Here is a 111,938-nt window from a genome sequence, read left to right as displayed (position 1 = left end):
GCTTCGGGCGGCATCCGATGGCTCGGCCCCGGTGGTGTGACGATGATCGATCCTTCCGATGTCACGGTCGTACTCCCGTGCCGCAACGAGGCGCAATCTCTTCCCGATGTTCTCGACGCCGTGCCCGACGGCTATCACCGTCTGGTCGTCGACAACGGCTCCACCGACGGCACTGCGGACGTGGCCCGCGCGCACGGGGCGCACGTGGTCATCGAGGCGATACCCGGATACGGCTCCGCCGTGCACGCCGGAATCAACGCTGCCCGAACGACCGTCGTGGCTGTCATGGACGGGGACGGGTCGATGGACCCGCGCGAGCTGCCCGGTCTCGTCGCAGCGTTGGACTCCGCCCAACTCGTCGTCGGTCGGCGCCGCCCGGTGCACCGCAGTGGCTCGCCGTGGCACGCCCGCCTCGGCAACAAGGCCATTGCCTGGCGTCTGCGCAGACGGCTGAAGATCGACGTCCACGACATCGGCGCTCTTCGGGTGGCGCGCCGCGAGGATCTGCTCTCGCTCGACGTCCCGGACCGACGCTCCGGTTACCCGCTGCAGCTGCTGGTTCTCGCCGCTCGGGCAGGGTGGACAGTTGTCGAGCACGACATCACCTACCGCCCGCGTACCGGGGGAGTGTCGAAGGTGTCGGGGTCGGTTCGCGGCACGGTGGTGGCCGTCTGGGATTTCGCGAAGGTGATTCCATGATCGATGCGACGCTGCTCGTCATCGCGAAAGCGCCGGTACCCGGCTTCGCCAAGACTCGATTGATGGCCGCCATGACCGCCGAGGACGCCGCGTCGGTGGCGGCTGCGGCGCTGCTCGACACGCTCGCCGCGGCGAGGCAGGCTCCTTTTGCCCGGCGGGTGGTCGCGATGACCGGCGACCTGGCCGAGGCGATGCGCAGCTACGAGATCCGAAAGTCACTGGCAGATTTTCTGGTCATCGACCAACGCGGGGACGGATTTGCGGAACGCCTGATCCACGCGCATCACGACGCCGCCGGATCCGGTCCCGTCGTGCAGATAGGCATGGACACACCGCAGGTCGACCCCGCGATGCTCACCGACGTCGGTGAGGCTCTGGCACCGTCGTCGGCGATCCTGGGCCGTGCCGAGGACGGAGGGTGGTGGGTGCTCGGACTGCACGACGCATCCGATGCGCAGGCCCTGCGAGCAGTGGAGATGTCCACTGACCGCACCGGGCACGACACCCGGGACGCCCTGCAGCGCTGCGGCCTCGTCGTCGGTGCAGCACCGACTCTGCGTGACGCGGACGAACTCGTCGATCTCGACCCGATCGCACGACAGTGCCACCCGGACAGTGAGTTCGCCCGATGCGTGGCTGCGCTCCCCGTTTCGAGGCCGACGGGAGAGATGCTCTGACTACGACATCCGGAACCCGGAGTGTGCTGTTCCGCTTCTACCTCGTCGGGGCTGCGAGCGCCGTCGCGTACGTTCTGTTGTTTCTGGTGTTCCGAGTCGTCATGTCGTCCCAGGCCGCGAACGTGCTCGCGCTCCTGGTCTCTGCGCTCGCCAACACCGCGATCAACCGCCGGTTCACCTTCGGAATCCGTGGAACCGATGCGATCGTTCGCCAGTACGTGCAAGGGCTCGTCGTCTTCGCCCTCGGGCTGGCGGTCACCAGCGGCTCGTTGGTACTCCTCCACAGGTGGGTACCCGATGCATCGCGAGCAGTCGAGGTGTCCGTCCTGGTGGCCGCGAACCTCGTGGCCACGGTCGTGCGCTTCGTCGGGTTGCGCCGGGTGTTCACCGAACACCGATCGTGAACGTCGCGCAGGCACGTGTCACGACGCGTCGACACTGTCGGCCGGGATGATCTGCAGGCTCGAGTCCGCGCCGGGGTCACTGCCTGTCACCAACACGTTTCCCGTTCGTGGATCCACGGCAACGGAATTGGCCTGACGAACCGTCGGCAAGTCGACCACGATCCGCGGCGATGCCGGCTCGGCCACATCGACGACACGAAGGATGTTGCTCTCGGTCAGCGTGATCAGAAGGAGCTTCCGATCGGCGTCGTAGGCGAGCCCGTAAGGATTGCCGGGTGCGTCGATGCGAGCGACCTCGCTGATGTCGGGAGTGATGCGTTCGAGGTATACCGCGCCACCGTCGGTGTCGGCGAAGGCAGCGAGGTCGGGGCCGAGCGATGTCGCATGCGTCAGTTTGGTCCCCAACGGTCCCTGCGCGACGAGCTTCTGGTCCGGCCCGCTGTAGATCCAGATCCCGTTGCCCTGCACGTCTGCGACAGCTGCGTAATTGCCGACGGCTGCAACGCCGCCCGGTTGCACGGGACCGGCGGGGAGAGATGCGGTCACGACACCGTTGCGTACGAAGACGACTCCGCCGCCCATCTCGTTGGTCACGACGGTCGCGCCGTCGGCGGTTACCACGGCATCGTGCGGTTGCCGTCCGACGCCCCGGGTGGTGGAGAGCGTCGCTCCGTTCGCCGGATCGACCAGGAGCAGTTCGTCACTGGACTCGAGGGGCGCGAGTACCGGTCCGTCCGGGCCGGCGAGGGAGAGGTGTCGCGGCGCACCGACCGTCGGCACGAACGATCGCTCGACTCCGGTCGCCGCGTCGAGCAGCCTCAGGCCATCGGGTTCACGCACTGCGGCGACGGCGATGCCGGACGACGTGACGACGATTCCCTCGGGTGCGCCCGGAAGCGGAACGACGGTGCCGATCGGATCCTGCGCTGCGGGCGCCCTAGCCGGTTCGGCGGCGGGTGTCTGCGTCGGCCCGGGTGCAGTGTCGTCGGTGGAACAGCCGGCGACGAGAGCCAGTACCGACAGGGCGACGACGATGCGTTTCACGGTGAACCACCGAACTTGTCTAGTGCGTCCAGGGATGTTCATCGTGTGCGTACCCAGCACGTTCACGCGGGAAACCCGAGTCGAGCTCCCACGAGCACAGCCGAGCTCGAGTCTGTCGGAATCGGTGCACGGAGCCGGGCTGATAGCGTCGATCGTCTCCACGCTTCATCGCACGAGGGGAACGACGAGACGATGACGGGCACACTCACCTGGCACGACGACATCAGTCCGCAAGCACGCGTCCTGTCGACGGCGATGAAGGCGCTCCTCAAGCCCACCCTGAGTATGTGGCCGCTCACCGACGGCGGCATCAAGGCCATCGGGCACCTCGATCGCGTCGTCGACCGACTGCCGAAGCCGCCACGCGTCACTATCGACCAGGTGGTTCTCGGTGGTGTGCCCTGCGAGAAGACGACACATCCTCGGACGGCCACCGGCTCTCTGGCCGGTGCGACGGTTCTCTACTTTCACGGCGGCGGCTTCGTCTTCTGCGGACTGGCGACCCACCGCGGTGCGTGTGCCATGATCGCCGCCCGTGCGGGTGTTCCGGTGTACTCCGTGGAGTACCGGCAGATTCCGTACGGCGGCATCGGCACGTCGATCTTCGATGCCATGGCCGCCTACCGCGCCGCGTCGGCGACGGTGGCCGACCCGTCGAAGATCATCGTGGCGGGAGACTCGGCCGGCGGTTACCTCGCGATGAAAGTCGCCGAACTGGCTGTGCTGGAAGGGTTGACACCACCCGCGGCCGTTCTGGGATTCTCGCCGTTGCTCAATCTGGACCTGAGGAGCCATTCCCGTGCGTTCATGAAGCGGGACGCGTATCTGCCGATGAAACAGGTTCTCGCGCTGGAGGATCGTTGGATGAACGGGCCGGACGCCATCCCGGGCGCAGCGTCTCCGATCGATGCCGATCCATCGGTGTTTCCGCCGGTGTTCCTGTCCTCGGCGCAGTACGAGTTGATGCGCCCGGACGTGGAGGCGATGACGCGCAAGCTCGAGGACGCCGGCCGGATCGTCGAGACCCATGTGTGGCGGGGTCAGGTGCACGCATTTCCCGTGTTGGCAGGCGTACTTCCGGAAGGCCGCGAGACGCTGCGGTGCGCGGTGGACTTCGCTGCGCGCCACCTCTGAGCCCTTCAGACGACTCCACCCGAGCTGGTCGTCGCTCCTGCGTGACCGCACGCGCACGGCTCGGTTGTCGAATGTCCCGACCCATCGCACGGATACTGGCCACACTCCACATCGGTGGTGCCCGTCTCGGACCGATACTTGTCCCGTGACCGACATCGATGTCTCCGCACTGCCTCGCTACAGCAAGACCGGCCGGGGAGCCCCCATGCTCCTGATTCACGGGATCGGGCATCGACATCAGATGTGGGACCCCGTGATTCCGACACTGGCTGATCACTTCGACACCGTCGCGATCGATCTCCCGGGCTTCGGAGAGAGCGATCCCCTCGGCGACGGTGACGCACCCACGCCGGCGCGACTGGCTGACCGGGTGGAGCTGGTGATGGACGAACTGGGCTGGGACAGTGCGCACCTCGTGGGCAATTCGCTCGGCGGGTGGCTCTCGTTGGAGATCGCGCGCCGTGGTCGGGCGACGTCCGTGTGTGCGCTCATGCCCGCCGGGCTGTGGCGCTCGACGGGCGGCACAGCCCGTGTGCGTCGGCAGGTGCTCTTCTCCGTGTGGGTGCACGGGTCTCGCGTTCCGGGTGCGGGGTTCCTTCTGCGCCGGCCACTGCCGCGGACCGTCGCCTTGTTCGGGCTGTTCGGCCGTCCGTGGCGCATCCCGTCGGTGGTGGCAGCCGACGATGCACGCAACCTCGCCACGTGCGACTTCGACCGCACGATGTCGGCCCTCGAGGGCACCCGCTTCGGCGGCGGAGCCGAGATCGATGTCCCGATCACCGTGGTCTACGGGGGCAGAGACCCGCTCATCCGTGCAGCGGAGACGGACCTCGACGGGCTGCCGTCCCTCGCCGCCGTCATCGTCCACGAGCATCTGGGGCACGTTCCCACGTGGGACGATCCTGATCTCGTGGCAGCTGTGATCAGGGGCTCGACCACGGCGTCGTGAGCACACGTGGGAACGCCACGCTTTCGGTAGACGCTCACGCCCGCGACGCCAGGTAGTCGTCCACCGTCGTCGGGGCGCGGGGGTCGTCCCCCGCCGCGGCGACGCGTCCTGCAGAGAACGCGTGGTGCATCTCGACCTGCAATCTCGCTGCATCGTCGGAGAATCCGACCTGGAGTAGCTGGGTGATCGTCTCCTCGTCGGGGAGCTGCTGGTAGGGGAGATGGCCGATGCCCTGTGCTCGGCCGACCGCAGCGGCGAGGTCTGTCAGGGTGAGATCGACTGCGGTCCTGATCTCGCGGATGGTGGTGCCCTGGTGCTCGGGTTCCTCGACTGCGTCGGCCGCGGCTGCGCCGACGTCTCCGGCCGCCACCATCGGCAGGGGCACGTCGGGGGCGATGGAGTCCTGGAGTGCCCCGATGCGGCGGAGGTGGGGCAGGACGGGTTCGAGATTGTCGAAGAAGTAGCCGGGTCGGAGAAGGACGAGATCGGTCTCGAGGGCGGTGAGTCGCTGCTCCTGAGCGTGCAGTGCGGTGAGGAATCCGGTCCCGTGCTCGAGTTCGGCGCCCAGAGAACTGAGTGCGACGACGCGTGGCACCCGTGCTCGTCGGAGTGCGTCGGTGATGGAGGACCCGATGTCGTTCATGTGTGCTCGGACGTCGGGTGCTGTGGGGTCGAACGGGACGAGGACGTAGGCCGCGTCCACGCCGGTGAACGCGGTGGTGAGGAAGTCGGTGTCGGTCAGGTCGCCCGTGTGCGTGGTGGCAGCCGGGTGTGGGTGGGGCCGTGCGGTGCGCGCGATACGGCGTACTTTCCTTCCGCGGCCGAGGAGCGTGTCGGTGAGGCGTCGTCCGGTTCGGCCGGTGGCGCCGAGAACAGTGATGGTTCGTTGTGTGGTCACGATGGTCACGGTGCCGGGTTCGTGGTGGACAATGAATACCGTGGAGTCCACCGTTGATGATCGATCGTCCAGGATGTGGCGCGGTGACGATGCGCTCGGCGACGCCCTGCACTCGCTGCGGATGCGTGGGGTGTTCTACGTTCGATCGGAACTGACGGCTCCCTGGGGTCTCGACATCCCCGCGATGGAGGACTGCCTGTGGTTTCACGCACCGGTGGTGGGATCGTGCCTGCTCGACCTGCCGGGGACGGACCCTCGGCTGGTGGGCGAGGGTGAGTGCGTGCTGGTCCCGCACGGTCGAGGCCACCGAGTGGTGGACGATCCGTCATCCCTGTCGGTGTCGATGTACGACCCGGAGCCCGAGTGGATCTCGGACCGCTTCATCGTTCTCGAGCACGGCGGCGGGGGCGAGCGGGCCGTGTTGATCTGTGGCGCCGTGAAGTTCGATCATCCGACTGCTCGCTCACTCCTCGACGTGCTGCCCGATGTGCTGGTGGGTGATCGCGGGTCTGCGGTCTCGTCCGCGGTACTGGAACTGCTCGCGAACGAGGCCGCTGCCCGCCGGCCGGGTGGGGAGGCCGTGGTGACGCGGCTGGCCGACATCCTGATCATCGATCTCGTCCGAGCGTGGCTCCGAGAGGAGGGCGCTGAGATCGGCGGCTGGCTGGGGGCGTTGCGCGACAGACAGATCGGTGCCGCGGTCATCGCGATGCATCGGCATCCGGAGCGGCCGTGGACGGTGGCGGATCTGGCTCGGACGGCGGCGATGTCTCGATCCGCCTTCGCCGCGCGCTTCACCGCGCTGGTGGGTGAGGCCCCGCTGGTCCACCTGACCCGTCGGCGCATGCAGCTCGCGGCGGCGGAGCTCATGAGATCGAACGCCACCATCTCCTCGGTCGCGGCCTCGTTCGGATACGGGTCCGACGCGGCGTTCTCGCGAGCGTTCACCCGCACGATGGGTCGGTCCCCGTCGTCGATGCGGCACTCAGGGTCGGCGTCGTAGGGGCATCCTGTTGTCCGACAACCCCTCACATCGGACGAAGACTCGGAGCGGCACGAACGGAGGCTATGCCTCAGCCTTCCGCGCTGCCACACGGTGGGCGGCATCCTGCACGAACCAGTAGGCCACCAGGCCGACGTACACGCCGACGAGCCCGCCGGTCACCCGTACGCCGCGCCGACGAGACAGAGACTCCCACGACACAGACATCGCACACCCTCTCACCGAACACGTCACCGATCCGACGATTGTCCTCCGAACATGCCGATCAGCACAACGGCTGCGAGTGACGGCGGAACGATCGGCCTGAGTCTCGCTGTCCTGGAGTGCCACCCTCGGGCTCTGACGGGCGCCGTGGAGGCTACGCGAGAGTCAGCGCGTCGCGCACGGTCGCAGGCGACCTGCCGAGCAACTGGCCCAGCAGTGGATCGACGCCGGCGAACCAACCGCCGGCTGCAGCGTCGAACATCCCGAGTGTGAAGCGAGCCGCGAATTCCGGCTGCCCCGAGGCGACCCGGGCTGCGATCCAGTCCTCGGGGTCCATCAGGACTCGCCGTACCGTCCGCCCTGCCACGTCGGAGGCGATCGCCGCCACCTCCTCGAAGGTGGGTGCGGACTCGGCGGTCACCGTGACCGGTCCGTCGTACGCGCCGTTCGATGCGATGATCGCCGCCGCAGCCTCCGCCGAATCCGCTCGGGACGTCCACGACACCGGACCGTCGGCCGGAACCGTGATGACACCGGACTCGCGCCAGGGGCCCGTCGACCAGGCCAGGCTGTGGGCGTAGAAGCCGTTGCGCAGCGAGGTCCACGGCAGGCCGGAACCCGCCAGCAGCCGCTCCGTCGCCGCGTGGTCTCGACCCGGACCGAATGGCGTGTCGTCCGCGGCCCCCTGATGACTCGTGTACAGGATTCGCCCCACGCCCGCGGTGACGGCCGCGTCGATCGCGTTGCGGTGCAGGGAGACTGCGTCGGCCCTCGGATCACTGGACGAGACGAGCAGCAGCTGATCGGCATTCGCGAACGCGTCCGGCAGCGACGCCGGGTCTGCGTAGTCGCCGTGGCGCACCTCGATTCCGAGATCGGCGAAGCGTCGGGCCCTGGACGCGTCTCTGACCGCCACCGCGATCTCCGAAGCGGGGCGATGTCTGAGCAGGTGGTCGACAGTGGCGCCGTTCAGCGCGCCGGTGGCGCCGGTGATGACGATCATGAGTGCCTCAGTTTCGTTGGTATCGCGCCGGTGTTATCGGCGGAAACGCAACGGTATCACGGAACTGTTATCGTTGGAACGTGATCAAGCCGACCAGCACTCGAGACGACGTCCGGGCGCGGATCATCGAGGTCGCGGCCGTCCTGCTGCGCGATCACGGCGTGGCCGCAGTGACCACTCGTGGGGTTGCCGAGGGTGCCGACGTACAGCCCCCGACGATCTATCGACTGTTCGGCGACAAGGACGGTCTCCTGGAATCCGTCGCAGAACATGTTCTGGCCGAGCATGTCTCGATGAAGAAACGCATCACCGAGACGGCCGCGTCGCAGGGCGTGGATCCCCTCGTGGACCTGCGCGACGGGTGGCTGACGCAGGTCGAATTCGGCATCGCCAACCCGGAATTGTTCCGGATGATGAACGGCCCGCAGCACCTGACACGATCTCGCGCGGCGCAGGCCGGCATGGACGTCCTCCGGGCTCGGATACACAGGGTCGCCGAGACGGGCCGACTGCGGGTGAGCGAACAACGGGCGCTCGGACTCGTCCAGGCAGCGGGTGTGGGCACGACCTCGGTGCTTCTCGCGACTCCGGCCGAGGACCGCGACGACGAGTTGGCCGACGCGATGTTCGATGCCGTCATGCGGCAGATCCTCACCGACCCGCCCGACCGCGAGCAGGACGACCACGCCGCCGCCGCGGTCGCTTTTCGTGCGATCACGCCGGCTTTGGACACGTTGAGCGCCGCCGAGCGCGCGGTCATGGTCGAGTGGCTCGATCGGGTGATCGCCGGACTCTGACAAGCGACTTCGACGACGCCTCTCCCTTTCGCCGACCTCACGGTCGACGGGGGCCGGGTATCAGCAGGGGAACGCGGTCCACCAGGTCGAGTGCGACATCGGGAGAGGCGCCGTCGAACACGGCGGTGTGGATCCCGCGCATGGCGCCGGTCACGAGTTGCGCTGCCGCGGCCACGTCGGTGTGGCGGTCGATCTGACCGGCATCGGCCGCTCTGTGCAGCAGTTGTTCGATCGCGACGACGAAGTCGGTGTGCCACCCCTCGGCGGTTCCTTCGCTGCGGGGAACACCGATGTTGCGGAACAGCACGTGGGTCGCCGGAGTGTCGTAGATGGCGGCCGCGGCGATGTGCAGGAACGATCGCAGCTGTCCCAGAGGATCGTCCGGCCACGTCGCCTGCTCGGAACGCGTTGCCATGCGGTCGATCAGCGTGGTGGCGGCATCGTTGACGGCTGCGTGGAACAGGTCGCGTTTGGTGGGGAAGTGGTGGAATGCGGTCCGAGCCGCGAGCCCGCAGTGCTGCGCCACGGCCTCCACGGTGATGTCGCCGTAGTCGGAGTGTTCGAGCAGCGTCTGGGTGGCGTGGACGAGCCGAGTCGGCGCCGGCCCCGGGTCGTCCGTGGTGTCGGACGCGGCCCACCGATAGAGAGTGGTCGGGTGGACACCCAGGTCAGATGCGACGGCGGTGGGACTCTCTGTTCCCTCGAAGGCACGCTCCACAGCGGCGCGACGGTCGGCCGCAGTGAACTTCGAGGCCCTGGCCATGATCGTGACACTACAGTCCGAGTCGGCCGAGCGGGAACGGCAACTCGGAAGATCAGCGCAGCAGCCGCGCCACCGCCGGAAGCAGTACCCGAGGTGGCGTCAGCGCTGCCGTGGCGGCCGCGATGGTGTTTCTCCGTCCTGAGATGACGTGTGGGCGTGAGGTTTTGGCGTCGAGGGCGCGCATCGCGGTGGTGACGACCTCGGCGGGTGACTGGTACGAGCCGGTCGTCGCGGCGGACTCGCCGATGACATCGAAGAACTCGGTGCGCGTCGGACCCGGGGCGAGTGCGAACACTCGGACACCGTGGCGCCTGGACTCGAACCACAACGACTGCGTGAAGCTCAGGACGAACGCCTTGGCTGCGGCGTAGACGGCGAGCGTGGGAACGGGTTGGAACGCCGTCGTGCTGGCGACGTTGACGACGGATCCGGTGCCGCGGGAGATCATGTCGGGGAGGAAGGCAGAGCAGATGTCCACCACTGCAGCGACATCGACCGCCAGGAGCCGCGCGAGGTCGTCGGCATCGTTGTCGACGAACGGGCCCTGTACTGCGAAGCCGGCATTGTTGACGACGAGGTCCAGTCTCTCGGGAACCAGGGTCCGCAGTCGACGCCCGGCTGCGGGTTCAGACAGATCATGGGAGACCGTACGGCAGTGGATGCCGTGTGCACGTTCGAGTTCGGCTGCGAGAGCGGTCAACCGGTCCTCCCGTCGTGCCACCAACACCAGGTCGGAGCCGCGCGCGGCCAGGGCTCGGGCGAACTCGGCCCCGATGCCGGAACTCGCCCCGGTCACCATGGACCGCGCCGGTCGGAATGGATCCTGCGAGCGACTCATCCTCGGGAGTCCTTCGACCGATGCCCACGCTCGGAGGCGGACCGTCGGGCGAAGTCCTCGTAGGAGGTGGGTTCGCGTCCGAGCAGTGCGGGAAGCACGGTCAGATCACCGGCGGGAAGTCCGTGCCGGTCGTAATGCGACATCATCGTGCGGTACGCCTCGCGCGCATCGCGCGGCCAGTCGTTCATGCCGCGGGGATTGGCGGCCGCGCCGACTCCCCGCACGAGGTGGCTCGCGGAGTGCATCCCGGTTGCCCGGACGGCCTCGACGAGGATCGGTCCCAGCGCGGGCAGGGCGGCTGTCCTGTGTCTGAGCGATGACGGCGGGATGCGGAGAGCAGTCACGCGATGGCCCAACACCGTCGACCAGATCGCAGCCATCTGGTGGCGAGTCAGCTCGACGGTGGACAGGTCGTAGGTACGCCCGGTGTGTGGGGCCGGATCGAGTGCGATGGTGGCGGCCACCTCGGCGACATCGGCGAGGTCGACCACTCCCATGACGCTGTCCGGTGAGACCGGGTACGGCATGACGCCCGCGTGCAGAAGGTCCCACACCTCGAGGTAGTTCTGCATGTAGTGCGACGGTCTCAGGACGGTGATGGGGATCGCGCTGTCGAGCAGCATCCCCTCCGCGATGTCCTTCTGCCGATGATGGGTCAGCTGGTGCAGTTCGGGGTGGATCACCGAGTGGAACACGATGTGCTGCAGACCATGTGATGGTCCTGAAGCGATGAGGTGATCGATGATGGGTCGCTCGTCGATGATCTGGGTCGGAGCCGCGTGGTACAGGACGGTCGTGCCGGCAAGGGCCGTGTCGACTGTCTGCGGGGCTCTCAGATCGCCCACGACGACCTCGGTGGCCCCGTCCCGCCGAGTCGTACGGGCCTGGTCGTCGTTCTTCACCACCGCTCGTATCGGAACACCCCGTGACGCCAGCTGTCGGACGAGCAGCCGTCCGACACCGCCTGCGGCACTGGTCACTGTGATCATGGAACCCCCTCCGGTCTCCGCACCCGGCCCCTCCCACATGCGTTCTACAAATATTGCATATGAAATGCATATTCTGCAAGAAGTGTGGGCTGATCACGCGTCGCGAGCAACTCCGCTGCTCCTCTCGCTCGGACGTCGGGGCGGTCCCACCGACCCTGTCTGCACCGCGACGGCGCCTCCGCCGGCGGTCAGCGATCGCCGGTCGGCGCGGCGGCGATGACGGACTCGACGAACTCGGTGGCGATGTCGCGCACCTTGCGATTGAGATGTTGGGATCGGGTCGACAGCACGGTGAAAGCCGCATCCTCGTCGATGCCACGCAAGGCCATCAGGATGCCCTTGGCCTGTTCGATAGGAGCCCTGTGCACCAGCGCGTCCCGTAGTCCGGCGATGGTTCCGTGTAGTTCGCGGCGACGTCGAGCCCTCCCGAGAGCATCCGCTGTCACTCCCGTGAGCAGCTCGACGAGGCGGTGATCCAGATCGTCGAAACCCTGTGGTGCACGGGCGAACAGGGTCAGCGATCCGACCGGCCGATCGTCGCAGACGATCGGCGCACACAGCATGGTGTTGATGCCGACGCGGCGAGCAGCGGGTCCGAGATGCGGCCATCGATCGTCGTCGACCGTGCAATCGACGACGATGGTGTCGGCCGTGCGAGCCGCGTGCAGACAGGGACCGTCGTCGGCGGAGTACTGCTGGTCGTTGATCGGCGCGATCTCCGTGCTCGAGGCTGCGGCGGTGAAGGTGAAATCGCCGATCGACAGCGTGATGCCGCAGTGGTCGGCGGCATCGACGAGGGTGCAGGCGACGTCGGTCAGTCGATCGAGCAGCTCGGCGACGTGGTCGTCGTCGGCGAGTGCGGCAACTGCCCGGACGGCCAGAGCGAGCCGCAGCTCGGGCGATGTGGGGTCCGACGTGGTCACAGCACTCTTTCCATCACTCTCTCAGGTCGCGTACGAACTCGCGAAGAAGGGAAGTCGGTGATCGACCGCCGTCGGTTTCGACGGTCGATCACCGAACTCCGGGTGCAGCGGGGCACCTGCGCACGACTGTGCCCGGTGGGGGACCACCCTGAAACACCGCTCGGAGATCACGGTGAAGTCGAGAGAGAAAATCTCCCCTCACGGTAGGTTGAGTGGCACCGGACGGGGTATGGACACGGACAGACAGCGGCGTCCAGAGTGCGGCGGCTTCCTACTACCTACCGATACAACGGCCGATCGGCCCGTGCGGGGTCACCCTGCGTGGTCGTTCGTACGCGTGTCCGAGGAGCTCCGCGTGGTTCGCAAGGTTGACGTGACGCTGATCGACGACCTGGACGGGATGTCTGCGGACGACACCGTCGTGTTCGGTTACCGGGGAACGTGGTTCGAGATCGATCTGTCTGCGGAGAATGCGGCCCGTGTCCACGGACTGCTCAGCGAGTGGAGCGCTCGTGGGCGGCAGTCGACGGACATCTCGACGGTGCGGCGTCGGACGGCAGCGGACCGCGCGGAGACCGCGGCGATCCGCACGTGGGCGCGTGGACATGGTTTCGCCATCGCCGACCGCGGGCGCATCGCCGATTCTGTCGTGGCGGCGTATCGGACGCGAGCACGTCCGCCGTCTCGTGAGGATGCGACCTGCCCCCGTCGTCGCGGACGGGAAAGCTGAACGAGGCGTACGCGAGTCGATCTGCGAACGCCTGGTGGAGGGATGGACCATGAACGACCCCGGTGACGCGACCGCGTCCGACGGGCCTCGACTCGGCCCGGGGGAGCGGTTGTCGGATTTCGTCGACGTGTGTGTCGGGGTCGCCGGCGCGGACAGTGGCGCGGTGGTCGTGTCGTCCCCGCGTCACCCCGATACGCGACGCGTGCTGCACACCACCGACTCGTCGGCGGAGAGGATCGCCGACCTGCTGTACCTGCACGGCGCGGATGTCGATCTCGTGTCGAGTGACCGTGCGGTGGGCCGGACGATCATCGTGGGCGACCGCCACGACGGGGCGCGGTGGCCGTTGCTGATCGACGACCTGGTGGCATTGGATGTCGGGTGGGTGAGGGTGCTCCCACTGGGCGCGGTGGACGCCCCCCTCGGGTGCGTGCAACTGCACCGGCGCTCGGTGCGGAGCGGGCCGTTGCCGGCAGGAACGGACGTCTTGATCGGACACCTGGTGCGGGTCATCGGGCCCGTGGTCGCAGGCGACGCCGCGCTGGCGACCGTGGACGGTGACGAGGCAACGGATCTCACGAGCGTGGCCATCGGCATCCTGGTCGCGCGGCATGCCGTGGCGATCGATGTGGCGTCGGCGATGTTGCGGGCCGGAGCGGTCACTCGGGAGCATTCGTCGGTGGAGGAGGCGCAGCGCATCATCGCCACCCTCCACGGCCGCGAGGGGCCGTGACACGCGCAGCGTGACCACGGCATCATCCTTCCAGAGGGGTCACTCGGCAGTCTCCGCGGCCACGAGTCCGAGCACCAGAGCGGCCGCCAGACCGCCTGCGTACGCCCGGTTCCACAGACCGCCGGTGTCGGAACCAGCTGCCAGCAGGCCCGGAATCGGCTCGCCGTTCGCTGTCAGAACGCGGGCATCGCCGTCGACTCTGATGCCGTGAAACGGGAAGGTGACGGCCGGGACGGCTTCGATGACGTAGTACGGGGGTTCGCTCAGCGCGCTCGCATCGAGCGCTCGTCCCGGTGTCGGTCCCTCCGCCGACGTGGTGGACTCGTTGAAGTCGGCGATCGCGGCCGCGATGGCGGCTCCGTCGTATCCCCAGTCCTCCGGTAGGTATTCGAGCTCCTCCAGCGTGTCCGCGCGTCCGACCCGACCCCCGCGCTTGCTCGCCAGTGCGAACTTGTCGACGGCCACGGCGCCCTCGACGTACGAGGCCAGGACCCAGTCCCGGTGGACGCGAGCGTCCGCCACGAGGAGGCCGCGTGCCTCGCGCCGGTCGAGCAGAGCCATCGTCGTCAGGTGATCACCGAGTGTCTCGTCGACGAAGCGCGTCCCGTCGAGATCGAACAGGAGCGCGTGTTCGCTGTAGTACAGCGACATGTCGACGAAATCGGACGGGTCCGTCAGGGTCACCCCGCTGGGAATCAGGTGCCCGTAGAAGCCGGCGTTCATCGCACCGGCGGCAGCGCCGACGCTCTCGGCGAGTGTCAGGCCCACGCCCGTGCTGTGGGGGTTCGAGCGCAGTTGCATGCGCCCTGCATTCGGATGAACGTGCTTCTCGAGTAGCGCTGCGGACCCTTGGAAACCGCCCGTGGCAAGCACGGTGTGCGCCGCCCGCACGTCCTGTGGTTCCGCGGTGCCGGTCCGGATCACCGCGCCGGTGACGACGCCGTTCTCGAACGACAGGCTCTCGGTGCTCGTGTTCAGCAGGACCGATCCGCCGGACTCGAGGACGATGCGCCGACACAGATCGACGTACTGGTTGGTGTCGAACTTGTGTCCGCGCCCGAAGGACAGGATTCGCTGAGCGTCACCCACCTCCACACCGGTGTCACGTATCCACTGCACGCCGTCCTGGAACCGGTCCACCAGTAGTCGTCTCAGGGCGGGGTCGCCGTGCGGGTTCTGTGCATCCATGACGGTGTGATCCGGTGCCGTCCAGACGTATCCGGCATAGCGCGCGGATCCGCCGACATCCGCACCGATCTCCACCACGACGACGGATCTACCTGCGGACGCGGCACGGGCCCCGGCGGTCAGACCGGCCATCCCTCCGCCGATCACCAGTACGTCGCACGCGATGTCGTTCATTGCTGTCGGCCTCTCGATCAGAAGTGGTGTCTGCGGGTCACCGTGAGAACGCGCGCAGGCCTGCTGCGGCGAATTCGGCTGTGGCGTGCGCGGCTGCCGCGGCGGTGCCGTCTGCATCGTCGGAGGTGAGGGCGCGGTGTGCGATGCCTTCGGCGATGACGGCGATCTTGAAGTCGGCGAGAGCGCGGTAGAAGTTCCAGTGGGCGAGGTCGCGTCCGGAGGCGACGGCGTAGTGCTGGGCGAGGTCGTCGGCGTCGGGGTAGCGAGGGGAGGTCCAGGCGGCGTCGAGGCCGAGGACGGTGTCGAACATGGGTTGCCGGTAGGCGCACATGAGTGCGATGTCGGTCAGAGGGTCGCCGAGAGTGGACATCTCCCAGTCGACAAGTGCAGCAACGGTTCCGGGCTCGCCGAAAGTGAGGATGGTGTTGTCGACGCGATAATCGCCGTGCACGATGGCGGCGGCGCAGTGGGTGGGGACGGCGGCGGTGAGTGACTGGTGGAGTCGGTCGACGTCGTCGAGGTCGCGGGTCTTGACGCGGTGCCATTGCCGTCCCCAGGTGGCGACCTGTCGGGCGGTGAATCCGTCGGGTCTGCCGAAGTCGGCGAGTCCGGCCTCGTGGTGGTCGACGGCGTGCAGCGCGGCGAGGACACGGACGAGTTCGCTGGTGTTGGCGGCGATGTCGTCGTCGGTGAGGGCGTCGAGGTCGGTGCGGGTGCGCACGACCTGTCCGGGGACGAACTCGACGACGGTCATCGGCGCTCCGAGCGTGGCACCGTCGGCGTCGAAGGCGACGGTGGTGGCGACGGGTACGTCGGTGCCGGCCAGGGCGCGGGTGACGGTCCACTCGCGGGCCATGTCGTGTGCGGAGGGGGTCAGTCCGCTGACCGGGGGGCGCCGCACGATCCAGGATGTGGTGTCGTCGTGGGCGCGGTAGGTGAGGTTGGACCGTCCTCCTGCGATGCGGTCGACGCGCAGGTGCCCGGTGATGTCGATGCCGGTGTCGCGTAGGAACGTCTCGAGTGCGGCGATGTTCATGCCGGGGAGGGTGGTGGTCACGGCTGTTCCTTCGCGGCGCGGCGGGCGGCGCCGACGGCGCGTTTGGCGATGGCCCACCGGTGCACTTCGGAGGGGCCGTCGTAGACGCGGAAGGGGCGGACCTCGCGGGAGAGTCGGGCGAGGGGGAGGTCGTCGGAGACACCGAGTCCGCCGCACATCTGCACGCCGCGGTCGACGATGCGGAAGATGGCTTCGGCGGCGAAGGTCTTGGCGATGGAGGTCTCGTTGCTCGCGGGGTCGCCGAGGTCGAGTGCGTGGCAGGCGGTGACGAGCAGGGCTCGGGTGGCGGCGATGTCGATCTCGTTGTCGGCGATCATCTTCTGCACCATGCCGAGGTCGCCGAGGCGGCTGCCGAACCCTTCGCGGTGGGCGACGTGGGCGACGGCGACGTCGTGTCCGCGTCGGGCGGCGCCGAGCCAGCGCATGACGTGGGTCATGCGGGCGGGTCCGAGGCGGACCTGGGCGTAGGTGAATCCTTCGTCGACGGCGCCGAGGACGTTGTCCTCGGGCACGACGACGCGGTCGAAGGTGACCTCGCAGTGCCCGCCGATCATGGCGCGGTCGAGGGTGCTGATGTGGCGGCCGACGGTGACGCCGGCGGTGTCGGCGGGGACGAGGAACATCGTGGCGCCGCCGCGGTCGCCGGGGGTGCCGGAGGTGCGGGCCATGACGATGAAGAATCCGGCGCCGTCGGCGCCGGTGATGAACCATTTGTGGCCGTCGATGCGCCAGCCGCCGTCGGTGCGGGTGGCGGTGGTGGTGAGGGCGGAGGGGTCTGATCCGGCGCCGGGAGCGGGCTCGGTCATCGCGAACGCGGACCGCACGTCGCCGCGGGCGAGGGGGGCGAGGAACTGTTCCTTCTGGGCGGGGGAGGCGACGTGGGCGAGCAGGTGGACGTTGCCTTCGTCGGGGGCGCCGATGTTCGTCGCGATCGGTCCGAAGAGGGAGTAGCCGGCTTCTTCGAACACGGGGGCGCGGTCGCTCATCGACAGTCCGCCGCCGCCGTACTCGCGGGGGGCGTGGGGGGCGAAGACTGCTGCGTCCTTGGCTGCGGCCTGCAGTTCCCGGCGTAGGTCGTCGCCGCCCGCGGCGGTCACGTCACCGAGGAACTTGTCCTCGATGGGCAGGACGTGCTCGCGGGTGAACGTGCGGGTGCGCTCGATCCACTCGCGGACGACAGGGTCGTAGGTCAGATCGATCGCCATGGTGGTTCCCTTTCACATGGTCCACGAGCGTTCGCTCGGTGGGGTCGTGCTGAGACGTGGTTCGAGGCTCACGGGCCCGCAGGTGACGGAACCCTCGACGGATCGACAGGCGGCGGTGACCAACGTTCGGTCACCGCGTCTTCGTGAGGTCGATACATGCGTAGTACCAGGAAGAACGGACGTGGTGGGGCGGGAAGCCAGGATTCCCGACTATCGAGGTCATCGGGTCTCGCGTACCCGACCACGATGCGAGAGGGAGTGGACACCACACCGTCCGACGAGGTGGTCGATCCGACGGAGAACACGTCGCCGGGTGCGTCGTACAGCCAGCCGGTATCGGCCTCGTACAGGGTGACGCTCCAGAACGCCTCTGCGGGTGGGGGTTCGGAGAAAGAGATCTCGTAGGTGCAGCCTTCGAGGCCCGTCAGTGCGTTCCCGTCCGAGTCGACGTACGTGTTGTACGAGCAGTTCTCCTCGACGACGTTGGCTCCGAGCCCCACGAAGTTCATGACGGCGCGTGCCACGAAGTTGTGTCCGTGTGCGCCCTTGTCGAGTACCCGCGTCCACCCGGACGCCGTGTGCCGCCCGAGGCGGGATCGGGACGTGTCGAGCAGGGACATGGCGCGTGTGAAGCCGAGGTCGGCGCCTCGTGACACCACCTCGTCGAGATCGCCGACCTCCGGCGTACCGGGACCGACGTTCAGCTGACGGAACTGGTGAACGTGCGACACATCCTGCACCGGAACACCGTTGACGGCCACCACGGCATCGAGGGCCGTCAGGAACGCGGCGGCGGACGACTCCACCTCCTCCCGGAGCAGCACGGGCCACGAACGGGAGCGGGGAGGTGGACCGGTGAGGGCGACCGAGTCCTGCAGTGTCCTGACCGTGTCGATGTCGTCGGGAGCGCCGTGAACCTGGATGCGCATGAGCAGCCACATCAGCGGGGTGGACACGGGGAAGGACACGACGTCGGACGACCGCGCGGTGTCGGGGTCGTCCTGGCCCGGCGCGATCACCACGATCCTGCGTGGACCGTCCGGATGCGTCCGCGCGCTGACGTTGCTCACGTTGCTGTGGGCGTCCAGGAATTCGAGGGTGTAGTACCTGCCACCGAAGTCGGGTAGCTCGATGGTCACCGGTCCGTCGGTCAGATCCAGCCAGGCATTGGAGTAGACCGTGTCGACGTTCGGAACCCGGAACTGGCGGAAATCCGAACCGGCCGTGCTTCTCTCGTGGACCAAGGTGTTGACGGACCACGGTGCACCGTCGGCATCCGGAGCGCACTGTGCACACATGCTCGCGTACTGGTAGACGGCGGGCACGCCGTACAGCACTGCCTGCTGCGCGAGCACGGACGCGAGTGTGAGCGCCTCGTCGGCGGCCACGGGTCGGACGTCGTCGGACGTCGATTCCTGGTACTGGTCGGTTCGAGCAGGGTCGTACGGCGTCGGGCCACTCACGGTGGCCGCTTCTCGTCCTCGAGTCATCCGACACTCCTTCACCCGGCGCACCGACCTGTACGCGACCCCGCCATCGCTCTTGACTCTGCCCACCCTACTTGGTGAACTGAGGTCAGTTCAACAAAGGAGATGGACATGAGTGCTCTCGGTAGATCGATCCGGACGACCACGATCGCTGTGGTCGGGGTGGTGGCGCTGACGATGACGGCGTGCGGCAGCAGCGGTGGAGGGGGTACCTCTCCGGTGGAGGGGAGCTGGGACGACGTCGTCGCCGCGGCGAAGTCCGAGGGGTCGGTGATGTTGTACTCGAGCCAGAACACCACGATCCTCGACAGCGTGAAGAAGGCCTGGAGTCAGACGTACCCCGAGATCACTCTCGATTTCGTTCGCGGAACGGACGCGGATCTGAATCCTCGTGTCGAGACCGAGAACAAGACCGGCAAGGGCACTGCGGACGTACACGTGGTCACGGACACGGCATGGATCGCGTCGGCGGCGGAGTCCGGCGCGTACTCCCAGTCTCTGAAGGGTGACGCGTTCGACGATCCGGACTACGGACGGGACCGCAGCGTCAAGAACGACAGGTTCTTCCTCGACGTCGCCGCCACCTTCGGCATGGGGTGGAACACGGGTACCGTGCCGGCCGGACTCACGGATCCGCGCGATGTCCTGCGCCCCGAGTACCGAGGCAAGGTGGGCGTGGTCAACCCCGTCGGCATCGCGTCCTACGTGGATCTCTACCGCTTCTACCGCGAGAACTTCGGCGACGATTTCGTGGATCAACTCGCCGAGCAGCAGCCTCGTATCTACCCGAGCTCGCTGGGGGTCGCGCAGGCACTCACCTCCGGTGAGGTCGTCGTCTCCCCCATGGTCCAGCCTCTCGTGCAGGAGGTCGCGTCCGGAGCTCCGGTGAACTGGGCGCTCCCGACGCCGTCGTGGGGAACACCGTTCTACGGTCACGTCACGTCGGTCGCGCCTCATCCCAACGCTGCGCAGGTTCTGGCCGACTTCCTGGTCAGCCCCGAAGGGCAACGGGCGCAGGCGATCGGGGTCGCGACTGCGCTGCCCGGTATCGACGGCGCGACCGCCGACGCCCATGACATCGCCGGGCCCGATCCGACACAACTCACTCCCGAGTTCATCGAGCGGGAATCGCGTGAGTGGGAGCAGAAGTTCCAGGGCTGACCGAGGCACGGAACGGCCCCGGGCTCAGTACCCGGGGCCGAACGTCACGGTGCGGGCCACGATCAGTGCCAGGATGCCGAGGCTCGCAGTGAGGACTGCCAGTACATGAGCGCGCGCCGGGATTCCTTGCGGCGCGTCCGGGCCGGCGTCCGCGCGCCTGCGCTTCCGTATCCGGACGATGTCGACGACGAGCGCAGCGACGGCGCCGGTCAGTACGACGCCGGCGGCTACAGCGGTCGGTACGTCACCCTGGTGGGTGGCCAGGCGCAGACCCACCAGGGCGCACACCGCCACCGAGCACTCGGTGCGCCGCCAGGCGAGCGCCGTCCGTTCGACCTGGAGACCACCGTCCCCGAGTGCGCCCGCAGGCCTTCCCTCGGGTGGTCCCGTCACGAGAAGACCGACCAGACGACCAGCGCTGCGGCCACCGCCAGCAGGACGGCCAGGGGTGCTCCGACACGAGGGGACGGAAGCGGTCGATTTCGGCGCAGGCTCGATTCGACTGCGCCCCAGGCCCACCACGCGTGCAGCGGGAGAACGACGGAGCACCCGATCAGCAGCACCGATGCGATGCGTGCGGGCGTCGTGTCCCCTCCGACGTCGAACACGTCGAGCGCGACTCCGGCTGCCATGAACGCCAACGATGTTCGAATCCATGCGAGGTACGTCCGCTCGTTCGCCAGACTGAACCGTGCGTCCGGTTCGGCACCGACGGAGTAGACCCGGCGCGGGCGCCGACGATCGTGCGCCTCCTCCTGGGACATGACTTCTCCTGACGGTCGAGGGCTCGCAATGTCACTAAGAGTCCCTAGCCTAATCGAACTCACTTCAGTTATGGTCGTGGTGTGACTGCACCCGACTGCTCGGATGGTGGCGACGAGCTGTTCCGCGACGCGCGCGCGCTGCAGATCTGGGGATTTCCGCTCGTCTTCGCTCAGCGACTGCGTCTCCGGTTCACATCCCCGCTGGAGCCTGACGTGGACCGGCCGCTCACATCGGCGGGTGCAGCGCTGAACACGATGGGCCATCAGCGCAGGTTGTCCGATCCCACCCTCACCGCAGGAGTGGCTCCCAACGTGGACACGCTCTACTCACTGGCCTTCGTCGACCTCGATGTCGGGTCGTTTACGCTTCGAATGCCCGATCTCGGGGACCGCTACTACTGCATTCAGATAGGTGAGGCCGACTCGACGACCATCGCGGTACAGGGTCAGCGGACACACGGGAGCCGTTTGCCGACACTGCATATCGTCCGCTCGGGCAGCGAGGTGGTCATGGCGGACGACGAACTACTGGTGGCCTGCCGAACACGTCATGTCATGGTTGCAGTGCGCATCCTGGTGCGACCGGACGATGCCGAGGATCTCCGGCGAGTGATCGCCGTGCAAGACGTCATCGTGCTGGACGGGCCGCGTGCGCCCGGAGCTGCGTGCGACGCTGCCACCCGCACGCTCGTCCTCCGTGAACGCGATGACGAACTACGCGATCCGGAAGCCTTTCTCGACTCGCTGGACCACGCCGTCGCCGGTGTCGCGGCGGCGGACGTGCCACCCGCGGTCCGCGAGAGCATGGCGCGACTGCGTAGAGCGCTGCACCCAGGGGAGCAGTCCACGCGAGCACGTTCGCAGTTCGCAGCAGGGTTGTCCGACGGCCTGGACGCGATCGCCGACCGGGTGAGGTCGCTGGGCCGGACGACGAACGGCTGGTCGGTCAACGAACTCGGCACGGATTTCGGCGACGACCATCTTCTGCGCGCGGCCGTCGCGTTGTCTCAGATCTACGTCAACCCGGCGGACGAGGCGCTGTACCCGGTGTGTGAGGTGGACGACGGTGGGCGCCCCTTGTCGGGTGCGCATTCCTACGACATCACCTTCGCTGCCGGCGAGGCGCCGCCGGCGCGCTTCTTCTGGTCCCTCACCGTCTACCACAAGCGAGGACTGCTGTGCGAGAACTCGATCGGCCGATATGCAATCACCGACCGGACGCCCGGCGTGACGGTGGCGCACGACGGATCCCTGACCGTTCGACTCGCGTCGACCCCGCCCGCGGAAGGGACGAGCAACTGGCTCCCGACTCCGTCCGGAGACTTCCGGTTGATGCTGCGGCTGTACGGACCCTCGGACCGGGCGTGGAGCCCGCCAGTCGTGCGGCGGACGCCCGCCAGGTCGTCTCGGACCGTGGGGGACCGATGACCGACACGCGATCCGGAGGGATCGAACTCGGACCGGTATCTCGACGGGTGTTGTGCGAGTTCGCATCCTGTGCGCGCGGACCCCTGCCGAGTACCACCGCGGTGGCCCGCGCTCTCCACATCAGCGAGCCGCACCTACGGCGCCTGCTCGCCGGTGAGTCGACCACTCTGGGTGCTCTGCGTGCTCGACACGACGCCGCCCGCGCGGTGGAGGCGCTTCGGCGCGGCGAGGCCCTGGACATCGTGTCGGCCCGATTGGGCTACTCGGAACCACGGGCGTTCCGGCGCGCCTTCCGCCGGTGGACCGGGATGACGCCGAGCGCGGTAGGTGCGGCATGACCGGGGTGATCTCGACCCGTCATGTCGTGTTGCGCTCGTGGCCGAACGGCGCACTGACGAGTGGTGACCTCGAGGTGGTGGAGGCGCCGGTGCCCGAGCTCCGTTCCGGCGACGTGCTCGTCCGCAACACGTGGCTCTCGATCGATCCGTCGATCCGCATCCGGCTGTCGAGGCAGACGCCGGGAGGCTATCTGCCGCCCTTCGCGCCGGGGCAGGCACTGGAAGGTCTCGCTCTCGGCGTCGTCGAACGATCGGAGAGCTCCGCTTTTGCTGTCGGTGACATCGTCACTCACACACTGGGTTTGCGTGAGTACGCCCTCATCTCGGCCGACACCGCGACGATCGGCGGCTACGGGTCGCCCACCGTCGTCCGTCCGGGCGGTCTGCCCGAACAGTGGTTCCTCGGGCCCCTGGGCAGTTCCGGTCTCACCGCGTACGCGGGGATGATCGGCATCCTCGACGTGGGGCCCGCGGACACGGTCTGGGTGTCGTCCGCTGCCGGTGCGGTCGGTGGGCTCGCGGCGGGACTCGCGGTGGCACGAGGGGCCACCGTCATCGGATCGGCAGGGTCAGCGGCCAAGGTGGCCCATCTGCGAGCGTCCGGCCTGGCGGACGCCTTCGATCATCACGAATCGCTGCCCGCGGCGGTGGCCGCCGCGGCGCCGGACGGCATCGACGCGTACTTCGACTGTGTCGGCGGTGATCACCTGACTGCAGCGATCGACGCACTTCGACCGAACGGACGTATCGCGATGTGCGGCCAGATGTCCCAGTACGACGCGGCCGACGCGCCGAGTCTTCCCGGCAACCTGTTCCAGTTCGTGTCGAAGAATCTGTCGATGCGGGGGTACCGGGCCGGATCGTTCCTGCACCTCGAAGCCGACATGCGCGCGGAGATCACCTCCCTCATCGACGCGGGCCGTCTCGGGTACGACGAATGGGTGTTCGACGGACTCGATTCGGCCCCGGCCGCACTGGTCTCGATGCTGGCAGGGGAGAACATAGGTAAGACGCTCGTCCGACTGGGATGACCTCGCGGGCGTCACCGTCGGAACTCAGTCGGCGGAGAGGGAGTCGAGCAGCGTTGCGAGGCGGTCGGGGGCGCTGATCATCGGCATGTGTCCGGAGCCCATGTGCACGACGTGCCCCGACCCGGCTCCGGCGCGGACCAGTGCGGACGAGGCTTCTTGCAGTGCTGGTGGATAGCACATGTCCCTCGCCGTCCGGATGTAGGTGCGGGGGACGTCGACCTGGAGGCCGGAGAGATCGACGGTCTCGGTGAGCAGCGCGCCGGAGTCGTCGACGAGCTGCTCGAGAGTCCACGCGGTCTGTTCGTCGTCCATGTCGTTGCACAACATGGCCTGTGCCCCCTCGGGGCCCTGGACGTATCTGCCGCCCACGATGGACGCCTTCACGATGTCGCGAACCGCAGGATCGATCCCGTCGATCACCGCCGTTCCGTCCGTCGGGACTACCGCGGCCAGGAAGACGACGTGCCGGACACGGTCCTGCAGCCTGTCGAGGACGCGGGGCACGGAGACTCCGGCGAACGAGTGGGCCACCAACACGATGTCGGTGACGTCCTCCCGCTCCACGTCCGCGACGATCGCGTCGGCGCAGTCCTCCAGGGTGACGGTGCGGAGGTCGACGTCCGCGCGTGTGCCGCGCCCCGGAAGGTCGACCGCGACGACTCGCCCCGTCAGCAGTGGCGCGAGGCGGTCCCAACACGACGCGCCCATTCCGGCACCGTGCACGAGTACGAACGACATGATGTGCTCCATTCTCTTCATGATTCGTCGGTGGTGCGGTCCAGCGGCACCGGCAGTCTAGAGTTCTGCGCCCACCCGATAGCCCTCTGCGATCGCGTGACCGATGCGCCGTGGCGTGACGCAATCTCCGATGACACTGACGGTGGGGCCCGCGTCGAGTCCGAAGGACGACACTGCCACTCGCGGCTGGTGCCACACGATCGCGGCGTCCTCGTAGGGCCGGTCGCCGGTCCCGAAGACCGGACGCAAGGTCACTGGATCAGCAGGGTCGTCGGGGACGTGAAGGGCGTGCGCGATCTGGAAGTCGACCCCCGCGTCACCCAGTCGATCGAGCAGCGGTCCTGCACTCTCGGCGGGAATTCGGGACGCGAGAGCGGTGAGCGTCGTGGCCACGGTGACCTCCCAGCCCCGCTGCGCCAGGGCTTCGGCCGCGCTGTACGCCGGCCAGAACCCGTCACCGTCGTCGAACACCACCACCCGGCCCGCGTCGCCCGACACCCGGCCGAGCAGAACGTCGTCGACGCTGTAGGCGGTGCGCTCTCGGAGCAACGGGGTCAGGTCGACCGGACGCGATCCGGTCGCCACCACGATGTGGTCCGACGCGGAGCGAATCTCGGCCAGGTCGTCCTCGCCGATTCCGGCCGACAGGTGAACATCGACCTTCAGCCGACGCATCTCCCGTTCCAGGTAGTCGACGATGTCGATGAGCGTCGCCCGGTGCGGCGCCGAGGCAGCCACCCGCACGGATCCGCCGAGGGCACTGCTCTTCTCGAACACCGTGACTCGGTGGCCCCTTCCCGCGGCCACGCGAGCGGCTTCGAGACCGGCGGGGCCGCCGCCGATCACGACGACGTCCTTCGTCGCGCGGGCTCGTCGACCGACGTCGACGTGTCGACCGCGCCCGATCTCGGCATTGACCGCGCAGTGCAGATGCGGGTCGAAGGCCCTGCAGTCCTGGTTGACGCCGAGGCAGCCGCGTATCTCGTCGAGGCGACCGGTTCGGGACTTGTTCGGCAGTTCGGGGTCCGCGATCAGCGCCCGCGCCATGCCGACCATGTCCACCTGTCCGGTCTTGATGGCGTGGTCCGCAACGCCCGCATCGCGAATCCGCTGTCCGACGAGAGTCGGTGTCCCGGTCGCCGATCGGACCCTCGCAGCCGACGGGATCGCGACCGCGTCCGCGCCGGTGGAATCCTTGACGTACTTCCCGCGGGTGCCGTGGGTGATGCTGAAGTAGTCGACGCCGACCGCGGCCACGTTCTCGGCGATGCGAACGCAGTCGTCGATCGACATTCCGCCGGGGATCTCCTCCTCCCCGCTCAACCTCACTCCGAGCACGAGCCCCGCGGGCATCTCCGACCGCATCGCCTCGATCACCATACGGGTGAAGCGCATTCGGCCGTCGAACGAGCCGCCGAAATCGTCCGTTCGTCGGTTCGTGAGCGGGGACATGAACTGAGCGGGGAGGTACCCGTGCGCAGCATGAAGCTCCACCCCGTCGACACCTGCTCGCACCAGGTTTCGCGTCGACGTGCGCCAACCCTCGACGATGTCCTCGATCTCCGCGACAGACAGTTCGTGGGGTGGGTAGGCGTCGCGCGCGGTCTTGATCGCCGAGGGCGCGGAGGGCGGCGCATCCGATTCGCCGCCGATGAACTCACGTCCGAGATGGCAGAGTTGGCCGATGAATCGTGCGTCGTGGCGATGCGCCGCAGACACTTTGGCCGCTGTGCTCGGAATGACCTCGACCCGGTAGGCTTCGATCAGCTTGCGCGAGCGCAGCGTCGTCGTCGGGTGCACGACCGTGGCACCCCCGATGATCAAGCCCACTCCACCCGCGGCCAGACGCTCGACGTGCTCGGTGTCCCCGTGGGTGGGCACACCGTCGACCGCCATCGACGTGCCCGCCGGGAGCGCGACCAGTCGGTTCTTCAACGTGAGTCCGCCGATTCGGATCGGTGAGAAGAGGTGGGGAAAGTGGTCGTTCATGCGGACTCGGTTCTGTCGGCGGATGTTCTGGGGCGGACGAGGACTCGAACACGCGGTTCCTCCGCCAGGTCGAGCGCGAGGTCGGTTCGGACGAGCCGTTCCGGAACTGTGAGACGCACGGTCTCCTGGGCGGAGTACTCGGCCCAGTTCCGGAAGGTGCAGAACTCGACGTACGTCGAGGCGGAGTCGCTCACCCTGGTCAGCGCCCATCGCGATGCGCCGAGGCGCAGGCGCGACGACCTCAGACGAGTCATGGCGTGGACGAAGTGGTCCGCCCGCTGCGGACGGACCACGTACGTCGTCTCGACGACGATCGTCGCGCCACGATGACCCGGTTCGAGTTCCGGCGGTCCGGCGGCACCGGACGGGTCGGGCGCGATGGAGTCGCTGGGCAGAATGCCTCGGCGCAGCAGTCCGATCGACGACACCGACATCGCGACGGCGGAGAGTGCGACAGCGGAGACGAGCCCCATCGTGTCGGCGAGGAACCCCCACAAGAGGGCGCCGACCGCTTGGCTGCCCTGGAACGTCAGCATCACGACGGCGATGACTCGGGCCTTGATCCACGGTGGCACGACCGCGTGCGTCGCGATCATCCACGTGCTCTGCACGCCCACCCAGGCCGCGCCGACCATCACCAGTAGAGCGAACACGACCGGCATCCACGGCACGACGGCGAGACCGAGCAGAACCAGTGCGTACGCGGCAGAACCCAGGGCCGCGAACACGTTCCAGCTCAGGCGTCGTCGCAGCGGCATCGAGGCGATGGTGCCCGCCACCGCTCCGACACCGATCGCCCCGGACAACACTCCGAACTCGAACGTCGTCACGTGGAGCATCTCGTACGCCACGAGCGGCAGCAGAGCCCACAGGCAGCTCGCCGGCAGGCCGAACATCACGACACGGAACAACAGTCTCCGCGTCCATCGCGAATGACGGATGAACCGCAGACTCGTCGCCACCGATTCGAGAACCGACTCGGTCCTGGGAACTCGCCCGGACCGAGGCGGGATCTGACCGGCCGCCAGGACGACGCAGATCGCGAACACGACCGTGACGAGAGCGAAGGTCGAGGTGGCGCCCCATGCGGCCAGGAGTGCCCCGCCGAGTACCGGACCGATGGCGCGTGCACCGTTGAAGATGGCGCCGTCGATCGCGGGCACGACGGTCATCATCTCGCGGGTCGCCAGCGTCGGCAGCAGCGATTGCCAGACGATCGCCACCGACGCCAGACCGCACCCCGACAGGAACACGGCCGCCATCAGAACCGGCATCGTCGCGAGTTCGAGGACCTGGAGCACCGTGAGTGCTGCCGACGTGACCAGCAGCCCGATCGCCGTGCCGGTCAGCAGAGTTCGATGGCCGGCGTGCTCCGCTATCGCGCCGAGGGGGAGGGAGAGCAGAAAGAAGGGCAGGCTGGCGGCGAACTGGACGCCCGACACTGCGAACGCGGATTCTCCTGCTCGGGTCAGGGTCCACTGGACCGCCAGAACCAGGATCCAGATCCCGATGGCGGCGCCGAGTTCGAAACCCAACATCATGCGTAATCGGCGCACACGTAACGGCGTCAGGAGTGTGACGGTCGGTGGTCGTGTCATGGCCTGTGCCCCTTCGCCGCCCGCCGGCATCACCGGATGAAGCCCGACGTCACCGGATGAAACGCTGTTCCCACTCCGCCTGGTACTCGGTGACCGCTGCGGGGTCGAGGTCCGCGGGGTCGGTCAGTGCGATGTCCTGTGCGCGTCCGACCAACTCCGGGATGTTCGGCAGCACACTCGCGTACCCCTTCGACAACGCCTGCTGGCCCTCGGGGGAGACGAGGAAGTCGGCGAGAAGTTGCGCTGCATTCGGGTGCGGTGCGGACGCGAGAACATGGGAGTAGTAGGGGGCGCCCCACGCCGGGTCCGGCCTGAACCACCCGACGGGTGCGCCTGCCTCCTGCTCGCGCACGAGGGGTTGGACCATCGGCGTGGCGATGATCTCTCCGGACCCGAGGCCCTGTGCGACGGCCAGAACGCCGGGATAGACACGTGGCTCGTTCTTCGCGAGTTCGTCGGTGTAGTCGGGTGACCAGTTCCGGTCGAAGAACCGGAACTGATCGGTCACGGCGGCGAAGCCCGCCGGATTCACGACGCCGACACGTCCACGCAGTTCGGGAGCCAGCAGATCCTCCGGACTGTCGAGACCGTCCGGTAATGCCGTGGTGTTCCAGCCGAGCCCCAGAACGGCGGCGCTGGTGAGGAAGAGCTTGTCCTCCAGCACGCTGGTGTCTCGACCGTAGTCGGGGTTGTCGAACGAGGGTCCGACGACGTTCACCGAGTACTCGCCCGAGTCGGCGGCCGCGCGGATCCACGCGGGGTCGGTGGTCATGTGGACGTCGCCGATCCCGCGCCCGGACTTGTGCTCCGCGTCCACGCGGGGGTTCAGTTCGACGTCGGAACCCCGCGTGAATTCCAGCGTGATGCCGGGATACGTCGCCTCGAATCCGGTCTTCACCGAGGCGAGGTTCTCGGGATGTTGCGACGAGTACAGGTAGACGGATCCCTCGTCCTTCGCCGCGGCGACCACGTCGTCCCACGTGCCCGACACCGGTCCGGACGCTGTCGCCCCACCGCTGCAGGCCGCCGACAACCCGACTGCGGCTGCCGATGTCAGCGCCGCGAGCGTACGACACCACGTGCTCATGAGGGTCTCCTGTCAGTTGTGGTCGACGGCGTCAGTCGAATGCGAGTTCCGGTGTCCGGCAGATGAGCAACCGGCGTATCGAGCCGGCCGCGTCGACCGACGCGGTCGCGTTGAAGGACGCCTCGAAGTCGCCGTCTCGCGTGGTCCGCCCCAGTACGAGTTCCACGTCGCCCACCCGGGATCCGACGTCGATGTGATGAACGAGGGTGCTCTTCTCACGCTGGGCGAGGTAGAGGACGAGTCCCTCTCTGTCGCCGACGAATTCGGCGGACGCTCCCTCCCCACGGGAGAACTGCACGGACATCCGGAAGTCGTCCGTGATCATGGTCAGCACCCGGTCGGGATCTTCGGAGTCCATGTACGAGAACCATGTTCGTAGGATTGCTGTCGCATCAATCGTCATCGTCGTGCTCCCGTCGGGTCGGTCGAGGGCGCGTCGGAACCGGCCCACGGCACCAGTGCGTGGTCGGGATCGAACGACACCTGGTAGCGGTCGATCAGTCCGTTCTCGTCGAGGTGCATCGCCGCGACGAAATATCCCGTCACGACATCGCCGTGCTCGGTGACGGCTCCCTGGGCGAACTGGACGTCGCCGTCCTGTGCGCGTCGCAGCAGCCGATGCTGCCGGCCGACAGGGGGACGTCCGGTGAGGTAGTCGAGCATCGCGGCGCGACCGGTGCCGGCTCGGGCTCCCGTCGGGACGATCATCACGAAGGAGACGTTCTCCGCCAGCATGTCGGTCGCCTGCTCGAGCTCACCGCTGTCGAGGGTGGCGTAGTAGGACTCGATTCGAAGCATGAACCGAACTTAGTTCAAGAAAAGTCCGCACGTCACCCATTTCGCCGATACTCTCGAAACAGAACTGAACTCGACTCAGGAGTGTTATGTCTGCAGCGATCGACGACGTCACCTACTCGCCCTGGCCGGAGGCGGAGCCCGCGGGCCTGATTCCCGGGCCGGAGCAGACCGATCTCCGGTCCGCGATGCGCGCAGTACTGGCGCGGCACCATGGGCGAGACGAGGGGGACCCGACGGCACTGTGGCGGACACTCGTGGACGACATGGCCGTGACCATGCTGTCCGTTCCCGAGGATCGTGGCGGCCTCGGGTACGGGATGACGGACATGGCCGTGGTCCTGGAGGAGTGCGGCCGAGCGCTCGTGTCGGAGCCGGTGCTGTTCGCGGCCGGTGTCGGCGTGCACGCGCTGCTCCGAGCTCCGGCCGGAACTGTGGACGAGATGCTGTCCGGTGCCCTCGCCGGTGAACTCCGCGTCGCGGTGCACCTGCCCGTGTCGCAGACGCGACGAGCTGCCACGCAGGTGATCACGGCCGACCAGACGGCAGACGGGTGGCGTCTGAGCGGTGTCGCGACCGACATCGTTCACGGTGCCTCGGCCGATGTCGTCGTGGTCGGGGCGCACACGGCGGACGGCGCCCGAGTGTTCGCCGTACCCCTCTCCGACGCGGTGCGCGCCGTCCCGCGGACGGTCATCGACCCGACGCGGCCGCGCGCCGACGTGCACCTCGACTCGGCAGCGGCGTCCGTGCTCACCGAGGTGGCGGACGCGGCCTCCGCTCTCGACGACCTGACAGCGCGAGCGACGATCGGGCTGGCGAGCGAGCACACGGGAATCGCCGATCGCATGCTGGAGATGACCGTCGAGTACGTCACCACCAGGCAGCAGTTCGGTCGGCCCGTCGGCTCCTTCCAGGCCGTGAAGCACCGACTCGCCGACCTGCTCCTCTCTCTCGAACGAGCGCGATCGGCATCCCGCTTCGCTGCTGCGCTCCACGACAGCTCCCCGGACCGTGCCGCGCTCGCGGTCGCGATCGCCGGCGCCGTGTGCACGGAGGTCGCGTCCGAGTCGGTCGCCGAGGCTGTGCAGCTGCACGGTGGCGTCGGCTTCACGTGGGAGCACCAGGCGCACAGATACTTTCGCCGAGCTACCGGTGACGAGGCGCTGCTCGGCGATGCGGTGTACCACCGCCGCCGCATCGCCGACCTCATCGGACTGAACCCGGTTCGAGTCGAGGGTTGACGCGCTCGACCCCATGCCGTAAAACTGAAGTGAATCCAGTTCAAATCGTGACGCAGCCCAAGGAGATCCCATGATCGACACCGACCACATCCTGCTCGAGAAGGACGGCGACGTCGCTCGCGTCTGGCTCAACCGCCCGCACAAGAAGAACGCGGTGACTCCGGAGCTGCTGTACCGACTCGACGAGATCATCGCCGAGGTCGACGCCGACCCGAACCTCAAGGTCCTGGTCCTGCGCGGTGTGAATAACACCTTCTGCTCGGGGTTCGACCTCGACATCCTGCTGTCCGACTACGTCGGCAGTACCAACGCCATGGACGTGGCCGTGCTCTCGGCCAAGGTCTGCGATCGCCTGTATTCCATGAACACTCCGTCCGTCGCAGTCCTCGAGGGCTACGTCACCGCCGGTGGGTTCGAGCTCATGATCTCCTGCGACTTCGCCATCGCCGACGACGACGCCAAGATCGGCGACTTCCACATCCGCCGTGCACTGTTCGGCGGTGCCGGCCCCATCTACCGCCTCCCGCGCATGATCGGCATCCGCAAGACCAAGGAACTGATGCTGACCGGCAAGCTGCTCTCCGGTGTCGAGGCTGCGGACTTCGATCTCATCAACGCGTCCGCGCCGGCCGCCGAGCTGGACAAGACCGTCGAGGAGTTCATCGCGCAGCTCACCGACAAGAGCCCGTTCATGATGAAGCTGACCAAGATGACGATCGACCGCGGCCTCGACGCGGACATCCAGTCCCTCATGGTCATGGAGCATCTCGCCGTGGGCAACGCTCTGCAGTCCGAGGACGGGCGAGAAGGCGTCACCGCGTTCCTCGAGAAGCGTGAGCCGAAGTGGGTCGGTCGCTGATCCACAGCGAGACACGAACGAGGAACGACGGTCGGCGGGGAGCGGGAGGATCACGATGACGAACGGTCTCGGGGCACAGCGGGTGGTGTTGCAGGGCAGTAGATGCACTGTGTGCGGCACGGTCGCGTACCCGGCGTCGAGTCTCTGCTCCCGGTGCGTCACGCCCACGGCAGAACCCGTCGACCTGAGTACGTCGGGCACCGTGTGGGCCCACACGGTGCAACGCTTCCCGCCCAAGTCGCCGCCGTACGTGCCACCCGTGGGCGGGTTCACCCCGTTCGCGGTCGGCTGGGTCGAGTTGAGCGAAGGCATCCGGATCGAGGCGATTCTCGACACCGAGAACGTCGACGACCTGCACGGAGCCCTCGTCCACCTCACGGCCGTCGTCCCGGTTCCCCGGTTCGAGGTCGTCGAGGCCGGTCCGTCGTCTGCACCGAGCACAGTGGGAGATACCGCATGAGCGAGTCTGTGGTCATCGTCGGAGTCGGGTTGTCGAAGTTCGGACGCCAACCCGGTGTCAGTGGCCGCGCGATGGCCGTCTCGGCCATCACCGCCGCGCTCGCCGACGCGGGAATCGCCTGGCCGGACGTCGATGTGGCGTTCGGCGGCAGCGACTCCGCCGGCCTCGCCGACACGCTCGTCAGCGAGCTCGGTTTCACCGGACTGCCGTTCACCAACGTGCGGAACGGCTGTGCCACCGGCGGCAGCGCCCTGTTCTCGGCGGTCAACGCCGTACGGGCGGGATCGGCGTCGATCGGCCTGGCCGTGGGCTTCGACAAGCACCCGCGCGGTGCCTTCGATCCCACGCCCGCGGAGTGGGGTCTGTCCGAGGGGTACGGCGAGGCGGGTCTCATGGTGACCACGCAGTTCTTCGGCGCGAAGATCTCCCGGTACATGCGCCAGCACGGCATCACCCCAGACACGCTCGCACGCGTCGCCGAGAAGTCCTACCGCAATGGCGCGCTCAATCCCAATGCGTGGCGCCGCGAACCCATGTCGGCCGAGGCGATCGCCTCCGCGGACATGGTGAACGATCCCCTCACCCGCTACATGTTCTGTTCGCCCGGCGAAGGCGGTGCGGCGGTGATCGTGGCCTCTCCCGAGGTGGCGGAGCGTCTGACGGGCCGGCCGATCCGGTTGCGCGCCATCACACATCGAACCCGGCGATTCGGTTCTTTCGAGGTCTTCAGTCCGTCCGTCCAGGGCGTCGGCGAGCCCACCAGCGTCAGCGCGGATGCTGCCGCGGCCGCCTTCGAACAGGCCGGAATCTCCCCGTCGGATGTCGACGTGGCCCAGCTGCAGGACACCGAGAGCGGCGCCGAACTCATGCACATGGCCGAGTGCGGCTTCTGCGAGCACGGCGAGCAGGAGCAGTGGATCGCCGAGGGAGCCACCGAGATCGGCGGGCGTCTACCCGTCAACACCGACGGTGGGTGCATCGCGAACGGTGAACCGATCGGCGCCTCCGGTCTGCGCCAGGTGCACGAGGTGGTCACCCAGTTGCGCGGCGAGGCCGGCGATCGTCAGGTGCCGGGCGGGCCGTCCATCGGCTTCACCCATGTCTACGGGGCACCGGGCATCAGCGCCTGCACCGTTCTGTCCGTCTGAACCAGTCCGATCCGACCAGCGAGGTCAGTCCATGAGTACCAGCACCGTGTCGTCCGACGTCCGAGCATTCACCGCCGAGGCGACGGCGTGGCTCAGCAGCGTGGCCGCACCGCGGACCAGCACGACGTGGGGCGAGGGCTCCGACTCGGTGGCCGTCTTCGAGAACTGGACGCCCGAGGAGGAACGCCGGCACACGGACGTCATCCGCGACTACGAACGACGGAAGTTCGACGCCGGCTGGGGTCCGCTCGACTGGCCCGCGGAATACGGTGGACGAGATCTCCCGCTGTCCCACGTACTCGCCTTCCGCCGCGCGGAGGACCGGTTCGATGTCCCGCGCCGCACCGAGATGTTCTCCGTGACACAGCAACTGGTGGCACCCACGATCGAGAAATGGGGCACGCCGGATCAGCGCGCAACGTACGTGCGCGCGATGCTGCGCACCGACCTCATGGCCTGCCAACTCTTCTCGGAGACCGAGGCCGGTTCCGACCTCGCTGCGGTCCGTACGCGCGCAGTCCGTGACGACGACGGGTGGGTGCTGAACGGCCACAAGGTCTGGACGTCGGGAGCCACCGTCTCGGACATCGGAGTGGCGGTGTGCCGCACCGATTCCTCGGTCCCGAAGCACAAAGGTCTCACCGTCTTCCTGGTCCCGATGGACGCGGAGGGCGTCACCATCCGCCCCATTCGGCAGATGACGGGCGGCAGCTCGTTCAACGAGGTGTACCTCGAGAACGTGCGGCTGACCGATGCGCACCGTCTCGGGCCGGAGGGACAGGGATGGCAGGTGGCTCTCACCGTGCTGGCGGCCGAACGGCTCGATGGCGGCAACCTCGGATTGGCGAACGCCGACCGGGCCGTGGAACTGGCGCGCAATCTGGGTCGGCCCCTCACCGAGATCGAGCTGGATCAGGTTGCTGATCTCGTTGTGCACAGCCATGTTCAGCGCGTCACCGCCATGCGCGTCGCCGGCGTCGTGGTCTCCGGACGCGATCCCGGCCCCGAGGCGTCCGTCGGCAAACTGCTGGCGACCACCACGATGTCCCGAACATCAGCGGCGGTTCGCCGGATGCTGGGCTCCGATCTGGTGTCCGACACCGGTGAATGGGGCACGTTCGCCTGGACGGAACACGTCCTGGGCGCGCCCGGATACCGCATCGCCGGCGGCACCGACGAGATCCAACACAACATCATCGCCGAGCGCGTTCTCGGCCTTCCCCGAGAGCCGAGGCCGTGACCACCGACGACACGACACACTCCGCACTGCAGCAGCGCGTCGCCGAGAAGCTGGAGGCCGGCGGCCTCGGATCGCTGCGCAGCTTCGATCCACTCCTCGGCGGGCACTCCGGTCTGACCTACCGCGTGCGGACCGACGACGCCGAGTTGGTGGTCAAGGCCGTGCCCGCAGGGCAGCGCCCCGTCGGGCGCCACGACATGCTGCGGCAGGCGACCATCATGCGGGAACTCGCGGGTACGTCGGTGCCGGTGCCCACGATCGTGATGGTCGACGACACCGAGCCCTCCTGGTACGCCATGACATTCGTCCGCGGTGAGTCGCTCGAGCCTGTTCTGGACGATCCGGCCGTCGACCCGGAGCTGGCGGCCGCGCGCATGCGGCGTGCGGCGGCGGTCCTGCCCGAGCTGCACGCGGTCGATCACCGAGCTGTGCCCGACGCCGGTCCCACGCTCTCACCGGGTGACGAACTCGCCCGGTGGGCTCGCACGCTCGGCGCCGTTCCACCGGAACTGGTGGAGGGCGGAGACAGACTGCTGAGCCTTCTCGGTGCCCGCGTCCCGGATGCGGTCTCGTCGACGCTGGTGCACGGTGACTATCGCCTGGGCAATCTGATCGCGGACGGTACCGAGCCGGTCGCGCTCATCGACTGGGAGATCTGGAGTGTGGGCGACCCCCGTGTCGAGCTGGGGTGGTTCCTCGTCTTCGCCGATGGCGACAACTTCCCCGGTGTCGGGCGGTCCGTCCCCGGTCTGCCGAGCGCCGACGAGTTGGTGGAGATCTACGCCGGTGCGGGACGCGACCTGCCCGATCTGCCGTGGTTCGACGCCCTGGGACGACTCAAGATGGCCGCCATCATGGGGCACAACCTGCGTCGTCACCGGGAGGGCCGTCATCACGATCCGGACCAGGAGAAGCTGCCCGCCACCATCTCTCGGCTGATCGACACCGGCACCGCCCTGCTCGCCTGAGCTCCCTCGCCCTCGTATCCACTCGCCCGATCCGTCCTCCAGGAGGCCAACCGTGGACTTCTCCTACAGTGCTCGTACCGACGCGCTGCTCGAGACCCTCGAGACATTCATGACCGACCATGTTCTGCCCGCCGAGAAGGTGTACGACGCGCAGATCGCGGCGAACACGAACAAGCACGAGCAGCCGGCGGTGATGCGCGAACTGCAGGAGACCGCGCGCTCGCAGGGACTGTGGAACCTGTTCATGACGCACGACGGGCTCGGGGCCGGACTCACCAACCTCGAGTACGCCCCTCTCGCCGAGGTGGTCGGGCGCTCGATCATCGGCAACGAGGCCATCAACTGCTCCGCCCCGGACACCGGCAACATGGAGATCCTCGCCATGTTCGGTACCGAGGAGCAGAAGAAGGACTGGCTCGAGCCGTTGCTCGACTGTCGGATCCGGTCCGCGTTCGCCATGACCGAGCCGGCCGTGGCCAGCTCGGACGCCACCAACATCACCTCGACGATCCGGCGCGACGGTGACGAGTACGTGCTCAACGGCCGAAAGTGGTACACCTCCGGCGTTCTCGACCCGGACTGCAAGCTCATCATCTTCATGGGCAAGTCGGATCCGGACGGTCCGACCTACCGTCAGCAGAGCATGATCCTGGTTCCCGCCGACAGTCCCGGCATCGAGGTCCTGCGCGATCTCCCGATGTTCGGTTTTCACGACCGTCTCGGGCACGGCGACGTCCAGTTCACCGATGTCCGAGTGCCGGCCTCGAACATGCTCGGAGCCGAGGGTGACGGTTTCGCCATCGCGCAGGGTCGTCTCGGCCCGGGCCGGATGCACTACGCCATGCGCGCCGTCGGCATGGCCGAGCGCGCTCTGGAGATGATGTGCCGACGCTCCCTCGACCGAGTCGCCTTCGGTGCCCCGCTCGCCGATCGCGGTGTCGTGCGCGAGTGGATCGCGCGCAGCCGCATCGAGATAGACCAGATCCGACTGCTCGTCCTGAAGTCGTCCTGGATGATGGACACCCGCGGTAACGCCTCGGCGCGCTCCGAGGTCGCCGCGATCAAGGTCGCGGCGATGGAGGTGGCGCACAAGGTGGTCGACCGAGCCGTTCAGACGTTCGGAGCGGCCGGCGTCAGCGACGATTTCGTCCTGGCCCGCCTGCACGCCATCACCCGCGCCCTCCAGATCGCAGACGGACCGAGCGAGGTCCATCTCCGGACCATCGCCCGCCTCGAGACGAAGAAGTACCGATGACCGACATGCATTCCCTCACCGGCAGAGTGGCCCTCGTGACCGGTGCGAGCCGCGGACTCGGCCTCGCCATCGCTCGTGGACTGCGCGACGCGGGAGCCACCGTCGTGGTGTCCAGCCGCAAACTCGAGGCGTGCGAGGAGGCAGTCGCCTCACTCGGACCGTCGACGGTGGGCAGCGCTCACGCCCGCGCTCTGCACGTCGGTCGCTGGGACGAGATCGAGCCCGCGGTCGACGCCATCGTCGACGAGTTCGGCTCACTCGACATCGTGGTCAACAACGCCGGCATCGCACCGCTGTCCGAGAACCTCGTCGGAGTGACGGAAGGGCTGTGGGACAAGACCATCGAGGTCAATCTCAAGGGTCCGTTCAGGCTGATGGCGGTGGCCGGAGCGCGGATGGCGGCCGCCGGGCGCGGGTCGATCATCAACATCTCGAGCATCGGCGCCGTACGACCGAGCCCGCCCGAGGCCATGTACGCCGCGGCGAAGAACGGCCTCAATGCGCTGACCATGGCGTTCGCGCAGGAGTACGCGCCGCACGTGCGAGTGAACTGCGTGATGCCCGGGGGATTCGCGACGGACATGGCCGAGCACTGGGACGACGAGTTCGTCGGCAAGATCGTCGACCGGCTGCCGTCGGGACGTCTGGGTCGCCCCGAGGAGATCGCCGGTCTCGTCGTACATCTCGCGAGTGACGCCTCGTCGTACACGACGGGTGCCATCATTCCCGTCGACGGCGGCCGCACCGCGGTCTACTGAGGAGGGCGTGGACGTGACAGAAATGAACGACACCCCGAGCCCTGCCGCCTTGTTCGATCTGACCGGCCGAACAGCGGTGGTGACCGGAGCGTCGTCCGGTCTCGGTCTCGGGTTCGCCCGGACGCTCGCCGCCGCCGGAGCCACGGTGTACGCGGCGGCACGTCGCGCGGATCGTCTGGCCGCGGTGGCGGAGACCGTCCCGGGCCTCGTTCCCGTGCGATGCGACGTGACCTCGGACGAAGACCGTCGAGCGCTGGTGGATCGGTGCCGTGCGGAGACCGGGCGCCTGGACATCCTGATCAACAACGCCGGGATGCCCGGCCCACCGGACGCGGAGCAGGAGACCGCGGAGGGTTTCTCCGCGATCCTCGAGGTGAACCTCCTCGCAGGCTTCCACCTGGCGGTGCACGTCGCCTCGACGACGCCGGACTCCGCCCCGGTATCCATCGTCAACATCTCGTCGGTCGTCGGTCTCGTCTCGACCGCCCCCATCGGCGGTGCGAGTTACGCGGCGTCCAAGGCCGGTGTGCTCGGCCTGACCCGTGAACTCGCCGGGCAGTGGGGACGACGACGGATCCGCGTGAACGCGGTGGTCCCCGGGTGGTTCGACACCGAGATGACCGACGGGCTCTTCGAGAACGAGAAGTCGGCCGGGTGGGTGCGGCGCAACACGATGCTCGGTCGCGGGGGTACTGCGGGCGAGGTGGACGGCGCGGTGCTGTTCCTCGCCTCCGATGCCTCGTCGTACGTCACCGGGCACACCCTGGTGGTCGACGGCGGCTGGACGGCGCGCTGATGCTGGCCGTGCAACTGCTCGAGTGGGGCTCCGCTCCCGAGCTGCGGGACATTCCCGTTCCCGAACCGACGGGCGAGCAGTTGCTGCTCGAAGTCACGGCGGCAGGTCTGTGTCGTAGCGATCTGTCCGTCTGCGATGCGCCGGCCGGACGGTTCGACTACCCGTTGCCGCTCACGCTGGGACACGAGGTGGCCGGACGCGTCGTAGGTGCCGGCCCCGATGCCGACGGGAGCACGGTGGGATCGTCCGTGGTCGTCCACGGCGTGTGGTCCTGCAGGACCTGCCGTAACTGCCGCCGGGGTCGGGAGAACTACTGTCTGGCACTGCGGCCGGTCGACGGCAGGCTCGCCGTGATCGGCAACGGCCTCGGCGCGCCGGGCGGACTGGCCGAGTACATGGTGGTTCCGCACGGCGGGGTGCTGGTCGACACCGGTTCCCTCGCACCGGAACTCGCAGCGCCCCTCGCCGATGCGGGCGCCACCGTGCATCACGCCGTCAGCGGTCAGGCCGACCTCCTCGACTCGAACGCCGTGGTCGTGATCGTCGGTGTCGGCGGTCTCGGTCACCTCGCGGTCCGAATGGCGTCGCTGCTGGGAGCCGGCCACGTGGTGGCCGTCGATCCGCGCGACGCGGCTCGGAGATCCGCGACGACCATGGGCGCCACCGCGGTGTACTCGTCACTGGCCGACGCGGCCTCTGCCACGAGAGATCTCGGGGGCGTCGACGTGGTGTTCGACTTCGTCGGCAGCGACGACACGATGGCCGAGGGGCTGGCCACGCTCGTACCCGGAGGACGCCTCGTCGTGGTGGGGGGCGCCGGAGGGTCCGTGTCGGTGGCCAAGAACCGGGGGATCGCCGCCGGGTGGCAGGTCTCGGCCCCCTTCTGGGGCAGTCGGGCGGATCTGGTGGAGGTGGTGGCGCTCGCGGAGTCCGGGGCGCTGCTGCCCGAGGTGACCACGCGACCTCTCGACGAGGCGATCGATGCCTATGCGCGTCTGCGTGCCGGGGAGGACGCCGGCCGAACCGTGCTCTTGCCCACCACGTCCGACGAGCCCACCCCAGAACGTGATGCCGGAAAGGACCACCGTCAGTGAAGACTCTCGCGCTCGAACTGCGAGACCGCGTCCGGGAACACCCCGACGCGATCGCCGTGATCGACCTGCACGGCACCCATCGACTGGCCGACGTGATGGCTGCCGCCGAACGCGGAGCCGAGCACATGGCACAGCACGACCCCACACCTCCCACGGTGCTGATCCAGGCGGACAACACCTGGCAGACGGTGGCCACCGCACTGTCGGTCGGTCTGCGCGGAGGCGTGGTCGCCGTGCTCAGCCCGCATGCCACAGCATCGGAGTTCGTGCTCGCCGTCGAGGACGTCGACCCCGACATGGTGGTGGCCGACCTTCGCACACTCGAACAGTGGGGGGTGTCCGACCAGGACTTCCCGTCGGGCGACGCGGCGGTCGGTGACCGTCATCTGCGTGCTCGCCGTGGTGATCCGCGAGGTGTGTCGCGCTGGAACGGAGGCAGTGTCATCGCGATGACCTCCGGATCCACCGGTCGCCCGAAGTGCGTCGTCCAGTCCGAGGACGCACTGCGCTACGCCTGTTCGTGCACGAGGGACGCCGTGGGTCTGCGGCCGGGCGACGCGGTGGGCGCCTTCGTCCCCCTGTCCTCCGTCGCCGCAGCATGTTTCGGGATGTATCTGCCGCTGTTCGTGGGCGGACCGATGGTGTCGATCGGCAAGTGGTCACCGGCGGCCGCACTCGACGCGATGGCCGCCCACGACGTCCGCTGGACGATGCTGGTGCCGACGATGGCGCTGCAGCTGTCCCTCGTCGAGAACGGGGCCGGTCGACTCGCGGGGATGCGGGCGATGACGGTCGGCGGCGGGCCCATGAACGCGTCGGCTCTCGAACGGGCCGAGCAGTTCCTGGGAACGACGTTCCTCCGGGTGTTCGGCATGTCGGAGTGCCTCGGTCACACGACCGCGACCCCGTACGACGATCCTCGACTTCGCCTCGGTACGGACGGACGGCCGTTCCCCGGCACGATAGTGCGGGCCGTGAACGGTGCGGGGGAGGACGTGGGCACCGGGGAGATCGGTGACGCGCAGGTCCGCGGACCCTCGATGTTCGTCGGGTACGCACGGGGAGGACAGGTCGCGGCACCGACACTGACCGACGACGGATACCTGCCGACCGGTGACCTCGTCGAGGTGGCGACCGACGGCACCATCACCGTGATGGGCAGGCAGAAGCAGATCATCATCCGTGGTGGTCGCAACATCGACATCAACGAGGTCGAGGCGGCGGTGGCCGGCGTCCCCGGCATCGTGCAGGTCTGCGTGGTGCCGATCCCGGACGAGCTGCTGTCCGAGCGCGCCGGAGCCCTCGTGGTGACCGACGGACGCGCTCTCGGTCTGGCCGAGGTGACGGACGGATTGTCCCGTCGCGGCGTGCCACGACACAACTGGCCGGAGTACGTCTTCGCTGTGGACGATCTGCCGCAGAACCGTGTCGGGAAGCTCTCTCGACCCGATGCCGTGCGGATGGCAGCGCGTCTCGCCGGTGTTCCCGATCCGAATTCACCTCGGGACGAGTAACATGAGCACGATGCTGACACGTTGCGGGGAGGCCGGAGGCCGGCCGGGCCAGTCTTCGAGGGTGCCGCGATGAGCGTCGGAACGACGGCACGCCGCGAGAGCCCGCGCTCCAAGCGGTCTCGTATTCTCACCGTCGCCATCGAGCAGTTCGGCAGGGTGGGCTACGACCACACCAAGTGGGCGTCGGTGGCGGACGAGGTCGGAATAGGCCAGACCGCGCTCTACCACTACTTCGAATCCAAAGCGCACTGTCTGCTCACCATCATGCGTCTGGAGCTGGCGGATTCCGTCGAGCGCTTCGACGCGGCCACGGCCGACCGGAGCGACCCGGAGGCGGCGCTGCGAGCCGCCGTCGCGGGAGCTCTCCAGGCCTCGCCGCTGGACGCTCTGCAGCGCCGGATCCTGCAGAACCACATGGACCTTCTGGCGACGGAGCGGCAGTCGGGGAAGGAGGAGGCCGAGCGTCTCCAGTCCCGAGAGCTGGTCCAGGAGATCGAGCGTCGGTGGACGAGATTGATCGCCAGTGGCATGGACGACGGGGTCTTCGCCGAGGGAGATCCGAAGACGGTGGGACGCCTGGTCCTCGCCCTCGTCATCAGCGTGTGGCGGTGGTACCGGCCGAACGGCCCCGCCACCCTCGACGAGATCGCCGAGACCGTCACCACCGCGGTGCTCAAGATGGTGCGCCCCTGACCGCTGGGCGCTGAGCCCGGCTCGGTCATTCGTGTCGATCACGTCCACCCATACCAAACCGAATTCATGTTGACCACACCCTGGAGGAAATCATGTTCGATCTGATGGTTCTCGCCGCCCGTCCGAACGACTGGACGCACGAGCAGTTCATGACGTGGTGGCGCGGTGAGCACGCGGAGGTGACCTACCCGCTCCCGGGCCTGCTGCGGTGGCAGCACATCGACATCGTCCACTCGATAGACGAGCGCAGCGCCGGGTGGGACGGACTGTCCATTCTGAGCTTCGCCTCGCGCGACGATCTCGAGACCGCGCTCGCCAGTCCGGAGTGGAAGGTCGCCGTCGAGCACGTCGGAACCATGCGTGGGCGACGGATGATCTGGTACGGCGACGAGCGGACCATGGTCGCCGACACGTCGTCCGCCTCGTGACCGCCCGGTGGTCCGATCCGGGATCCGTTCGGATCGCGGACGGCATCCACCGGGTGCCACTGCAGATGCCGTCCGACGGACTTCGTGCCATCAACGTCTATGCCCTGGAGACCGACAGGGGCCTGGCGCTGATCGACGGCGGATGGCGACGGCCGGGTACGTACGACGAGTTCTCCACCGCGCTGGCCGAATTCGGTTGCCGACCGGAGGATGTACACGACGTGTTCGTCACTCACGTCCACCGTGACCACTACACCTTCGCCGTCGACCTCCGCCGTCGACACGGCTGCCGCATCCACCTCGGGTCGGCCGAGGCGCCGGGGATCGTCGCCATCGGGGAGCTTGCCTCCAACATGCCGACATCGTCACTGCGTGAGCTGGAACGGGCCGGCGCCGACGACATCGCGCGAGCGGTTCGCCTGGACACCAGCGACGAGGACTTCGACTCGGACGACTGGGAGCCGCCGGACGCGTGGCTCACCGAGGGCGCCCTCGACATCCCCGGACACCGGTTGACCGCGGTGCACACGCCCGGCCACACCAAGGGCCACATGGTGTTCCACGATCTCGACCGCGACATCAGCTACACGGGCGACCACGTTCTGCCGACCATCACCCCGTCGATCGGATTCGAACTCGGTGAGTGGGACCTGCCCCTGGGGCACTACCTGCAGTCGCTGGAGATGATGCTCGACGATCGGGATCGCACCGTGCTGCCCGCCCACGGGGACACCGGTGTCGGTCTGCACGCGCGCGTGCGCGAACTCCTCGATCACCACGCCCGCCGCTTGGCGGCGACCCGGGCGGTCGTCGCCGACCTGACCCGGGCGACCGGCCTCGATGTCGCCGAACGCCTTCCGTGGACCCGTCGTGATCGCCCGTTCGCGGATCTCGGAACGTTCGATCGCATGGTCGCGGTCTGCGAGACCCTGGCCCACCTCGATCTGGACGTCCACCGGGGCGTGCTGCGTGTGGAGAACCAGGACGGCGTCGACGTGTTCAGCGTCGCCTGAGACTCAGGCGGCGGTCCACCCGCCGTCGACGTACAGCTCGGTACCGGTCACGAAGCGTGCATCGTCACCGGCCAGGAACGCCACCGCGGCAGCGACTTCCACGCCGGAACCCAGTCGTCCCATCGGCGTGCCGGCCAGCATGGCCTCGTGGCGCGGTGTGCCCTCGTAGCGCGCGAGCAGTGGCGGGGTCGCGATGAAACCGGGGTGGATCGAGTTGACCCGCACCCCGAGGCGGGCCCAGTGCAGCGCCGCGTTCTTCGTCATGGTCCGCACGGCACCCTTCGCCGCGGCGTAGGCGATGCTGTTGCCCAGTCCGCCGACGCTGCCGAGGATGGAGCAGATGTTGACCACAGATCCGCCGCCGGTCCGCTCGATCAGGGCGCCGGCGTGCTTCATCCCCAGCCACGTACCGGTCTGACTCACCTCGACGACGCGGCGATACTGCTCCACCGTCTCGTCGACGACGGTGGCGAGCGATCCGATCGCACCGTTGTTGACGACGGCGTCGAGCGTGCCGTGACGGTCCTCCACGAGGGCGAGGGTCGCCGCCCACTGCTCCTCGTCGGTGATGTCCAGCGCGCACGCCAGATGCGAGTCGGGGCGTTCCAGCGCGTGCACCGCTGCGTCGCAGGCGCTCTGGTCGACATCGGTGACGATCACGCTGGCTCCCTCGGACGCCAGCCTCGTCACGATGTCGACACCGATCCCGCCGGTCGCGCCGGTCACGAGGATCACCTTGTCGGTCAGACGGGTACTGCCTTCGGGCATGGTGTGCCTTTCAGAGCTTGCTGAGGACGTTGCGACCGCCGACGAGCATGGCGATCGCGACTCCCGTGGTGGTCACCGCGGTCATGAGCAGCGCCATCGCCGCGACGAGCGGGTACGAGCCGTTCTGCCACATGTCGTAGAGCAGGGTGCCCATGACCTGGGTCGTCGAGGCGCGGACGAGCAGCGAGGCGGCGAACTCGTGAGTCAGAAGGATGAACATCAGGGCGACGGCGCCGAAGATGGCTCCTCGCATGAGTGGCAACAGAATCCGAAGATTGGTCACCACGGGCGAGGCGCCGCTGGTGGCCGAGGCCTCGGTGTAGGTGTTGCCCAGCGCGAGCATCGCCGTCATCTGCAGTCGCACCGAGAACGGCAACATCAGCACGATGTAGACGAGCACGATCACCGTGCGAGTGCCGTAGAGGATCAACGGAGGTTCGGTGTACGTGAGCAGGAACCCCACACCGAAGATGACCGCGGGGATACCCAGTGGCAGGGCGGTGATGAAGTCGCCGATCATGCCCAGGACGCGGAAGCGACGACCGCGGACCAACAGGTTGGCCATGACGTACCCGATGGGGATGCACACGGCCACCGCGGCGAGGGACGTGAGGATGCTGGTGAGTACGGACGAGACGATCGCGTCGTCGGAGATGAGGGCCCGGAAGTTGTCCAGCGTCAACAGATCCAGGGTCAGGGTGTCCGACCAGTACGGGGTCAGCGACACGATGACGAGTCCGACGATGGGGATCAGCAGCGCGAACAGGGCGTACACACTGATGGTGACGGCCGCCCACGTTCCGCGGCCCGAGGGTGCGGAGAACGCCTTGCCGCCGTGAGTGACGAACCGGCTCTGATTGCCCAGCAACATCTTCTGCACCAGAACCAGCGCCAGTCCGAACAGGACCAGGGGTGAACCGGCAGCTGCGGCGGCCGCGAAGTCGGACGGTGATTCCGACACCCGCCGGTACATCTCGGTGGTGAGGACCTTCACTCCGCTGTTCTGACCCAACAGAAGTGGTCCGGTGAACTGGCCGAGCCCGAGGAGGAACGCGATACCACCGCCGTAGATGAGCGACGGACGGAGCAGGGGGAGAACGATACGGAAGAACACACCCATCGAGGACGATCCGCTGATCCGAGCGGCCTCGAGGTGCTCCGAACTGATGTTGTCCATCCCCGAGGACACGAAGAGATAGACGAACGACGTCAGACCGAATCCGGTCAGGATGACGATCCACGGCACCGTGTAGACGTCCACGGGGCCGCTCTCGAGATCGCTCCACCAGGGCAGCGCGCGCAGTACGACATTGAGGTAGCCGGGTCCCGGTGACAGCAGGAAGGCCCAGCCGACGATGTTGGCGACCGCGGGAAGCACGATGGGCAGGATGGGAATCATCTTGAGGAACCCGAGTCGCGCCGGAAGGCGGCTCGCGGCGTAGGCGAGCAGGGTGCCGAGAACGAGCGCGATGACAAGCGATCCCAGCGCCAGAATCACTGTCGTCCACAGTGTCTGGGCGATGTCGAACCGTCCGTACTGGCTGCGGTAACCCCGCGCTCCGTCCTCGAACGCGAGCATCTGCAGACGCACCATGGGGAGGACGACCAGATAGGCGAGAACGGCGAGAAGAATGCCGTAACCGAGCCGGGCACGCCAGGGGCCGGTCAGCCGTGACCGTCGTCCCGCCGGCGGCGGCGTCGTGTCGGTGTCGGGGGGTGTGAGGGTGGCGGTCACGATGCGCTCCCCACTGCTGCGGCGACGGGTGCGGTGTCCGCGGCTGTCGCGGTGGAGGGCGCCGAGGGGAACACCCGCAGCGCTGCGGGGGAGAAGGAGACGACCACGGCGTCACCCGGCTCGGCCGAACGCAGCGCGAGGCCGTGCTCGGCGGCCGACGCACGCAGGGTGAGTGTCTCGGCGCCGGACCGCACGGTCACATCGAAGTGCCGACCTCCGTACTCGTGATCGACGAGGGCGGCGTGCAGTCCGACGTGGCCGGGCGGAACCTCGGCCATGCTGCGGTGCAGGAGCAGGTCGTCCGGACGCAGCCGTGCGACCGCGGAATCGCCCTCGTCGGCACGATCGCGGACCACCGAGTCGCGGAGATCGATCGCGTCACCCGCGGAGGTCTGCCAGCCGTCGTGCGCCCTGCGCAGTTCGAGCTTGTTGGCCATGCCGATGAATGCCGCGACGTAGTCCGAGCCGGGGTTCTCGAACACGCTCGACGGCGTGTCGAGCTGCTCGATGCGACCCGATTTCATGATGGCCAGACGATCGCCCAGTGCGAATGCCTCGGACTGGTCGTGGGTCACGAACACGGCGGTGAACCCGAGTTCGCGGTGCAGGCGGTGGATCTGGGACCGGACCTGATCGCGCAGCCGGGCATCGAGGTTGCTGAGCGGCTCGTCGAAGAGGATGAGGTCCGGACGCGCGACCAGCCCGCGGGCGACCGCCACGCGCTGCTGTTGGCCACCACTGAGTTGCGACGGATACCGGTCGAGCAGTGCGCCGCAGTCCACCATGTCGGCCGCTGCCTCGACGGCTCCCGGTCCGAAGGACTTGGTGAGTCCGCGGACGTCGAGGGGGTACTTGATGTTGCGGCGCACCGTCATGTGCGGCCACAGGGCGTAGGACTGAAAAACCATGCCGATGTTGCGCTTGTGCGCGGGGACGTCGACTCGCTGGTCCGCGTCGAAGACCGTCCTGTCCTTGAACGAGATACGCCCGCCCTGGGGCGTCTCGAGCCCCGCGAGGCACCGCAGCGTGGTGGTCTTTCCACAGCCACTCGGGCCGAGAAGAACCAGGAACTCGCCCTGCTCGATGTCGATGTCGAGACCGTCCACGACCTTCGTGCTGCCGTACGTCTTGGTCAGTCCGGAAATGGTGAAGCGATCGGTCATCTCATGCCTTCTGTCCAGAGGTGTGTGTGGGTGTTCGCGCGCCGGCCGCCAGACCACCGTCGACGACGAGGTCGGTTCCTGTGATGTAGCTGCTCTCGGATCCGGCGAGGAACACGACGGCGTCCGCGACGTCGCCGGTGGTGCCCCGCCGCTGCATCGGAATGGTGCGCACATAGCCGGCGACATCGTGGTCGGCGAAGTCCTCGCTACCGGTGATGTCGGTGTCGATGCTTCCGGGGCACACCGAGTTGACTCGGATCCCCCGCTCGGCGAGCTCGAGCGCAGCCACTCGGGTGAGGGCCCGCACCCCGAACTTCGAGGCGCCGTAGGCGCCGAGCTTCGCTGTCGCGAGGATTCCGCGCAGGGACGACACCGTGATCACGGAACCGCCGGACTTGACGGCGGTGCTCGCCGTCCTGAGGGCGAGGAAGGTGCCGACCAGGTTGATGTCGAGCATGCGGCGGAAGTCGGCCAGTGAGGTGTCGGCGATGTCGCCGCGGTGCGCCGCCCCGGCGTTGGCCACCAGCACGTCGAGGCCTCCACCGTCCGCTTCGATTCTCTGCACGCACGCGTCCCACTCGGCTTCCGACGCCACGTCCAGATGCAGGTAGCGAACCGACGGTCCGAGGGTGTCGGCGACCGCGCGACCACCCTCGTCGTCCACGTCCGTGACGTACACGGTCGCTCCGAGAGAGGCGAAGCGCGCGGCACATGCCGCACCGATGCCGCGCGCGGCGCCGGTGACGAGCACACGGGAGCCGTGTGAAGGCGCTGTCCGAGCGTCCATGATCACCTCCCTGGATGACGAGTTCGGATGGTCGAGAGCGGTCGCGTCCCCGTCACTGGAAGAGCTGCGACCATTCCTGCGAGTACCGGTCGACGTTCTCGGGGGTCAGATCGGCGGGATCGGGCGAGGCGATGTTCTGTGCCCGCTCGACGGCGCCCGGAACATCCGGCAGCGCGGCGGCGTAGCCACCGTTCAGCGCGGCCTGTCCCTCGGCGGTCACCATGAAGTCCGCCAGGACCTGAGCCGCGTTCGGATGCGGCGCCGCACTCAGGACCTCGGTGTACCACGGTGTGCCCCAGGGGTTCTCCGGCAGCACCCAGTCGACGGGAGCGCCCGCGTCGACCTCGGTGACGAGCGGCTGGACGCTGGGCGAGACCACCACTTCACCCGACGTCAGGGCCTGCGCGACCGCCAGTGCGCTCGGGTAGACACGCGGCTGCAGTTCGGCCAGCTTGTTCCAGTAGTCCTCGCCGTAGTTCTCGGCGTAGTGCCGATACAGGTCGACGTACGACGCGATGCCCGTCGGATTGACGATGCCGATGCGGCCGCGGTAGGCCGGGTCCAGAATGTCCTGCGGGGTCTCGAGACCGTCGGGCACCGCGGCGGTGTTCCACCCGAGGCCGAAGACAGCGGCGGACGAGAGGAAGAAGCGGTCGTTCTTCACGCTGGCCGCGCGGTCGTAGTCGGGTGCGTCGAAGTCGGGACCCACGATCTCGGTGGAGAAGGTGCCGGACTCGGACGCGCTGGCGATCCACGACGCGTCGGTCACCATGTGGACGTCGGCAATGCCTGTACCCGTGCGGTTCTCGGTCTCGACACGGGGATTGATCTCGGAATCCGTTCCGCGCACGAAGTCCATGGAGATCTCCGGGTACTTCTGCGTGAACGCGGCCTTCAGCGCGTCGAGGTTCGCAGGCTTCTGGCTGGAGTAGAGCATCACGCTGCCCTCCGTCTTCGCCGCGGCGACGACGTCGTCCCAACTGCCCTCGACGGGCCCGGACGGGGTGGTGCTGCCGCCGCACGCTGTGAGCGCGAACGCCGACGCTGCCATGGCAACGGTGGCGATGGCTCGGGGAATCCTCCGCATGGTCAGACCTCTCTCGGACTCACAGGGCCGCTCGGCTGTCGGTGCGAGTGGACTTCCTGAACTGATGTCAGTTTGAAAGTAGTATGACGTCCTTGTGATGTCAATCACGCAGGTGAGGGCAGTGCGACGACGGGCACGACGGGGTCGCCGGGCCCGCGCCCATCTCCGCGCGCCGCGATCCGGGGTTGCGAGGTTGTCGCAGTCGCGATCGGCGAGCTCTCGAGCGGGCAGGGCGTTCTCTTACTCGACTGCCGTCGCGGTCCAGGTCGCGTAGGCGGTGTGTGCTCCCCGGGTGGCCCGAGCGCGGTCGTCGCCGATACCGACGAGCTGGGCGACAGCCATGGGCGCGAGGACGCTCGCGACTGGGTCGCTGTGATCGGCGAAGTGGCCCGCCGCTTCGAGTGAGACGAACCCGTGTACCAGGCTCCACAACTGGGCGGCGATCTGTTCCGCGTCGTCGATGTCGACGCGACCGGCCGTCACCAGTCGGTGGCAGCTGCGTACCAGAACGGCGTAGGCCTCGCGGAAATGCTGTTGTGGCACAGGGGGAGCGGACGCGCGGTAGGTTCCGCGCGGCGAGAGTCCGAACATCAGGTCGTAGAGGTGCGGATTGCGCTGCGCGAAACCTCTGGCTCCCAGGGCCATGGCGAAGAGCTGCACACCGGGGTCGTCGTTCGACGCGGCCGCGTCCTCGAGAGTCCCTGTCAGCGTCGCGTATCCCCGCACCACGACAGCGTCGAGCAGCCCGCCCACGTTCCCGAAGTGGTGGTAGACCGTGATCGTCGAGGAGCCTGCCCTGTCGCTGATGCGACGGACCTTCATCTCGGCAGGGCCTTCCTCTGCCAGGACAGCGACGGCGGCGTCGACGAGGCGCTCGCGGGTGGATCCGTCGTCCGCCGTGCGGTCGGTGTCTCGTCGAGCGGCCATGACGTCATGGTCCCACGATGACGTCCGGATGCGACGAGCCCGCCGCGCCTGCTATAACTTTGTTATGACGTTCCTCGCCGCGGTGCCGGCCCTCCGCTCGCGCAAGATGGCCGCCCTGGTGACGCTGTGCTGCGCGGTGTTCGTGGTCAACGTGTCCACCACGATCGTCAACATCGCGCTGCCCACCCTCGTCGAGGACCTGGGGGCGTCCACGCGCGATCTGCTGTGGGTGGTCGATGCCTTCAATCTGGCATTCGCTGCGTTGGTGCTGGCCGGGGGATCGCTCAGCGACCGGTTCGGTCGCCGTCCCTTCCTCGTGGGCGGGCTCGTGCTCTTCGCGGTCGCATCGGTGGGTGGGGCGTGGAGTGGTGAGCCCGCCCAGCTGATCGCGTGGCGGGCGCTGGCCGGTGTCGCGGCTGCCGTGGTGTACCCGGTGACGCTGTCGATTCTGACCAACGTGTTCCAGGAGCGGTCCGAACGCGTCATGGCCATCGGACTGTGGGGCGCGGCGACCGGCGTCTCGGTCGCGGTCGGACCCGTGGTGGGTGGGGCGTTGATCGAACATTTCTGGTGGGGATCGATCTTCGTCTTCAACGGCCTCGCTGCTGTCGCAACCATCGCTCTCGCAGTGCGTTTCGTGCCGAACTCCCGTGATCCGTCGACCCCGCCGCTGGACAAGTCGGGCTTGCTTCTGTCCGTGCTGGCCCTGGGGTCACTGGTGCACGCCATCATCGAAGGCCCCGACCGCGGGTGGTCCTCGGCGTCGACGGCGCTCGGATTCGGTGTGGCCGCCGCGTTGCTGGTCACCTTCGTTCTCCGGGAGTCGCGCGCTCGCCACCCGATGCTGGACGTGCGGCTGTTCACGAACATGCGCTTCACGGCTGCCAGTGGGGCGGTCACCAGTGCGTTCTTCGCGCTGTTCGGGTTCATCTTCCTCGTCACCCAGTACTTCCAGTCCGTGCGCGGCTTCGGTGCCCTCGAGACCGGCGTGCGCATGCTGCCCGTCGCGGGATCGCTGGCAGTGTTCTCGCTGGTGGGTCCCCGCCTGGCGGTACTGGTCGGTTCCAAGATCGTGGTGGCCGCCGGCCTGGCATCGTTGACGGCTGCGTTCCTGTGGATCTCGCAGATCGACACGGGCACGTCCTATCTGCAGATCGCGGGTCAGATGGTGCTGCTGGGCGCAGGCCTGGGTCTGACGAGTGCCCCTGCGACGGAGGCGATCATGGGAGTCGTTCCGACCGACAAGGCCGGGATGGGATCAGCGGTCAACGATGCCACCCGCGAGCTCGGCGGAACACTCGGTGTCGCCGTGATCGGGTCGGTCGCTCTGTCGGTGTACCGGGACGGTCTGAACACGACGCAGTTGCCGACCGTCCTGATGGAACCCGCGCAGGAGTCGGTGGGCGCCGCGCTCGAAGCCGCACGCCAGGCGGCGGACTCGCTGGGTGCCACCGGGGCACTGCTCGGGTCGCAACTGTCCGATCTCGCACGCGAACGCTTCGTCGACGGCTTCACCACCGGCAGTCTCGTCGCCGGGATGGTCACCGCCGTGGCCGGTGTGTTGACGCTGGTCTTTCTCCCCTCGCATCCCCTCCCTCCGCATTCCGACGACGAGTCCCACGCCCACCGGCCGTGCCGTTCTCGTCGATGCGCGGATCGCGTTGGCAGCGGCCGAGCGCGTTCTGCGAACCGGACACGCTGCGGCACAAGGTGATGCGGGTCGGCTACGCCTGGGGTGTGCGGAGAGCATGACCGTCCCGATCCTGGCGCCGACGTTGCGCACCTGGACCCGGAAGCATCCGCACATCGGTCTGGATCTGACCGAGTACACCAGCGCCGACGCGATGGCGACGGCGATCACGGACGGCGACCTCGACATCGCAGTGGGGCCGGCGCCGTCGCGCGGGTCCGCAGCGATGACCGAGATCGGGACCGAGGAGATCCTGGTCGTGATTCCGGAAGGTCTCGATCTCGCCGACGGGGACGCCGTCTGCTGGCCGAACCTCGCCGGCAGGCCGATCGTGCACTACCACCCGTCGAACGGCCTTCGTCGATGGTTCGACACCGTGGCTGCGACGCACGGAGTCCAGCTCGACGCTGTCACGCACACTCGACATGCCACGACGGCAGCACAACTCGCTCACGCAGGGTTGGGGGTCGCGCTCGTGCCGGCCACCGCCGTTCCCGCTCGCTTCGCCGGGATCGTCAAGTCGATGACACCTCCACTGACGAGGTCGGTCGTCGTGATGGTCGGGGCGGAATCGGACGCGCTGACACAAAGATTCGTGGCCGATCTCGTGTCGCGGGGCATCGGTACTCGCCGCTCCTGACCCGCTCCGCGCGACCGGCTCACACCAGAGTCTGCGTGCCGACGACGCGCAGCAACTCCAGACGTTGCTCGTCCTCGGAGCCGGGAACGGTGGTGTAGACCACGATGCGCAGATCGCTGCCCGGTGCCGTGAGCACATCGCAGTCGACGGCGATCGGTCCCACCGGCGTCGTCATCACCTTGCGGCTCGCCTTGTGCACCGACATGGTGGCGCGACCCCAGCGAGCGTCGAAGTCCGCACTCCTCGCCCGGAGTCGGGTGACGAGGGTGGTCAGATACGGGTCGTCGGGATAGCGGGCGTGTGCCGCTCGAAGATCGGCGACGAGGTCCTCGCCGAATTCCTCGTGATGGCGGTCGTCGTACCCGACGCCGGTGAAGTCGTCGGTGAAATGGCGCCACACCACATTGCGGTCGACACCGTGTCGCAGTGCGGGGTCCCCGCTGATGGCTGCCCAGAGGCCGTTGTGATGGACGATGTCCCACGCTGCCGTGAAGACCGCCAGTGGCACGTCGTCCAGGCGGTCGACCATGCGCCGCACGCCGGGCCCGATGTGGTGCGGGACGAGGCGCCCGTTCGGTGATGCCAGTCCGGCCACCCGATACAGGTGATCCACTTCCTCGTCGTTCAGTCGCAGCGCTCGCGCCAACGCGGCGATGGTCTGCGCCGACGGGTGCCGCGCCCGCCCCTGCTCGAGGCGGACGATGTAGTCGACGCTGATGGACGCCAACGTGGCGAGTTCCTCACGGCGCAGTCCGGGTGCTCGTCTGCCGGGGACGGCGGGCAGGCCGACCTCCTCCGGTCGAGTCCGGTCCCGCCAAGCCCGGAGCACCGTCGACAGTTCACTCATGCACACCATCGTGCACCGCGTCGCCGGAGCGCGGGTGGTACCGGCAGTACCTGGACCTGCACGCCACCGGGCCACAGGATCGAGACATGACAACAGCACTCATCACGGGAGCGAACAAGGGCCTCGGACTCGAGACGGCGCGACGACTCGTCGACTCCGGTGTCGACGTGTACGCCGGCGTCCGCGACCCCGGCAGGGCAGACGACGTCCGCGCACTCGGTGCACACGTGGTACGGCTGGACGTGACGGACACCGACTCGGTCACCGCGGCGGTGTCGTCACTTCCCCGACTGGACGTCCTGATCAACAACGCCGGCGTCATCGGACACGGCGGCGGTGTCGACGACCTGGACGCCGACTCCATGGCGGACACCCTCGACACCAACGTCGTCGGCATCGTTCGGGTGACGCAAGCAGCGCTGCCGCTGCTGCGGCAGTCGTCGAATCCGGTGATCGTCAACGTGGCCTCGGGTGTGGGAATGGGTCGCTTCCTCCAGGATCCCGGCCGGGACGAGTTCCCTGTCGCCGCCATCCCGTACGCCGCCTCGAAGGCGGCCGTCATCACTCTCACCGTGCAGTACGCCAAGAACCTCCCCGAGATACGAATCAACGCCTCCGACCCCGGCTACACGGCCACCGACCTCAACGGGAACACCGGGCATCAGACTGTCGCGGAGGGAACCGACGCCACCGTTCGCCTGGCCCTGCTCGGCAGCGACGGACCCACGGGGGAGTTCCACGACCGCACCGGGCGGATCGAGTTGTGAGCAGGCGGTCGTTCGGCTGATGGCATCGATTCCTCGACGTGACTGTGTGTTCGTCACGGGCCCGGTGTCGTGGACGTTCGTGTTCCCAGTGCGGGGAGCAGCTGAAGCTTCTCGTGACTCGGGCTGCCGGGAACTGCGGTGTAGACCAGAAGGAAATGGGACTGCAGCGGATCGACGAGCGTCTGGCAGGACAGTTCGAGGCGGCCGAGATCCGGGTGGACGAATCGCTTCGTCTCGGCCGGCCGCACTCCCACTTCGTGCCGCTCCCAGACGGTGCGGAACTCGTCGCTCTCCTGAAGCAGCGTCGCCGCGAGACGCGCAGCGCGCGAGTCGGGTCCGCGAAGAGTGGCGACCTCGCGTAGGCCGGACACCCATGTTCGGGTGAGGTGCGCGTGATCCTCGGGGGCGTACAGGTTCCTGCTCGCCGGGTCGGCGAACCACCGATACCCGATGCTGCGCGAGGGCCCGGTGCGGCCGGACTGATCACCGGTGAGCGCGACACCGAGTGCCGTCTGCCGCAGCGTCTCTCCCAACTCTGTGACGATCTCGGCGGGAGTGTCGTGCAGTCGGTCGAATATGCGCAGCAGGCCCGGACCGATGTGATCGCCGACGGCCCCGCGCGTCGGTGGGGTGTGGCCGGCGAGCCGGAACAAGTGGTCGCGTTCGGGTAGTGAGAGATGCAATCCCTGTGCGATCGAGGCGACCATCTGTTCGGACGGTTGGGGTCCTCGCTCCCGCTCGATACGGGCGTAGTAGTCGGTCGACATGTGGCTCAGTGCCGCGACCTCTTCGCGCCTCAACCCGTCGGTCCGACGTCGCAGCCCTCGCGGAAGACCCACGTCCTCGGGTTGCAGTGCGCTGCGGCGACCCCGGAGAAACTGGGCCAGCCCTGCTCTGTCGATCTCCATTGCTTCTTCCTATCGCGTGGCGCGTGCGCCGACCAGGGTCTGTCGATCCCCCTCTCACGCGCAAGGGGTGACCCGGCCATCGGGGGATCGACGAGTCCTGGTTGTCGGGGGAGGACCCCGGCACGGTGAGGTCACACGTCGTCGACACGACACCTCACACCCATCAGGAGCGACCCATGAGACACACCATCGACATCGCCGTCCCCGATCTCTCCGGTATCCGAGCTGTCGTCACCGGCGGCAGTGACGGCATCGGCCTCGTCCTCTCCCGTCGCCTCGCGGCAGCAGGGGCGGAGGTGGTCCTGCCCGTTCGCTCGCAGAGCAAGGGGGAGTCGGCGATCGACGCGATCAGGCAGGCTCATCCCAGCGCCGACGTCTCACTCCGGCGCCTCGATCTCTCGTCGCTCGACTCCGTGTCCGCACTCGCGGACACGCTGTCGTCGGAGGGCAGACCGATCGGCATCCTCGTGAACAATGCCGGCGTGATGACTCCACCGTCGCGACGGACGACGTCGGACGGATTCGAGCTGCAGTTCGGTACGAACCACCTCGGCCACGTCGCGCTCGTGGGCCGTCTGCTTCCCCTGCTGCGAGCAGGGCGCGCCCGCGTCGTCTCACAGATCAGCATTGCCGCGAACAGCGGATCGATCAACTGGGACGACCTGAACTGGGAACGGTCGTACGACGGAATGCGCGCCTACAGCCAGTCGAAGATCGCCTCAGGACTGTTCGGCCTCGAACTGGGACGGCTCAGCGCGCAGCGTGGCTGGGGTATCTCGAGTCATCTGTCGCACCCCGGAATCGCGCCGACAGGTCTGCTCGCCGCGCGACCCGAGCTCGACCGGACCTCGCAGACCACGAGCCGTCGCGTGATCGCGGCCCTGTCCCGTCGCGGAATACTGGTCGGCACCACCGAGACCGCTGCGCTGCCGGCTCTGTACGCGGCGACCGCCGTCGATATGACGTCCGGAAGTTTCCACGGGCCGGCGGGACCCGGGCACCTCGGTGGGCGTCCCGGACCGCAGAAGCTGTACTCGCGGCTGCGCGATCGTGCGGAGGCGCGACGGGTCTGGGAACTGTCGACCGAGCTCGCCGGAGTCGGGTTCCCGGACTGACTACCGGGGCGCCGGACCCTCACCACGCGTGGTGAGGAAGAGCACGCATCCCGATCGGCGATCGTGTGCGAATGTGTTTCATGGTTCATCGCACTCAACCGACGCCGCGCTCGTGTGACTTCCTCGAGGTGATGGGCACGTCCGACATCGAACCCTCGAGTCGGTTCCTGGTGTGGTTGATCGACGACCGCGACACCGTGGTGGTGCGGGCAGCGGCCGACGTGTCGTCGGCGGTGCGGACGGCTCGCGCGTACTGCGCGGCCTGGGGAGCACGGGTGCAGTACATCGAGGGTCCGGACGGCCGGATAGTCGACCGCGCGGACTGGGAACCATCGATGACCGGCCCCCATCCGTTGCCGTACGTGTACACGGTGGAACTGCGATCGCCGCGCGCGACGGGACGTGACGAACTGGTGTCGGCTCTGTGGACCAGTACCGACCTCGACGAGGCGCTGCGATGGCGTGACATGCTCCCCGACGACCTTCGGGGTCGCAGCCTGGTGGTCAGCAACGCACCCGACGGTCACTATCCGACCGCTCCCTGACTCGAGTGCATTCGGCTCCATCGGCGTTCGCACGGCCACGGAACGATCGACGTGCGATGCTGGACGGGTCATAAGCCGTGAATGTCGGGGTTTGTCGCTCGTGACGTGTGCCCGTGGTCGAACCGACCATCGACTCACAGACGCCGAACGGAGTGATGGTGACGATCCCCGCCCGTGTCCTCGCGGACGTTCGTGCATCCCGACGCTTCGCGCTGGCGCAGACCGCGCTCGCCAGGCTCAGTGGGCTCGCCGTCTCCGCCGACCTGGACGAGGTGTCCGCCGCAGCGACCTCCACCGCGGCGACCCTGGTGGGGGTGGCGTCCGCGGCGCTCGCGCGGCACGAGAGTCCGGAGGATCCGTTTCTGCGCATCGACGCGGTCACCCATGTGCTGCGCACCGATGTCGAGGTGCGGTCCGGCGCCGGCTCCCTGGCCGGATTCGCTCTGGCGCACGGTCGATTGACCGTCTGCTCGGACGGCGAGACAGAGACACGATTCGACACGTCCACCATGTCGTCGGTCGGCTTTCGCAGCGGCGCCGCTGTGCCGATCACGACGAGCGCCGGGGTGTGGGGCGCGCTGATCGTGTTCGGGGCGGAACCGAATCTGTTCGACGACACGGACATCGCGTTCCTGTCGGCGGTGGCCGGAGTGTTCTCCGCAGCGCTCGAACGCGTCGACCTCTCGCGGCTTCTCCGGGAACAGACCGATCACGATCCACTCACGGGACTTCCGGACCGCACGCGGGCCTACTCGGCGGTGGGCGATGCGTTGACTCGTGCGCGTGCGCAGGGCGACGAGGTGGCGTTGCTCCTCCTCGACGTCGACGATTTCGCGATCATCAACGACAGCCTCGGACACGACACCGGGGACCGCGCGTTGGTCCGGTTCGCCGAGCGTCTCGTCGCTGCGGTCCGAACGCGGGACGCGGTGTATCGCTTCGGAGGTGACGAGTTTCTCGTCGTCTGCGGGGGCTTCGACGACGCCCGGAACGCCGAGGATCTCGCGTTCCGTGTCACCGCTGCGCTGGCCGCGCCGCCGTCCGCGGCCGATGCCCCCATTCCGATGAGTGCCTCGATAGGTATCGCGGTGTCCGAGCCCGGCGTCACGGTGCGGGAGTTGCTGCGGCGCGTCGATCTGGCGCTGCACCGCGCCAAGGACGGCGGCGGCGGAGCGCATGCCGTCTTCGACGCCGAGGACGATCACTACGACGCCGACCGCGTCCGCTCCCTGTCGGTCGACCTGCGGGCTGCCCTGGCCGAGGACGAGTTGACCCTCGCGTACCAACCCTTGGTGCACATCGCGACAGGGGAGGTGGTGTCCGTCGAAGCACTCGCACGCTGGAATCACCCGACGCTCGGGCAGATCGAGCCGTCCGAGTTCGTAGCGGTGGCCGAGCGCACCGGTCTGGCTGCGGTACTGGGGGATTGGGCGCTACGCACTGCGTGCCGCCAGGCGGCGAGATGGCGCAGGGACTTCTCGATCACCGTGCGGGTGAACGTCAGCGCGCTCCAGTTGCGAGATCCGGCGTTCCCCGGCCGGGTCGCGTCGGTGCTCCGGGAGACCGGACTACCGCCACAGGCCCTGGGGCTCGAGGTGACCGAGACGGTGTGGCTCGCCGACACCGGACGCGTCGCCCGGAATCTCACCGCGGTGACCGAGATGGGCGTCGCGCTGCTCCTCGACGACGTCGGCGCCGGTCACAGCAGCCTGGCCTACCTCGAACGGTTTCCGGTGTTCGAGTGCTTCAAGATCGACAAGGGATACATCGACGCGCTCGACACCCGGCGGGGCCGCGCGGTCGTCACCGCCATCGTCGCGTTGGCCAAGGCGTACGAGATGACCGTCGTGGGGGAAGGCGTCGAGACCCGGGCGCAACTCGATGCACTCACCGAGACGGGATGCGATCTGGCGCAGGGGTTCCTGCTCGGCAGACCCGTCGACGCCGAGCGCACCACCGCCGTGCTGGAGCTCCGTGCGCCACGGGCGGAGACGGTTCACGAGGTGTGAACCGTTCACCTCAGTCGTGCTCTGTCTCCGCGTCGGAGCGAGGGCGCGACAGATGCAGATCGTCCTCGCGAACGAGCGCCGTGGCGATGACGCTGATCACCGACGTGCCGACGAGGAAGCCGCACGCGAGCCAGGGTGACCCGCTCGCCGCGGCGATCAGTGCGGTGAGAACGAGAGGCGTCACGCCCGAGGCGTAGATCCCGGAGAACTGGTAGACCACGGACAGGCCGGTGTAGCGGATCTCGGTCGGATACAGGCTCGCGTACAGCGCGCCCTGTGCTCCGTAGAAGGTGGCGTGGACGATGCCGAACACCAGGACCAGTCCGAGTCCGAAGAGCCACAGGCTGCCCGTGTCGAAGAGGGCGAACACGGGAAACACGGCCAGCCCGTAGGCCGCGATGCCGGTGATGTACACACGCTTGGCGCCCACCCTGTCCACGAGCACCCCGGACACCGGGATGAGCACCGCCATCACCACTGCCGCCACGGTGACCACGAGCAGGACCGAGACCTTGTCGAACTTCAGTTGTGTCGTCGCGTAGGTGATGGCGAAGACACCCCACGTGTTGAAGGCGGCACCCTCGCCCCATCGCGACAGCAGTCCGAGGACGGTGCTTCGCGCATGGCGCCGTGCGAACACCTCCTTGATCGGTGCGCTCGATCGCTGCTGGAGTTCCGACACCTCGCGGAACGCCGGCGTCTCCTCCACCTTCAGGCGCACGACCAGACCGACGATCACCAGAACGAGACTGACGAGGAACGCGATGCGCCAGCCGTAGGAGAGGAATTGCTCTTCGTCGAAGATCACCTGCAGCAGGGCGAACATTCCGGTGCCCAACGCGAGGCCGAGCGCGAGACCCACCTGCGGGATGCTTCCGAACAATCCACGCCGACGCGCCGGACTGTGCTCGACGGCCAGAAGCACGGCACCGGCCCACTCGCCGCCGAGAGCGAAACCCTGTGCGATGCGCAACAGCAACAACAGAATCGGAGCCAGCAGACCGACGTCTTCGGTCGTCGGCAGGACGCCCATCAGGGTGGTCGCCACACCCATGATCAACATCGACAACGCCAGTGTCTTCTTGCGGCCGATACGGTCTCCGAAGTATCCGAAGACGACTCCACCGATGGGGCGCACCACGAATCCGACGGCGAAGGTGGCGAAAGACAGCATGGTGCCGACGAACGAGGACTGATCCGGGAAGAACAGGCGATTGAACACCACACTCGCCGCCGTGGCGTAGAGAAAGAAGTCGTACCACTCGACGGTGGTGCCGAGGAGGCTCGACGCCACGACCGTGCGAAGGCGCTTGCGCCGGTCGGCATCGGGTTCGAACGAGGCCGAGTCGGTGAGGGCAGTCATGCACTCCGACACTGGCGTACGAGCTGTCCCGCGGTCACCCGTTGTGCTCGAGCTGATCCGAACGTCTCGCCCGCGTGGCGAGTTGGTTCACTCCGTGAAGAACCGACGGAGGACTCGGGCAAGCGCTTCGGCATCTGCCACATGTCCACCGACCTCGAGGGTGACCCGTCGGGCATCGGGCAGAGCGTCGGCTGCGGCGTCGGCCGCCCCTCCGAAGAAGTCGACGGGCAGTCCGGCCATCTGTGGGTCGATGCCGACAGTCGTCGTCAGCAGTACCGGTTGCCGAACGAGGGCGAGACGGTGGACTGGCGGAGGTCCGTCGCCGAGGCATTCCGCGTCGTATCGCAGTGTCGGCGCGAGCTCACGCAATGCAGACCACACAGGGGAGGCCTCGGCGCCCGCGATGTCGTCCTCCGAGGATCCGGCGAGTCGCATGAACAGGCGCAGTACGAGGTCGCGGTCGTCGGCGTCGAGTGCTGACTCGAGCTCACGCCTGTACGTATGCCAGGCGGAGATCATCGGGGCCTCCACCTGGTACGGCACCTCGTGAACGGCGACGCGGTCGACGGGAAGCCCTGCTGCGGCGGCTTCCAGCGCCAACGCACCTCCGGACGACGCACCGAACAGATGCGCGTGCCCTCCGGCAGTGTCGATCACGGCCGCGAGATCCTCGACCTCCCGCCCCACGGAATACGACGGAGCGTCACCGCTGTCACCTCTGCCGCGGCGCTGGTAGTTCACCACCGCGAAGTGATCGGCCAGGTGCGTGCCCAGCGGGTGGTTCTCGGCGCCGTCGTCCAGACCGCCCCCGACGAGCACCACCGCCGGCCCGTGAGTGCTCAGGCGGTCACAGGAGATCGGTGTGCCGTCGGCGGAACGGACATGCGGCATCAGACCCACGCTCCCTGCCGCGTCATCGACGGGCCACGTAGTGAGCGATGATCACACCCGTGGTCGTGGGAACGGACCTGACCAGCTCGAGATCGACCCGGTCGGCCGTCCCGAACAGTTGCGTGCCCGATCCCAACACGATCGGATGAATCTGCAGCACGTACTCGTCGATCAGGTTCGCCGCGTGCAGGCTACGCACCAGCTCGCCGCTTCCCATGATGGTCAGCGGCACGCTCGTGCGTTCTTTGAGTCTGCGCACCTCGTCCACCGCGTCACCGGCGACGAGGTGGGAGTCGGGAAACTCGAGAGTGGTGTCGGTGGACCTCGACACGACGTATTTCGTCGTTCGGACCAGCACATCGGTGAAGGGATTCGGCTCGGACGTCGTTGTCCAGAAGCCGAGTAGATCCTCGTACGTCCTCCGGCCGAACAGAAGCGCACCCTCGTCGCTCATGCCATCCGCCGCGAACGACATGGAGATCTCGTCCTGGTATCCCTGGCCCCAACCGCCGTGGACGAACCCTCCTCGGTCGTCCTCGTCGGGCCGTCCGAGGCCCTGTATGACTCCATCGGTGCTGATGCTCTGAAACGCGGTGATCGTCGCCATCGCTGCCAATCCTCGAATAGGTGGGCTGTCAGTCGTATCGACCCGGCGGGTGGCCGGAACTCATCGGCTCACCGCCGGGACCGCATCGCGCTCTTCTGCGTGATGCGGGGGTCCGAGCTGAGCGCGTCGTATTCCGCGGTGCCGACGGCGAGGAGCGCGACACGTTCGTTCTCGTCGTGGTGAATGCCCCAGCCGTATCGTTTCCCCAACGGAGACGCGCGCAAGCATGCCCGATCGGCGGCGAAGAAGCTCACACGATCAGTTGTGGGGCGGGTCTGTTCGAGCCCGGACCGCTCCACGTGTACGGCGTACAACACGTCGTCCGATGTGAGTGTGTAGGGGGCGTCGGCGATCATTCTGTACTGCAGTTCGGCAATGGTCGGCTTGTCGTTCTTCGTCGGTGGTTTCTCGCCCGAGGTGGCAGGGCAGTCGGGCGCCACTCCGATGAAGACGTTGCGGTAGTTGGTGGTCATGAGTACATGATGTCCGTCGTTCGAGGCGGTCGTATTGCACAATTACGACATGGGCGAACGGCCGATCGACGTGACGGAAAGGTCGGGCGTTCTGGTGCCGTCGAATCTCGAACGGTTCGCAGCACGGTGGTCGCCACCGGCCGGGTCGATCGCGGACGTGGTGGACACATACTGGGCTGTCGAGTGGAACTTGGCTTCGAACGAGCAAGTCACGCAACGGATACTGGAATTCCCGGCCGTCACGGTGAGCATCGAGTCGGGTGATGTCCCGGCTCCGTTCATGGTCACCGGCGTGCAGCGATCCGCGTGGGTGCGCACGATCCGAGGCGCCGGAACGGTGTTCGCGATTCGTTTGCGGCCCGCGGGTCTGGCCGCGATATCGAGCCTCACGCCGTCGAACTTGTCTGCACAGACGCCACTCGAGCGCGGTATGGACGCGACTCTCTTCGACATGATGACCGAGATCGCACAAGCTGAGGATCCCGCGGCGCGCGCCGATGAGGTGATCGCGGAGGCCCGGGCCACCACACCGCCCTCGCACGAGCATCTTCTGGCCAACGCTGTGGTGGACACGCTGTCGCGGACGGTGCGTTCCCGAACCGGCTCGCGGCTGGCAGCCGAAGTGGGTGCGAGTGAGAGAGCCGTGCAACGGGCCCTGCAGTCCACGCTGGGTATGGGACCGAAAGCGGTGGCTCGCCGTATCCGGCTGCAGGAGGTCGTGCGACAACTGTCCATTCCTGGTGTCGATGTCTCCGACATCGCGGTATGCCTCGGCTACGCAGACCAGGCGCACCTCATCCGGGACTTTCGCGGCGTTGCCGGGGTGACGCCGGGGCAGTACGTACGTGAGAACAGCTCGTCGGAACGAGAGGATCGATCGTGAATGCACTCGGACCGTTGCTCCCCATTCTGGGGACCTGGAACACGAACGGGCGAGTTGTCGGAGACGGTGTCACCGTCGTCGGCACGGACACCTATCGAAGACTGCCTGGCGAATCCTGGATCGCCCACGACGTCGACGTCGTCATGGGCACCGACCACGACGTCGCACACGAGCTGATCGGTGGAGAGCACTCTTCGGGTGGGTGGGCCATGTACGCGTTCGACAGCGCCGCGCAACCGACGCTCATGCGGTTGACCTTGCAGGACGACACCACACTTCTGCTCGAGGGCGACGGCGTGCGGAGCGGGCTGGACCTCCACGCCGGTACCGGACGAATGCGTGCCGAGTGGGAACGCGTCGACGACGGGGCGTGGGCACCGTGGATGACTCTGACTTTCTATCGCATCGTGTGACTCGGCTGCACACATTCGTCGCGATCGTCGGGTCGGTCAGTACACCGTCCGGAAACCGCCTATCAGGGTGATGACGTTGCCGTCGGGATCGGTGATCGGCGCGAGCCGAACTCCGTTGGTGGCGTCCGTGGTGTCGCCGACGGCGAGTCCGCGGCCCGCGAGCTCGGTGGTGTGAGCGTCGAGGTCGTCGACGGCGAGGTTCGACCGCGTCCCGCCGGCCCGGTCGGCATCGAGGAACACCTGCATCCACGCCCCCGGCACGATCTGCCACTCGATCAGACCCGGCATGGGGTTGTTGTCGGGTTCGCGTCCCAGCAGGCGCGTGTACCACTCGCGTGCGACATCGATGTCGCGCACGGGTACGACGGTCAGTACGTGGTCGATCATGGGCTCGTCCTCTCGTCGGATGTCACTGATGTGGACCGGCGCGAGGTCGGGAACTCATCGACCACGCGCCCGCTGTGCGTGATCCGGTGCAGCTGACCGTGCTGTACACGGTTCACTGCACCGGATCGTCCGCCACACGGGAGTTGTGAGGGGTGTGGCAGCAGGGTCGGCTCGCTATCGTGAATGACTGGACCGGCACGGTCGATGACGATGGAGGCGAACCGGGGTGGCGGACGATTCGGACGTGGCGCAGGCGCGGGTGTTTCTCGCGGCGCTGGACGACGAGATCGCGACCGTATCGGTGCAACTCGAGGACGCGCGTCTGCTCGCCGCAGAAGCTCGAGCCAGGGGGAACGCGCCCACCGGTACGTGGCACGAGCAGCAGGCCGCGACACACAAGCGGACTCTGCGAGAGCTGCACCGGCAGACGCAGAATTTGCGCACCCGGTTCGCGCTGGCTTGAGATTCGAACGCTGGAACCTCCGCGAACGGGATCGGCGCGATCCGGTGCGGTGGACTCGACGTCGTAGGGTCGACGTGTGAGGACACGACTCGGCGCTCTGGACCGTCGCACCCGCACAGCGCTCGGCGGCCCCGGGCTCGGGGTGGTCGCGCTTGCTGCGCTCGTCGTTCCCGGTGCCGTTATCCTCGTCCACGCGGTGGACCCGGATGGGTGGGTCGTGGCGGTAGTGCTGGCGCTCGTTGCGCTGGTCGTCAATCTCGGAGGGGCCCGCCGTTCACGCAGACGGTGACTCACTGAAGTGAGGTAAGCCTGCGCTAATATTCGGACATGTCCACTATCTCCGCCGGGCGCGCCGGCGCTCTCCTCGCTGCCCTCGCTCTGGCTGTCGCCGGCTGTTCCACCGAGTCCGGGAGCAGTTCCGGTGGGGAAGGGTGGTCTCACACCACTGCCTTCGGCAACACCGTGTCGCTGGACGCACCGCCGGACACGGTGGTTGTCGACGCGTACTCGGCTGCCGCACTGTGGGACTACGGTGTTCGCCCTGCCGGGGTCTACGGCTACGGCATCACCAACGGGCTGGGTCTCGGTGACGCGGACCTCGATTCCATGACCGTCGTGGGTACGGATGCGGTGTTCGAGACGGAGGCGGCGGCGAATATGGGCGCCGACCTCGTCGTCGGCTATTCCGCCGAGACCGATCCCACGTCCTGGATCTGGTGGGAGGCAGCGCAGGCCGAGCAGATCAACGTCGTCGCTCCCTTCCTTGGCATCGACCCGTCCTCGTCGCTCGACGGAACGCTGGATCAATACCGTTCGCTCGCAGCATCACTGGGCGCCGACGTGGACTCCCCGGAGATCGCATCCGACCGTGCGGACTACGACGCGGCGAAACAGCGGGTGCGCGATGCTGTCGCCGCGAGTCCCGGCGTGACGGTGCTGCCCGTCAACGCGGCCGCCGACGCCGTGTACATCGGAACGGAACAGTTGTCGGTGCTGGGACTGCTCTCGGACCTCGGCGTGGGTCTCGCGGGTCCGGGATTCGACGGACCGTGGGCGACGGTGAGCTGGGAGAACGTGGCTCAGTACCCTGCCGACATCGTTCTCGAGTACCCCGCGAGCCGCGAGGTGCTGGACGCCTCACCCGTCTACGGTTCCATTCCTGCGGTCACCTCGGGCGATGTTCTGGACTGGGACGACAAGCGTCCCACCACCTATACCGAGTACGCGGACTGGCTCGACCGCCTTGCGGACGCCGTCGACCGCTCGAGCTCGTCGACCTGACGCCGACCGGGGGGTACTCCTGCATGGTCCAGGGGCCCCGTCCGGCGGCGGCTCAGGGTCGTCTCGTCGCCACCGCCGACTCGTTGATCGCACCCGCGGCCGGCCGACCGGCCAGTGCTGCGACGACGGACTCGGCGGCCGCGGTACCCGCATCGGTGCGCGCCTCGCGGGTCTGACCGGCCAGGTGTGAGGTGGCCACGACCGTGGGCATGGCCAGGAGCGGGTTGTCCGGGTTCGGTGGTTCGGTGGCGAAGACGTCGAGCGCCGCTCCCGCGATGGTGTTATCGCGGAGCGCGTCGACGAGGGCATCCTCGTCGACCATCGATCCGCGGGCCGTGTTGACCAGGTAGGCAGAGGGTTTCATCTGGGCCAGTGCCGCGGCGTCGATGACGGGTGCGCCGCCGGCACGGGCGTGGAGGCTGACGAAATCGGACTCGCGGAGCAGAGTGGTTCTGTCGACGTAGGTGACCTCGAGTGCGGGGTCGGGATGGCCGGTGGAGATCAGGACGGTCATGCCGAACGCGTGAGCGAGGTCCACGACGGCCCGTCCGCTCGGCCCGAGGCCGATGATGCCGAGAGTCGCGCCCCGTAGCTGTCGAGTGTCGTGGCGTGGCCACTCTCCGCGCCGCACGCCGTCGGTGGTCTCGCCGATCCGCCTCGCGCACATCAGGAGCAGAGCGAGGGTCATCTCGGCCACCGCATGGCGGTTGGCTCCGGGGGTGTTGCAGACGAGGACGCCGTGAGCGGTGGCGGCCTCGATGTCGATCGAGTCGTATCCGACTCCGCTGCGCGCGATCACGCTGAGGGACGGGGCCGCGCGCAGCATGGCGGCGGTGACGGGTTCGCTGGCGATGATGGCAGCGTCACTCGCGGCGAGGAGCGCGGCCATCTCACCGTCGGGGCGAGGCCCGACGGCGGGGGAGTGGACGGTCTCGTGACCGTGCGCACGGAGCAGGGTGTCGACGTCGTCGCCGGGGTGGAGGTAGTCGGTGGTGATGAGGACAGTGGACACGGTGTTGCCTTCCTCGGGAACGGTCGTGGTGTCGTGCACTCGCGGCTACTGGTCGAAGTCCGCGGGCACGACGGACAGGTCGAGTCCCCAGATGTGCGGGAGGTAGAGGAACGTCGCAGCGACGAGGAGGACGAGTGCGGCGATGTTGAGCCAGAAACCGAGTCGCACCATGTCCATGATCGCGATCTTGCCGGTTCCGAACATCACCGCGTTCGGCGGTGTTCCCACGGGCAACATGAAAGCACAGTTCGCTGCCATCGCGGTGGGAATCATCAGAGCGTAGGGGTGGACTCCCAGTGCCACACCGAAAGCTGCCATCACCGGAAGGATCATGGTCGCCGTCGCGGCATTCGACGTGATCTCGGTGAGGAACAGGACGAGCGCGGCAGCCACGAGCACAGTCAGCACGATGTGGACTCCATCGAGGACCAGCAGGCGGTCGCCGACCCATTCCGACAGTCCTGACTCCACGAACCCTGCGGCGATGGCCAGACCGCCGCCGAAGAGAACCAGAATTCCCCACGGGATCTTCTTGGAGTCCTCCCATTCCAGAATTCGGCTCTGGTCACCGCGCCGAGTCGGCACCATGAACAACAGGATCGCTGCGACGACGGCGATCACTCCGTCGCTGATACCCGGCAGGAGGTCGTCCCAGATGAAGCCTCGGGTGATCCACATGAACGCGGTGCCGACGAAGATCGCCAGGACGATCTTCTCCTCGTAGCTGAGAACTCCGAGCTGTCGTCGTTCTTCCAGGATCACGTTCTTCCCACCGGGAAGCTCGGTGAACCCGAATCGATAGGTGACGAACGTCAGGTAGAACCACGCGAACGCCAGGAGTAGAACGACGATCGGCACTCCGAACAGCATCCACGAGCCGAAACTGATGGTCTGCCCGAACAGTTCGCCCGACACTGCGGCGAGTACGGCGAGCGGAGGAGTTCCGATGAGCGTGCCGAGCCCGCCGATCGTCGCGGCGTACCCGATGCAGAAGACGATGCACTTCTCGAATTTCGGAATCTCGTCAACATGCTCGCCGTCGCGGAGCGCCTGCGCAGCCTGATAGGCCACAGCGAGACCGACTGGGATCATCATCATCGTGGCCGCGGTGTTGGAGACCCACATCGACAGGAACGCGGTGGCGATCATGAACCCGAGAATGATGCGCCGCGGGCTGGTTCCGATCATCGCCACGATGGTCAGCGCGATCCGCTTGTGGAGGTCCCATTTCTCCATGGCAATGGCCAAGGAGAAACCACCAAGGAACAGAAAGATGATGTCGTTCCCGTACGACGAGACGACGAGGTCGCCGTCCACCGCGCCGGTGAGAGGAAGCAGCACGACCGGGAGCAAGGACGTGACGGGAATCGGGATGGCTTCGGTGATCCACCAGGTACCGATCCACAGGGTTGCCGCGAGCACGGCCACGCCGTCGCGGGACAGACCTTCCGACTGGAAGAACAGCAGAGTCACTGCGAACAACAAAGGACCGAGAGCAAGGCCGACCAGTCGGGGAGTCGTGTAACCACCCGGTGGCTCGCTACGGGGCTGATCGTCCTCGTTCGGCGCCATGTCCGGTCGATACGTCGTTGTGGACGAGTTCCTGGTCGTACGGACGCCGACCGACTCGGATCTGGGCGAGCCTTTCCCGACGGAGTAGAGGACGAATCTCTTGATCTGCCGGTGTGATTCCCACAACTCGTCCCATACCCGGTGGACCGAATAGGCTGACATGACGTACCTTTCTCGAGGTTGCGAGGGTTCGTGAGCTACGTGTGACGCGCCGGGGTCGTGACCCGGCGTCGAGACGATCGTGCTGTTGCTGTGTGCCCGGATCGCCGAACAGCACGTGCCGCACAGAGTCACGTTCGGTGACTGTCGATCTGCTCCGCAAGGGAGAGTCGCGCGCGGAGACACCTGTGCGGAACGCACTCGATGGTGCGCAGGGTGAAACTCCGGCAGTGCGGGACAGGGCCCAGCGACGGGGCTCGTCGTTCTGTGGAGTGGTTACCGGGCGCGAGGAACGGACTGCGCTACCCGCTGAGTATTGGTCCCGCGGGTAGCGCGTCCACCTCCGTCATGCGTCGAGCCCTCGGGCTGTCACGACGTGGTCAGTGCAGCTCGCGCAGCACCTTGTAGAAGGCGGCCTTCTCCTCGAACCCGATGCCGGGGCTCTCGGTGAGTCCCACCTGGCTCCGTTCGACGACGGCGCCGTCGGCGAATCCGCCGGTGGGTTGGAACTCGCCGGGGTAGGACTCGTTGCCGCCCAGCTTGAGTGCGGCGGCGATGTGCAGGGAGAACTGGTGACCGCCGTGCGGGATGCACTGGCGGGAGGACCAGCCGTGGTCCTTCAGCATCGACTGGATGCGCAGGTACTCGGTCAGGCCGTAGCTCAGCGCGGGGTCGACCTGGATGATGTCGCGGTCCGGACGCATGCCGGCGTACCGCACGAGATTGCGGGCGTCCTGGAGGGAGAACAGATTCTCGCCGGTGGCGATACGGCCCGAGTAGTTCTCGGAGAGAACAGCATTCAGGCGGTAGTCGAGGGGGTCGCCGACCTCCTCGTACCAGAAGAGGCCGTAGGGCTCGATGGCCTTGCCGTACTCGAGAGCGGTCGCCAGGTCGAAACGACCGTTGACGTCGACTGCGAGACGTGAACCGTCACCGTCGAGCACCTCGAGGACCGCCTCGATGCGGCGCAGGTCCTCGGCGAGGTCGGCGCCGCCGATCTTCATCTTGACCACGTGGTAACCCTGGTCGAGGAATCCGCGCATCTCGTCCTGTAGATCCGCGAGTGTCTTTCCGGGGGCGTAGTAGCCACCGGCGGCGTAGACGAACACGGAGTCGTCGGGTGCACCGTCACCGTGCTTGTCGGAGAGCCAGCGGTAGAGCGGCTTCTCGGCGATCTTCGACGCGAGGTCGAACAGCGCCATGTCCACCACACCGACGGCGACCGATCGCTCGCCGTGTCCGCCAGGCTTCTCGTTGCTCATCATGGCGTCCCACGCGATGGTGGGATCGAGTTCGCCCTCTGCGTCGAGGAGCGAGTCCGGCGTCGCGTCGAGCAGGCGCGGGATGATGCGGCGCCGCAGGATCTCGCCGGCGCTGTAGCGGCCGTTGGAATTGAAGCCGTACCCGACGACGGGCTCGCCGTCGCGCACCACGTCACTCACGATGGCGACGATGGAGCAGTCCATCTTGCTGAAATCGATCCAGGCATTGCGGATGGAGGAGCTGATCGGAACGGTGCCCTCGTGGACGGAGGTGATCTTCATGCTGGACCTCTCTTGTATCTTGTAAGTCTTATAAGATGTTTCCAAGCTATACTCGCCGTGACCGAGAGCACAACCCCTGTCGAGAGGCGGACCATCGTGGCCGTTGCGCAGAATGTCTTCTCCAGCAAGGGAGACGTCGCCTACGCCCAGCTCCGCAGCTGGATCCTGCTGGGAACTCTGCCCGCGGGCTCGCGTCTGGCGCAGTACGAACTGGCCGACCGCCTGCAGATGAGCATCACCCCTCTACGGGAGGCGGTGCGGCGCCTGAGCAGTGAGGGGCTGATCGAACTCGACAGCCACAAGAACGTGCGCATCGCACCGATGTCGGCCACTCAGGCGCGACAGCTCTTCGAGGTGCGTCTGTCGCTCGACCCCACCGCTGTGGAACTGGCTGCACAGCGGCGCACCGAACGGGACATCGTCGACATGCGGGCCGCGGCGTCTCGACTGGTCCCGGTGACACAGAAGTGGGGGGAGGAGGGGTTGATCGCGCACCGCGAGTTCCACCGCACCCTGTACCTCGCGTCCCACAACGACGTACTCATTCACCTGCTGGAAGACCTGTGGGACAAGTCCGACAGGTATCGGCGGGTGGGCCTGGAACTGCCGCCGGGCGCGGAACCCCGCACCATCGATCTCGACGAGCACTTCCAGATCCTCGAACTCGTCGTCTCGGGTGACAGCCACGCGGCGGGAGAGCTGACACGCAAGCACATTCTGAACAGCCTCACCGCCGCAGCGATCGACGCGCTCGAAGGTGACGAGCTCACCCACCATCAGGACTCGGCCTGACGCCTCCGTCAGCGACTCCCACACACCGAAAGGTACGCATCCCATGGGTTCCACTCATCGCATCGCCGTCATCCCCGGAGACGGAATCGGCAAGGAAGTAGTACCCGAGGGCATCAAGGTCCTCGAGGCAGCCGCGAAGGCATTCGACTTCACCCTCGACCACGAACAGTTCGACTACGCCAGTGCCGACTACTACACGCGGCACGAGAAGATGATGCCCGACGGCTGGTTCGACGAACTCGTCGGATTCGACTCGATCTTCTTCGGCGCTGTCGGATGGCCCGACACCGTCCCCGATCACGTCTCCCTGTGGGGCAGCCTGCTGCAGTTCCGCCGACACTTCGACCAGTACGTGAGTCTCCGCCCGGTCAAGCTGCTTCCGGGTGTCACCAGTCCGCTGGCCGGGCGCGAACCCGGTGACATCGACTTCTACGTCGTACGGGAGAACACGGAGGGCGAGTACTCGAGCGTCGGTGGCACGATCTTCGAGGGCACCGACAGGGAGACCGTTCTCCAGGAGACGGTGATGACCCGTGTGGGCGTCGACCGAATTCTGAAGTACGCCTTCGACCTCGCCCGGACCCGGCCGAAGAAGCACCTGACCTCCGCCACCAAGAGCAACGGGATCTCCATCTCGATGCCGTACTGGGACAAGCGGGTCGAGGCCATGGCCGCTCACTACGACGATGTGCGCGTGGACAAGTACCACATCGACATTCTCACCGCGAACTTCGTGCTCCACCCGGACTGGTTCGACGTCGTGGTCGGGAGCAACCTGTTCGGCGACATCCTCTCCGACCTCGGACCGGCGTGCACCGGCACCATCGGAATCGCACCCAGCGGAAACATCAATCCGGAGCGGCGATTCCCCAGTCTGTTCGAGCCTGTGCACGGCTCCGCTCCCGACATCGCCGGCCGTGGCATCGCCAATCCGATCGGTCAGATCTGGAGTGCGTCGATGATGCTCGAACACCTCGGTGAGAAGGATGCTGCCGCAGCGATTCTCACCGCCGTCGAAGAGGTCCTCGCACGCGGAGGCGACTCCCTCACACCCGACATGGGTGGTACCGGCACGACCGGGAGCCTCGGCGACGCGATCGTCCGCTGCATGGGCTGAGGCCAGGTCGGGCCGAGCAGTCGAGTCGGCGCCCGATCACCCACTGCGCAAGGTCCGCTCGCCTCAGAACTGCCGGGCGGCGACGTCGGGGCGGTGGGAGGCGTCGAGAAGTTCACGGAGTCGGTCGGCGGGGACCGGCGCGCCGGGGTCGGCGAGGTAGTCGGCGGCGAGTGCGGCTTGATCGGCAGCGTAGATCGGCGTGTAGGCACCGGATTCGGGTTCGAAGCTCCAGGACTCGGCGAGGGTTCCGGCGTCGACGGTGTCGAAGCCGAGGGCGTTCACGATGGCCGCCACGCGTGCCTTGGCATCGGCGTCGTCCCCGGCGATCGGCAGTGCCGTGCGGGGTGTGGAGTTGGCCAGGTTCGGGATGTGGTGGAACAGGATGTTGTTGAACGCCTTGACGATTGTGGTGTCGGGTAGCAGTGCCTGCTCGTACTCGGCGGTGGTGCTGTCGAGGGAGTCGAGTTGTGCGATGCGTCCGTCGCGATGTGGGTAGTAGTTGCCGGTGGAGAGGACGGTCTTTCGGGCGAAGGCGTCGACCGGGAGGTTCCCGTACGCTCCGAGCGGCACGGACAGCAGCGGGATGTCCCCGAACTCAGCGGCGTCGCGGACCGTGCCGGCCCGAGCGCCGGGTCCCAACTCGTCGATCAGGTCCGTCAGGGACTCCGGCCCTCGCGAATTCGCGATCAGGACCTCGTGGCCCGCGGCGACGGCGAGTCGGGCCACCGCGGATCCGATCGATCCGCTGCCGATGATTCCCAATCGTGTCATATTGCTGTCTCCTTCTGTCGATGTCGTCTCACGGTCGTGAAACGCGAGGTCGTCGATCACGTCTCGGCGGGTGCGCCGGTCGTGTCGCGGGTGGTGTGGTGGTCTCCCACCCTCGGCGGGTGAGGGTGGCCAGTGCTGCGGCGGAGTCGCGGTCGGCCATCGCCGCACCTCGGACCCAACTCGTGGCGAGGCCGGCGAGGAACAGGTCGCGTGCTCGGACGTCGGAGCGTGCACTGCCTTCCCGCTGTGCGGCCTCAAGGAATTCTTCGGTCGTGGTGATGAAACCTTGACACGTCGTGGCGAGCGGGGACTGGTCCGTCGTCGTCGCGGCCCGCAGAGGTTCGGGTAGCCCGTCGAACGCGCTCGCCCAGTCGGTCAGTGCATCGAGCCACCCGTCGAGGGCGTCGGCCGCGGTCGTCGATCGGGTGCGGAGCTCGTCACGTCGGGAGACCAGTGCGTCGTCTCGTGCTGTGAGCAGTGCGGCGAGAAGTGCTTCCCTGCTGGGGAAGTGGCGGTACAGCGTGCCTGCTCCGACGCCGGCCTGCTTCGCGATCGCGTCGAGGGAACCGCTGACTCCGTGCTCGGAGAAGAACTGCTCGGCGACGCCGAGGATGTGGTCCCTGTTGCGGCGTGCGTCGGCTCGCGGGGCGCGAACCTTGCTGATCGCGTCGTCGGCCACGTCGGTCACCTCTCTGTTGACAAAGCGGGGAGTGTCTCCATATCTTGCTGAAGTGGAGACTACCTCCTCTTGGCGTCGATGTCGACAGCCGGTCGTCTCCCGACGCGACCACACTGCTCTGCCACGGAAAGAGGACACGATGTCCGAACAGATGATCATCGGCATGCATCTGGGCAACGGGTACGGCAACCTGCCCGGCTCCTGGCGGGCACCTGGAGTCGATCCCACCAGCTATGCGAGCTACGACGCGAAAGTGCGGCACGCGCAGGCGGCCGAGAGAGGAAAGCTGCAGTTCCTGTTCCTGCCCGACGGGCCCACCCACGTCGGCGACATCGCGAACGAGCCGCCGAATTTCAACCTCGATGTCATGATCACTGTGGCTGCTGTCGCGCGCGAGACGACTCGGATCGGCCTGGTGGCCACCGGCTCGACCACCTTCACCGAATCATTCACCCTCGCGAGGCAGTTCAAGGCGCTCGACGTTCTGAGTCACGGTAGGACGGGGTGGAACGCTGTCACCTCGAGCGGCGAGGATGTCGCAGCCAACTACGGCAGGTCATTGCCCTCGGGGCCCGAGCGCTATGCACGGGCGCACGAGACAGTGCAGCTGGTGCAGTCGCTCTGGGGCAGCTGGGGAGAATCCGCCTGGGTGCACGACCAGGAGACCGGCCGCTTCGCGGATGCCGAACAGATCGCTCCGATCAACCTCGGTGGTGCCCATGTCGCCTCACGCGGTCCGCTGTACATCCCACCGTCCGAGCAAGGACAACCGGTCATCTTCCATGCCGGTGGAAGCGCGAATTCCCTCGAGCTCGCCGGTCGTTTCGCCGACGCCGTCATCGGTGCCGCATTCACCATCGAGGACGCACGCGCACAACGCGATGCGTTCCGACGCGCGGCCGAGCTGGCCGGGCGAGACCCCGATGAGATCCGGTTCTTCGCCGGTCTGATGACGTCGATCGCCGACACGCGGAGGGACGCCCTCGATCGTCGAATCCTGCTCAGCGGGCGGACTTTCCCGCAGCGCGCGGCCTACCTCGGACGCATGCTGGGACTGCACCTCGACCACACGCACCTCGACGAACCACTGTCGGCCCAGCAGTTGTCCGCGGCCCGCCCGTCACCGGGCGACCCCCGATCAGGTCACGCTCTGGCGATCGCGCGCGAGGGCTGGACCGTCCGAGACATGCTCGCGCACGGCGTCATCGACTACCACCCCGTCATCGTCGGACCGGCCGCGGACGCCGCCGATCACATGCAGGAATGGTTCGAGGCGGGAGCAGTCGACGGCTTCTGGGTCTCACCGGACGTCTACGACGGAGGGATCGACGCCCTCGTCGACGGAGTCGTCCCGGTCCTGCAGGACCGCGGCCTGTTCCACCGAGAGTACGAGGGGACGACCCTGCGCGACCACCTCGACGTCCCGGCGCTGTACGGACCCGATCCACGTGTGACAGGCCGTGCCGACGTCTGATCGTCACTCGCCGATCAGGCGCTGCACCTTCTCGCGAGTGTCGGTGCCCGCGACAGGAAGGTAGACGACAATGTTCAGGTCCTTGTGATCGGTCGGCGCCAACTGGTGGTGCTCGAAGCGCAGCTCTCCGACGACAGGGTGCCGGAAGACGCGCTCACGCGAGGCGAATCCCTCGATGTCGCGGTTGTCCCACCCGTCGGCGAACGTGTCACTCGTCGAGCGGAGCCGATCGACCAGGTCCGTGAAGGAGGGAGTGCCGAGGGCGGCGCCTCCGTCCGCCCGGAACTCTGCGAGGAAGCGTCTGCTGTCGGACTCCCAGTGCGGGAGCAACTCACGCACGTACGGGTCGGTGAAAACCAGCCACAGGAGGTTTCGGTCCGCTGCCTCCACTGTCTCGATGCGGGGGAACAACGCACGGTACGCACGATTCCATCCGGCGATCGTCCACTCCGGACGGAGAGCGAACGCGGGGAAATCGGTGAGGGCATCGAGCAGACGTTGCACGGCCGGAGGCGTCGTCTCCGCGCTCGACGGGGTCGGCGTCGGCGGGTGTCCCGCGAGGTCGAGAACGTAATCGTGCTCGGCAGGCGTGAGGTGGAGCGTCGCGGCGACGGCATCGAGGACTTGGCGTGACGGGTGGATGTCCCGCCCTTGTTCGAGCCAGGTGTACCAGGTGACGCTGACATGGGACAGCGACGAGACGTCCTCTCTACGTAAGCCTGTCGACCGGCCCCGCGGAACGGGCGGCAACCCGAGCCGCGACCGTGGCAGTGCCGAGCGGCGGGCGCGCAGGAAAGCTCCCAGCTCACGGCGCGCGGCGAAGTCCCGGTCGGTGGTCACACGGCAACTCTACGATCGTCCACGCGTGAAGGTGGTGGTGGTGATACCAGTACCGCAGCTGTCTTCCTGCGGCGGCACTCGACCGGCATCGTCGTCCCCATGCCTGCACTTCGATCGAGAACCGTCACGCACGGACGCAACATGGCGGGGGCCCGCGCGCTACTACGCGCCGCGGGGGTGAACGGCGACGATTTCGGTAAGCCGATCATCGCCGTCGCGAACAGCTTCACCGAGTTCGTTCCCGGCCACACCCATCTCCAGCCGGTCGGCCGCATCGTCTCGGACGCGATCACCGCAGCCGGCGGCATTCCGCGCGAGTTCAACACGATCGCGGTCGACGACGGCATCGCGATGGGACACGGCGGGATGCTCTACTCGCTGCCCTCCCGCGATCTCATCGCCGACTCCGTCGAGTACATGGTGAACGCACACTGCGCGGACGCTCTCGTGTGCATCTCGAACTGCGACAAGATCACCCCCGGGATGCTCATGGCCGCACTGCGACTGAACATCCCGGTGGTGTTCGTCTCGGGCGGTCCGATGGAGGGTGGCACCGCAGTGCTCGTCGACGGCACCGTGCGAACCCGACTCACCCTGGTGTCCGCCATGTCCGATGCCGCCGCCGGTGACGTCTCGGACGAGGACCTGGCACGCGTGGAGGAGTCAGCGTGCCCCACGTGCGGGAGCTGCTCGGGCATGTTCACGGCAAACTCGATGAACTGCCTGACCGAAGCGCTGGGGCTCGCTCTGCCGGGCAACGGAACCACGCTCGCCACGCACACGGCGCGTCGGGACCTCTACGAGAATGCCGGGCGCACCGTGGTCGATCTGTGCCGTCGGTGGTACGACCACGACGACGAGTCGGTCCTTCCTCGGCAGATCGCCTCACGCGCTGCGTTCGACAACGCCATGGCCCTCGACATCGCGATGGGTGGATCGACGAACACGATCCTGCATCTCCTGGCCGCGGCACGCGAGGCTGAACTCGACTACAGCCTCGACGACATCGAGAAGCGTTCGCGGATGGTCCCATGTCTGTGCAAGGTGGCACCCAACGGGCACTACCTCGTCGAGGACGTGCACCGCGCCGGTGGAGTGCCCGCCATTCTCGGTGAGCTCCGCAGGGGCGGGCATCTGCACGATCACGTGCACACGGTGCATTCGGAGTCTCTCGCCGACTGGCTCGACTGGTGGGACGTCCGGTCCGGGTGTGCCGACGAGGCCGCGATCGAGTTGTTCCACGCCGCACCGGGATGCGTGCGTTCCGCCACTGCGTTCTCGCAGTCCGAGCGTTGGGAGACGTTGGATCTCGACTCCGCCGGCGGATGCATCCGCGATGTGGAGCACGCGTACTCGGCCGACGGCGGCCTGGCGGTTCTGCGCGGCAACCTTTCCGCCGACGGGTGTGTGGTGAAGACGGCGGGCGTCGACGACTCCATCCTCACCTTCACCGGCCCGGCCGTGGTCGTGGAGTCGCAGGAGGACGCATGTGACGCCATCCTGTCCGGACGGATCGTGGCCGGCGACGTGCTGGTCGTGCGGTACGAGGGTCCGCGCGGTGGGCCCGGAATGCAGGAGATGCTCTATCCGACAGCATTTCTCAAGGGTCGCGGCCTCGGGGCTTCGTGTGCGCTGATCACCGACGGCCGCTTCTCCGGCGGGACATCGGGTCTGTCGATCGGGCACGTGTCTCCGGAGGCGGCCGCGGGTGGCGTGATCGCTCTGGTCGAGGACGGGGACAGCATCACCATCGACATCCCGCACCGCTCGATCACACTGGACGTCGCCGACAGCGTGCTCGCGCAACGACGTTCTGCCCTCGACGGCTTCCGGCCCCGCCACAGGCAGCGCGAGGTGAGCGTCGCTCTCCGTGCGTACGCCGCGCTCGCACTGTCCGCAGACAAGGGTGCGGTGCGCGACGTCGATTCGCTCCGGTGAGTCCCGTGGTTCGTCACCGCTCCGTTGCGTCGACCGCCGTCGCCAAGCCGTCGACGAGAGTCGGGAGAAAGTAGGGAATCGTCAGTGCCGTCGGGCCGATGGCGGCCCCGGCTTCCTGGCCGACGAATCCGGCGACGGCACCTGCCGCCACAGCGGGGATCTGCCGCGACACGTCGGATGACAGGAACTCCCGGAGTGCCGCGTCCGTGTCCACCTGTGTGAAGACGACAGAGGCATCGATTCGGGAGATCTCCTCGGACGACACCGCGGTCGAGAACGTGGAATCACCGGTCGCCAGTTCGGTGACGGACGGATCGGACGTGAATCCCAGGTTCTCGAGCAACTCGACGCGCGGGTCCGAGGGAAGCAGGAGGTAGTAGACGTCCTGCGCCTCGGACACGTAGGCGATGGTTCGGTCTCGGAACTCGGGGTGTCCTGCGCCGGCATCGACGACCTGCTGGTCCAGTTCTGACACGAGTTCCGTTGCCTCGACGCTCTTTCCGAGAACCTCACCGGTGACACCGATCGTGTCTCGCCACGGAGTCGACCAGAGCTCGGACGGCGGTGCGACCACGGGAATGCCGGCCGATGTGACCGCGTCGTACTCGCTCCGAGTGAGGCCGGAATGTGGTGCCAGCAGGACGTCGGGGTCGGCTGCGACGAGCTTCTCGACCGACAGGGGACCCAAAACGTCGTCCAGGAGAGCCGGTGCCTCACCGCCGTTCCGGGCGATCGACTCGGCGATCCACGGGTACGTCAGGTCGTCACCGCCGCCGTACGTGGTCGACGGCATGGCCACCGGCATCACCCCGAGAGCCAGCACGGCATCCGTGGCGCCGGCACCCCAGGTGGCCACGCGGGCGGGTGTCGAGTCGAGGGCAGTCTCGCCGTACATGTGCCGCAACGTCTTCGGGAACGATGCATCGGCGGTCGTCGCCGAACCGGGGTCAGCGGGGTCCGACGAGCTGCAGCCGACGAGGTGCGCGGTCACCGCCACGGCGGCGATGAGAACTGTGATCGAGCGTCTCGTCCATCGGGGAACGCTGCCGGGAATACGCATCATGCCTTGATGCTAAGGGTAGGCTGCCCTTATGACGCAATCAACGAGGTCAGGTGCCGGTTCCCCGTCGCCCGACTGAATCGACGATGACCCGTGCCTGCGCCACCGACGAGCGCCCGTGAGAATCAGCGACCGCGCGCAGAAGTGCGGATGCGGCGGATACGGAAAGCTCGTGCCTGGCGGCCATCATTCCGATCGCCGTGTGCACCACGTCGGTGTCGGGGCCGGGCTGTGCACCGTTCTCGGCGGCGAAGTCGGTGGCGCACAGAGTGCCGAGAGAGTGCGCCAGTCGGCCGAGAGGGCCGTCGAGCTCCGTCGACCACTCTCGACCTCTCCAGGTGCGTCGGTGAAGTTGCAAGGTTCCCGACGGTCGGGCGCGGGGGCCCACAGGGAACACCCGCAGCCACCCGACGCCCAGGACGCTCAGGGCGCCGGTCACCTGCGGCCACCGCAGGCGATCGAGTGAATCCTCCACCGCGGCATCGTGGATCGCACCGTCGGCGAGAGCGTCGACGACCGGACCGAGCCCGATTGCCTGGAGTTCCCGTGCGACGCGGGCCGCCGTCGCGTTTGTCACGTGCGCGACATTCTGCACCGACCAGTCGCCGGGCGGGACCAGAACCAGGGCCGCGCCGTCGGCGCCCGTCAGATCGACACAGACATCCACGATGTCGGTGATGATCGACGTGCGAAGCCCGCCGTCGTGGTTCCCCGCGCTCACCATCGAGGGTGGTTGTCCCTTCTGGTTGCGCGAACGACTGCAACGCGCCCACTGGTCATGGTGAACGAGTCATACCCGGGCCGCCGCGACTCCACACACCGTCCGGCAACTCGTCGACGCCCGAGGTGGCGGCGGATCCGGCCGTAGCCACCGTCACCCTCTCGACGCGTCGTCGGGCACGTCGTCTGTCGTCGTCGGCGCGAACGGCCCTGACGGGCCGAAGGCGATGTCCGCGAAACGCTGTCCCATGACGGCGTGGGCGTCGGTGTCGGGATGCAGGTTGTCCGGAAGTGGGTGGCGCCGTTCGTCGTCCTCGCCGAAGAGCAGCAGTCCGTCGAGGTGGTGGAGGTTCGGGTCGTCCGATCGACTGTCGACGATCTGAGCGAGCGCGTCACGGATCACGCGAAGTGTCAGGCGTCCGAGCGCGATGTCGCCCTCCGTGCCCGTCGCGCGAAATCTCGCGGAGCCGGCGGCGAACGAGTCGGGATCGATCGCCCCGGGTCCCGGAGTGTTCTCGTGGATCGCGCAGTGGATCGGCGAGATCAGCAGCAGCGGTGTGGTCGGGTGCCCGTCGCGGACGGTGTCGAGGAACCCGTGAACTGCGGGAACGAACGAACGAAGGCGCATTGCATCGAGGTTGACGACGTTGATGCCCAGCTTGACGCTGATGGCGTCCGCGGGGGAGTCCCGCACGACGCGAGCCATGAACGGATCGACGAAGGCGCTGCCCCCGAAACCCAGGTTGCGCAGCCGAACGCCGGCACGACGGGCCGCGACGACAGGCCAGATGCGCGTGGGGCTCGCGGCGTTGGATCCCTGGCTGATCGAGCTGCCGTGGTGCAGCCACCTCGGTCCGCTCGTCGGCGCCGGGTGCAGAACGGCATCAGCGGACAGCGAGACCAGATCCACCTGTTCGTTGTGGGGGAGCCAGATCTCGACCGTCTTCTCCCCGGCCGGCAGATCGGTGAGGGTGATGCGTTCCGTCGTTCCCGGGTGGACCGTGCTCGTCCCGGTGGTCGGATCGATCTCGACGGTGTCACCGCCCGAGAGCACGTGCGACTGAAGAATCGAGTCGTTCACCACCACGTCGACGGCGCCCCGGTCGCGCATCACACCCCGGTAGGTCATGCGCGTGGTGTGGACCTCGAGGACCATCTGGACGGCGGTCGTGCGCGCGGCGATACGCACTCCGGACGGTTGCGCCTCCATCATCGCGAGCTGCGGGTCCGCATCGCGTTGCCGGACGGCACGGGGGAGCCGGTGTGGGCGCACGCCCCGATCCACGCGTTCGAGCTCGGCTGCACCGAGGACGATGTCGTCGTTGAGTGGTGCGGTGATCATACTTTCCGAGACTACCTAACGGTGTTCAGGGGCTACCTAACGGTGTTCAGGGGCTACCGAACGGTGTTCAGGACGACCGCGGCGCTCTCGCTCACCGCGGCGTCCTCGTACGGTGCCGAGGCGTCGTTCTTCCGTGTCAGCACCGTCAGTACCAGCGGGGGACGGCCGGGTGGTGTGACGACGGCGATGTCGTTCCGCACGGCCCCGGCGCCACCCGACTTGTCGGCCACCGTCCATCCGCTCGGCGCCCCCGCGCGGACGAGTGCGCCGCCGGTGGCGTTCCCGCTCATCCACTCGGCCAGGGTCGCTGCGTCGGCATCGGTCGACGAGCCGGCACCCCGCAGTGCGGCCAGACTCGTCGTGAACGCGTCGGCGGTGGTGGTGTTTCCGGTGCTGTCGGGTCCGACCGTGTTGAGGCCCGGCTCCACGTCGACGATGTCCGTGACAACGTCGCCGAGTCGGGACAGAGCCGCATCGAGCTCTGCGGGACCGCCGATTTGGTCGAACACGAGGTTGGTCGCCGTGTTGTCGCTCTCCCGCACGGCCGCTTCCGCCAACTCGGCCGCCGTGAGTCCGGTGTCCAGACGTGCCGTGGTCACCGGTGAATATCCCGCGCGCTCGATGTCGGCCGCGGTCCACCTCACGAGGTCGTCCCGAGCGTCCTCAGGGGTTCGTCGCAGGAACTCGGCTGCCAGGAACACCTTCACTGTCGAAGCGAAACCGAAACGTTCGGCTCCGCGCTAGCTGATCGTCTCGCCGGTCCCGGTGTTCAGGAGGCTGACACCCACCGTCACGTCGTAGCGCTCCTCGACAGCCTGCAGTCCGGTCGAGACGTCGTCGCGCTCTGCTCGACTCGACGTGGGAGCCGGCGAGACGGGCACACCGCCCGAGGGAGCGCACGCGGTGAGGGCCAGGGCGACGGCAGCGAGCGCGACGCGCGGTCGGGCCGCCGTGTGCAGGAGTGCTCGTCTCGTCACGCGAGTGCGAGGAACAGCTTCTCGAGTTCCGCCTCGGTCATGGGTTCCTTGTTGTCGGCGGTGGCACCGGTCATACATTCGCGCAGGCCGGTGGCGACGATCTTGAACCCTGCCCTGTCGAGCGCGCGCGAGACGGCGGCGAGCTGGGTGACGACCTCCTTGCAGTCGCGGCCGTTCTCGATCATCGAGATGACCCCGGTGAGTTGGCCGTTGGCGCGCCGGAGTCGGTTGAGTACCAGTGCGATGCTGTCGTCGTCGCCGACCATGATGAACTCCTGTCAGAACTGCCGTGAGCTGTCGATGGTACCCCCGGGGGCATCAGAGTCTCAGTGTCCGGGTGCCGGTTCGTCGGCGAGCGTGGCGATGGCAGCGCGGAGCTTGGTCGCTGCGTCGTGGGCGACGTCGCCGAGCGCCGGCACTCCGGTCGACTGGACCATGATGTCGGGGTTCATGGCGTCGACGATGATCACGTCGGCGTTGTCCGGGTCCTCGCGGACGACGACGTTGCAGGGGAGCAGCAGGCCGATCTGTCGCATGACGCCGACGGCGCGGTGGGCCAGGGGCGGGTTGCACGCGCCGAGAATCAGGTAGCGCTCCATGTCCTCACCGAGCTTGGCTTTCAGGGTGGCCTGCATGTCGATCTCGGTGAGCACGCCGAAACCCTGCTCTGCCAGGGCGTCTCGGGTGCGCTGGACGGCGGTGTCGAAGTCGGTGTCGGTCAGGGTGGTGGTCAGAGCGATGGTCACGAGTGTCGTCCTTCGGTCGGGGGTGTCAGTGGGAGAAGCTGATGGACGGGAGGGCCTTGCGGAGCCAGGCCGGTAACCACCAGGCGGCGGAGCCGGTCAGTCGGAGCAGGACGGGCAGCAGGATCAACCGAATCAGGATGGCGTCGAGAAGCACGGCGACGCCGAGGATGATGCCCATCTCCTTCGGCGGGAGCGGGTCGGCGAGGGCGAAGGTGAAGAACACCGCCACCATCACCGCGGCCGCGGCGAAGATGACCCGCCCGGAGTGGGCGAGACCGTCGATCATCGCCGTCGTCGCGTCGCCGGTGCGCTCGACGTGCTCCTTGGCGGTGGCAAGGAGGAACACGGTGTAGTCCATGGCGATGGCGAAGATCATCGCGAAGAAGAACACCGGTCCCCACCCGTTCAGGAAGCCCTGCGGAGTGAAGCCGAGCAGCGAGGCGCCGTGCCCGTCCTGGAAGATCAGCTTCGCGACGCCGAACGCGGCGGCGGTGGAGAGCAAGCTGACCGCGGTGCCCAGGAACGCGATCAAGGGTGCCTGCAGTGCGACGAGGAGCAGCACGAACCCGAGGATCAGGATGATCGTGACGACGAGCGGCAGATAGTCGTTCAGGGCCTGCTGCAGGTCGAGGTTCTCCGCGGGTGCGCCACCGACCAGCGCCGACTCCGGGAGCTCGCCGCGCAGGTCGGCGAGGATGGTGCTCATCGACTCGTCGGAGGGGTCGACCGCCGGGATCGCCTGCAGGAGTGCGTAGCCGGAGCCGTCGGCGGCGGGTTGCGGTGGGGTGACCATGGCGATTCCGGATATCTGCGCCGCGGCGGCGGCCGTGTCGGCGGCGCCGGCCGAGGGAACGACGATCTGCAGTGCGCCGGGGGCGCCGTCTCCGAACTGCTGCTGGACGAGGGCGTAGCCCTGCCGCACGGGTGCGTCCTCGGGGACGACGGAGATCGACGGCATCGCGACCTTCAGGCCCAGGACCGGCAGTGCGAGTGCGACGAGGACCCCGATCGAGGCGAGCGCGAACGGCCACGGGTGCTTGTGCAGGAGAGCGCCCCACGCGGCGAACACCGACGAGCGGTGCTGCTGACGCTTGGCGTAGGGAAGGGACGCGGCATCGACCTTCGGTCCGAGCGCGCCGAGGGCGGCGGGGAGCAGGGTGAGGGTGGCGAGCAGGACGAAGGTGACGGCGAGCATGATGCCGACGGCCATGGTCCGCACTGCGGGGGCGGGGACGATCAGCACGGCGGACAGGCTGACGAGGACGGTGAGTCCGGACAGGACCACGGCTTTGCCGGCGGTGTCCATGGTCTCTGCGACGGCCGCGCGGGGATCGCGGGAGCGCAGGGCGTCGCGGAAGCGGGCGACGAGGAACAGTGCGTAGTCGATGCCGAGTGCGAGGGCGAACATCATGGCGAAGTTCATGGCCCACACCGAGATCGGGGTGATCTCGTTGAGCAGGACCAGCCCGCCGGCGGAGGCGACGAGACCGGCGATGGTCAAGAGCAGCGGGAGTCCGGCGGCGACGAGCGAGCCGAACGCGAGGACCATGATGGCGAGGGTGACGGGCCAGGAGATGAGTTCGGCCTGGATCATCGCGTCGTGGTTGGCCTTGTTGAAGTCCGACCACAGCGCCGACGCTCCGGTGGGGTAGACCTCGACACCGTCGCCGGAGAGTGCGGTGAGCTGGTCCTTGACGTCGTCGACGGCGGTGACCATCTCGTCGGTGGTGCCGTCGGCGCCGGCGATGAGGATGCCGGTGCGTCCGTCCGGGCTGATCGTCATCCCCGGCTGCGGGGGCACGATCTCACCGAAACGTGGGTCCGCGTTCAGGATGTCGGTCGCGCCGGTGAGCGCGGCGGTCGCTGCCGGGTCGCTCAGCGCACCGGAGTCGCTGTGGACGACGACCTGCACCGCGGCGGAGGAGTTGCCGCCGAAGTGCTCCTCGGCGAGCTCGCGGACCTGCACCGATTCCGATCCGTTCGCCTGCCACCCGGCGCCGGCGAGGGACGAGAACACCGACGGTGCAGCGGATCCGAGGGCGATCAGCAGAATCAGCCAGGTGCCGAAGACCCAGCGGCGGCGGGTGACCATGGCTGCGCCCCACCGGCCGAGGCGGCCGGGGGCACTGTCGTGGTGGTCGCCTGGCCGGGATCCGGCGACGGTGTCGGACTGGGACACGGTGGACTCCTATACGGGTGGGGGTATCCGAGCGGCCTGGATCGGCCATCGTCGAGAAGTGGTGTGAGGGTGTGCTCAGCGGTGGAACTGTGAGCATTCGGCAAGGGGGCCCACAGGACACTCCTTCCGCGTTCGATCCGCTGTACTGCGCACACCGTGTCACATACGAGGGGGGGTATGCAAGTACCCCCTGGGGTATCTGACCGAGGTTGCCGGGTGTCGGTGCGAAGACCGCCCAAGTACCCCCAGGGGGTACTTGTCGGTACGCTGAAGCCTGTGTCTCACAGTGCTCGGCGACGACGTTCGGTGATCGCCGCTGTGCCGATGCTGTGGTGGGTCGTCCTGATCGCACTGAGCGTGGTGCTGATGCACATGGTGGTGGCCGTCCAGACCGCCGCGGCCCATGAAGCGATGCCGAACCACCACGCGTCGATGGACGCGGAGGTCCACGCTGACGCCGCCACGCACATCGCGGAGCCCGGTCCGGCGGCGGAGCGACTGCCGTGTCCCGGCGGTCACGACATGATGCATCCGTGCATCGGGACGGTCACCTCGTTCCCGCCGATGTCGGTCCCGATCGGGGCCGTCGAGTGCCTGCCGGCGCTCGATGACGCATCCGACCGTGTCGTCGTGATCGTCGCCCGCGCAGGTCGAGCAGCACCATGGGCGCTGTCCTCGCTGGACGACTCGGTACTTCTGCGGGTGTGACGGGGAGCCCGGGGCAGTGATGCCCCGGCGGATCGCACGTCGATTCAGACCCCTTTTCCGTTCGACACACCTCAGGAGTACGCCCATGCATGTCAAGAACACGACAGTCACCACACTCGCCGCTGCCGCGATCGGAGTCGCCCTCGTCGCCGGTTGTGGCGACGACGGGTCGTCCGCGTCGATGGAGGGCCACTCGATGGGTTCCTCATCCATGGAGTCCGCGCCGTCTCAGGATCCCGCTGCGGACTTCGCCGACGCCGACGTCGCGTTCGCATCGATGATGTACCCGCACCATGCTCAGGCTGTCGAGATGGCCTCCATGGTCGACGGGCGGTCCACGAACCCGGACGTGGTCACGCTCGCCGACGAGATCGCGGACGCGCAGGGACCCGAGATGGACCAGTTGGCCTCCTGGCTGGCGGAGTGGGGTCAGCCGTCTCCGTCTGCATCGCCCGACGACATGCAGGGCATGGACCACGGGTCGGGGAGCGGAATGATGAGTTCGCAGGACATGGCCTCCCTGACGGCCTTGTCCGGCGACGAGTTCGACCAGCGGTGGCTGACGATGATGATCGACCATCATCGAGGTGCGGTCGCCATGGCGGAGACGGAGATCGAAGAGGGCTCGAACGACGACGCGGTCGCGATGGCTCGCACGATCGTCGACACGCAGAACGCCGAGATCGCCAGGATGGAACAACTTCTCGGTTGACCTCCGGCCGACGGCCGCCACTCCGACGGGAGTGGCGGCCATCGGGTGCGGCCCGTGTCAGTTCCGGAGGCGCGCCGCGAGTTCGTCGACGCGCGAGGCGATGTCGTCGCGCACCAGGCGCATCCGCTCGATGCCCTCGATGCCTCGCGTCGACGGCTCGTCGGTGTCCCAGTTCAGGTAGGTCGGTCCCTCGACCGGGTCGACGGTCGCCTCGGTGCCGAGGGTGACGACGTAGTCCATCCGGGACATCAGATCCGGATCGATCGGCTTGGGGTGCTCACCGGTGAGATCGACTCCGACCTCGCGCAGCGACTCGGCGGCCAGAGCGTTGACTGCACTGCCGGGGGCAGTCCCGGCGGAATGCACCTCGACATCGTCACCGGCGACCGTGCGCATCAGCCCTGCGGCGATCTGCGATTTGCCGCCGTTCTTCACGCAGACGAACAACACACTCGGCTTGCGGGACATCAGGATTCCTTCGTCTGTCGGGTGGGTGAGAATCGTCTGCGCAGTGCCAGCGAGACGTAGACCAGGCCCACGAGCACAGGGACTTCGATCAGGGGTCCGACGACGCCGGCGAGGGCTTGACCGGACGTGGCGCCGTAGGTGGCGATCGCGACAGCGATGGCGAGTTCGAAGTTGTTGCCCGCCGCGGTGAACGCCAGGGTCGTCGTGCGCTCGTAGCCCAGTCCCATCGCTGCGCCGAGGGCGTATCCGCCGCCCCACATCACGGCGAAGTACACCAGTAGCGGGAGCGCGATGCGAACGACGTCCAGGGGCTGGGAGGTGATGCGGTCGCCCTGCAGGGCGAAGAGGACAACGATGGTGAACAGCAGTCCGTAGAGCGCCCACGGCCCGATCTTCGGGATGAACGAGGTCTCGTACCAGTCGCGGCCCTTGGCGCGTTCGCCGAAGTACCGAGAGGCGAATCCGGCGATCAACGGGATGCCCAGGAAAATCAGCACGGACTTCGCGATCTGCCACGGTGATGCCTCGATGGTGGTCTGGTCGAGACCGAGCCAGCCGGGGAGCACGGAGAGGTAGAACCAGCCGAGGACGGCGAACATGATCACCTGGAACACCGAGTTGATCGCCACGAGAACGGCGGCGGCTTCGCGGTCGCCGCAGGCGAGGTCGTTCCAGATGATGACCATCGCGATGCAGCGGGCGAGTCCGACGATGATGAGTCCGGTGCGGTACTCCGGTAGGTCGGGGAGGAACAGCCAGGCCAGCGCGAACATCAAGGCCGGGCCCAGGATCCAGTTGAGAGCGAGAGAACCGAGCAGGAGCTTTTTGTCACCGGTGACGGTGTCGAGGCGGTCGTAGCGGACCTTGGCCAGCACCGGGTACATCATGATCAGCAGGCCGATCGCGATCGGGAGGGAGACGCCGTCGACGGAGATGGACGACAGGGCGTCGTTCATCCCGGGGATCAGTCGTCCGAGCAGGAGCCCGACGACCATCGCGACGCCGATCCACACCGGCAGGAAGCGGTCGAGGGTGGAGAGCTTGCCGACGACGGCGGGGTGGTCGCTGGTGTTCGCCGCGGTGCTCATGCGGTCACCAGCGTCGGGTCGACGGTGGCCAAGACGGCCGACAACTGCTGCAGCGCAGCGGGAATCACGCGGTAGTAGACCCAGGTTCCGCGCCGCTCGGAGCCGAGCAGGCCGGCCTGGCGAAGCACCTTGAGGTGGTGGGAGATGGTCGGCTGCGACAGGTCGAAGGATCCCGAGATGTCGCACACGCACGCCTCACCACCGTCGTGACTCGCGATGAGACTGAGCAGGCGCAACCGGACCGGGTCGCCCAGCGCCTTGAACATCGACGCGAGGATGTGCGACTGCTGCTCGGTCAGAGGTTCACGAACCAGGGGCGAGCATCGGACACCCGTGTCGGGCTCTGACTGATTCGACATTCTTCTATATTGACGGTTGTCGATGGTCTCGGTCAATTCGCACTCTACTCTCCGGTGAGAGTAGAGTTCCGCCCCAGCGGAGGGCCGTGCTCGGCCTCCGGCAGTCCCGCACCGTGAAAGAGGCTCGTCATGTCCCACGCCGGCTCGACCGTCGCCCCACCCGAGGACACCTCGGTGCTGGCCGCGCTGCGCTCACCTCGTCGTCTGAAGACCGAGGTGCTGGCGGGCCTGGTCGTCGCGCTGGCGCTGATCCCGGAGGCGATCTCGTTCTCCATCATCGCCGGTGTCGATCCCCGCGTCGGACTGTTCGCGTCCTTCACGATGGCGGTCACCATCTCGATCGTCGGCGGTCGTCCGGCCATGATCTCGGCCGCCACCGGAGCGATCGCCCTCGTCGTCGCGCCACTGTCACGCGAGTACGGCCTCGACTACCTCATCGCCGCCGTGATCCTCGGTGGCGTCCTGCAGATCGTGCTCAGCGTCGTCGGAGTGGCGAAGCTGATGCGCTTCATTCCGCGCAGCGTGATGGTCGGGTTCGTCAACGCGCTCGCCATCCTCATCTTCACGTCGCAGTTGCCCTACCTCATCGGCGTGCCCGCCCTGGTGTATCCCCTCGTGGCAGTGGGTCTCGTGGTCATGGTGTTCCTTCCCAAGCTGACGACCGTAGTGCCCGCACCGTTGATCGCCATCGTGATGCTCACCGCCGCCACCCTCGTGTTCGCGCTGCAGGTTCCCGATGTCGGCGACGAGGGCGAGCTGCCGTCCTCGCTTCCGACGCTGCTGCTCCCGAACGTGCCGTTCACCCTCGACACCCTGTCGATCATCGCGCCGTTCTCGCTCGCCATCGCACTGGTGGGTCTGCTCGAATCACTCATGACCGCGAAGCTGGTGGACGACATCACCGATTCGCGCTCGAACAAGACCCGCGAGGGTTGGGGCCAGGGTGTCGCCAACCTCGTCACGGGCTTCACCGGCGGCATGGGCGGCTGCGCGATGATCGGCCAGACCATGATCAACGTGAAGGTCTCCGGCGCACGTACCCGGATCTCGACCTTCCTCGCCGGAACGTTCCTGCTGATCCTCGTGGTGGGACTCGGCGACATCGTGGCACTCATCCCGATGGCCGCGTTGGTCGCGGTCATGATCATGGTCTCGGTGGGCACGTTCGACTGGCACAGCATCCGTCCGTCGACCCTGCGGCGCATGCCCAAGAGCGAGACGCTCGTCATGGTCGCCACAGTGGCCGTGACCGTCGCGACCCACAATCTGGCCTACGGCGTCGTCGTGGGTGTCGTCACCGCGATGGTGCTCTTCGCGCGGCGGGTCGCGCACCTCACCGAGGTGGTCGACGTGGCGCACCCGGACGAGAACACGCGCGTCTACAAGGTCCTGGGAGAGCTGTTCTTCGCCTCCAGCAACGATCTGATCCACCAGTTCGACTACGTCGGTGACCCCGCGAACATCGTCATCGACATGTCGGAGTCCCACATCTGGGACGCCTCCACGGTCGCGACGCTCGATGCCGTCACCACGAAGTACGCGGCGAGGGGCAAGAAGGTCGAGATCGTGGGGCTGAACGCGTCGTCCGTGGAACGACGGGACCGGCTCAGCGGAAACCTCGGCGCAGGACACTGATCGGGCCCGGTCTCCGGGTCGGAACTAGAGTCGACGCACACTCGACGTACGACGAAGGAGCGGGACAGTGGGCGAGAGCATGCAGATCGGTGAGGTCGCCGAGCGCACGGCACTGTCCATTCGCACACTGCGCCACTACGACTCGGTGGGTCTCGTCGTCCCGTCGGCGCGATCGGCCGGCGGATTCCGGCTCTACACCGAGGCCGACGTCGAGCGGTTGTTGGTGATCCGGCGAATGAAGCCGCTGGAGTTCACGCTGGCCGAGATGGGCGAGCTGCTCGCAGCCCTCGACGTCCTCGGGAACGGCGATGCCGACGACGAGGACCGAACTGCCGCAACACAATTCGTCGACCAGTGCCACGACAAGGCGCTGGACCGGTGCGAGACGTTGCGACGCCATCTCGCCTACGGCGAGGAGTTCGCAGCTCTGCTCGCGGCCCGCAGGCCGGTCACCGAACTCTGAGTCAGCTCTCCTCGCGGCGCTGATACACGTCGGGGATGCCGTCGTGATCGTCGTCGCGGGTCTCCTCCTCGTGGATCAGCTTGTACGCGCGGTTGCGGCTGCGCAGAATCGCGGCGGCGATGCACGCCGAGATCACCGATCCGGTCAGCACTCCGACCTTGACGTGATCGTCTCGCTCGGTGCTCTCACCGAAGGCGAGGTCGCCGATCAACAGCGAGACGGTGAAACCGATGCCGGCGAGAACGGCGACGCCGAACACGTCACGCCACGCGAGTCCGGCATCGAGAGTGGCACGGGTGAAGCGGGACACGAGATACGTGGTGCCCAGCACGCCGATGGTCTTGCCGACCACCAGTCCCGCGACGATGCCGATGGCGATCGGGTCGCCGAGCGCCTCGAAGAAGCCCGACACGCCGCCGACGGTCACGCCGGCGGCGCAGAATGCGAAGAGCGGCACCGCGACACCGGCAGAGAGAGGTCGGATGCGATGTTCGAAGTGTTCAGCCATACCGGGTCCGGCCTCCGGACCGCCGGCGGCGCGGCTGCGGATCACCGGCACCGCGAATCCGAGCAGCACGCCGGCGACCGTGGCGTGAACGCCGGACTCGTGCATGAGAACCCAGGTGACGACCGCGAGGGGAATGAGAATCCACCACGACCGGATCCGTCGCTGCACGGCGACGGCGAAGAGGGCGAGCGGGATCATCGCGGCGCCGAGCGCCACGAAGTTCAGGTCGGCGGTGTAGAAGATCGCGATCACCGTCACCGCGAGGAGATCGTCGACGACGGCCAGCGTGAGCAGAAAGGTGCGCAACGCGAGCGGTAGGTGCGTGCTGACGACGGCGAGAACGGCGACCGCGAAGGCGATGTCGGTCGCGGTGGGAATGGCCCACCCCAGCAATGCGCCGTCACCGGTGCGCAGATTGACGACGACGAAGATCAGTGCGGGCACGGCCATGCCGCCGATCGCGGCCGCGATGGGCAGGGCCGCACGCGCCGGGTCGCGGAGGTCGCCGGCGACGAACTCGCGCTTGAGTTCGAGGCCCACGACGAAGAAGAAGATCGCGAGCAGGCCGTCCGCGGCCCACGTGGAGAGAGTGAGATCGAGGTGGAGCGCGGACGGGCCCACTCGTGTCGCCATGAGCGTGTCGTAGGCGGCCGACCACGGGGAGTTGGCCCAGACGAGAGCGATCACCGTGGCGACCAGCAACAGGGCACCCCCGACGGTCTCCTTGCGCAGCACGTCGGTGATGCGCGAGGCTTCGGACCACGACCCCCGCGAGAGCAGACTGCGACGCGTGGGAGGTGGCGAGGATGACGTCATGGGGTGCCCTTCGGTGCTCTGACGATCAGGAGTTGTCGTACGCGGTGGCGTCGGTACGGCGTTGGTGGGCTTCGCCTTCGGCGGAGTCCGCGAACTCGGGGGTGTCGAAGACCTCGCCGCCGAGCGGATCGACCGGCTCGTCGTGCTCCGAGTACTGAACGGCGCCGGTGTCCGGGTCGATCTGAAGTCGGCTCTGCGGTACCGACTGGACCGCGAGCAGCCCGGACGGAGTGGACAGGCCGTCCTTCGACGGGGACAGACCGGCGAACGTGGTGGAGATACCGCCGCGCTCCGGCCGTCGCGCCGGTGTCGTGCGGTCCACGGGCGGTGCATCTCCGGCAGGGGTGATCCGGACATAGGACGGCGTGGTGGCCACCTCGTAGCGGAAGGCCTTCAGGAGTGACACGCACGCCAGCACCATGATGATCGAGAACGGCACCGCGGTCGCGATCGACGCCGTCTGCAAGGCCGTGAGTGATCCGGATCCACCGATCAGCAGCAGAACAGCGGCAGCGACGCCCTCGAGCACGGTCCAGTAGACGCGGGTGATCTTGGGTGTGTCGAGATCACCACCGGTGGAGAGGATGTCGATGACCAGCGAGCCGGAGTCCGAGGAGGTGACGAAGAAGAACACGATCACCGCGATGGCGAGAACGCTCGTGACGGTCGCGAGCGGAAGACCGTCGAGAAGCTGGAACAGGCTCGTGTCCGTGCCGACCGTTCCGTCGTCGGCGAGCATGGTGCCCTCGTTGCGCTGACGGAGGATTCCGGAGTCACCGAAGATGGTGAACCACAGCGAGCCGACGAGAGTCGGTGCGAGCAGCACGCCGAAGACGAATTCGCGGATCGTGCGGCCGCGCGAGATCCGTGCAATGAACATGCCGACGAACGGTGCCCAGCTCATCCACCATCCCCAGTAGAAGATGGTCCAGGCGCCGGCCCACCCGTCCTCGGCGAAAGGCGATGTACGGAGCATCAATTCCGGCAGCGCCTGGACGTACCCACCGAGGTTCTGCACCCACGACTGCATGAGGAACAGCGTCGGTCCGGCGATCAGGACGAACACAGCCAAGCCGGCGGCGAGTGCCATGTTGATGTTGGAGAGCCATTTCAGGCCCTTCGACACACCCGAGACGACGGAATACGTGGCGAGCAACGTGACGAAGGCAATGAGGGCGATGGTCAGCCAATTGTTCGTCTCCACCCAGCCGAGGTAGGACAGACCGGCGGAGATCTGCTGAACACCGAAACCGAGTGAGGTCGCGACGCCGAACAGCGTTCCGATGATGGCGATCGCGTCGATCGCGTGACCGATACCGCCCTCGATCCGTTGCCGTCCGAGCAGTGGCTCGAGGAGCCAGCGAACCGACAGGGGGCGGCCCTTGCGGTAGGTCATGTACGCGAGTCCGAGACCGACGACGACGTAGATCGCCCATGCGTGCAGACCCCAGTGGTACAGGGTGAGCTCCATGGCCTGATTGGCGGCCGCGTCGGTCGATCCGTCGACACCCCCGGCAACCGGGGGAGTGATGTAGTGCGACAACGGTTCTGCGACGCCGTAGAACACCAGGCCGATGCCCATGCCGGCGCTGAAGAGCATCGCGAACCAGGAGAGGACGCCGAACTCGGGGCTCTCGTCGTCGCGGCCGAGGCGAATGTTGCCGATACGACTGGCGCCGCAGTACAGAGCGAACACGACGAATCCCGTCGCCGTGAGGATGTACCACCATCCGACACCATCGGTGATGGCCCCGTTGAGGGCCTCGAAGGCGTCGGCAGCGGTACCCGCGAAAATGACGGAGAAAACGATCATGGCGACGATGATCGCGGACGCGGGAATGAATACCGGTTTGCGTATTCCGCGCCAGGCGGATCGTACTGAATTCACTTGTTCACATCCTGAGAAATAGACGATCGGTCAGTCGATCATGGCGGTGAGGCCGGGGTGGACGCGAATCCGCTACGTCCGGACCCGTCGATCGACCCGCTCGACCGCGGCGGTGAGCGCCCGCGGGCATTCGTGTTCCGGGAGGTGACCGCAGTCGTCGAGCACCGTCGTGTCCCGACCGGTGATCTCCCACACCTGGTCGTCCAGTCGACGGTGGTCGAGTACCGGATCACACGATCCCGCCACCACTTCGAGCGGCACCGCGCGGCTCCATTCCGCGAGCCGCCGCTCCGAGATGTGGCGATCCGCGCGCGTTCCGGCGCAGTGCGTCGACACCAGAAGTCGCCATTCCACCAGGTCGTCGTCCGGACGGAAATGTTGTCCGCAGAGTGCGGCCACCGCCCTGGAGGTGCTGTGCGCGGACGTGCGGCGTCGCAGGAACCGCCCATCGGGGCGAGAGACCGGGACGATGCCTTCGGGACGGACCAGCACCATCGCGCCGACCGACGATCGGCAGGTGGCGGAGAGGGCCGCCGCGGCGCCGCTCCCGATGCCCAGCAGAACCGGCCGCGGGGCGCCGATCTGCGTCAGGGTGTCCTCCAGCCAGCGACCGTAGTCGGCCGAGGCCCGGCCCCGGCGCGGGCGCACCCCCGAACTGAGCCCGGGCTGGCCGGGCATGTCGGCGACGTGCACCGTGGCGTCGGGCATCGCATCGATCAGCGGCGTCAGAAGTGCCGCGCAGGACAGCTCGCCGGGCACCACCACGACGGTGCGCTGCGCGTCGGGTCGAACGACGGACGTGACGACGGTCGAGCCGAGCGAGGTGTCGATCCGGCGAACGGTGTGCGGCGTGGACCAGTCGGCGAGTCTGCGTCGGCACCATTCCTGCACGGCGTCTCGGCCTGCTGTGGTCCGGTACGTGCCCGTGTCGACGGCGAGCATCATGTCGAGGTGCCTCTTCCTGCTGGACGTCGTTCGGGGTCGCGGAAGCGACCGCCGACCAGACTTCCCGGCACACCGTGGGAGGACACTACTCGTGCGGTCGGCGGGTTGCCACTCGGCGACAGAGGTCCCGCGGAAGGACACGCGCCGGGCGTGCTCGACCGGCATGATCGGGCAATGGCGACGACCAGGCACCACCGCATCGACTACACCGAGCTGTCGGTCACCGACCTGACGGTCGCTCGGGCCTTCTACGCGGGTGCCTTCGGATGGACGTTCGTCGACTACGGCCCGACGTACGCCGGCATCGTGGGAGCCGACGGCGCCGAGGTCGGTGGGCTGGCCGTGGTCGAGACCCCCGCGCCGGCGGGAGGACCACTCGTGCTGCTCTACTCCGACGACCTGGACGCATCGGCCGAGGCGGTCGAGGCCGCAGGCGGATCGGTGGTGTCCGGCCCCTACGACTTCCCGGGTGGACGACGGTTCCACTTCGCCGATCCGAGCGGCACCGTGCTGGGTGTGTGGGCGTCGTCCTGAACCGTCGCGACGCGATCACGACAGTGGAATCGAGACCTCGGATTCCGGGCTCGATTCCACGATCAGCGGGCTGCTTCAGTCGACCAGGACCCCAGCAGTCGCAGTCGATCCGCGCTCGGGGATCCGGGCTCCGCTGTGTAGACCATGAGGACGGAACCGGGGTCCGCGGTGATCACCAGTTCCTCGTAGGCGAGGTGGACCTCGCCGACGACGGGATGGTGGAAGCGTTTGGTCCCGGCGCCGTGAGTGCGGACGTCGTGTGCTCCCCACAGCCTGCGAAAGGTCTCGTCGCGTGTGGACAGTTCGCCGACGAGGTCCTGCAGGCCCTTGTCGTGTGGGTCCCGGCCGGCCTCCGCACGCATGATGGAGACACACATCTGCGCGAACAGGTCCCAGTCGGGATAGAACTCCCGCGACAGCGGATCGAGGAACTGGAACCGAGCCAGGTTGGGCACCCGGCCGCCGTCACCGATGACGGGCGCGTAGAACGCTTTTCCCAGTTCGTTGGTGGCCAGCAGATCCTGCCGTCGATTGCGCACGAAAGCGACGCCGTCGGTGATGGAGTCGAGTGCCCACTGCAGGCTGATGCGAGGTGGGGTGATGCGCTCCGCCCTGCGACGGGGGCGTCCCGACGTGGGGACACCGTCGGCCGCGCGAGCCAGATCGAGCAGATGCGCATGTTCGGTGTCGGTGAGCTGCAGGGCGCGCGAGAGCGCGTCGAGCACCGACGACGATGCGCCGCCGATGGCGCCGCGCTCGATGCGGGCGTAGTACTCGACCGACAGGCCGGCCAGCGACGCCACTTCGCTGCGACGCAGGCCGGCCACCCGACGGGTACCACTGGTCGTGATGCCCGCTGCCTCCGGTGTCAACCTCGCGCGGCGGGTCATGAGGAACTCGCGAACCTCGGCCTTGGTGTCCATGAATTCAGCGTAGGACGACCGGAGGCGATGAGGGAGGCCCTGTCATGACACCCCTCGCGCGGTCAGGCCAGTGTCGCCGTGTCGATGACGAACCGGTAGCGGACATCGGAGGCGAGCACCCGTTCCCACGCATCGTTGATCTTGTCTGCGGAGATGACCTCGATCTCGGCTCCGAGACGATGCTCGGCGCAGAAGTCGAGCATCTCCTGAGTCTCCGCGATCGAGCCGATGGCGGATCCTGCGAAGGTACGGCGGTGCGGGATGAGCGAGAAGACGTGCAGGGGGAGTGGTTCCGCCGGCGCGCCGACGTTGACCATGGCACCGTCGACGGCCAACAGCGACAGATGTGCGTTCAGATCGATCGACGCGCTGACGGTGTTGATGATCAGGTCGAACGTGGAGGCGAGCTCGGTGAACGTGTCCGGATCGCCGGTGGCGAAGTAGTGGTCCGCGCCGAGACGTAGTCCGTCTTCCTGCTTCGCCAGCGACTGCGACAGGACCGTGACCTCGGCTCCCATGGCGTGCGCGAGCTTCACGGCCATGTGCCCGAGTCCACCCATCCCCACAACGGCGACCTTCTTGCCGGGTCCTGCGCCCCAGTGGCGGAGCGGTGAGTACGTGGTGATGCCGGCGCACAGCAGCGGCGCCGCAGCGTCGAGCTCGATGCCCTCGGTAATCGTGACGACGAAGTGCTCGGTGACGACGACCTGCTGCGAGTAGCCACCCTGAGTGACCGTGCCGTCACGGTCGGTGCTGCCGTAGGTCTGAATGTTGCCGACGAGGCAGTACTGTTCCAATCCCTTGACGCACTGGGTGCACTCGCCGCACGAGCCGACCATGCAGCCGACGCCGACGCGGTCGCCGACCGCGTGTTTCGTGACCTCGGAGCCGATCTCGGCCACGATTCCCGCGATCTCGTGGCCGACGACGAGGGGGTACGGAACCGGGCCCCATTCGCCGCGGGCGGTGTGGATGTCGGAGTGGCAGATTCCGGCGAACGCGATGTCGATCCGGACGTCGTGAGGTCCGACATCGCGGCGGTCGATGGTGTAGGGAGACAGTGGCTCGTCTGCTGCGGTGGCGGCGTACGCCTTCACGGGAGTGGTCATGTCTCCAGTCGACACCCGCATCGGCGGTCGAGGGAGTCCCTGACGAAGGGTGTTCCCGCAGGGCACCTCTCGTCAAGACGGTCAGTCCAGAGGTGCTGCGAACGTGCGGAATTCGCCGCGCTCGGTGTGCATGGTCCACAATAGTTCCGCGAGCGCGTCCGGTTCGTGCGACGGCTCACCCGCGCCGATGCCCCGCGGAATGATCAGCTGGCCGACGTGCAGCCCCTCCGGTGCGAGTGCGTCGTGCAGCAGTTGGGCGTAGGCGCTCTCGCCGGCGAACGCGATAGACGTTCCGGCAACGGTCGCGCCGGGACGAACTGCACTGCCTCCGTTCACGAACAGCACGGTGCCGCGTCCCAGCGACCGCATTCCCGGCAGTGCCCAGTTCGCCGCGGTGACGGGTCCGTAGATGGAGAACTCGACCGGACCGACGAGATCGGCCACAAGTGTCTCGAGGACCGGCTTCATGAATTCCCTTGCCGGGACAGGGCTGTACTGCAGCACCTCGACCGGTCCGAGTCGCTCGGCCGCCGAGTCCAGCGCGGTGGTCAGGGACTCGGGGTTCCGGACGTCGGCCGCGAAGCCCGCGGCGGTGATCTCGGCATCGCCCAGCGAGTCGGCGATGCGGTCGACATTGCCCTGCTCTCGTGAGATCAGGGCGACCGAGAACCCCTCGCGGCCGAAGCGGCGAGCGACGGCGGCTCCCAGTCCCTCACCCGCACCGATGATGGCGATCGTGGTCATGGTCGTTACTCCTCTGATCGAGTGGAAGTCAGGACACCAGTGCGTCGTGCTGCGGGGTGGTGCCGGCGCGGTGGCCGTGTCCGGGCCTGGCCATGATCACGAGGGTAGCCAGCGGAACGAGCAGCGCGGCAGCGAACGCTGCGCCGACGACCGGGATCGAGGCCGGGCCGAACACGCCGATGGCCCGCGCGGTGACCGCACTCCCCATCGCGGTGCCGAGGTTGAACATGGACGTGCACAGCGACGTGGCCAGGGTGGGTGCGCCCTCGGCGAACCTGACGGCCATCGACATGAGGACCGGGTTCATGCCGAGACCGGCGAGACCGGCGATCGCGAGAAGTGCGATCGCCGGTGCTGCGTGGTCCGACACCGCGCCGAGCAGGGCGAGTGCTGCCACGACGGCGATGCCCCCGCTCAGAGCAGTCCCGTACGGCGCGCGGCCCGCGAGCCGGCCACTGCCGAGTGTGCCGGTGACGGCCCCGACGCCGAAGATCGCGAGACCCACCGGGAGGAGTTCGGCGGACAGGCCCGCGCGCTCCGTCAGCAGCGGGGCGATGAACGAGTAGGTGGACATCACGGCCGAGGTGACGAGGACGCAGGCAGCCATGACCACCCACAGGCGCCGCGACATCAGTGCCGCCGTCTGCTCTCGCAGCGGGACGGTGGTCGAGGCGGAGCGACCGCCGGGAACGATGCGAGCGACGGGAACGGTCGCGAGCAGCGCCAGCCCGGCGAGGATCCAGAACGGGCCACGCCACCCGACGAGCTGACCGGCGACGGACCCGAGGGGCACGCCGATGACGGTCGCCAGGATGCCGCCGCTGAGGACCATGCCGATGGCACGCGCGGCGTCGTCCGGGCCGGACACTCGAGCACCGACGGACGCTGCGATCGACCAGAACGCCCCCGTCACCAGCGCGGTCACGAAGCGGGCGACGAGGACGACGGAGAGCTCGTCGGTGAGTGCCACGACGACATGTCCGGCGGCGAACACGGCGAGCGAGAGCAGCAGGGTCGTGCGCTCGGGAACTCGAAGCACTGCCACCGCCACCGCCGGCGTGGCGATCATGCCGATCGCGAATGCCGTGACCAGGAGACCCGCCTCGGAGATCCCGATGGCCAGGTCGCCGGCGATGTCGGGCAGCAACCCGGCCACGACGAACTCGGACGTGCCCATGAGGAACGTGCCCATCGCCAGGACAGAGACGAGGAAGGGCAGCGGTCGACGTTCGGTGGTGGAAGGCACGGTCGTCGACGCTATCGACGCTATCGACGTCCTCGCGGCGCAACGAGACCCTGACAGGGAACCTCTCGCTCCCGAGCCACCTGTGTGCAGTGATCCGCGGATACCGCGGATCGCTGCACACGAGTCAGCGCTCGAGCACCGTGCTTCCCACTCGAACACCACCTTGTGATGATTTCATCAGAAAGTCTTGACGGGCGATCCGATCATGAGTGACGATGTGATCATCTACTTCAGGAGCGGCCATGACGATCGATCACGCGCACCGAACTCGCGACGTCGACGGGCATCAGGGGATGCACGTCGATCAGGGTGCGTTGCCGGGTGAGCATCCCGGTCGTGCGATGAACCCGGTGATCAAGGTCCAGGACATCGCCTGGCTCGAGTTCCGCAAGCCCGACCTGGACCGCGCGCAGACGTTCGCGGAAGCATTCGGCTTCGGAGTCACCGTGCGGACCGGCGACGAGTTGCATCTGCGCGGGCTGGCTGACGGAGCGCCGTGCGTCATCATCCGCAAGGGGCGCCGGACGTCCTACGTCGGTGCAGCCTTCCGTGCCGCCGAGTCCGCCGACGTGCTGCGCCTCGCCCGCGCGACGGGTCATCGCGTCGAGCGGCTGCCCGAGTCGATCGGGGGGATCGGGGTGACCGTGACGGATCCGAGCGGCCAGCCGGTGCGGGTGGTCGCCGATCTCGACGACGGTCGCCCACTGCCGGGTCAGCGCACCCACGACTACAACTTCGGGGCGCTCGACGACGCGGGGATCACGCGCACCAATGCCACGCAGCGGCCACCGCACGAGCCCGCCCTCGTGGAACGGCTCGGTCACGTGGTGCTGCAGCGCACGCGTTATCTCGAGAATCTGACCTGGTACCTCGAACACCTGGGCCTGATCGTCAGCGATTTCCTCTACTACGACGGGCAACGTCACCGCGGACCGGTCATGAGTTTCATCCGCTGCGACCGGGGGTCCGAACCGACCGACCACCACACGCTCGCGATGACGCTGGGGCCGTCGGACCGCTACGTCCACTCGGCGTACCAGGTGTGCGATCTCGACGCCATCGGTGCGGGAAGCCGCTATCTCACCGAGCGCGGCTACCGGCACTCGTGGGGGATCGGTCGGCACATCCAGGGCAGTCAGATCTTCGACTACTGGCGCGACCCGGACGGCTTCCTCGTCGAGCACTTCAGCGACGGTGACCGCTTCGACGCCACGCTCGAACCGGGCTGGGCGCCGATGACGGCGTCCGGTCTCGCGCAGTGGGGACCACCCGCGAGCAAGGACTTCCTGGGAATCGCACCGAACAAGCGGTCCCTGTCGGAACTGCGATCCATCCTCACCGGACTGCGCAGCGACAACGAATTCGACTCCGAACGCCTTCTCGGCCTGATGAAAGTAGCCTCGACATGAGCATCGCCGTTCTCCGCACCGCCGACGGATGGTGGGTGCAGACCCGCGAGGGTGCCGTTCGGGTGGACACCACAGCGACCACCACCGCGGACCTGCTCGCAGACCGGTCGGCCGTCGATGCTGCCGCTGCCGGTGGCGAGACCGTCCCCGTGGCATCGCTCGAGCTAGTCTCGCCCGTCACCGCGCCGTGTCGAGTGGTGGCACAGATGACCAATTACGTGTCGCACGTGAAGGATTCCGGTATGAATCCGGAGACGGTGCCACTGACCTTCTTCCGGAAGTCGTCGGGGTCGATCAGCGGACCGACCGCCGACATCGTCCGTCCGGCCCATGTCACCCTGCTCGACTACGAGGTGGAGATCGGGCTCGTGGTGGGGACGACCCTTCCCGTCGGATCGACGATCGACGACACGACGGTCGCCCACCACATCGCGGCACTGGTGATCACCAACGACGTGTCGGCCCGCGACGTCCAGCTGCCCAAGACCCAGTTCTACGAGGCGAAGTCCTACCCGACCTTCACCCCCGTCGGCCCCGTCCTCCTGGTTCTCGAGGACGGCGACCTCGATCGTTTCGAGCAACTGCGGTTGATGCTGCGCGTCAACGGGGAGATCCGGCAGAACAGTACGGTGCGAGACATGATCTACCGACCCACGGAAGCGTTGCGGACCCTGACGGGATTCCAGCGTGTCGACCCGGGCGACCTGATCCTGACCGGCACTCCGGGAGGCACGGCCCTGAAGGCGCCACCGAAGCCCATCGAGATCATCGGCGCTCTGCTGCCGCCGGCCGTGAAGTGGAAGACCTTCTTCAAGCGTCAGGCGAGCAACCCGGCCTACCTGCAGGACGGTGACGTGGTGGAGGTGACCATCGCCACCGACGACGCGATGCTCGACCTGGGGATGCAGCGCACGACGGTGCGGTACGCGTGACGCACCACCCGGCCGTCGTCGTCGGCGCGGGACCCACCGGAATGGTGGCAGCCTCACTGCTCGGTCGGCACGGCATTGAGTGCCTCGTACTCGACCGGTGGGAGGACATCTTCCCGCAGCCGCGTGCCGTCCACCTCGACGACGAGGTCCACCGCATTCTCGGTGACCTCGGCGTCGCGGAGGCGTTCACCGAGATCTCCCGCCCCGGACGCGGCCTGCGCCTGGTGGACCCCGCCATGGACACCATCGCCGAGTTCGAGCGTGATCCCGATTCCCGTCCCCACGGCTTCCCTCCGGCCAACATGTTCGACCAGCCGGAGCTCGAGCGCATCCTGCGATCGGCGATGACGCGGAATCCTCACGTGCAGTTTCGCGGCGGCGTGGAGATCACCGACGTGGCCACGATGAGGGACCACGTGCAGGTGATCGTCCAGGACGTCGCCACGGGCGAACGCAGCGCCGTCACGGCGGACGTGGTGCTCGGGTGCGACGGTGCGAACAGCGCGGTGCGGGCCGCGCTCGGAACGACGATGCGGACTCTTGCGCCCGAACAGCGGTGGCTGGTGGTCGACGCGTCGAGTCCCGTCGACCCCGGCCTGTGGGACGGGGTGCATCAGCTGTGCGATCCGCACCGCGCGGGCACGTTCATGCGCATCGGCCAGACTCGCTATCGGTGGGAATTCGAACTTCTCGAACACGAGACCGTCGACGACTTCCCGGATCTGGATGCACTCGCATCGCTGCTCGACCCGTGGCTGCGCCGAGCACCGCGCACCGATCTCGAGCTCGTCCGGGTCACCGAGTACACGTTCCGGGCCCAGCTCGCAGACCGGTGGCGTGATCGACGGGTGTTCCTGCTGGGCGACGCGGCGCATCTGACACCGCCGTTCATCGGCCAGGGGATGGGCGCCGGTCTGCGTGACGCCTACAACCTGACCTGGAAGGTGGCCGGGGTATTGGGCGGATCTCTGCCCGAGGCGGCTCTCGACAGCTACGAGCAGGAACGAGTACCGCACGCGCGCGCCATGATCCGCCAGGCAGTTGCCGTCGGATGGGCCATGAACGGCGGCGGTGAGAGGGTCGCGGGTCTGCGTCGCCGGGTGTTCCCGGTGGTGACACGTGTTCCCGGACTGAGTTCCGTCGTCACGGACAGCGCGACTCCGCGTCTGCACCCGTCGATGTTCGTGCGACGTGGATCGATGTCGCCGCGCAGGCTCGAGGGAACGCTGTGCCCCAACGCGCCGACCGAGCGCGGTGTTCGCTTCGATGCCGTGGCACCATACCGGTTCACAGTGGTCACCACCGTGAAACCCGAACCTGCGCAACGTCAGGAGATCGCCCGCCGCGGCGCGGAGGTCCTTCTGGTCAGCCCCGGCTCCGACCACGGCAGATGGTTACGCCGCGGACGGGTGTCCGCCGCTCTGGTCCGCCCCGACCGGACGGTGATGGCGACCGCGCAGTCACTGTCCGCCCTCCACACCCTTGTACCGCCGTCGCCGAGCCCGTTGCCCCCGAACACGATCGGACGCGCCGATGAGAGCTGACACGGCACTTCCTTGCTACACCGAGGACATCTACTCCACCGCGGCCATTCTCGATCCGTACCCGCACTATGCGGAGATGCGGGCTCTGGGTCCGGTGGTGTGGCTGACTCGCCAGAAGGTTCACGCGATCACGCGCTACGCGGAATGCAAGTCGACGCTGCTCGACGACGGCACGTTCGTCTCCGGCGACGGTGTCGCGCTGAATCCCGTCGCCAACAGACTCGGTCGTGGAACGACGCTCAACAGTGACGGCGACGAGCACGCGTTGAAGCGATCCGTGCTCGCACATCGTCTCACTCCGAAGGCCGTCCGGAAGATGGCGTCGGCGGTGCAGGACAAGGCCGAGCAGATCGTCGACGCGGCGCTGACGCAGCAGTGCATCGACGGAGTCGACGACCTGGCCACCGCGCTCCCGACGTCGATCGTTCCCGATCTCGTCGGGTGGCCGGAGGACGGCCGTGGCGACCTGCTGCGCTGGGCCGGAGCGACATTCGATGCGCTCGGTCCCCTGAACCGGCACGCGGTGACGGCGACCCGAGCAGCGTCGGAGATGATGGCCTACTCCCGCCGGGTGGTCCGTGAACGCTCGGTGCTGCCGGGCAGCATGGGTGCGGACGTTCTCGCCGCGGCCGACGAGGGGCGCATCGAGAGATCGCAGTGCCCGGCGTTGATGATCGACTACCTCGGACCGTCGCTGGACACGACCATCGGCGCCATCTCCGGTGCACTGCACCTGTTCGCGACCCATCCGGACCAGTGGCAGGCGGTCCGCGAGGATCCGTCCCTGATTCCCAACGCGGTCAACGAGGTCGTGCGATACGAGTCGCCGATCCGTGCGTTCTCCCGCAGGGCGGTGCGCCAGGAGACCATCGGCGACGCGATCATTCCTCGGGGCGCGCGAGTGCTGGTGCTCTACGCGTCGGCGAACCGTGACCCCCGCGAGTGGCACGACCCGGACTCCTTCGACATCACCCGCGATGCGTCCCGTCAACTCGGCTTCGGATCGGGCGTGCACGGATGCGCGGGTCAGGGGCTCGCTCGTCTCGAGGCGTCCACGATGCTGCGAGTGCTGGCCGAGCGCGTCGAGAGCATCGAACTCACGGGCACACCGTCGCGTGCGGTGAACAACGTCATCCACCGATTCGACCGCCTCCCACTGAGGTTGGTCGCAGCAGAGAGGAGATCGTCATGATCGTCGATGTCGACTGGGATCGATGCGAGGGACACGGCATCTGCGCAGAGCAGGCGCCGGAGGTGTTCAGCCTCGACGACGAGGGCGAGCTGCACCATGCCTACGACGGCGCGGACGTCCCGGACGAGTTGGTGCCCGGTGCTCGATCCGCCGTGAGTGTCTGTCCGGTCGCGGCGCTGCGTGAGCGCGCGTGAGCGGTGCCGCACGCCGTGTGGTGATCGTCGGTGATTCCATCGCCGGATGTACCGCCGCACGTGAACTCCGAGCGCTGGGTCACGACGGTCCGATCACCATGATCGGATGCGATCCCGACGGCTGCTATGCCCGGCCGCCGCTGTCCAAACGCGTTCTCGCGGAGGGCATCGGTGCGTCCGATGTCTGGGACCTGTCCGATCTCGACCTGACCGCCGTCACCGCGCTGGCGACCGGAGTCGATGTCGGGCGACGAGTGATCACTCTCGCGGAGGGTGAGGACGTTCCGTACGACGCTCTCATCGTGGCGACGGGGGCGGACGCTCGCAGACTGGCTGCACCCGACCAGAGCGGTGAGCTGGTGGTGCGCAGCCTTGCCGATGCTCGTCTGCTGCGGGAGCGGCTGGAGAATGCGACGTCCGCGATCGTCGTCGGCGCAGGGTTCCTGGGGATGGAAGTGGTGAGTGCCTGTGCGGCACGCGATGTTCCGGTCACGGTCATCGACGTGGATCCGCCGTTGCAGCGGATACTCGGCCCGTTCCTGTCCGAGGCGATTACCGCACGGGCGGCTGCACGCTCGGTCGACGTCCGCCGGGTGGACCGGCCCGTCGAGTTGATCGGCGATCCGGTGGGTGGGGTCCGGATCGACGGCATCGAGTCGACGGCCGATCTCGTGGTCAGCTGTGTCGGTGAGGTCCCCGGCACGCACTGGCTCGACGGCAGCGGGATCGGTGACGGCGGCGGCGTGGACATCGACGACCGCTGTGCGACCGCGGTGCCGGGTGTGTTCGCTGCGGGAGACGTCACTCGTGGCTCGGACGAGAACGGCCGGGTTCGCCGTACCCCGTTCTGGTCCACTGCGATCGCGCAGGGCAGGGTCGCCGCGGCATCGGTGTTGGATGTGCCGGCCCGGTGCGCACCGACGGACGACTACTTCTGGACCGAGGTACTGGGATTGTCCATCAAGGTCGTCGGTCCGCTGCCTCTCGTCGGTGCACCCACCGTGTTGGAGGGATCGGTGAAGGACGGCTCGGCTCTCCTCGAGTGGACGCACGACGACGGTCGCAGGACCGTCGTGGCCTACGGGATGAAGAAGGCTGTCGGGTTGTTGCGACGCATGGTGTCGTGATCACCGATGCGGCACTGCGCGAACGAGAGTCGCGCAGTGCCGCATCGGTGAACTGTCAGATCACTTCCCGAGTTCGCCGAACGTGGCGTCGATGTCGGCCATCTCCATCTCTGCGGTCTGCTGGATCAGCTCCATGAGCTCCGGATCGAGCCCGGGTGCGAACTCCTCCGGTCGCTCGGGCGCGATGTCGAGGGGTGCACCCGCCGGCGCCTGTTCGCTCGCGTCGAGATCCGTTCCGTCCTTCGACGGCGACATGCCCTGGTAGATACGGCCCGCCTCGGACGCGCCGGTGAGGTCGAAGGTGTACTGCTTGCTCTGCAGGCCCATCTCCACGAGCTTCTTCACCTCGGGGAACTGCTCGGCGTTCGTCTTCGGAATGGGCAGCGTCTTCTTCCAGTCGACACCCAGTGTCTCGAGTGCCTTCGCGTAGCCGTTCTCGTGCGCCTGGTCCCGAACGATGAGGTAGGAGATGGTGGACCGGGCGGTCTTGTTGTCGGTCATCTCGTACATGCGGCACTTCTGCAGGCGGCCCGTCGATTCGAGCATCAGGTTGTACAGCAGATCGAGCACGAGGTTGCCCGAGTTGTAGACGTAACTGCCGCTCCACGGGTTGCCCACCGAGTCGACGGGCATCGCGCCCTGAGCACCGACGAGGTAGTGGTGGATGTTGCCCTCGGACAGGGCGATGTTCAGCGGCACGGCGCCGCCCGCGCCCGGTGTGTCGAGCGGATCGTTCTGCTTGCCCTGGTATCGCGGCGACCCGTCGAGCAGGCGAGAGATGGTGGTGCCGATGAGTTCGACGTGACTGATCTCCTCGGTACCGATGCCCTGGATCAGGTCCCGGTAGGGCTTGGCCGCGGCGCCGCGGAAGTTCATCGACTGGAACAGGTACTGCATCATCGTGCGCATCTCGCCGAACTGGCCACCGAGGCCCTCCTGCAGCGCGTTCGCTGCGGCGGGATCGGGCTCGTCGGGAACGATGTCGTGGATCAGCTTCTGTACGTGCAGATACATGGGGCCTCCTCAGGCGTGGGGCGGAACTGCCGCCCACGCAACACGGGTGCCCCGAGTCTGACCACCCTCAATCCTTCGGTGTTGTTCCAGCCTTCGGAGAACGCTGTTGTGACCCACCACATTTCACTGGTGTTAAGCATCTTTATTGTTCTGTGATACACGCCTCACGGAGCCGTCCGAGCACATTCCGTCCGGAGAATGACAGGTATGACCTCATCTGTGGCGATCAGCCGTGACACAGCAGTCGGCCCGGAAGCCCGGTTGTCCTGGATTCTGTCGGGCCTCGCCGGGATGGTCGGCGCCGTCGCATTTCTGCATTCCGCCGGATACTTCGTCACCTTCATGACGGGAAATACCGAACGCGCGGTCGTGGGACATTTCGGTGAGCCCGCCGGCAAGGAGGTGGCTCCGGGCGCATCTCCCTGGGCCGCACTGGCTCTGATGGGATCGTTCCTGCTCGGCGTGGTCATCGCGTCGATCTGCCGACGGAAGTACTGGTCGAACCATCCGCACGGTGCCACCGTGGTGACGACGATCGCGCTCGCGGTGGCGGGGTCGATCGACATCGCACTGTCCGGGTGGTCGTCCGCCGACGTGAACTTCTATCCGATCCTTCTCATCGCTTTCGCGCTCGGCGCGTTGAACACCGCCTTCACCAAGAAGGAGGAGACCTACATTCCGCTGAGTTATGTCACCGGAACGCTGGTCAAGCTGGGGCAGGGAATCGAACGCCATCTGTGCGGTGGCGGAACCCGCTACGACTGGCTCTGCTACCTCATGCTGCTGGGGTCGTTCTCGCTCGGCGGTGCGATCGGCGCTTTCATCGGCGTCGTCATCACCGGTCCCCAGGTGCTCCTGCTCGCCGCGCTGTTCAGCTTCGGTGCCACGATCTTCACCTTCACCCACACCGAACGGCAGACGGTCTTCGGCTGACAGGTGGCTCGTCGGCTCAGATCGCGTGGAACGCCCTCCGCGCTGTCGCTGCCAGTGCCGCTCGTCGGCGATCGTGGTCGGACGCGCTCTCACCCGCGTGCGCGGTGTGGACGATCGCGGACTGCGCCCACGTGGCGGCGAGCGACACCAGCATCGACCAGAGATCCTCCGCCGCGACGTCGTCGACGAGAGTGCCCCGCTTCTGTGCGTCGCGGATGGCGTCCAACTCGGCGCGACCGGCATCCTCGCGGTGCGCGAAGAGGGGGCCGATCGGAGTCCGCTCCAACCGCGCCCAGGTCACCAGGCGCACCAGCTCGGGATCGCCGATATACATGTCGTAGAGGGCCGCGACGTATCCGGGCAGGTCGTCCGCGTCGAGCGGGACGTCCGCCATGTCGACGTCCACCCGGTTGTCGAAGACCGCGTCGAACAGTGCCTGTTTGCTGCCGAAGTACGCATAGATCTGCGACTTGTTGATGGCGGCGTTCGCAGCGATGCGGTCGACGCGCGCCCCCGCGATGCCGTGCTCGGCGAACTCGGCCGTCCCTGCACGGAGTATTCGTCGTCTCGTCGCGGCGGCGTCACCCATGGGTCGAGCCTACGCAGTGACCAACCGGTTGGTAACTCGATCATTCTCGGTTACGCTTCCAACTAACCAGTTGGTTGACACCGACCGGTCCACGTCGAAGGGACATCCAGTGAGAACCGTGGCCGCCTACAGCGCATCCGCACCCGGAGCCCCGTTGATCCGGGACTCGGTGGAGCGACGGGACCTGCGGGCCGACGACGTCGCCGTGCTCGTGAGCCACTGCGGTGTGTGCCATTCCGATCTGCACGCGCTCCGGGACGACGCGGGGTCCTTCCCGCTCACCCCGGGCCACGAGTTCGTCGGAACGGTGCTCGACGTGGGCAGCGGCGTCACGGACTTCGCCCCTGGGAACCCCGTGGCCGTCGGCAACATCGTCGACTCGTGCGGCGTGTGCGACATGTGCGCTGCGGGGCAGGAGAACTACTGCCGTGAGTTCCCCACCCTCACCTACGGCGGGCGGGACCGCGTCGACGGATCGACGACGGCAGGAGCCTTCTCGGCGGAGTACGTCGTGCGGGATCGCTTCGTCTACCACCGGCCGAAAGGCCTCGACGCGGCCGCGGTCGCTCCCCTGATGTGCGCGGGCATCACGGTCTGGGAGCCGTTGCGCCGCTGGGGCGTCGGTCCAGGGTCGCGCGTCGGTGTGGCCGGAATCGGTGGCCTCGGTCATCTCGCCGTGCGATTCGCGGCGGCGCTGGGCGCCGAGGTCACCGTGTTCACCACCTCGTCGGCCAAGGCGGAGGAGGCGCGGGAACTGGGTGCTCACCACACCGTGCTGTCGACCGACGACGCCGCGATGGTGGCGGTGCAGGGCGGACTGGATCTCGTCGTCGACTGCATCCCGGTCGCTCACGATCCGCACCCGTACCTCGCGAGCCTGGCGCTAGACGGAACCCTCTGTCTGGTGGGCCACCTCGGCTCGGTCTCGATCGAGACGGTGGATCTCCTGGTCGGTCGCAAATCGGTGAGCTCGTCCGGCAGTGGTGGTCGCCGGCACACGCAGGAGATGCTCGACTTCTGCGGCGACCACGGCATCACCGCGCAGGTGGAGGTGCTGCCGTCGGCCCTCGTCGGCACCGCTCTCGATCGTCTCGAGGCCGGAGACGTGCGCTACCGGTTCGTGCTCGACATGGGTGATCTGGTCGGCGACGGCACACCTGCCTGAGGGTTGCGGAATCGGGGCGCGGGGCATTCAGGGCGTGACCCGACCACCGATCAGAGAGCAGGACCCCGCGATGACGATGCCCAGTGATGCTGCGGACGCCGTGCCCGCCGCCGGAAGCAACGACGGACCGCGCGAGCACGAGCAGGACACCGAGCACACCGCCTACGTCGACGAGGAGAACGTGCCGCACCCCGGGGATGCGAACACCGACTCCTGATCGGCGACCGTGGGTATCGACACCAGCGGGAAGACACTGACACTCACCATCGGACACGACGAGTTGATCGTCCGTCAGCGATGGGAAGTGGTCAGCATCGTCAACGACATCGCGATCGCGGTGTGGTTCATCGCGGGCAGTGTGCTGTTCTTCAGTGAGTCGACCACCGAGCTCGGAACAGTCCTCTTCCTTGTCGGGAGCATCGAGTTGCTCGTCCGGCCTGTCATCCGCCTCGTTCGACGGGTGCACATTCGACGAGTACGTGGTGCGTCCGACGGAGTGGACAGCCTCGACTTCTGAGTGTCGTCGGGAGACCGCAAAGGGTGCCCTCGAGACCGTTCGTGACTGCCGCGCCGGCGGTCTCTGTGCCCGCACTGGGTACGGCATGGACGGCGTCGGGGGAGGCGAGCCCGCTGGTGGGGGAGTGGCGCATGACCGGGCTCGGCGTCGATCCTGCAGGGGTACGAGTCGTTCCACGGTGATCTCGTGACCGAGTCCGACGGAACCTCGGGGACCTTCACGATCTCGGTGGAGTCGGCTCTGGCGCGCGATCTCATCGGGCAGACCCTTCATCGTGCTCACGAGGTGGACGGTGACACTCTCGTTCCGACACCGAGCGATCCTGCCGACGGCTTCCGGGCCACCTACGAGCGTGGATGACGCGCCGCGGAGCGATTGCCCTCGCGTCCGCAGTCTCTCTGCTCGCCGGCTGCTCGGCTGAGAGCGACACCGTCGGTGCGGCTGCCTCGTCACCGACGACCACGCGGCCGACCGCCGCAGAACGGAACGGAGAGACGATGCGCGTCGCGATCGACGTCGAGGGCACCACGGTGATCGGAACGCTGAACGACAGTGTGGCGGCCCGCGATCTCGCGGCACTTCTGCCCGTGACGGTGGAGATGTCGGATCACGGCGGCGTGGAGAAGACGGGTCCGCTGCCGGCGGTGCTGAGCACGGACGGGTCTCCCTCAGGGGCGGAAGCCGATCCCGGCGACATCGGGTACTACGCGCCGTCGAACGACGTCGTTCTGTACTACGGCGATCAGAGCTACTTCCCCGGCATCGTCGTACTCGGGACCATGGACCCGTCGGGAGTCGGTGCGCTCGGTGGCACGGTGACGGTGACCATCACGTCGGCCGACTGATCGCGCCTGGCCTCACCACGGCCCATGTCTTCGGAGCCGAGCGTGAGTGCGGACGGTCCCGGGGCGCATACTTACCGGATGCCCCCCAACGCGAAGCGCACGATTCTGAGCAACGGCGCCGACCGCGTCACCGTCTTCCACGACGGGAGGGTGAAGGTCACCTCGAGTTCGCACGTCTGGGACATCGTCGATCGCGGACGCCACAGTGCCCTCGGCCAGTACGTCACCCTCGCGCCCGCACCGGCCCGCCACGCGGACGTACGAGCGGACGACCGCGAGGCCGCGCCGGGCACCCCCGACTTCGTCGCCGAACTGAACCCCGAGTTGGGGTCGGCCGTCGCCGGAACCGCAGCGGCCACGAACGGCACCTTCGTCCAGTTCGTGCACGACGGGACCATCATCGTCGGCAACGACGGCCGCGACCTCGCCGAGACGTTCAACACCGGTCGCGAGGCCACCGAGGAGGCCGCTGCGGAACGCGGTGGCGCGGTGACCGTGACGTTCAAGGGGTCGTATCGGCCGCGTGACATCCGTGAGCACGACTGGCTCATCGAGATCCCCGTGAACGAGAAGCCGTTCAGCAATCGCCTCTACCGGGGGGACTACGAGAACTCGGAGAACAAGGTGGGTCCGCACCGCAGGTAGTTCACAGTCCACCGGCCACCCGGAGCACCGCACCCGTCACGTAACTCGCGTCCTCGGACATGAGCCAGACGACGGCTCCCGCGATGTCGTCGACGGTGCCCGCTCGACCGAGCGGCACCGTCGGGGCGACCTGCGCGGGCCGGTCCGGCTCCTGGTGGAAGTCGGTCCAGATCGTGCCGGGCGACACGGCGTTCACGCGGATCGCGGGGGCAAGTTCCTTCGACAGTCCGAGTGTCAGTGCGTCGACTCCGGCTTTCGCTGCCGCGTAGTGGACGTACCTCGACGGACTTCCGAGCGTCGCGGCCGCGGACGAGATCGAGACGATCGATCCACCGCCCTGTCTCATGAGTGCTGCCTGCGCGAACTTGCAGCAGACGATCACTCCGAAGAGGTCGACGTCGAGGTCCCGGTGGATCGCCGCGAGGTCGTTGTCCTCGAGCCGCCCCACTGCGGTGGCCGCGCCGGCGTTGTTCACCACCCCGGTCACCGGCCCGAACGCCTCCGCTGCCGCGAAGAACGCGACGACGGAATCCTCGTCGACGATGTCGACCGCGCAGCACAACGCGCGGCGACCGAGGGCTGTGACGTCGGCTGCGACGGCGTCGGCCGAGTCCGCGTCGGAGTGGTAGCCGATCACCACGTCCCACCCGGCGCGGGCCAGGGCCAGGCTGATGGCCCGTCCGATCCCGCGTCCACCGCCGGTCACGATGGCGACCCTCGTGTCAGTCATGGGCACAGTCAACCCCGCCGGTTCCGGTGCTGCCGAGGGAATCGGAGCGCGGAACCCTCGACATGCCGCTGTCACCGCATCGGATAGTGCTGGCGCCAGCGTTCGAGGAACCTCGTCAACTCGGCCACACCCGACGACGCGGGCGAGGTCGTACGCCAGGCCACGTGCCCGTCCGGGCGGACCAGCACGGCTCCCTTCTCGCCGACCTCCAGCAGGTCGATCAGTCGACGTCGGTCTGCGGGATCCGGTGCGTCGACGGGGACCACCACGACGCCCGGGCCCGCGATGCGGTGAGTGCCGAGCTCGTTCTCCCACCCGTCGTCGTCGAGCGCGAGGAGCGTCAACGAGGTCCGGTGGAGTACGTCGTGGATGCCCGTGGTGAGCCCGCGCGTCGAGATCATCGCGTGGGGAAGCCGGGCGCCGGGGTAGGTGGTGGGGAGATAGTCGACCACGTCCTCGGGCGGCCGCACTGCAGAGTCGTCGTCGGCGACGAGGTCGCTCGTGTGCAGATAGCCGAACTGCAGACCGGTGGAGACGAAGTGTTCGATCTGACCGGGCAACGCCTCCGCGATCTGCCCGCGCAGTGCCGTCGAACCCGGAGCCCGAGGATGCAGTCGCCGCGCTCGACGCATCTGCCGACGCATCATCGCCGTGGCCATCGGCGCGACGAGCCGGTCGGGGAGCGACACGAGCGGTGCACGTGCCGCGACCCGGGTCGCGACCGCGAGCATCCTGTTGGTGATGCCGATGCGTCCACCGATGTCGTCGAGCCGGAAATGGTTGGCCACACTCTGCTCCGCGAACTTCTCCACCACCGGTCGGCGTTCCGTCTCGTAGGTGTCGAGCAGAGTCGGAGAGGCAGTGCCGGACAGCACCGCGTCGAGCTTCCACGCGAGATTGTGCGCGTCCTGCACCCCGGAGTTCAGGCCGAAGCCGCCGGTGTGCGGGAACCGATGCGCAGCGTCACCGAGGAGCAGGAGCCGCCCG

The 111,938-nt window shown here is 67.5% G+C and carries 119 protein-coding genes and 1 pseudogene (2 of these 120 cut by a window edge); 60 read left to right on the top strand and 60 right to left on the bottom strand.

All coding sequences use genetic code 11. From position 1 onward, the window contains the following. The 4 genes in view from J4E04_RS17895 to J4E04_RS17880 are tightly spaced (at most 23 nt apart) and all read left to right on the top strand, a layout consistent with a single transcriptional unit that may run on beyond the window. A protein-coding gene (locus tag J4E04_RS17895) for an NAD-dependent epimerase/dehydratase family protein (protein WP_490149179.1) crosses the window boundary here: on the top strand, positions 1–40 show its 3' end. The gene continues 1,022 nt to the left of window position 1, outside the view; only the last 40 of its 1,062 coding nucleotides appear in the window; the start codon falls outside the window, past its left edge; its stop codon occupies positions 38–40. A gap of 2 nt (positions 41–42) precedes the next feature. Then, complete coding sequence (locus tag J4E04_RS17890; protein ID WP_490149178.1) at positions 43–699, top strand: glycosyltransferase family 2 protein; 657 nt, start codon at positions 43–45, stop codon at positions 697–699. Beyond that, positions 696–1,376, top strand: coding sequence for a TIGR04282 family arsenosugar biosynthesis glycosyltransferase (locus J4E04_RS17885; RefSeq protein ID WP_490149177.1), 681 nt, complete (start codon positions 696–698; stop codon positions 1,374–1,376). The genes J4E04_RS17890 and J4E04_RS17885 overlap by 4 nt, the downstream gene beginning before the upstream one ends. Positions 1,377–1,399: 23 nt before the next feature. Continuing rightward, positions 1,400–1,780, top strand: coding sequence for a GtrA family protein (locus J4E04_RS17880; RefSeq protein WP_328813439.1), 381 nt, complete (start codon positions 1,400–1,402; stop codon positions 1,778–1,780). Between the two features lie 18 nt (positions 1,781–1,798). Here the strand turns inward: J4E04_RS17880 and J4E04_RS17875 are convergent, their stop codons facing one another. Next, on the bottom strand, positions 1,799–2,890 hold the full coding sequence (locus J4E04_RS17875; protein ID WP_490149176.1) for an NHL repeat-containing protein: 1,092 nt from the start codon (positions 2,888–2,890) through the stop codon (positions 1,799–1,801). A 126-nt stretch (positions 2,891–3,016) separates the two neighbouring features. Here J4E04_RS17875 and J4E04_RS17870 point away from each other — a divergent pair, with 126 nt between their 5' ends. Together J4E04_RS17870 and J4E04_RS17865 are read left to right on the top strand one after the other, a co-directional pair. After that, positions 3,017–3,958: an alpha/beta hydrolase gene (locus tag J4E04_RS17870; protein ID WP_027504475.1), complete on the top strand. Its 942-nt coding sequence runs from the start codon at positions 3,017–3,019 to the stop codon at positions 3,956–3,958. 145 nt (positions 3,959–4,103) lie between these two features. After that, positions 4,104–4,907 carry an alpha/beta fold hydrolase gene (locus J4E04_RS17865; RefSeq protein WP_490149175.1) on the top strand — a complete coding sequence of 268 codons (804 nt, stop codon included), beginning with the start codon at positions 4,104–4,106 and terminating at the stop codon, positions 4,905–4,907. A gap of 34 nt (positions 4,908–4,941) precedes the next feature. Here the strand turns inward: J4E04_RS17865 and J4E04_RS17860 are convergent, their stop codons facing one another. Beyond that, entirely contained in the window at positions 4,942–5,805 is an 864-nt protein-coding gene (locus J4E04_RS17860) for an NmrA family NAD(P)-binding protein (RefSeq protein WP_490149174.1), read from the bottom strand. Between the two features lie 40 nt (positions 5,806–5,845). On the opposite strand from J4E04_RS17860, the gene J4E04_RS17855 reads away from it, so the two are divergent. Further along, positions 5,846–6,808: an AraC family transcriptional regulator gene (locus J4E04_RS17855; RefSeq protein ID WP_490149173.1), complete on the top strand. Its 963-nt coding sequence runs from the start codon at positions 5,846–5,848 to the stop codon at positions 6,806–6,808. Between the two features lie 358 nt (positions 6,809–7,166). On the opposite strand, the gene J4E04_RS17850 is transcribed toward J4E04_RS17855, so the two are convergent. Next, positions 7,167–8,015, bottom strand: coding sequence for an NAD(P)H-binding protein (locus J4E04_RS17850; protein ID WP_222650886.1), 849 nt, complete (start codon positions 8,013–8,015; stop codon positions 7,167–7,169). 80 nt (positions 8,016–8,095) lie between these two features. Here J4E04_RS17850 and J4E04_RS17845 point away from each other — a divergent pair, with 80 nt between their 5' ends. Further along, positions 8,096–8,812 (top strand): TetR/AcrR family transcriptional regulator, encoded by a 717-nt coding sequence (locus tag J4E04_RS17845; RefSeq protein ID WP_490149172.1) that lies wholly within the window; start codon positions 8,096–8,098, stop codon positions 8,810–8,812. 37 nt (positions 8,813–8,849) lie between these two features. Here the strand turns inward: J4E04_RS17845 and J4E04_RS17840 are convergent, their stop codons facing one another. The 4 genes from J4E04_RS17840 to J4E04_RS17825 form a co-directional block, all read right to left on the bottom strand. Then, positions 8,850–9,575: a TetR family transcriptional regulator gene (locus J4E04_RS17840; RefSeq protein ID WP_490149171.1), complete on the bottom strand. Its 726-nt coding sequence runs from the start codon at positions 9,573–9,575 to the stop codon at positions 8,850–8,852. 52 nt (positions 9,576–9,627) lie between these two features. Continuing rightward, a complete protein-coding gene (locus tag J4E04_RS17835) occupies positions 9,628–10,413 on the bottom strand; it encodes an SDR family NAD(P)-dependent oxidoreductase (RefSeq protein ID WP_328810407.1) in 786 nt (261 codons plus the stop codon). Beyond that, positions 10,410–11,402, bottom strand: a complete 993-nt coding sequence (locus tag J4E04_RS17830) for an SDR family oxidoreductase (protein WP_490149170.1) — start codon at positions 11,400–11,402, stop codon at positions 10,410–10,412. Before J4E04_RS17830 ends, J4E04_RS17835 begins: the two co-directional genes overlap by 4 nt. A 188-nt stretch (positions 11,403–11,590) precedes the next feature. Beyond that, entirely contained in the window at positions 11,591–12,325 is a 735-nt protein-coding gene (locus J4E04_RS17825; protein WP_490149169.1) for an ANTAR domain-containing protein, read from the bottom strand. Between the two features lie 355 nt (positions 12,326–12,680). Here J4E04_RS17825 and J4E04_RS17820 point away from each other — a divergent pair, with 355 nt between their 5' ends. Further along, positions 12,681–13,055: a histone-like nucleoid-structuring protein Lsr2 gene (locus tag J4E04_RS17820; RefSeq protein WP_490149168.1), complete on the top strand. Its 375-nt coding sequence runs from the start codon at positions 12,681–12,683 to the stop codon at positions 13,053–13,055. A gap of 49 nt (positions 13,056–13,104) precedes the next feature. After that, complete coding sequence (locus tag J4E04_RS17815) at positions 13,105–13,788, top strand: hypothetical protein (RefSeq protein ID WP_490149167.1); 684 nt, start codon at positions 13,105–13,107, stop codon at positions 13,786–13,788. 39 nt (positions 13,789–13,827) lie between these two features. Here J4E04_RS17815 and J4E04_RS17810 read toward each other — a convergent pair whose 3' ends face one another. The 4 genes from J4E04_RS17810 to J4E04_RS17795 form a co-directional block, all read right to left on the bottom strand. Next, positions 13,828–15,150 carry an FAD-binding protein gene (locus tag J4E04_RS17810; protein WP_490149166.1) on the bottom strand — a complete coding sequence of 441 codons (1,323 nt, stop codon included), beginning with the start codon at positions 15,148–15,150 and terminating at the stop codon, positions 13,828–13,830. A gap of 37 nt (positions 15,151–15,187) precedes the next feature. Then, complete coding sequence (locus J4E04_RS17805; protein ID WP_490150568.1) at positions 15,188–16,186, bottom strand: phosphotransferase family protein; 999 nt, start codon at positions 16,184–16,186, stop codon at positions 15,188–15,190. 17 nt (positions 16,187–16,203) lie between these two features. Beyond that, positions 16,204–17,412 carry an acyl-CoA dehydrogenase family protein gene (locus J4E04_RS17800; RefSeq protein ID WP_490149165.1) on the bottom strand — a complete coding sequence of 403 codons (1,209 nt, stop codon included), beginning with the start codon at positions 17,410–17,412 and terminating at the stop codon, positions 16,204–16,206. Between the two features lie 68 nt (positions 17,413–17,480). Continuing rightward, positions 17,481–18,902, bottom strand: a complete 1,422-nt coding sequence (locus tag J4E04_RS17795; protein ID WP_490149164.1) for a DUF1254 domain-containing protein — start codon at positions 18,900–18,902, stop codon at positions 17,481–17,483. 108 nt (positions 18,903–19,010) lie between these two features. Between J4E04_RS17795 and J4E04_RS17790 the strand changes: the two genes are divergently transcribed. Further along, positions 19,011–20,060 (top strand): ABC transporter substrate-binding protein, encoded by a 1,050-nt coding sequence (locus tag J4E04_RS17790; protein ID WP_490149163.1) that lies wholly within the window; start codon positions 19,011–19,013, stop codon positions 20,058–20,060. Positions 20,061–20,084: 24 nt separating this feature from the next. Here the strand turns inward: J4E04_RS17790 and J4E04_RS17785 are convergent, their stop codons facing one another. Both J4E04_RS17785 and J4E04_RS17780 read right to left on the bottom strand, forming a co-directional pair. Next, complete coding sequence (locus tag J4E04_RS17785; protein ID WP_222646501.1) at positions 20,085–20,453, bottom strand: DUF202 domain-containing protein; 369 nt, start codon at positions 20,451–20,453, stop codon at positions 20,085–20,087. Then, on the bottom strand, positions 20,450–20,824 hold the full coding sequence (locus J4E04_RS17780; RefSeq protein WP_490149162.1) for a YidH family protein: 375 nt from the start codon (positions 20,822–20,824) through the stop codon (positions 20,450–20,452). Before J4E04_RS17780 ends, J4E04_RS17785 begins: the two co-directional genes overlap by 4 nt. Positions 20,825–20,905: 81 nt before the next feature. Between J4E04_RS17780 and J4E04_RS17775 the strand changes: the two genes are divergently transcribed. From J4E04_RS17775 to J4E04_RS17765, 3 genes are read left to right on the top strand one after another with little or no spacing between them, the layout of a single operon-like run. Further along, positions 20,906–22,252: a DUF1254 domain-containing protein gene (locus J4E04_RS17775; RefSeq protein ID WP_490149161.1), complete on the top strand. Its 1,347-nt coding sequence runs from the start codon at positions 20,906–20,908 to the stop codon at positions 22,250–22,252. Then, positions 22,249–22,590, top strand: coding sequence for a helix-turn-helix domain-containing protein (locus tag J4E04_RS17770; RefSeq protein ID WP_051613017.1), 342 nt, complete (start codon positions 22,249–22,251; stop codon positions 22,588–22,590). Before J4E04_RS17775 ends, J4E04_RS17770 begins: the two co-directional genes overlap by 4 nt. Then, positions 22,587–23,621, top strand: coding sequence for a zinc-binding dehydrogenase (locus J4E04_RS17765; protein WP_490149160.1), 1,035 nt, complete (start codon positions 22,587–22,589; stop codon positions 23,619–23,621). Before J4E04_RS17770 ends, J4E04_RS17765 begins: the two co-directional genes overlap by 4 nt. A gap of 24 nt (positions 23,622–23,645) precedes the next feature. Here J4E04_RS17765 and J4E04_RS17760 read toward each other — a convergent pair whose 3' ends face one another. From J4E04_RS17760 to J4E04_RS17735, 6 genes are read right to left on the bottom strand one after another with little or no spacing between them, the layout of a single operon-like run. Next, positions 23,646–24,359 (bottom strand): alpha/beta fold hydrolase, encoded by a 714-nt coding sequence (locus tag J4E04_RS17760; RefSeq protein ID WP_490149159.1) that lies wholly within the window; start codon positions 24,357–24,359, stop codon positions 23,646–23,648. Between the two features lie 57 nt (positions 24,360–24,416). Beyond that, positions 24,417–26,348 (bottom strand): oxidoreductase, encoded by a 1,932-nt coding sequence (locus tag J4E04_RS17755; RefSeq protein WP_490149158.1) that lies wholly within the window; start codon positions 26,346–26,348, stop codon positions 24,417–24,419. Next, positions 26,345–27,946 (bottom strand): MFS transporter, encoded by a 1,602-nt coding sequence (locus J4E04_RS17750; protein WP_490149157.1) that lies wholly within the window; start codon positions 27,944–27,946, stop codon positions 26,345–26,347. Before J4E04_RS17750 ends, J4E04_RS17755 begins: the two co-directional genes overlap by 4 nt. 49 nt (positions 27,947–27,995) lie before the next feature. After that, positions 27,996–29,033, bottom strand: a complete 1,038-nt coding sequence (locus tag J4E04_RS17745) for an ABC transporter substrate-binding protein (protein ID WP_490149156.1) — start codon at positions 29,031–29,033, stop codon at positions 27,996–27,998. A gap of 31 nt (positions 29,034–29,064) precedes the next feature. Continuing rightward, positions 29,065–29,436 carry a hypothetical protein gene (locus J4E04_RS17740; protein ID WP_222639947.1) on the bottom strand — a complete coding sequence of 124 codons (372 nt, stop codon included), beginning with the start codon at positions 29,434–29,436 and terminating at the stop codon, positions 29,065–29,067. Further along, on the bottom strand, positions 29,433–29,831 hold the full coding sequence (locus J4E04_RS17735) for a nuclear transport factor 2 family protein (RefSeq protein WP_285189844.1): 399 nt from the start codon (positions 29,829–29,831) through the stop codon (positions 29,433–29,435). The genes J4E04_RS17740 and J4E04_RS17735 overlap by 4 nt, the downstream gene beginning before the upstream one ends. An 86-nt stretch (positions 29,832–29,917) precedes the next feature. Between J4E04_RS17735 and J4E04_RS17730 the strand changes: the two genes are divergently transcribed. The 14 genes from J4E04_RS17730 to J4E04_RS17665 all read left to right on the top strand — a co-directional run bounded on the left by J4E04_RS17730 (position 29,918) and on the right by J4E04_RS17665 (position 43,298). Beyond that, complete coding sequence (locus J4E04_RS17730; RefSeq protein WP_490149155.1) at positions 29,918–31,072, top strand: acyl-CoA dehydrogenase family protein; 1,155 nt, start codon at positions 29,918–29,920, stop codon at positions 31,070–31,072. Between the two features lie 70 nt (positions 31,073–31,142). Continuing rightward, positions 31,143–31,931: an enoyl-CoA hydratase/isomerase family protein gene (locus tag J4E04_RS17725; RefSeq protein ID WP_027504435.1), complete on the top strand. Its 789-nt coding sequence runs from the start codon at positions 31,143–31,145 to the stop codon at positions 31,929–31,931. Between the two features lie 55 nt (positions 31,932–31,986). Further along, a complete protein-coding gene (locus J4E04_RS17720) occupies positions 31,987–32,391 on the top strand; it encodes a Zn-ribbon domain-containing OB-fold protein (protein ID WP_490149154.1) in 405 nt (134 codons plus the stop codon). After that, entirely contained in the window at positions 32,388–33,539 is a 1,152-nt protein-coding gene (locus J4E04_RS17715; RefSeq protein WP_027504433.1) for a thiolase family protein, read from the top strand. Before J4E04_RS17720 ends, J4E04_RS17715 begins: the two co-directional genes overlap by 4 nt. 31 nt (positions 33,540–33,570) lie before the next feature. Next, positions 33,571–34,779 carry an acyl-CoA dehydrogenase family protein gene (locus J4E04_RS17710; protein ID WP_027504432.1) on the top strand — a complete coding sequence of 403 codons (1,209 nt, stop codon included), beginning with the start codon at positions 33,571–33,573 and terminating at the stop codon, positions 34,777–34,779. After that, the gene (locus tag J4E04_RS17705) at positions 34,776–35,747 is read left to right on the top strand and encodes a phosphotransferase family protein (protein WP_037184065.1); all 972 of its coding nucleotides are present in this window, start codon (positions 34,776–34,778) and stop codon (positions 35,745–35,747) included. Before J4E04_RS17710 ends, J4E04_RS17705 begins: the two co-directional genes overlap by 4 nt. 52 nt (positions 35,748–35,799) lie before the next feature. Then, positions 35,800–37,002 (top strand): acyl-CoA dehydrogenase family protein, encoded by a 1,203-nt coding sequence (locus J4E04_RS17700; RefSeq protein WP_042575773.1) that lies wholly within the window; start codon positions 35,800–35,802, stop codon positions 37,000–37,002. Further along, complete coding sequence (locus tag J4E04_RS17695; protein ID WP_374198308.1) at positions 36,999–37,760, top strand: SDR family NAD(P)-dependent oxidoreductase; 762 nt, start codon at positions 36,999–37,001, stop codon at positions 37,758–37,760. Before J4E04_RS17700 ends, J4E04_RS17695 begins: the two co-directional genes overlap by 4 nt. A gap of 22 nt (positions 37,761–37,782) precedes the next feature. Further along, positions 37,783–38,556, top strand: a complete 774-nt coding sequence (locus tag J4E04_RS17690) for an SDR family oxidoreductase (protein WP_027504428.1) — start codon at positions 37,783–37,785, stop codon at positions 38,554–38,556. Next, positions 38,556–39,650 (top strand): alcohol dehydrogenase catalytic domain-containing protein, encoded by a 1,095-nt coding sequence (locus tag J4E04_RS17685; RefSeq protein WP_490149153.1) that lies wholly within the window; start codon positions 38,556–38,558, stop codon positions 39,648–39,650. Before J4E04_RS17690 ends, J4E04_RS17685 begins: the two co-directional genes overlap by 1 nt. Beyond that, a complete protein-coding gene (locus J4E04_RS17680; RefSeq protein WP_490149152.1) occupies positions 39,647–41,164 on the top strand; it encodes a class I adenylate-forming enzyme family protein in 1,518 nt (505 codons plus the stop codon). Before J4E04_RS17685 ends, J4E04_RS17680 begins: the two co-directional genes overlap by 4 nt. Positions 41,165–41,233: 69 nt before the next feature. Continuing rightward, positions 41,234–41,857: a TetR/AcrR family transcriptional regulator gene (locus J4E04_RS17675; RefSeq protein ID WP_027504426.1), complete on the top strand. Its 624-nt coding sequence runs from the start codon at positions 41,234–41,236 to the stop codon at positions 41,855–41,857. A gap of 92 nt (positions 41,858–41,949) precedes the next feature. Next, positions 41,950–42,285: an EthD family reductase gene (locus J4E04_RS17670; RefSeq protein ID WP_490149151.1), complete on the top strand. Its 336-nt coding sequence runs from the start codon at positions 41,950–41,952 to the stop codon at positions 42,283–42,285. After that, entirely contained in the window at positions 42,282–43,298 is a 1,017-nt protein-coding gene (locus J4E04_RS17665) for an MBL fold metallo-hydrolase (RefSeq protein WP_490149150.1), read from the top strand. The genes J4E04_RS17670 and J4E04_RS17665 overlap by 4 nt, the downstream gene beginning before the upstream one ends. Before the next feature lie 3 nt (positions 43,299–43,301). Here J4E04_RS17665 and J4E04_RS17660 read toward each other — a convergent pair whose 3' ends face one another. The 6 genes from J4E04_RS17660 to J4E04_RS17635 all read right to left on the bottom strand — a co-directional run bounded on the left by J4E04_RS17660 (position 43,302) and on the right by J4E04_RS17635 (position 49,765). Then, entirely contained in the window at positions 43,302–44,066 is a 765-nt protein-coding gene (locus J4E04_RS17660) for an SDR family NAD(P)-dependent oxidoreductase (protein WP_490149149.1), read from the bottom strand. Between the two features lie 10 nt (positions 44,067–44,076). Further along, entirely contained in the window at positions 44,077–45,735 is a 1,659-nt protein-coding gene (locus tag J4E04_RS17655; RefSeq protein WP_027504422.1) for an ABC transporter permease, read from the bottom strand. Positions 45,736–45,797: 62 nt separating this feature from the next. Continuing rightward, positions 45,798–46,964, bottom strand: coding sequence for an ABC transporter ATP-binding protein (locus J4E04_RS17650; protein WP_222639902.1), 1,167 nt, complete (start codon positions 46,962–46,964; stop codon positions 45,798–45,800). A gap of 1 nt (position 46,965) precedes the next feature. After that, positions 46,966–47,751, bottom strand: a complete 786-nt coding sequence (locus J4E04_RS17645; RefSeq protein WP_027504420.1) for an SDR family NAD(P)-dependent oxidoreductase — start codon at positions 47,749–47,751, stop codon at positions 46,966–46,968. Between the two features lie 52 nt (positions 47,752–47,803). Next, on the bottom strand, positions 47,804–48,838 hold the full coding sequence (locus J4E04_RS17640) for an ABC transporter substrate-binding protein (RefSeq protein WP_027504419.1): 1,035 nt from the start codon (positions 48,836–48,838) through the stop codon (positions 47,804–47,806). A gap of 240 nt (positions 48,839–49,078) precedes the next feature. Beyond that, the gene (locus J4E04_RS17635; RefSeq protein WP_490149148.1) at positions 49,079–49,765 is read right to left on the bottom strand and encodes a TetR/AcrR family transcriptional regulator; all 687 of its coding nucleotides are present in this window, start codon (positions 49,763–49,765) and stop codon (positions 49,079–49,081) included. A 64-nt stretch (positions 49,766–49,829) separates the two neighbouring features. Here J4E04_RS17635 and J4E04_RS17630 point away from each other — a divergent pair, with 64 nt between their 5' ends. Both J4E04_RS17630 and J4E04_RS17625 read left to right on the top strand, forming a co-directional pair. Further along, a complete protein-coding gene (locus J4E04_RS17630) occupies positions 49,830–51,479 on the top strand; it encodes an MFS transporter (RefSeq protein ID WP_490149147.1) in 1,650 nt (549 codons plus the stop codon). Between the two features lie 34 nt (positions 51,480–51,513). Then, positions 51,514–52,095, top strand: a complete 582-nt coding sequence (locus J4E04_RS17625) for a LysR family transcriptional regulator substrate-binding protein (RefSeq protein ID WP_490149146.1) — start codon at positions 51,514–51,516, stop codon at positions 52,093–52,095. A 19-nt stretch (positions 52,096–52,114) separates the two neighbouring features. Here the strand turns inward: J4E04_RS17625 and J4E04_RS17620 are convergent, their stop codons facing one another. After that, positions 52,115–52,942 (bottom strand): helix-turn-helix transcriptional regulator, encoded by an 828-nt coding sequence (locus tag J4E04_RS17620; RefSeq protein ID WP_261781852.1) that lies wholly within the window; start codon positions 52,940–52,942, stop codon positions 52,115–52,117. Positions 52,943–53,028: 86 nt separating this feature from the next. Here J4E04_RS17620 and J4E04_RS17615 point away from each other — a divergent pair, with 86 nt between their 5' ends. Further along, on the top strand, positions 53,029–53,709 hold the full coding sequence (locus J4E04_RS17615; protein WP_490149145.1) for an SDR family NAD(P)-dependent oxidoreductase: 681 nt from the start codon (positions 53,029–53,031) through the stop codon (positions 53,707–53,709). A 53-nt stretch (positions 53,710–53,762) separates the two neighbouring features. Here J4E04_RS17615 and J4E04_RS17610 read toward each other — a convergent pair whose 3' ends face one another. Further along, on the bottom strand, positions 53,763–54,617 hold the full coding sequence (locus tag J4E04_RS17610; RefSeq protein WP_027504415.1) for a helix-turn-helix transcriptional regulator: 855 nt from the start codon (positions 54,615–54,617) through the stop codon (positions 53,763–53,765). A 176-nt stretch (positions 54,618–54,793) separates the two neighbouring features. Between J4E04_RS17610 and J4E04_RS17605 the strand changes: the two genes are divergently transcribed. The 3 genes from J4E04_RS17605 to J4E04_RS17595 all read left to right on the top strand — a co-directional run bounded on the left by J4E04_RS17605 (position 54,794) and on the right by J4E04_RS17595 (position 58,286). Further along, positions 54,794–55,732: an SDR family oxidoreductase gene (locus J4E04_RS17605; RefSeq protein ID WP_490149144.1), complete on the top strand. Its 939-nt coding sequence runs from the start codon at positions 54,794–54,796 to the stop codon at positions 55,730–55,732. An 80-nt stretch (positions 55,733–55,812) separates the two neighbouring features. Continuing rightward, positions 55,813–56,277 (top strand): hypothetical protein, encoded by a 465-nt coding sequence (locus J4E04_RS17600; RefSeq protein WP_027504413.1) that lies wholly within the window; start codon positions 55,813–55,815, stop codon positions 56,275–56,277. Between the two features lie 113 nt (positions 56,278–56,390). Next, positions 56,391–58,286 carry a putative bifunctional diguanylate cyclase/phosphodiesterase gene (locus J4E04_RS17595; RefSeq protein ID WP_490149143.1) on the top strand — a complete coding sequence of 632 codons (1,896 nt, stop codon included), beginning with the start codon at positions 56,391–56,393 and terminating at the stop codon, positions 58,284–58,286. 10 nt (positions 58,287–58,296) lie between these two features. On the opposite strand, the gene J4E04_RS17590 is transcribed toward J4E04_RS17595, so the two are convergent. The 4 genes from J4E04_RS17590 to J4E04_RS17575 all read right to left on the bottom strand — a co-directional run bounded on the left by J4E04_RS17590 (position 58,297) and on the right by J4E04_RS17575 (position 61,620). Further along, a complete protein-coding gene (locus J4E04_RS17590) occupies positions 58,297–59,649 on the bottom strand; it encodes an MFS transporter (RefSeq protein ID WP_490149142.1) in 1,353 nt (450 codons plus the stop codon). Positions 59,650–59,736: 87 nt separating this feature from the next. Next, a complete protein-coding gene (locus J4E04_RS17585; RefSeq protein ID WP_222646524.1) occupies positions 59,737–60,540 on the bottom strand; it encodes an alpha/beta fold hydrolase in 804 nt (267 codons plus the stop codon). A 22-nt stretch (positions 60,541–60,562) separates the two neighbouring features. Continuing rightward, positions 60,563–61,147 carry a dihydrofolate reductase family protein gene (locus J4E04_RS17580; RefSeq protein ID WP_222646525.1) on the bottom strand — a complete coding sequence of 195 codons (585 nt, stop codon included), beginning with the start codon at positions 61,145–61,147 and terminating at the stop codon, positions 60,563–60,565. Positions 61,148–61,215: 68 nt separating this feature from the next. Next, a complete protein-coding gene (locus J4E04_RS17575; RefSeq protein ID WP_261781853.1) occupies positions 61,216–61,620 on the bottom strand; it encodes a DUF6157 family protein in 405 nt (134 codons plus the stop codon). A gap of 49 nt (positions 61,621–61,669) precedes the next feature. On the opposite strand from J4E04_RS17575, the gene J4E04_RS17570 reads away from it, so the two are divergent. Next, on the top strand, positions 61,670–62,503 hold the full coding sequence (locus J4E04_RS17570) for a helix-turn-helix domain-containing protein (RefSeq protein WP_490149141.1): 834 nt from the start codon (positions 61,670–61,672) through the stop codon (positions 62,501–62,503). Continuing rightward, positions 62,500–62,916, top strand: a complete 417-nt coding sequence (locus J4E04_RS17565) for a hypothetical protein (RefSeq protein ID WP_490149140.1) — start codon at positions 62,500–62,502, stop codon at positions 62,914–62,916. The genes J4E04_RS17570 and J4E04_RS17565 overlap by 4 nt, the downstream gene beginning before the upstream one ends. A 36-nt stretch (positions 62,917–62,952) precedes the next feature. Here the strand turns inward: J4E04_RS17565 and J4E04_RS17560 are convergent, their stop codons facing one another. Further along, positions 62,953–63,303, bottom strand: coding sequence for a VOC family protein (locus tag J4E04_RS17560; RefSeq protein WP_490149139.1), 351 nt, complete (start codon positions 63,301–63,303; stop codon positions 62,953–62,955). Between the two features lie 226 nt (positions 63,304–63,529). On the opposite strand from J4E04_RS17560, the gene J4E04_RS17555 reads away from it, so the two are divergent. Together J4E04_RS17555 and J4E04_RS17550 are read left to right on the top strand one after the other, a co-directional pair. Further along, positions 63,530–63,766 carry a hypothetical protein gene (locus tag J4E04_RS17555; protein WP_490149138.1) on the top strand — a complete coding sequence of 79 codons (237 nt, stop codon included), beginning with the start codon at positions 63,530–63,532 and terminating at the stop codon, positions 63,764–63,766. A 327-nt stretch (positions 63,767–64,093) separates the two neighbouring features. Beyond that, a complete protein-coding gene (locus tag J4E04_RS17550) occupies positions 64,094–65,047 on the top strand; it encodes an ABC transporter substrate-binding protein (RefSeq protein ID WP_490149137.1) in 954 nt (317 codons plus the stop codon). Positions 65,048–65,099: 52 nt separating this feature from the next. Here J4E04_RS17550 and J4E04_RS17545 read toward each other — a convergent pair whose 3' ends face one another. The 3 genes from J4E04_RS17545 to J4E04_RS17535 form a co-directional block, all read right to left on the bottom strand. After that, on the bottom strand, positions 65,100–66,098 hold the full coding sequence (locus J4E04_RS17545; RefSeq protein ID WP_490149136.1) for a phosphoglycerate dehydrogenase: 999 nt from the start codon (positions 66,096–66,098) through the stop codon (positions 65,100–65,102). A gap of 6 nt (positions 66,099–66,104) precedes the next feature. Then, positions 66,105–67,631: an SLC13 family permease gene (locus tag J4E04_RS17540; RefSeq protein ID WP_328810364.1), complete on the bottom strand. Its 1,527-nt coding sequence runs from the start codon at positions 67,629–67,631 to the stop codon at positions 66,105–66,107. Between the two features lie 539 nt (positions 67,632–68,170). Then, positions 68,171–69,334 (bottom strand): mandelate racemase/muconate lactonizing enzyme family protein, encoded by a 1,164-nt coding sequence (locus J4E04_RS17535; RefSeq protein ID WP_285189404.1) that lies wholly within the window; start codon positions 69,332–69,334, stop codon positions 68,171–68,173. 57 nt (positions 69,335–69,391) lie between these two features. Between J4E04_RS17535 and J4E04_RS17530 the strand changes: the two genes are divergently transcribed. Beyond that, positions 69,392–70,126: a GntR family transcriptional regulator gene (locus tag J4E04_RS17530; RefSeq protein ID WP_490149135.1), complete on the top strand. Its 735-nt coding sequence runs from the start codon at positions 69,392–69,394 to the stop codon at positions 70,124–70,126. A gap of 43 nt (positions 70,127–70,169) precedes the next feature. Then, positions 70,170–71,243, top strand: coding sequence for a tartrate dehydrogenase (locus J4E04_RS17525; RefSeq protein WP_490149134.1), 1,074 nt, complete (start codon positions 70,170–70,172; stop codon positions 71,241–71,243). 63 nt (positions 71,244–71,306) lie between these two features. Here J4E04_RS17525 and J4E04_RS17520 read toward each other — a convergent pair whose 3' ends face one another. Beyond that, positions 71,307–72,014 (bottom strand): NADPH-dependent F420 reductase, encoded by a 708-nt coding sequence (locus J4E04_RS17520; protein WP_490149133.1) that lies wholly within the window; start codon positions 72,012–72,014, stop codon positions 71,307–71,309. A gap of 28 nt (positions 72,015–72,042) precedes the next feature. Then, positions 72,043–72,693: a TetR/AcrR family transcriptional regulator gene (locus J4E04_RS17515; RefSeq protein WP_490149132.1), complete on the bottom strand. Its 651-nt coding sequence runs from the start codon at positions 72,691–72,693 to the stop codon at positions 72,043–72,045. A gap of 139 nt (positions 72,694–72,832) precedes the next feature. Here J4E04_RS17515 and J4E04_RS17510 point away from each other — a divergent pair, with 139 nt between their 5' ends. Further along, positions 72,833–74,167 (top strand): NtaA/DmoA family FMN-dependent monooxygenase, encoded by a 1,335-nt coding sequence (locus tag J4E04_RS17510; RefSeq protein WP_490149131.1) that lies wholly within the window; start codon positions 72,833–72,835, stop codon positions 74,165–74,167. Between the two features lie 3 nt (positions 74,168–74,170). Here the strand turns inward: J4E04_RS17510 and J4E04_RS17505 are convergent, their stop codons facing one another. Continuing rightward, entirely contained in the window at positions 74,171–75,007 is an 837-nt protein-coding gene (locus J4E04_RS17505) for a helix-turn-helix transcriptional regulator (RefSeq protein WP_056446460.1), read from the bottom strand. A 99-nt stretch (positions 75,008–75,106) separates the two neighbouring features. On the opposite strand from J4E04_RS17505, the gene ilvD reads away from it, so the two are divergent. Next, positions 75,107–76,945, top strand: coding sequence for a dihydroxy-acid dehydratase (ilvD, locus tag J4E04_RS17500; RefSeq protein ID WP_490149130.1), 1,839 nt, complete (start codon positions 75,107–75,109; stop codon positions 76,943–76,945). A gap of 13 nt (positions 76,946–76,958) precedes the next feature. Here the strand turns inward: ilvD and J4E04_RS17495 are convergent, their stop codons facing one another. From J4E04_RS17495 to J4E04_RS17460, 8 genes and pseudogenes are all read right to left on the bottom strand, one after another. Next, on the bottom strand, positions 76,959–78,008 hold the full coding sequence (locus tag J4E04_RS17495; protein WP_490149129.1) for an ABC transporter substrate-binding protein: 1,050 nt from the start codon (positions 78,006–78,008) through the stop codon (positions 76,959–76,961). Positions 78,009–78,054: 46 nt separating this feature from the next. Next, entirely contained in the window at positions 78,055–78,729 is a 675-nt protein-coding gene (locus J4E04_RS17490) for a hypothetical protein (RefSeq protein ID WP_490149128.1), read from the bottom strand. A gap of 150 nt (positions 78,730–78,879) precedes the next feature. Continuing rightward, on the bottom strand, positions 78,880–80,067 hold the full coding sequence (locus J4E04_RS17485; RefSeq protein ID WP_490149127.1) for an SGNH/GDSL hydrolase family protein: 1,188 nt from the start codon (positions 80,065–80,067) through the stop codon (positions 78,880–78,882). Between the two features lie 53 nt (positions 80,068–80,120). After that, positions 80,121–80,789, bottom strand: a pseudogene (locus J4E04_RS17480) (serine hydrolase); the annotation flags it as partial. Positions 80,790–80,807: 18 nt separating this feature from the next. Continuing rightward, entirely contained in the window at positions 80,808–81,044 is a 237-nt protein-coding gene (locus J4E04_RS17475; RefSeq protein ID WP_490149126.1) for a hypothetical protein, read from the bottom strand. After that, positions 81,041–81,310, bottom strand: a complete 270-nt coding sequence (locus J4E04_RS17470) for a metal-sensitive transcriptional regulator (RefSeq protein WP_027504397.1) — start codon at positions 81,308–81,310, stop codon at positions 81,041–81,043. The genes J4E04_RS17475 and J4E04_RS17470 overlap by 4 nt, the downstream gene beginning before the upstream one ends. Positions 81,311–81,370: 60 nt before the next feature. Then, a complete protein-coding gene (locus J4E04_RS17465) occupies positions 81,371–81,790 on the bottom strand; it encodes a DUF302 domain-containing protein (protein WP_027504396.1) in 420 nt (139 codons plus the stop codon). 25 nt (positions 81,791–81,815) lie between these two features. Beyond that, complete coding sequence (locus tag J4E04_RS17460) at positions 81,816–83,969, bottom strand: MMPL family transporter (RefSeq protein WP_490149125.1); 2,154 nt, start codon at positions 83,967–83,969, stop codon at positions 81,816–81,818. Between the two features lie 276 nt (positions 83,970–84,245). On the opposite strand from J4E04_RS17460, the gene J4E04_RS17455 reads away from it, so the two are divergent. Both J4E04_RS17455 and J4E04_RS17450 read left to right on the top strand, forming a co-directional pair. After that, complete coding sequence (locus tag J4E04_RS17455; RefSeq protein ID WP_490149124.1) at positions 84,246–84,677, top strand: hypothetical protein; 432 nt, start codon at positions 84,246–84,248, stop codon at positions 84,675–84,677. Positions 84,678–84,762: 85 nt separating this feature from the next. Continuing rightward, on the top strand, positions 84,763–85,389 hold the full coding sequence (locus J4E04_RS17450; RefSeq protein ID WP_490149123.1) for a DUF305 domain-containing protein: 627 nt from the start codon (positions 84,763–84,765) through the stop codon (positions 85,387–85,389). A 57-nt stretch (positions 85,390–85,446) separates the two neighbouring features. Here the strand turns inward: J4E04_RS17450 and J4E04_RS17445 are convergent, their stop codons facing one another. Genes J4E04_RS17445 through J4E04_RS17435 form a run of 3 tightly spaced genes read right to left on the bottom strand, consistent with a single transcriptional unit; the run spans position 85,447 to position 87,304 of the window. Next, positions 85,447–85,857 carry an arsenate-mycothiol transferase ArsC gene (locus J4E04_RS17445; protein ID WP_490149122.1) on the bottom strand — a complete coding sequence of 137 codons (411 nt, stop codon included), beginning with the start codon at positions 85,855–85,857 and terminating at the stop codon, positions 85,447–85,449. After that, positions 85,857–86,945, bottom strand: a complete 1,089-nt coding sequence (gene arsB, locus J4E04_RS17440) for an ACR3 family arsenite efflux transporter (RefSeq protein ID WP_307095744.1) — start codon at positions 86,943–86,945, stop codon at positions 85,857–85,859. Before arsB ends, J4E04_RS17445 begins: the two co-directional genes overlap by 1 nt. Beyond that, positions 86,942–87,304, bottom strand: coding sequence for an ArsR/SmtB family transcription factor (locus J4E04_RS17435; protein ID WP_490150567.1), 363 nt, complete (start codon positions 87,302–87,304; stop codon positions 86,942–86,944). Before J4E04_RS17435 ends, arsB begins: the two co-directional genes overlap by 4 nt. A 129-nt stretch (positions 87,305–87,433) precedes the next feature. On the opposite strand from J4E04_RS17435, the gene J4E04_RS17430 reads away from it, so the two are divergent. Together J4E04_RS17430 and J4E04_RS17425 are read left to right on the top strand one after the other, a co-directional pair. Further along, positions 87,434–88,939, top strand: a complete 1,506-nt coding sequence (locus J4E04_RS17430; RefSeq protein ID WP_490149121.1) for a SulP family inorganic anion transporter — start codon at positions 87,434–87,436, stop codon at positions 88,937–88,939. 79 nt (positions 88,940–89,018) lie between these two features. Then, positions 89,019–89,402 carry a MerR family transcriptional regulator gene (locus tag J4E04_RS17425; protein WP_222646663.1) on the top strand — a complete coding sequence of 128 codons (384 nt, stop codon included), beginning with the start codon at positions 89,019–89,021 and terminating at the stop codon, positions 89,400–89,402. A 1-nt stretch (position 89,403) separates the two neighbouring features. On the opposite strand, the gene nhaA is transcribed toward J4E04_RS17425, so the two are convergent. From nhaA to J4E04_RS17410, 3 genes are all read right to left on the bottom strand, one after another. Continuing rightward, on the bottom strand, positions 89,404–90,726 hold the full coding sequence (nhaA, locus tag J4E04_RS17420) for a Na+/H+ antiporter NhaA (protein ID WP_027504387.1): 1,323 nt from the start codon (positions 90,724–90,726) through the stop codon (positions 89,404–89,406). A gap of 25 nt (positions 90,727–90,751) precedes the next feature. Beyond that, positions 90,752–92,539 (bottom strand): BCCT family transporter, encoded by a 1,788-nt coding sequence (locus J4E04_RS17415; RefSeq protein WP_490149120.1) that lies wholly within the window; start codon positions 92,537–92,539, stop codon positions 90,752–90,754. A gap of 147 nt (positions 92,540–92,686) precedes the next feature. Next, entirely contained in the window at positions 92,687–93,559 is an 873-nt protein-coding gene (locus J4E04_RS17410; RefSeq protein WP_222650912.1) for an alpha/beta fold hydrolase, read from the bottom strand. Between the two features lie 174 nt (positions 93,560–93,733). Here J4E04_RS17410 and J4E04_RS17405 point away from each other — a divergent pair, with 174 nt between their 5' ends. Continuing rightward, a complete protein-coding gene (locus tag J4E04_RS17405) occupies positions 93,734–94,093 on the top strand; it encodes a VOC family protein (protein WP_490149119.1) in 360 nt (119 codons plus the stop codon). 62 nt (positions 94,094–94,155) lie between these two features. Here J4E04_RS17405 and J4E04_RS17400 read toward each other — a convergent pair whose 3' ends face one another. The 4 genes from J4E04_RS17400 to J4E04_RS17385 all read right to left on the bottom strand — a co-directional run bounded on the left by J4E04_RS17400 (position 94,156) and on the right by J4E04_RS17385 (position 98,115). Next, positions 94,156–95,016: a helix-turn-helix transcriptional regulator gene (locus tag J4E04_RS17400; RefSeq protein ID WP_056446493.1), complete on the bottom strand. Its 861-nt coding sequence runs from the start codon at positions 95,014–95,016 to the stop codon at positions 94,156–94,158. 62 nt (positions 95,017–95,078) lie between these two features. Continuing rightward, complete coding sequence (locus J4E04_RS17395; RefSeq protein ID WP_490149118.1) at positions 95,079–96,125, bottom strand: NAD(P)-dependent alcohol dehydrogenase; 1,047 nt, start codon at positions 96,123–96,125, stop codon at positions 95,079–95,081. Positions 96,126–96,206: 81 nt separating this feature from the next. Beyond that, positions 96,207–96,869, bottom strand: a complete 663-nt coding sequence (locus J4E04_RS17390) for an SDR family NAD(P)-dependent oxidoreductase (RefSeq protein ID WP_490149117.1) — start codon at positions 96,867–96,869, stop codon at positions 96,207–96,209. A 28-nt stretch (positions 96,870–96,897) separates the two neighbouring features. After that, on the bottom strand, positions 96,898–98,115 hold the full coding sequence (locus J4E04_RS17385) for an MFS transporter (RefSeq protein WP_027504381.1): 1,218 nt from the start codon (positions 98,113–98,115) through the stop codon (positions 96,898–96,900). Between the two features lie 242 nt (positions 98,116–98,357). Here J4E04_RS17385 and J4E04_RS17380 point away from each other — a divergent pair, with 242 nt between their 5' ends. The 6 genes from J4E04_RS17380 to J4E04_RS17355 are packed head-to-tail and all read left to right on the top strand — an operon-like array spanning position 98,358 to position 104,513. Then, positions 98,358–99,524: a VOC family protein gene (locus tag J4E04_RS17380; protein WP_222639717.1), complete on the top strand. Its 1,167-nt coding sequence runs from the start codon at positions 98,358–98,360 to the stop codon at positions 99,522–99,524. Then, positions 99,521–100,456: a fumarylacetoacetate hydrolase family protein gene (locus J4E04_RS17375; RefSeq protein WP_490149116.1), complete on the top strand. Its 936-nt coding sequence runs from the start codon at positions 99,521–99,523 to the stop codon at positions 100,454–100,456. The genes J4E04_RS17380 and J4E04_RS17375 overlap by 4 nt, the downstream gene beginning before the upstream one ends. Continuing rightward, positions 100,453–102,000 carry a bifunctional 3-(3-hydroxy-phenyl)propionate/3-hydroxycinnamic acid hydroxylase MhpA gene (gene mhpA, locus J4E04_RS17370; protein ID WP_490149115.1) on the top strand — a complete coding sequence of 516 codons (1,548 nt, stop codon included), beginning with the start codon at positions 100,453–100,455 and terminating at the stop codon, positions 101,998–102,000. Before J4E04_RS17375 ends, mhpA begins: the two co-directional genes overlap by 4 nt. Continuing rightward, positions 101,990–103,192, top strand: a complete 1,203-nt coding sequence (locus J4E04_RS17365; protein WP_490149114.1) for a cytochrome P450 — start codon at positions 101,990–101,992, stop codon at positions 103,190–103,192. The genes mhpA and J4E04_RS17365 overlap by 11 nt, the downstream gene beginning before the upstream one ends. Further along, entirely contained in the window at positions 103,189–103,386 is a 198-nt protein-coding gene (locus J4E04_RS17360) for a ferredoxin (RefSeq protein ID WP_027504376.1), read from the top strand. Before J4E04_RS17365 ends, J4E04_RS17360 begins: the two co-directional genes overlap by 4 nt. Beyond that, the gene (locus tag J4E04_RS17355; RefSeq protein WP_490149113.1) at positions 103,383–104,513 is read left to right on the top strand and encodes an NAD(P)/FAD-dependent oxidoreductase; all 1,131 of its coding nucleotides are present in this window, start codon (positions 103,383–103,385) and stop codon (positions 104,511–104,513) included. The genes J4E04_RS17360 and J4E04_RS17355 overlap by 4 nt, the downstream gene beginning before the upstream one ends. A 60-nt stretch (positions 104,514–104,573) precedes the next feature. On the opposite strand, the gene J4E04_RS17350 is transcribed toward J4E04_RS17355, so the two are convergent. Next, positions 104,574–105,527 carry a manganese catalase family protein gene (locus J4E04_RS17350; protein WP_027504374.1) on the bottom strand — a complete coding sequence of 318 codons (954 nt, stop codon included), beginning with the start codon at positions 105,525–105,527 and terminating at the stop codon, positions 104,574–104,576. 207 nt (positions 105,528–105,734) lie between these two features. Here J4E04_RS17350 and J4E04_RS17345 point away from each other — a divergent pair, with 207 nt between their 5' ends. Then, positions 105,735–106,460 (top strand): YoaK family protein, encoded by a 726-nt coding sequence (locus J4E04_RS17345; protein ID WP_056446515.1) that lies wholly within the window; start codon positions 105,735–105,737, stop codon positions 106,458–106,460. Positions 106,461–106,476: 16 nt separating this feature from the next. Here the strand turns inward: J4E04_RS17345 and J4E04_RS17340 are convergent, their stop codons facing one another. Continuing rightward, positions 106,477–107,049, bottom strand: a complete 573-nt coding sequence (locus tag J4E04_RS17340; protein ID WP_490149112.1) for a TetR/AcrR family transcriptional regulator — start codon at positions 107,047–107,049, stop codon at positions 106,477–106,479. Positions 107,050–107,158: 109 nt separating this feature from the next. Between J4E04_RS17340 and J4E04_RS17335 the strand changes: the two genes are divergently transcribed. From J4E04_RS17335 to J4E04_RS17310, 6 genes are all read left to right on the top strand, one after another. Beyond that, positions 107,159–108,214, top strand: coding sequence for an NAD(P)-dependent alcohol dehydrogenase (locus J4E04_RS17335; RefSeq protein ID WP_490149111.1), 1,056 nt, complete (start codon positions 107,159–107,161; stop codon positions 108,212–108,214). Between the two features lie 70 nt (positions 108,215–108,284). Continuing rightward, positions 108,285–108,431 (top strand): hypothetical protein, encoded by a 147-nt coding sequence (locus J4E04_RS17330; protein WP_197027715.1) that lies wholly within the window; start codon positions 108,285–108,287, stop codon positions 108,429–108,431. 9 nt (positions 108,432–108,440) lie between these two features. Further along, complete coding sequence (locus J4E04_RS17325) at positions 108,441–108,731, top strand: YrhK family protein (protein WP_490149110.1); 291 nt, start codon at positions 108,441–108,443, stop codon at positions 108,729–108,731. Positions 108,732–108,917: 186 nt separating this feature from the next. Beyond that, a complete protein-coding gene (locus tag J4E04_RS17320; protein ID WP_235578792.1) occupies positions 108,918–109,091 on the top strand; it encodes a hypothetical protein in 174 nt (57 codons plus the stop codon). Positions 109,092–109,228: 137 nt separating this feature from the next. Further along, entirely contained in the window at positions 109,229–109,576 is a 348-nt protein-coding gene (locus J4E04_RS17315; protein ID WP_490149109.1) for a cyclophilin-like fold protein, read from the top strand. Positions 109,577–109,654: 78 nt separating this feature from the next. Next, a complete protein-coding gene (locus J4E04_RS17310; RefSeq protein ID WP_027504369.1) occupies positions 109,655–110,221 on the top strand; it encodes a hypothetical protein in 567 nt (188 codons plus the stop codon). Between the two features lies 1 nt (position 110,222). Here J4E04_RS17310 and J4E04_RS17305 read toward each other — a convergent pair whose 3' ends face one another. Next, positions 110,223–110,951, bottom strand: coding sequence for an SDR family NAD(P)-dependent oxidoreductase (locus J4E04_RS17305; RefSeq protein ID WP_490149108.1), 729 nt, complete (start codon positions 110,949–110,951; stop codon positions 110,223–110,225). A 71-nt stretch (positions 110,952–111,022) separates the two neighbouring features. Further along, positions 111,023–111,938 carry the 3' portion of an FAD-dependent monooxygenase gene (locus J4E04_RS17300; RefSeq protein WP_490149107.1) on the bottom strand. It continues 866 nt past the right edge of the window, so 916 of the gene's 1,782 nt are visible here — the last part of the coding sequence; its start codon lies beyond the right edge, outside the window; it ends in the stop codon at positions 111,023–111,025.

Source organism: Rhodococcus sp. NFXS4 (assembly GCF_058139645.1).
This window is presented reverse-complemented; position numbering and strand designations above follow the sequence as displayed.

Bases quoted from the DNA above. Each gene is read 5' to 3' on its own strand.
- J4E04_RS17840 (WP_490149171.1), bottom strand. From the start codon at position 9,575: ATGGCCAGGGCCTCGAAGTTCACTGCGGCCGACCGTCGCGCCGCTGTG.
- J4E04_RS17395 (WP_490149118.1), bottom strand. From the start codon at position 96,125: ATGACCACTCCCGTGAAGGCGTACGCCGCCACCGCAGCAGACGAGCCA.
- J4E04_RS17580 (WP_222646525.1), bottom strand. From the start codon at position 61,147: ATGGCGACGATCACCGCGTTTCAGAGCATCAGCACCGATGGAGTCATA.
- J4E04_RS17645 (WP_027504420.1), bottom strand. From the start codon at position 47,751: ATGGACGCTCGGACAGCGCCTTCACACGGCTCCCGTGTGCTCGTCACC.
- J4E04_RS17745 (WP_490149156.1), bottom strand. From the start codon at position 29,033: ATGAGCACGTGGTGTCGTACGCTCGCGGCGCTGACATCGGCAGCCGCA.
- J4E04_RS17510 (WP_490149131.1), top strand. From the start codon at position 72,833: ATGTCCGAACAGATGATCATCGGCATGCATCTGGGCAACGGGTACGGC.
- J4E04_RS17765 (WP_490149160.1), top strand. From the start codon at position 22,587: ATGACCGGGGTGATCTCGACCCGTCATGTCGTGTTGCGCTCGTGGCCG.
- arsB (WP_307095744.1), bottom strand. From the start codon at position 86,945: ATGAGCACCGCGGCGAACACCAGCGACCACCCCGCCGTCGTCGGCAAG.
- J4E04_RS17495 (WP_490149129.1), bottom strand. From the start codon at position 78,008: ATGATGCGTATTCCCGGCAGCGTTCCCCGATGGACGAGACGCTCGATC.
- J4E04_RS17365 (WP_490149114.1), top strand. From the start codon at position 101,990: ATGAGAGCTGACACGGCACTTCCTTGCTACACCGAGGACATCTACTCC.
- J4E04_RS17830 (WP_490149170.1), bottom strand. From the start codon at position 11,402: ATGATCACAGTGACCAGTGCCGCAGGCGGTGTCGGACGGCTGCTCGTC.
- J4E04_RS17400 (WP_056446493.1), bottom strand. From the start codon at position 95,016: ATGGACACCAAGGCCGAGGTTCGCGAGTTCCTCATGACCCGCCGCGCG.
- J4E04_RS17675 (WP_027504426.1), top strand. From the start codon at position 41,234: ATGAGCGTCGGAACGACGGCACGCCGCGAGAGCCCGCGCTCCAAGCGG.
- J4E04_RS17750 (WP_490149157.1), bottom strand. From the start codon at position 27,946: ATGACACGACCACCGACCGTCACACTCCTGACGCCGTTACGTGTGCGC.
- J4E04_RS17340 (WP_490149112.1), bottom strand. From the start codon at position 107,049: ATGGGTGACGCCGCCGCGACGAGACGACGAATACTCCGTGCAGGGACG.
- J4E04_RS17630 (WP_490149147.1), top strand. From the start codon at position 49,830: ATGACGTTCCTCGCCGCGGTGCCGGCCCTCCGCTCGCGCAAGATGGCC.
- J4E04_RS17695 (WP_374198308.1), top strand. From the start codon at position 36,999: ATGACCGACATGCATTCCCTCACCGGCAGAGTGGCCCTCGTGACCGGT.
- J4E04_RS17425 (WP_222646663.1), top strand. From the start codon at position 89,019: ATGCAGATCGGTGAGGTCGCCGAGCGCACGGCACTGTCCATTCGCACA.
- ilvD (WP_490149130.1), top strand. From the start codon at position 75,107: ATGCCTGCACTTCGATCGAGAACCGTCACGCACGGACGCAACATGGCG.
- J4E04_RS17755 (WP_490149158.1), bottom strand. From the start codon at position 26,348: ATGAACGACCACTTTCCCCACCTCTTCTCACCGATCCGAATCGGCGGA.
- J4E04_RS17650 (WP_222639902.1), bottom strand. From the start codon at position 46,964: ATGACCGATCGCTTCACCATTTCCGGACTGACCAAGACGTACGGCAGC.
- J4E04_RS17720 (WP_490149154.1), top strand. From the start codon at position 31,987: ATGACGAACGGTCTCGGGGCACAGCGGGTGGTGTTGCAGGGCAGTAGA.
- J4E04_RS17560 (WP_490149139.1), bottom strand. From the start codon at position 63,303: ATGATCGACCACGTACTGACCGTCGTACCCGTGCGCGACATCGATGTC.
- J4E04_RS17615 (WP_490149145.1), top strand. From the start codon at position 53,029: ATGACAACAGCACTCATCACGGGAGCGAACAAGGGCCTCGGACTCGAG.
- J4E04_RS17685 (WP_490149153.1), top strand. From the start codon at position 38,556: ATGCTGGCCGTGCAACTGCTCGAGTGGGGCTCCGCTCCCGAGCTGCGG.
- J4E04_RS17660 (WP_490149149.1), bottom strand. From the start codon at position 44,066: ATGCCCGAAGGCAGTACCCGTCTGACCGACAAGGTGATCCTCGTGACC.
- J4E04_RS17735 (WP_285189844.1), bottom strand. From the start codon at position 29,831: ATGCTTCGAATCGAGTCCTACTACGCCACCCTCGACAGCGGTGAGCTC.
- J4E04_RS17375 (WP_490149116.1), top strand. From the start codon at position 99,521: ATGAGCATCGCCGTTCTCCGCACCGCCGACGGATGGTGGGTGCAGACC.
- J4E04_RS17805 (WP_490150568.1), bottom strand. From the start codon at position 16,186: ATGAACATCGCCGCACTCGAGACGTTCCTACGCGACACCGGCATCGAC.
- J4E04_RS17350 (WP_027504374.1), bottom strand. From the start codon at position 105,527: ATGTATCTGCACGTACAGAAGCTGATCCACGACATCGTTCCCGACGAG.
- J4E04_RS17360 (WP_027504376.1), top strand. From the start codon at position 103,189: ATGATCGTCGATGTCGACTGGGATCGATGCGAGGGACACGGCATCTGC.
- J4E04_RS17415 (WP_490149120.1), bottom strand. From the start codon at position 92,539: ATGATCGTTTTCTCCGTCATTTTCGCGGGTACCGCTGCCGACGCCTTC.
- J4E04_RS17610 (WP_027504415.1), bottom strand. From the start codon at position 54,617: ATGGAGATCGACAGAGCAGGGCTGGCCCAGTTTCTCCGGGGTCGCCGC.
- J4E04_RS17470 (WP_027504397.1), bottom strand. From the start codon at position 81,310: ATGGTCGGCGACGACGACAGCATCGCACTGGTACTCAACCGACTCCGG.
- J4E04_RS17520 (WP_490149133.1), bottom strand. From the start codon at position 72,014: ATGACACGATTGGGAATCATCGGCAGCGGATCGATCGGATCCGCGGTG.
- J4E04_RS17450 (WP_490149123.1), top strand. From the start codon at position 84,763: ATGCATGTCAAGAACACGACAGTCACCACACTCGCCGCTGCCGCGATC.
- J4E04_RS17790 (WP_490149163.1), top strand. From the start codon at position 19,011: ATGAGTGCTCTCGGTAGATCGATCCGGACGACCACGATCGCTGTGGTC.
- J4E04_RS17430 (WP_490149121.1), top strand. From the start codon at position 87,434: ATGTCCCACGCCGGCTCGACCGTCGCCCCACCCGAGGACACCTCGGTG.
- J4E04_RS17670 (WP_490149151.1), top strand. From the start codon at position 41,950: ATGTTCGATCTGATGGTTCTCGCCGCCCGTCCGAACGACTGGACGCAC.
- J4E04_RS17525 (WP_490149134.1), top strand. From the start codon at position 70,170: ATGGGTTCCACTCATCGCATCGCCGTCATCCCCGGAGACGGAATCGGC.
- J4E04_RS17730 (WP_490149155.1), top strand. From the start codon at position 29,918: ATGTCTGCAGCGATCGACGACGTCACCTACTCGCCCTGGCCGGAGGCG.
- J4E04_RS17605 (WP_490149144.1), top strand. From the start codon at position 54,794: ATGAGACACACCATCGACATCGCCGTCCCCGATCTCTCCGGTATCCGA.
- J4E04_RS17330 (WP_197027715.1), top strand. From the start codon at position 108,285: ATGACGATGCCCAGTGATGCTGCGGACGCCGTGCCCGCCGCCGGAAGC.
- J4E04_RS17305 (WP_490149108.1), bottom strand. From the start codon at position 110,951: ATGACTGACACGAGGGTCGCCATCGTGACCGGCGGTGGACGCGGGATC.
- J4E04_RS17885 (WP_490149177.1), top strand. From the start codon at position 696: ATGATCGATGCGACGCTGCTCGTCATCGCGAAAGCGCCGGTACCCGGC.
- J4E04_RS17535 (WP_285189404.1), bottom strand. From the start codon at position 69,334: ATGAAGATCACCTCCGTCCACGAGGGCACCGTTCCGATCAGCTCCTCC.
- J4E04_RS17575 (WP_261781853.1), bottom strand. From the start codon at position 61,620: ATGACCACCAACTACCGCAACGTCTTCATCGGAGTGGCGCCCGACTGC.
- J4E04_RS17835 (WP_328810407.1), bottom strand. From the start codon at position 10,413: ATGAGTCGCTCGCAGGATCCATTCCGACCGGCGCGGTCCATGGTGACC.
- J4E04_RS17410 (WP_222650912.1), bottom strand. From the start codon at position 93,559: ATGATGCTCGCCGTCGACACGGGCACGTACCGGACCACAGCAGGCCGA.
- J4E04_RS17760 (WP_490149159.1), bottom strand. From the start codon at position 24,359: ATGTCGTTCGTACTCGTGCACGGTGCCGGAATGGGCGCGTCGTGTTGG.
- J4E04_RS17390 (WP_490149117.1), bottom strand. From the start codon at position 96,869: ATGACCACGATCGCCATCATCGGTGCGGGTGAGGGACTGGGAGCCGCC.
- J4E04_RS17715 (WP_027504433.1), top strand. From the start codon at position 32,388: ATGAGCGAGTCTGTGGTCATCGTCGGAGTCGGGTTGTCGAAGTTCGGA.
- J4E04_RS17810 (WP_490149166.1), bottom strand. From the start codon at position 15,150: ATGAACGACATCGCGTGCGACGTACTGGTGATCGGCGGAGGGATGGCC.
- J4E04_RS17590 (WP_490149142.1), bottom strand. From the start codon at position 59,649: ATGACTGCCCTCACCGACTCGGCCTCGTTCGAACCCGATGCCGACCGG.
- J4E04_RS17550 (WP_490149137.1), top strand. From the start codon at position 64,094: ATGTCCACTATCTCCGCCGGGCGCGCCGGCGCTCTCCTCGCTGCCCTC.
- J4E04_RS17890 (WP_490149178.1), top strand. From the start codon at position 43: ATGATCGATCCTTCCGATGTCACGGTCGTACTCCCGTGCCGCAACGAG.
- J4E04_RS17850 (WP_222650886.1), bottom strand. From the start codon at position 8,015: ATGATCGTCATCACCGGCGCCACCGGCGCGCTGAACGGCGCCACTGTC.
- J4E04_RS17310 (WP_027504369.1), top strand. From the start codon at position 109,655: ATGCCCCCCAACGCGAAGCGCACGATTCTGAGCAACGGCGCCGACCGC.
- J4E04_RS17315 (WP_490149109.1), top strand. From the start codon at position 109,229: ATGCGCGTCGCGATCGACGTCGAGGGCACCACGGTGATCGGAACGCTG.
- J4E04_RS17625 (WP_490149146.1), top strand. From the start codon at position 51,514: ATGACCGTCCCGATCCTGGCGCCGACGTTGCGCACCTGGACCCGGAAG.
- nhaA (WP_027504387.1), bottom strand. From the start codon at position 90,726: ATGACGTCATCCTCGCCACCTCCCACGCGTCGCAGTCTGCTCTCGCGG.
- J4E04_RS17770 (WP_051613017.1), top strand. From the start codon at position 22,249: ATGACCGACACGCGATCCGGAGGGATCGAACTCGGACCGGTATCTCGA.
- J4E04_RS17725 (WP_027504435.1), top strand. From the start codon at position 31,143: ATGATCGACACCGACCACATCCTGCTCGAGAAGGACGGCGACGTCGCT.
- J4E04_RS17600 (WP_027504413.1), top strand. From the start codon at position 55,813: ATGGTTCATCGCACTCAACCGACGCCGCGCTCGTGTGACTTCCTCGAG.
- J4E04_RS17635 (WP_490149148.1), bottom strand. From the start codon at position 49,765: ATGGCCGCTCGACGAGACACCGACCGCACGGCGGACGACGGATCCACC.
- J4E04_RS17870 (WP_027504475.1), top strand. From the start codon at position 3,017: ATGACGGGCACACTCACCTGGCACGACGACATCAGTCCGCAAGCACGC.
- J4E04_RS17620 (WP_261781852.1), bottom strand. From the start codon at position 52,942: ATGAGTGAACTGTCGACGGTGCTCCGGGCTTGGCGGGACCGGACTCGA.
- J4E04_RS17800 (WP_490149165.1), bottom strand. From the start codon at position 17,412: ATGGCGATCGATCTGACCTACGACCCTGTCGTCCGCGAGTGGATCGAG.
- J4E04_RS17740 (WP_222639947.1), bottom strand. From the start codon at position 29,436: ATGACGATTGATGCGACAGCAATCCTACGAACATGGTTCTCGTACATG.
- J4E04_RS17640 (WP_027504419.1), bottom strand. From the start codon at position 48,838: ATGCGGAGGATTCCCCGAGCCATCGCCACCGTTGCCATGGCAGCGTCG.
- J4E04_RS17540 (WP_328810364.1), bottom strand. From the start codon at position 67,631: ATGGCGCCGAACGAGGACGATCAGCCCCGTAGCGAGCCACCGGGTGGT.
- J4E04_RS17710 (WP_027504432.1), top strand. From the start codon at position 33,571: ATGAGTACCAGCACCGTGTCGTCCGACGTCCGAGCATTCACCGCCGAG.
- J4E04_RS17690 (WP_027504428.1), top strand. From the start codon at position 37,783: ATGAACGACACCCCGAGCCCTGCCGCCTTGTTCGATCTGACCGGCCGA.
- J4E04_RS17780 (WP_490149162.1), bottom strand. From the start codon at position 20,824: ATGTCCCAGGAGGAGGCGCACGATCGTCGGCGCCCGCGCCGGGTCTAC.
- J4E04_RS17435 (WP_490150567.1), bottom strand. From the start codon at position 87,304: ATGTCGAATCAGTCAGAGCCCGACACGGGTGTCCGATGCTCGCCCCTG.
- J4E04_RS17570 (WP_490149141.1), top strand. From the start codon at position 61,670: ATGGGCGAACGGCCGATCGACGTGACGGAAAGGTCGGGCGTTCTGGTG.
- J4E04_RS17490 (WP_490149128.1), bottom strand. From the start codon at position 78,729: ATGGTGAGCGCGGGGAACCACGACGGCGGGCTTCGCACGTCGATCATC.
- J4E04_RS17585 (WP_222646524.1), bottom strand. From the start codon at position 60,540: ATGCCGCATGTCCGTTCCGCCGACGGCACACCGATCTCCTGTGACCGC.
- J4E04_RS17405 (WP_490149119.1), top strand. From the start codon at position 93,734: ATGGCGACGACCAGGCACCACCGCATCGACTACACCGAGCTGTCGGTC.
- J4E04_RS17345 (WP_056446515.1), top strand. From the start codon at position 105,735: ATGACCTCATCTGTGGCGATCAGCCGTGACACAGCAGTCGGCCCGGAA.
- J4E04_RS17795 (WP_490149164.1), bottom strand. From the start codon at position 18,902: ATGACTCGAGGACGAGAAGCGGCCACCGTGAGTGGCCCGACGCCGTAC.
- J4E04_RS17380 (WP_222639717.1), top strand. From the start codon at position 98,358: ATGACGATCGATCACGCGCACCGAACTCGCGACGTCGACGGGCATCAG.
- J4E04_RS17815 (WP_490149167.1), top strand. From the start codon at position 13,105: ATGAACGACCCCGGTGACGCGACCGCGTCCGACGGGCCTCGACTCGGC.
- J4E04_RS17445 (WP_490149122.1), bottom strand. From the start codon at position 85,857: ATGTCCCGCAAGCCGAGTGTGTTGTTCGTCTGCGTGAAGAACGGCGGC.
- J4E04_RS17485 (WP_490149127.1), bottom strand. From the start codon at position 80,067: ATGATCACCGCACCACTCAACGACGACATCGTCCTCGGTGCAGCCGAG.